Consider the following 115,343-nt stretch of genomic DNA (forward strand, 5'->3'; position numbering starts at 1 on the left):
TCGCTGACGGCCCGCTTGACCGAAGGCCGATTGCGAATCGAGTCGATCCGCGGGTCAACTACGTCCGTCACGGCGACATGCTTGGTTGACTGCCAGGTAAGTGCTCTCATGGGGCGGTTATACGCCCTCGTCCTACCGCCGGTAGCCCTTCCCCGCGGTTTCGGACCGGCAACGCTCAAAAGCCAGGGGAGACCGTCAAATGAGGACCGCTGGTCAGAGCATGTCGTAGTCATCCTCAGTTGCGCGTCGAACACAACACCCCCAAGGCCCCGATCGATCATCCCGCTAGAGAGTCAGTCCTTCCACGCGGAACCCGCTGCGTGGAAGGGTCGGGAAACGTCGAAGGCTGATCCTCAGATCTTGTTGTTCGGGGACCCCATATTCCATGCTCTGGGTAAGGTACCGAACGGCTTCGTTGACCAGGTCCACAGTGACGGGCTCACCCGGGCACCGATGGCCTGTGCCGTAGTGGCCGCCTCCCTGCGGTATTAGTGCATTCATGTCGATCACGCCGCCTTCCACGAATCGCTCGGGCCGAAAGTGTTGGGAATCTCCCCAGAGCGCGGGGTCATGGGTCGTTGCGTAAAGGTCCAGCATCACCCAATCACCGGTGTGAAAGGAATGACCGCGCCACTCGTGGGAACCGGTCGCGCGGCCGGCGATCACCGGAAAGAACGGATAGAAGCGGCGCACTTCCTGCGTGAACGGCCGCAGCATCCGCTCCTCTCCCGACGTGAAAGCGTCGCGCCACCGCGGATGCGTGTGCAGTGCCAGCGCAGCAAAAACCATGAACCGTCCCACGGCCACGACCGGACGTAGAAGGTTCAGCAGCTCTACCGCCGCATCCTGCTCGCTCAATGTCGACGGCAAGCCGTCGTCACCCTCGAGATACCCCGCCATTGCAGCAAGAGGGCTACCCGGTCGTGCCGTCGCGGGATCGGTGCGCGCAGCCCGGACGGTGCGCTGTAGCAGCCGCTCGACCCCGTTGCGCTGGACGCGAGCAGCCCAGTTGGCGGGCCCGAAGGTTCCGGCACGTTCGACCATCGTGGCCAACGCGCCGGTCTTCGTAAGCTCCTGCGAGACGGAATCAGGCAAACCCACCCAGCGGCAGGCGGTCGTTGTGAGGACACCCGTGAACAGTTCGAAAAGAGAAATCTCCTCGGCCGCGGTGAGGCCGCCGACTGCCCGCTCCAGCTCGGACGCGAACGCCTCCACCAGTCTGGTATTACCGTCGTCGTCGAGAATGCCGAGGAAGAGCGCCTTGCGCCGCGCGTGAGCAGCACCCTCTAGGGACTGGACGCTGCCCTCATCCTGCAGAAGGTGCGAAACGGAAACCGGCATGGAGCGGATCCTGTCGAACCGGCCATCCTCGTAGAAGAACCGCGCCGCGCCTGCCCCCTTCATCACCACTACACGCCTGCCGACCAATCGGGTGGCGAACGCGTCGTCGCCGGGACGGAACCGTCTCTGACCGAACAAGTAGCCGTCGCGCAGGAAGCCGAGAGTGCTGTCGGGACCGGTCGTGTGCTGCATAGTCTGTTGCAACCTAGACCGACGCGATCGTCGGCTCGGCGACGGCTTCCCGCCGGGCCGGGTCGATGGCCTTGCAGCTGACGCGGAGACCCGCGGCCGAGTTCGACTGGTCGGACATCGCTTCGAGCCACTCACGATCGATCACCACGGCATCGCCATTGTCGAACCGGAACGCCAACGGGATACTCGGATCGATCCACACGCTCAGACGGCCCTCGCCCAGACGGACGGGATCGATCCAGGAGAAGAAGAACCCTTCGCGCCGACGGAGTTTCAACCCCATCACGATCTGAAGGTGGGCGAGCGTTCGGTCGTCGAAGCCGAAGCAGAGCCCTGTTCCGTACGTAAGGGTGCCCATAAGGCATCTCCTGACTGTCGCTCAGGGTCCGGGAGCGGCTCAGCCTCCATCTATTCTAAATCGCCGGACGACAAACAGAACCTTCCCTTTTCCAGAGCGCCCGCCCCGTCATGCTACCTGCGGACGCAGCAGCACCTTCGTCCAACCTTCGTCGCGGTTGTCGAAGTGCTCGTACGCCTCTGGCGCGTCATCGAGGCTGACCTCATGCGAGACGATGCGGCTCGGGGTCGCCCTGCCGCGGATGATCAGGTCGCGCAGTTCACGGGTGTAACGCTTGACCGGGCGCTGCCCGCTCCCGATGCTCAGACCTTTCTCGAACGCCGCGCCATAGTTGAAGCCGATACGTCCTTCCTTCGCTCCGTCGTCGGCCGCCCCAGGATCTTCGGGCACATAGACGCCGACGACTCCGATGCGTCCGGTCGCACGCACGACGTTGACGAGTTCGTCGAGGACCAGCTCCGGATGCTCGTGACCGGCCGAGTCGTGCGCCTGGTAGCCGACCGCCTCCACACCGCAGTCGACCCCGAACCCATCCGTCGCATCCATGATCGCCTCACCGACCTCGATGTTGCGGAAGTCGATGGCCGTCGCACCGAACTCCTCGGCTAGCGACAGCCGGTCCTTCTCCTTGTCGACGACGAAAACCCGGGATGCGCCTCTCAGCAACGCACTGTGGGCGGCCATCAGACCAACCGGACCGGCGCCGAAGATCGCCACCGTCTCACCCGCCTTCAGCTGCGCGAGCTCCGTACCGTGGTAGCCGGTCGGGGAAGATGTCGGAGAGCATCGTGAAGTCGTTCTCCCGCTCATCGCCGGCCGGCAGCTCGAGCAGGTTGAAGTCCGCCCACGGCACCCGCAGGTATTCGGCCTGACCACCACGGTAGGGGCCCATGTGCGGGTAGCCGTAACCGGCTCCGGGGTTGCCCGACGGGTTGGCCCGCAGGCATGCCGAGGTAAACCCGGCATTGCAGTTACGGCAGGTGCCGCACGCTGGGTTGAACGGCACGGACACGCGGTCGCCGACCTTGATCCGTCCGACCGCTGAGCCGATCTCCTCGACGATTCCCATGTTCTCGTGCCCGAATACCATTCCCTCGTCCATGTCCGCGCGGCCCTCATACGGATGCAGGTCGGAGCCGCAGATGTTCGCGCCCAGCGAGGGGTGACAAGGGGTAGAACGCAGCCGATCCCGCGCGTACCGTTGGGGCGCCTCACCGCGAGAGCGGACAGGACGAATGAACACAAACAAAGGAACACAAACAGGAGGCGCATTATGAGCGATGCACGAGCAACCGACCCTGAGACGGTGAGCGGCGAACCTCTGGACACCGATCCCGTGAAGGACGAGAAGGCCGAGCGTGAGTCCGACGATGAACCAGGGGACATCCTGCCCGAGACGTCAGGCGATCCCGCGAACTGGGCCGAATCCGTCGAGGAGGATCGCGACCTTCCTTGACGCTGGTGACGAGCCACTGATCCTTACGAAGCAGACGAGCTGACCAGCGCATGACAGCCGCTACGCAGGGTCCAGCCAGGGCCGAATTCACGCGGCCGGAGATCATCGACGGACTCCGCGATCTCGTCCGCCGCCTTCGCAATGCCGGCCGGCCATCCCGCATCCAGATCGTGGGAGGTGCTGCGATCGCTCTCACTCTCAACGAGCATCGCTCGGCGACTGTCGACGTCGACGGCCCGGTCTCCCCACCGACGTCGTCCTGGCGGCGGCAGCCGCCATCGCGTCAGAGCGCAACTGGCGCAGCGATTGGCTGAACGACGCCGCCGCACAATTCCTTCCCACCGGCTACGGTCGCACAGCAGGCTGGGTGAAGATCTATGATGCCGAAGGCGTGACCATCGAGGTCGCGGACGCCGAAACCTTGCTCGCGATGAAGGTCTACGCTGCCCAGAAACGCGGCCGACGCGAGCTCGAAGATCTGGAAGTGCTCATCCCTGCCGTCGGCCTCATCACGGTCGACGAGGTCGATGCTCTGTACGAGTCGGTCTATCCCGGTGACGAACTGACCGATAGAACAGCGACGATCATCCAAGCGGTCCTCGATCAGCACGGACCGAAGACACCCGTACCTCCCGTCCAGAACTCAAGTAAGCGCAAGGCGAGCGCATCTGTGCACCTCCGATAAGTCAGGGAACAAAGCGTCACCTAGAGTGGCGGGATGAGCGACGAATCCGAGGCAGAAACACAGTGGACACCCTCAGCGAAAGAGGCGTACGCGGCGTCAGTCGACCAGCTGATCATCGCGCTGCGTGAGCACGCGCAACTCACGCTCGACCGGTCCGGGCGCCAAGTGGAGCATGCACCGTACTCTTCGTCGGTAGAGCGGCTCTTCCGCGCAGCGGCCTCCTTCAATGAGGCCGAATTCGACTGGTGCGGACGCTTCCCGCTGGGGCTTGATGCCGATGAGTCCGACGACGAGGACGAAGACGAAGACGAAACGGTCGACGGCGACGTCCTGACGGTGGTCGGGCGTTGGGATTACCGAGTTGTGGATGCCGATGGTCTCAAAGCCGCCGGGCGCGCTGCCTATACACGCGCGTGGCCGGAGGACACCGAGGAAGACGCCGACGTCGCGATCGCAGATCCTTCCGCAGCGGCGCAGGAGATCGCTCACGCGGGCGGCTGGAAAGCCCTTGACGACGCCCGCGGCCTTCAGCCGATTGCATCCACCGTCAGCGTGATCATCCATCAGAACGACAACACTGCCTGGATCGATGGCGACGAAGACCCCTTCGCCCTCACGCGCGAGGACTGAGATACCCGCGACGCCTCTGCCGCGTGTGGGCAAACCGTGGGCAAAATGGCCATTCTCGAGCAAGCAAAAACCCCCGCATCCCTTGTAAAAACAGGGATCGCGGGGGTTTCAATTGGCGGTACCGGTGGGATTTGAACCCACGGTGGGCTTTCACCCACACAACTTTTCGAGAGTTGCACCTTCGGCCGCTCGGACACGGTACCGCCGACTACTGTACGCGAACAGGGGCATATCGCGCCAATTCAGCGAACGCGCAGACCTGTGGACAACGATACCGACCTCGGACGGCAGAGGTACAGTTCTCGGGTGGCGACGAAAACTACCTGGGCGATGATCGGCGCGGGACTCTCGACCGCGACTGTCGCCGTCCTCGCCTGGCTCGGACTGCGCCGGGCGAATGAGCGGCTCGAACGCAACCGCGTACTCGTCAGCGAAACACTTCCTGTGCACTCGAAGTGGTGGCGCGACCATGCGAAAACGGAAGGCGAGCTGCTCTATGTGGCGCTCGGGGACAGCGCGGCGCAGGGCATCGGCGCCAGCCTCCCGCGCAACAGCTACGTCGGACTCATCGCTGACCATGTGCGCGAGGTGACCGGTCGGTCGGTGCGCGTCGTCAACCTGAGCGTGTCGGGAGCCACCGCCGCCACGGCGGCAGCGGAACAGCTCCCCCGCTTCCTCACCTACACCCCCGATCTCGTCACCGTCTCTATCGGCGCCAACGACATAGCGACATTCGACCCGGCAGCGTTCGAAGCCGACATCCGCAACGTGCTGGATGCGCTTCCCGGTGACGCGATCGTGGCGGATGTGCCGTGCTTCTACCTGCCTCACAACGAGCGCAAGGTGGCTGCGGCGAATCGCATCCTCCGCGAGGCCGCCGCCGAACGCCAACTGAGCGTCGTTCCCCTGCACGACACGATGAAGCGGCAAGGCGTGAAGGGCGTGCTCACCCAGTTCGCCAACGACCTGTTCCACCCGAATGATCACGGCTACCGGGTGTGGGCGTCGGCGTTCCTGCCGACTGTGACGAAGCGGATGCTCGAGAAGTTCCCCGAGGCCGCCGACGGACGGGTCGAGGCCACACGCGCTCCTAGCCCCTGAGCTTCGTGCCCGGCGCGAGGTGGGCCAGCACCCGATCCCACGCCGGAACGATCACCAGATGTCCCCGGTTCGGGACCATCTCGACGCGTGCGTCCGGAATGGTTCGCTGATACCACGTGGCGTGTGCGTTGCCGGCGATCGCATCCGCCTGCCCGTTCACGATCAGGGTCTTCGCGTTCACCGCCGCGACCTCGAAGCCCCACGGGCGGGCGGTGTAGCTCAGGATGTCCGCCGCGAGGCCGCGCGTTCCCTGCGCGAACGCATCCCTCACCATCCGCTCCAGGCGATCGCGGGCGCCCGGAAGATCGAGAACAGTAGCATCGGCCTCAGTCGCGCCCACCGCATCAAGGGGGATCGCCTGGTCGGTTCGTGCGCCGAGTATCGCGCCGAACTGGCCGTCGAGTTGATCGCCGAGCTTTTCGATCGCTGCATCAGGGCTGTGCTTTCCTAACTCATCCGACATCTCCTGTAGCGCCGGGGGGATCCAGGGAACCTGCTCGTTCGGCGCAGGCGTGGCGACGATCGCGACCCGGTCGACGAGCTCTGGATGCCGTGCCGCGATCGCGAGTGCGACGCGGCCGCCCGCAGACCAGCCCGCGATACCGACTGTCCTGGGACGGTCGACTCCGATCGCCGCCTCGTCGCGCTGGACGAGGCGAAGGTATTCGGCGACGTCGTCCGCGTAGCGCGTGATGCTCGGCCAGTGGCCGGCAGGGAGCGGATCGGATGCGCCGTAGCCGGGCCGGTCCAGCGCGACGACGTGTACATTGCGGGTGTTCGTGACGAGCGGATCGGGATCGAACACCGACGAGCCGGGCGCGGAATGACAGAAGACGATGAGTCGTTCGGCATCGGGGTCGCCGAGGCTCGTGACGCCGACCCTGCGACCCGAGGCGACCGTGAACGTGAGGTTGGCCATGCGGTTCATTGTCCGCCGAACCGGTGACAACGGAAGGGGTTCTCCACAGGGTGACCGGTTCACGGGCGACTGTGCACAGCATCGGCGTCGCGCGACCTCGATGACGGTGGTCCCGCCTACAGTTGTGAACGACCGAGGAGGCCCCGCGTGGCGAAAGCTCAACTCAACTACCGCTGCACCGAATGCGGGTGGACGACCGCGAAATGGGCCGGTCGTTGCGGTGAGTGCCAGGAGTGGGGCACGGTCGTCGAGGCCGCAGCGGAGACGGGCATCCTGCGCGCGCTGAAGCCCGTGCAGATCAGCGATGCTAAGGCAGCTCGCTCGATCATGGCCATCCCGACGAGCATCGTGAGCCACTGGCCGACGGGCATCGCGGAGTTCGATCGCGTCCTCGGCGGCGGCATAGTCCCTGGAGCCGCCGTGCTGCTGAGCGGCGAACCCGGCGTGGGCAAGTCGACCCTCCTCCTCGAAGTCGCCTCGAAGGCTGCAGTGCGCCAGTCGCGCGTGCTCTACGTAAGTGCAGAGGAGTCGGTCAACCAGGTGCGGCTTCGCGCCGAGCGCACGAACGCGCTCCATCAGAACCTCTTCCTGGCATCCGAGACCGACCTCGCGACCATCGTGAGCCAGATCGATGCGGTCGATCCGCAGCTCGTGATCGTCGACTCCGTGCAGACAGTCTCGAGCTCCAACGGAGAAGGTCTGGCCGGAGGCCCGAGCCAGGTTCGCGAGGTGGCCGCCACCCTCATCCGCGTCGCCAAAGACCGTAATCTCCCGGTACTGCTCGTCGGCCACGTGACCAAAGACGGCTCGATCGCGGGCCCCCGCCTGCTCGAGCACCTGGTGGATGTGGTGTGCCAGTTCGAGGGCGACCGCCAGACCAGCCTCCGCTTCGTGCGCGCGCTGAAGAACCGGTACGGGCCGACGGATGAGGTCGGCTGTTTCGAGATGACCGCCGACGGAATCGCTGAGGTGGCCGATCCGAGCGGGCTCTTCCTCAGCCGGGCGGCGACCCCCGTCTCGGGCACCTGCGTCACCGTCGCAATGGAAGGCCGCAGGCCACTGCCGGTCGAGATCCAGGCGCTCGTCGTGCGCACCACGGCCCCCAATCCGCGGCGGGTCACGAACGGAGTCGACTCCTCGCGCGTCGCGATGCTGCTCGCGATCCTGGAGCGTCGGGCGGGCATCCGGCTGAGCGATCAGGATGTCTACATCTCCACCGTCGGAGGGGTGCGGCTCACCGAGCCCGCCGCCGATCTCGCCATCGCGATCGCCGTCGCCTCGGCCGTCCACGACACCCCGGTCGCCCACACGATGGCGGCATTCGGCGAGATCAGCCTCGCGGGCGAAATCAGGCCGGTGTCCCACAGCAAGCAACGGAGTGCCGAAGCGAAGCGGCTCGGCTTCACACTTCGCCTCGACGACGAGACCCAGACGATCATGCAGGCATTGCGACGGGCCTTCCGCACCGGAGCGAGCCAGCGCGACCGCGAACTCGACGCCGCGTTCTGACCCGGCCGGTCACGTTCTTCCGCCTCGCCGCACTACTTACGCCCCGCCGCACTAGTCCTACAACGTGCGCTGGGACTTACCAAGTGCGCTGGGACACAAGCAACGATCACAAAGGGCTCGCAGAGCGACGAGCATCCACAAGGACGCCCGACCGGTGCTCGACGTCGCCTTCGGTCAGCGCCCGACCGTACGCGAGGCTCCGCTCCCCCATCGTGGTGACCGACGCATCCCAGCCGCACTCCGCGAACCACTCCACAAAGTCGACTCCAGCGAACGCGTGCCAGAGCGGCCGCGCGGGGTCGTGGCCGCGGGTACTGACCGTCGCGCCGAGCCGGCTTCCCGGTGCCGACGCCGACGCCAAGTCCTGCAGCAACCGTGTCCGCACCTCCGGCTCGAAGTAAACGAGGAAGCCCTCGAGCACCCATACGGTCGGCAACTCCTCCCGCAACCCGGCCTCGGCCAGCGCAACAAGCCAGCCCGGGTCGGTGACATCGCCCACGAGCATCCGCCGCGAGCCCTGCGCCTTCAGACCGGACGCCGCGACCATCCGCTCCTTGACGGCCACAACATCCGTCCGATCGACCTCGAAGAACACGACGTCCGGCCCGAGCGGCAGCCGAAACGCCCGCGCGTCGAGCCCGGCGCCGACAACGACGATCTGCCGGTCTCCGGCAGCGACGGCGTCGAGCAGCAGCTCGTCGAGGAACCGGGTCCGAACAGCGACCCAGTCACGCAACCCATCCCGGATGCGCGGAGGATCGATGTTGTCAGCCTGCCGTGCCTCGTTGACGTACCGTGCAAGGCCCTGCGCGAGGCGGTCATCGAACCAGGGCTGCGGTCGCTCCGACTCGAGCGCACGCGCGAGGGCGACGGCGACGGCAGTGCGCCCGACCGCGGTCAAGACAGAAGGCGACTCATCCACCGTCCCAGCCTAGGCTGACGGATTCGCACTCATTCGGTCCGAGCGCACTCGCACCCGCGCTCGTGCCTACGAAGTGCTCTCGCACCACCACATGCACTCGCTCCGGCCGGCCCGCACGCGCCGCCGCGCCTCACTGCAGGATGAACTGCTTGGTCGTCGCGGACGTTATGCCGTCGACCGACGTCGCCAGGTGGTAGGACGCGCCGCCCGCCGGCACAGGGTTCCGTTTCGCGCTGCAGGTCGCCGGGTCGGATCGCGTACGATCCCACGCGAGCGGAGTCTGCGACTTCACCGTCTTGCCCGGCTGCAGCAGCACCTCGGCGTCGATGGCGCCGGTCTGGCAGTCTGTCGACTTCCAGTAGACCTCGGTTCCGCTGGTGATCGTGAACACCTGCGCCTTGGTGCCAGCGTCGATCTTGCAGGCGTTCGGGCCGGTGTTCGTGATCGAGATCGACAGCTGCGGCATCTCTTCCGCCCCGTAGGCGGGCTTGTCGGTGATCGCCGCGACCGTGATGTTCGCCGCCTTGCACGCCGCACCGCTCGCCGTCGTGGGGTCGGTCGGGATGGTCGTGCTCTGCGGGTCCGCCGTGTGCCTCGCGGGCGTGGTCGCGGTGGTCGGGGGCGGTGTCACCTGCGCCCCGTTGGATGCACCCGGACGGACCACGATCAGGATGACGACGACGATGATGGCCAGCGCTGCCAGACCGACGACCAGTCGGCGGCGCCAGTACACCTTGCTCGGCTGTGGGCCGACAGGATGCTTGAACGTCGACATGGCATCAGGGTACGCGCGAAGGCGCGGAATTCCGCGGCAAAACGCGGGACGGAGGCGGGTTAGAGGTGCTTCAGCATCCGCGTGTTGCCGAGCGTGTTCGGTTTGACTCTGGCGAGGTCGAGGAACTCGGCGACACCTTCGTCGTGCGATCGCACCAGTTCGGCATAGACCTCGGGATCGACGGTCTCGTCTCCCATGTCGACGAACCCGTGCTTCGTGAAGAATCCGACCTCGAAGGTCAGGCAGAAGAGCCGGCTGAGTCCCAGCTCGCGCGCGTCGTCCTCGAGCCTCGACAGCAGGGCGTGTCCGACGCCTGCGTGCAGCCATTCGTCTGCGACCGCGAGGGTGCGCACCTCGCCGAGGTCGCGCCACATGACATGCAGCGCCCCGCATCCGATGAGCGTCCCGTCGTCGGTTTCGACGACCCGGAACTCCTGCACCGACTCGTAGAAGACCACGGCGTCCTTACCGAGAAGGATGCGCCGCTGCACCAGTGGTTCGACGAGGGCCTGGATGGCCGCGACGTCGCTCGTGCGCGCCCGTCGCACGCGTATGCCCGCGGATGACGAAGAAGTGGTCGAGGTCACGGATCAACCCTAGGGGACCACGCGAGCCCTCGCGGCGCGAACGAAGAAGGCGGGGCGGATCAGAAGATCCGCCCCGCCCTCCGACGTGAGACCTACTCGCCGCCTGCCGCGATGTGGTCGGGGGTGGCCGCGCCGGCGCCGATGGCCGCCGTGGCGTTGATGCCCGCCCCGATCGGCTCCGCGTGCTGCGTCGTCGTGAACACGAACTCGCCGTCCTTGAAGTCGACGTGCACGTGGTCGCCCGCGTTCAGGTCGCCGTGGAGGATGCGCTCGCTGAGTCGGTCCTCGATCTCGTGCTGGACAGCACGACGCAGGGGCCGCGCACCGAGCGACGGGTCGAACCCGACCTCGATCAGGCGCTCCTTCGCCGCGAGCGCGAGCTCGATGGTCATGTCGCGGTCGAGCAGGCGGACCGACAGCCTCTTGATGAAGAGGTCGACGATCTGGAGCAGTTCGGCCTTGTTCAGCTGCGGGAAGACGATGATCTCATCGACACGGTTCAGGAACTCGGGCTTGAAGTTCTTCTTCAGCTCGTCCTTCACCTTGCCCGCCATCCGGTCGTAGCCGGTCTGCGGGTCGCCCTCCACCTGGAACCCGACGGGGCCGCCGGTGATGTCCTTGGTGCCGAGGTTGGTGGTCATGATGATCACCGTGTTCTTGAAGTCGACCACGCGACCCTGGCCATCTGTCAGGCGTCCCTCCTCGAGGATCTGGAGGAGCGAGTTGAAGATGTCGGGGTGCGCCTTCTCGATCTCGTCGAACAGCACGACGCTGAACGGCTTGCGGCGCACCTTCTCGGTGAGCTGACCGCCCTCTTCGAAGCCGACGAACCCGGGAGGGGCACCGAACAGTCGTGAGACCGTGTGCTTCTCGCCGTACTCGCTCATGTCGAGCGAGATCATGGCCGACTCGTCGTCGAACAGGAACTCCGCGAGCGCCTTGGCCAGTTCGGTCTTTCCGACTCCGGTGGGGCCGGCGAAGATGAACGAACCGGATGGGCGCTTCGGGTCCTTGAGTCCGGCGCGCGTGCGGCGAATCGTCTTCGAGAGGGCCGCGATGGCCTCCTCCTGTCCGATCACACGCTCGTGCAGGGCCTTCTCCATGAACACCAGTCGAGCGGACTCCTCTTCTGTGAGCTTGAAGACGGGGATGCCGGTCGCCTGTGCCAGAACCTCGGCGATGAGTCCCTCATCGACCTCGGCCGTCGTCTTGACGTCGCCGCTGCGCCACTGCTTCTCGAGGCGAAGCCGCTCACCGAGCAGGTTCTTCTCCTCGTCGCGCAGGCTGGCCGCCTTCTCGAAGTCCTGGTCTTCGATGGCCGCTTCCTTCTGCGAGCGCACAGCCGAGATCTTGTCGTCGAACTCGCGCAGCTCCGGCGGGGCGGAGAGGATCGACAGTCGCAGGCGGGCGCCCGCCTCGTCGATCAGGTCGATGGCCTTGTCGGGCAGGAACCGGTCGCTGATGTAGCGGTCAGCGAGGTTCGCCGCAGCCACGATCGCGCCATCCGTAATGGAGACCTTGTGGTGCGCCTCATAGCGGTCGCGCAGTCCCTTGAGGATGTTGATCGTGTGGGGCAGCGACGGCTCGGCCACCTGGATGGGCTGGAAGCGGCGCTCGAGGGCCGCATCCTTCTCGAAGTGCTTGCGGTACTCGTCGAGCGTGGTCGCACCGATGGTCTGCAGCTCGCCGCGGGCGAGCAGAGGCTTCAGGATGCTGGCCGCGTCGATCGCGCCCTCGGCTGCACCCGCACCGACCAGGGTGTGGATCTCGTCGATGAACGTGATGATGTCGCCACGGGTGCGGATCTCCTTGGTGACCTTCTTCAGGCGCTCCTCGAAGTCACCACGGTAGCGGGAGCCGGCGATGAGCGAACCGAGGTCGAGCGTGTAGAGCTGCTTGTCCTTCAGCGTCTCGGGGACGTCGCCGCGGACGATCGCCTGGGCGAGGCCCTCGACGACGGCGGTCTTGCCGACGCCGGGCTCACCGATCAGCACCGGGTTGTTCTTGGAGCGGCGAGACAGGATCTGCATGACCCGCTCGATCTCCTTCTCGCGGCCGATCACGGGGTCGAGCTTGTTGTCGCGCGCCGCCTGCGTCAGGTTGCGGCCGAACTGGTCGAGGATCTGGCTGCCGGCCTGGGCTGCGGCCTGGTCGTTGCCGCCGACCTGCACCTGCTCCTTGCCCTGGTAGCCGCTGAGCAGCTGGATGACCTGCTGGCGTACGCGGTTGAGGTCTGCGCCGAGCTTGACGAGCACCTGGGCTGCGACACCCTCGCCCTCGCGGATGAGGCCGAGCAGGATGTGCTCGGTGCCGATGTAGTTGTGGCCCAGCTGCAGAGCTTCGCGCAGCGAGAGCTCGAGCACCTTTTTGGCGCGCGGAGTGAACGGGATGTGCCCGGTCGGCTGCTGCTGGCCCTGGCCGATGATGTCCTGGACCTGCTCGCGCACGGCATCCAGCGAGATACCGAGCGACTCGAGCGCCTTCGCCGCGACACCCTCACCCTCATGGATCAGCCCCAGCAGGATGTGCTCGGTGCCGATGTAGTTGTGGTTGAGCATCTTGGCCTCTTCTTGGGCCAGGACGACGACACGGCGTGCTCTGTCGGTGAATCTCTCGAACATGTTCTACTCCTCAAGCGCCATGGCAGGGTCGGCGCCGTTACAAAGAGAGTAACCAGCGAAGGCGCCTGATACTGCCCCTGTTCGCCGTGGGCGTTAAGGGAGTGTGGATGCGGTTACCGCCGGGCGTCAGCCGCGGATTCCGGGCAATGTCAGCGTTGAGTCGGGCAGCTTGATGGTGACGTCCGACTTCGTGGTGACGGAACCCGGCGTCGCGAAGACGGTCGTGTGCGGCGCGTAGTCTCGCGTGCAGACCCCATCGCCGATCGGAGCGGGGGTCGCTTTCAGCTGGTTGCTCGCGATGCTCTCGACCGTCGCAACTTTGGGCGGGCACGTCGAGCTGCCGTAGAGCACGATGGCGAACTGGGCGCCGCCCTTCAACCAGACCGCGTAGGCGGCACCGCCCGCGCTGCTCGCAGGCGGGACCACGCCTCTCGGCTCGCCCTTGTAATCGTCGACAGGATGCGAGACCGAGGTCGAGCATCCGGCGAGCGCAGCCAGCACGATCACCGCGCCCGCGAGGCCGAGAAGGGGGCGACGACGGGTGCGGATAGTGGTGAGCATGGTCACATTCTAGGAAGAGGTGCCATGATTCGGCGGCGAACGTATGATGCTTGCGTGAGCAACCTGGAGCGGGATCCGGCGGAGGTCGTCGCCGGTGGATCTGTCGGCGTCGACGACACGCGTTCGATCGAGGTTCTTCTGCCCCGTGACGTGCCGCTCGGAGGTCCGCGCGCGATGAATGTGCGGCGCACCCTTCCTCAGCGTCGGCGTTCCCTCATCGGGGGTTGGTGCTTCATCGACCACTACGGTCCGGAGGACGTCTCGGTGACGGGCGGGATGCGCGTGCCGCCGCATCCGCACACCGGCCTGCAGACGGTGAGCTGGCTTTTCGCAGGCGAGATCGAGCATCGCGACAGCGTGGGAAGCCATGCACTGATCCACCCGGGCGAGCTGAACCTGATGACCGCGGGCCACGGGATCAGCCATTCCGAAGTATCGACGGCCGCCACCACCACACTGCACGGCGTGCAGCTGTGGGTCGCGCTGCCGTCGGGTTCGCGCGATGTCGCGCCGTTCTTCGAGCATCACGTACCCGAGGCGATGCCGCTGGGGGATGCTGTGGTGCGCACCTTCGTCGGCTCGCTCGCCGGCAGCGGTACGGATGCGACGATGTTCAGTCCGCTGCTGGGCGCGCAGCTGGATCTGCCTGCCGGATCGTCGGTCGTCGTGCCGCTCGACCCGTCGTTCGAGCACGGTGTCCTGGTGGACGCGGGCCCTGTGGATGTCCGGGGTGAGACGATCTCGGCCTCCGAGCTCGCTTATCTCGGCCCGGGCATCGACACGGTCGAGTTGCGCGCAAGGGAGACTGCCGCACGGGTGCTGCTGCTCGGCGGCGAACCCCTCGGCGAGCAGATCGTGATGTGGTGGAACTTCATCGGGCGCAGCCATGAGGATGTGGTGCAGTTCCGCGCCGAGTGGCAGCGGGATGTGATCGACGGCGAGGATCCTCATGCTCGGTTCGGTGCGATCCCCGCGTACCCGGGGTCGGCCCTTCCCGCGCCGGAGCTGCCGACGGTGCGGCTCAAGCCGCGCGGCTAGTTACCTCTCCTCCACAATTCAGCTGTCGTCCGGGTTGTCCACAACTTCGTTGGACCGGTGCGGCGAAATTCCACGGCCCTGGCAGGCTGGGTTCTGGCGGGATGCATGCAAAGCTTTCCAAACTGCATGCATCGTGCCTACGATCGAACCATGGGAGTCACAGTGCAAGTCAGAGATCTCGACCCAGACGTCAACGAGCGGCTCAAAGCTGCAGCCTCGTCCAAGGGCCTTTCCTACTCGGAGTACCTTCGGCGCGAGCTCACGAGCATCGCCGAGCGGCTACGAATCGAGCAGCGGTGGGCCGAACTCACCGCCGAGCGCGAGGCGCGACGCTATGACGATTTCGATCGGCCCCGCCCACCGTTCGAACCAGAACCGATCGATTCTGAGACCATCGTTCAGTGGATTCGTGAGGACAGGGAGCGATGATCGCGGCTGTGATCGACTGCAGCGCGATGATCGACATGCTCTGGAGGGGCGGCGCGATCGCATTCGACAAGAACAAGCATCTTGCTGATTGCATGCTTGCAGCGCCGCACCTGATCGAACCGGAGTTGCTCAATGCGGCGCGAAGACTCGCCGGCCCGAAGAACTACGGCATCGAGGACGCGTGGCAACTCGTGATCGAGTTCGACCATGTTCGGCTCTATCGCTTCGAGCACGAGAACCTTCGCGACTTCGCCTGGCGGGTGCGCGACAACATGTCCGCCTACGATGCGATGTATGTCGCGCTGGCGAAACAACTCGAAGTTCCTCTAATCACGTCTGACGCGCGTCTTGCGAAGACGGCGAAAGAATGGTGCGAGGTACGCCTTCTGAGCGAGCTACTGGAGGGCTGAGGTGAGTCGGGCGAGATTGTCGAGCACGGTCGAGCGCAGCGGCTGCCGCTTCCACTCTTCGAGCGTGAGTTCGCGGCTGTTCTCGCGGTAGCCGTCCTCGACCTTGCGCATGGACTCGACGAAGGCGCGCCCGCGCACCATCAACGACACCTCCATGTTGAGCAGGAACGATCGCATGTCCATGTTGCTCGAGCCGATGACGGCGACATCGTCGTCGATCGAGAAGTGCTTGGCGTGCAGAATGTACGGCTTCTTGTACATCCAGATGCGCACTCCCGCTTTGAGCAGCGCTTCGTAGTACGAGCGCTGCGCGTGATACACGAGCGCCTGGTCGCCGATCTCCGACACGAAGAGGTCGACCTTGAGACCGCGTTGAGTGGCAGTGGTGACCGCCGTCAACATCGCCTCGTCCGGAACGAAGTAGGGGCTGGTGATGACGATGCGTTCCTGTGCGTAGTACAGGAGGGCGAGGAACAGCTGAAGGTTGTTGGCGCCCTCGAACCCCGGTCCGCTCGGCACGACCTGGCAGTCCAGATTGTCGGGTGACGCCTCGAGGGTGACCGGCTCGGTCTCGCGCCGGAGCAGTTCGCCCGTCTCGCTGTACCAGTCCGTGATGAAGATCGCATTGAGGCCGGCGACGATCGGCCCCTCGAGCCGAACGACGAGTTCCTGCCATTTGAGCCCGCGACGGATGTTCGACCGTTTGTTGTAGCTGCGATCGATCACGTTCTGCGAACCCATGAACCCGACCGCGCCGTCGACGATCAGGAGCTTGCGGTGATTCCGCAGGTCGGGCCGCTGGTATTTGCCTTTGAACGGCTGCACCGGGAGCATGAGCTGCCATTTGGCGCCCATCGCGGTCAGCCGTTTGATCGTGTGCTTGTAATCCCTGGTACGCAGCGACGCGATGTGGTCGAGCAGCACCCGGACCGTCACACCGCGCTTGATCGCGGCCTCGAGAGCATCGAAGAAGGGCGCGGTCGTCTGGTCGCACGAGAGGATGTAGAACTCGCAGTGCACATACCGCTTCGCCTTGTTGATCTGCTCGGTCATCAGGTCGAGCGACGCCTGGTAGTCGCCGATCAGGTTCGCTGTGTTCCCGCCGACGAGCGGCATCGCGCCCAGGTTGCGGTTCAGCTGAACCACCGACTCGAGCCACGGCGGCCACGGATGATCGCGGCTCACCCGCTCCATGCCCTCCGTGCTATCGATGATGAAGTTGTTGATCTCCGCCTGCTTCTCGCGACGCTTCTTCGGGAGCTTGTAACTGCCGATGAGGAGGAAGAACAAGACGCCGAGATACGGGATGAAGAAGATTGCGAGGAGCCAGGCCGTCGCAGACGTCGGCTTGCGGTTGCGCGGAACGACGATGACCGCAGTGACGCGGATGACGAAGTCGAGGAACAGGGCCAGACCGACCACGATCGCGGTGAGGGTGCCGGCGTCCATTGGCGCTCATCCCCTCGCTCGCACGGTGCGCCCGGACCGGCGCTTACGTAACCGTATCGAAAGCTAGGGCTTCTGAGGGAGCCCGCGGCGAGCGCGTTCCTCGGCCTCCATGCGAGCGTAGGCTTTACGTTCGGTGCGGTCGGCACGAACGATGGACCGCATCACGACCCAGAAGAGCAGCCCCACGAGAATGGTCGGGGCAAGCGACCATACGATGCCGGTCCAGAGTTCGTCCATAACCCGATAATGGTATCGCGCACACCTGTGAACGGAGTTCCCGACGCCTCCCATCCCCACCTTCCTGACCACCTGGCAGTTCGACCCGATCGCCTTCGCAGCCATCGTCGTCGCCGGCGGCCTCTACCTCGCAGCGGTCGTATCCCTGCGAATCCGCGGTCACCGCTGGCCACTGAGGCCGATCCTCGGATTCTTTCTTCTGGGCCTCGGCTCGTACGCCTGGGTGTGCTTCGGCTTCCTCGGCGCCTACAGTTCCGAATTGCGGTGGGCATTCACCACGAAGGTGGCACTCCTCCTCTTTGCTGTCCCCGGCCTGATCAGCCTCGGAAAACCCATCGCCCTGACGCGCATCGTGCTGACCGGGCTGCCGCGACGGTTCGTCGACGGTGCGCTCCGGTCATGGCCAGTGCGGCTGTTCGGCAACGCCATCTTCGCGCCGCTGTTCGCGTGCGCGGTATTCCTCATCTTCCTCACCCCGATCGCCGCCGTACTGCGCGACAACACCTGGTCGGAGTGGATGATCACGGTGCTGGTGCCGCTCGCCGGAATGCTCATGGTGCTTCCGATCGCCTCGCACAACATCATCCGGACCAGCCTGTTCATCACGGCCGAGTTCCTCTTCGCCTTCGTCGAGCTGCTGCTGGATGCGGTGCCCGGCATCCTGCTGCGACTCAACGACACGGTACTCGACCACGCACCCACAGTCCTCGGCCGGCTGCCGCTGTGGTTCCCGAACGCGCTGCACGATCAGCACTTGTCCGGCGACTTCCTCTGGTTCATCGCCGAGATCGCGGACGTGCCCGTCTTGATCATCCTGTTCATCCGCTGGTCCCAGAGCGACCGCCGCGAGGCAAAAGGGCTCGACGAGCTGACCGACGAACAGATGGAAGAGCTCACCCGCGAACACCTGCGCGGCCCGCGCGCCTGAGTGCCATGCCTGGCCCGCGGGCTGTCTGCGGCCGAACTCACGCGCGGCCGGCCGGCGGTCAGCCCTGCTTGACGAGGGGGAAGAGGATCGTCTCGCGGATGCCGAGACCCGTCAGCGCCATGAGCAGGCGGTCGATGCCCATTCCCAGGCCGCCGGTCGGCGGCATTCCGAACTCGAGGGCGCGCAGGAACTCCTCGTCGAGACGCATCGCCTCGACGTCGCCGGCGGCAGCGAGCTTCGCCTGCTCGATGAAGCGCTCGCGCTGCACGACCGGATCGATGAGCTCGGAGTAGCCCGTCGCGAGTTCGAACCCGCGCACGTACAGGTCCCACTTCTCGACGACCCCTTCACGCGAGCGGTGAGCACGCACCAGCGGACTGGTGTCGACCGGGAAGTCCATCACGAACGTCGGGCGCACGAGGTCGCCCTTCACGAAGTGCTCCCACAGCTCCTCGACGTACTTGCCGTGCAGAGGGTGCTCGATCTCGATCCCTTCACGGGCGGCGATGGCGCGCAGGTCTTCCACAGGTGTCGCCGGGGTGATCTCTTCGCCGACCGCCTCTGAAAGGCTGTCATACATGCGAATCCGATCCCATTCCCCGCCCAGGTCGTACTCCGTGCCGTCGGCCCAGGTCACCGTGTGCGAACCCGTGATGTCGAAGGCGGCATTCTGCACGAGAGTCTGCGTGAGCTCGGCGATCACGTTGTAGTCGCCGTACGCCTCGTACGATTCGAGCATTGCGAACTCCGGCGAGTGCGTCGAGTCGGCGCCCTCATTGCGGAAGTTGCGGTTGATCTCGAACACGCGGTCGATGCCGCCCACAACGGCGCGCTTCAGGTAGAGCTCGGGTGCGATCCGCAGGAAGAGTTCCGTGTCGAACGCGTTCGAATGGGTGACGAACGGACGGGCGGATGCGCCACCATGCATCACCTGGAGCATCGGCGTCTCGACCTCGATGTAACCGCGGTCGGCGAACGTGCTGCGGAGGCTCGCCACGACCTTCGATCTGTTGACGACGTTGAGACGGGCCTGGTCGCGAGCGATCAGGTCGAGGTAGCGGCTGCGGACCCGGCTCTCCTCGCTCAGCTCGTTGTGGAGGTTCGGCAAAGGAAGGATCGCCTTCGAAGCGATCGTCCACTCGCGGACCATGACGGACAGCTCACCACGACGACTCGAGATGACCTCGCCCGAGACGAAGAGGTGGTCGCCCAGGTCGACGAGTTCCTTCCACCGGGCCAGCGACTCCTCGCCGACCTCGGCGAGGGACACCATGACCTGGATGCGTGTTCCGTCGCCCGACTGCAGCACCGCGAAGCACAGTTTGCCGGTATTGCGGAGGTGCACGACGCGGCCGGCGATTCCGACGACGACTCCGGAGGTCTCGTCCGCCTGAAGGTGGCCGAATTCGGCGCGCACAGCCGGAATCGTGTGCGTCACGGGAACGGCGACCGGGTAGGCCCCGCCGGCGGGCGACGCAGCCTCCTCGATGAGGCGCGCGCGCTTGGCCAGCCGGACCGCCTTCTGCTCGCTGACCTCGTCGTCAGTGAGTTCGGGCTCGTTCTGCTGGGTGTCGGTCATGGCTGTCTTTCGGTCGGCTGCTGCTTGGGGCGTTTGTACTGCTGATGGTGCGGCCGAACGGTTCAGTCGAAGCTGATCCGTTCGTTGTCGATCAGCCTGGTCGAACCGACACGCGCCGCGATCAGCGCGATCGCCGGCCCCGAGTGCCCCTCCCCGACGGGAAGGAATGTCTCCGGGTCGACGACGACGAGATAATCCAGCTTAACGGCTGGCTCGGCGGCGATGACGGCGCCTGCTGCGGTGCGCACGGCATCCGTCCCCGCACCGGCCATGGCCGAACCGGCAGCGAGCGCACGCGACAGGGCGACGGCGGCCGCACGCTCCGACGGGTCGAGGTACCGGTTGCGGCTGGAGAGGGCCAGGCCGTCGGACTCGCGCACGGTGTCAACGACTGCGATCGTGACGGGCAGGTCGAGGTCGCGCACCATCCGTCCGACGAGATGCACCTGCTGCGCATCCTTCTGCCCGAAGACCGCGACATCAGGCGCCACGATGTTGAAGAGTTTCGCGACGACGGTGAGCATCCCGTCGAAGTGGCCCGGTCGCGACGCACCCTCGTACAGGCTCGCCACTGAGCCGGCCGTGACACGGGTCTCGACCGAGCCGGCGGGATACATCTCACCGACACTCGGCGCGAACACCAGATCCGCGAGCCCCTCGAGCCGGCTCAGATCCGTCTCGAGACTGCGGGGGTACCGGTCGAGGTCCTCGCCCGGACCGAACTGGAGGGGGTTGACGAAGATCGAGACCACGACGATGCCGCCGAGGTCGCGCGCCTGCCGCACCAGCTGCAGGTGCCCGTCGTGCAGTGCGCCCATGGTCGGAACGAGCACGACGCGTGACACAGGCGCGTCCGAACTGCCCTCACGGCGGGCGAGTTCACGAGCCGAAGCGACCCGCTGGCGCAGCTCGGCGATGGTGGTGACGACTTCTGGCATCAGGGTTCCTTCCGGCCGACGCGCGCCCGACGGGTGCGTCCCGAAGACGACCGGGCTTCCGATGCTACTCGCCGCCGGCGGCCTCGACCGTCGCCACCAGCGCATCCCTGAACGCTTCCGGGTACTCGAGGTGAGGCGAGTGCCCGCAGTTCTCCAACACCAGTTCCTGGAACGTTCCACCGGCCGCGGCGTAGGCCTCGAAGACCGCCCGCGTCTGCATGATCATCGGCTGCGCCGGTGCGACGTCCTCGCCGGGCCAGCCCGGGATCACCCCGACTTGACCGAGGTAGTTGAGGTCGAAGAACGAGGTGTCGGAGACGATGAGGTCGTTCGCCCCATGGATCCAGGTGAGCGGCGGCTTCGGCTCGAGGTCGACGATGCCGGTGAGATTGAGATTCTTCGGCGCCATCGTGTTCAGCACACCGCGGGAGCCCGCCGCGAACCCCGGCCAGTTCTCCGAGGCGACCCCGTCCCCGGGATAGTTGTCGATGCCGACCTTGGTCGTCAGCATCGACTCGACCCAGATGTCCTCGTGCTCCGAGACGAAACCAGGTAGGACATACGAACTCGCATACACCGAACGAGGTGACCCGTCGGACTCGGCAGTCCGGTCGCCGCCTTCGAGACGGGCCACGAAATCCGGGTTCACGCCTCCCCCTCCGGTGCCGGCATCGTCGTCGGTCAACCGCGACCCGTCTGCTGCCGTCCCGCCGAACCCGTACGGCGAGAGCGGCGACTGCAGGGTGAGGCTGCGCACCGGATGATCGAGGGCGTACTGCATGGCCACTCCGGCGCCCATGCTCCAGGCGACCACGTGCACCGAGCCGAGGCCGAGTTCGGCCACCACGCTCGCGACATCGTCGCTGAAGTCACGCAGCCCGCGGGTCGGATCGACGGGCAGGGTCTCCGAGTCTCCGAAGCCCCGCAGGTCGATCGCGAACACCCTCCAGTGCTCCGGCGTCGCCAGCATCGCATCCTGCCAGAACAACGACGAGGACACGTTCCCGTGGATGAAGACGACCGCCGGCCCGCCGGCCGTGGGATCGCCCGCCCGCTCGAGCACGTTCGCCCGCAGCCGCGGCGTTTGAACGCTCCGCGAGGTGATGCCGTCGATCAGTGTCATCGTGCTCTCCAAACGTCGGTGTCCGGTGGCGCACAGCGCCCAGGACGGACGCCCTGGGCCTGTCCGGGCCTCCTTGACGGCACCGGCGCTGGTGGTTAGCGTACCTGTAACCCGAGCCGTGGGCGAGGGGTGCGCGCACATCGGACGGAGTTGTCGTGAGTGCTGGTTTCAACGGCCGCAGGGCCCTCGTCACAGGGGCTGCGAGCGGCATCGGAGAGGCGTGCGCGCGGGCACTCGCCGAACGCGGGGCGACCGTCGTGGTCGCCGATCTGGATGGCGCGGGCGCCGAACGGGTGGCGCACGACATCGGCGGCGAGCCGTGGCGGGTGGACCTCACCGACACCGCCGCGCTCGCCTCTCTCGCACTGGACGCGGACATCCTGGTGAACAACGCGGGGATCCAGGTCGTGAGCCCGATCGAGCAGTTCGACCCGGCCACGTTCCACCGCATCCTCACTCTCATGCTCGAGGCGCCCTTCCTCCTGATCCGCGCAGCCCTGCCACACATGTACCACGCGGGTTTCGGCCGGATCGTGAACATCTCCTCGGTGCATGGACTGCGCGCATCCGAGTTCAAGTCGGCCTATGTCGCCGCCAAGCACGGCCTGGAGGGTCTGTCGAAGGTAGCTGCCCTGGAGGGTGCGCCGCACGGCGTCACCAGCAACTGCGTGAATCCGGGCTACGTGCGCACCCCGCTCGTCGAGAAGCAGATCGCCGACCAGGCGCGGCTGCACGGCATCCCCGAGTCCGAAGTGCTGCGCGACGTGATGCTGGCGAACAGCGCGATCAAGCGGCTCGCTGAGCCGTCCGAGGTGGCGTCCCTGGTCTGCTGGCTCGCCGGCGAGGACGCCTCCCTGGTGACCGGCGCCTCGTACACGATGGACGGCGGATGGAGCGCGCGATGACGTACCGCACGATGGATGTCCCGGTCAGGGGCGGGATGCTGAGAGTCGGGGAGTGGGCGCCGATGGATCCGGATGCGCCGGCCGTGATCGCAGCCCACGGCATCACTGCGTCGCACCTCGCGTGGGCGACGGTGGCGGATGCACTCCCCGACGTGCGTTTCATCGCGCCCGACCTGCGCGGTCGCGGTCGCAGCAACGGACTGCCCGGCCCGTTCGGCATGGTGCAGCATGCCGAGGACCTGGCGGCGGTCAGCCGTCACTTCGGCCTCGACCGCGCGCTCGTGGTCGGTCATTCGATGGGCGGCTTCGTGGCGCTGGCTGCCGCCCACCTGTACCCGGAACTCTTCACCGGTCCCCTGCTCGTCGACGGCGGCATCCCGCTGGCCATCCCCGACGGCGTCACGCTCGACGACCTGATGACGTCGACGCTCGGCCCCGCGCTGGCACGCCTGTCGATGACCTTCCCCGACCGCGCGGCGTACCTCGAGTTCTGGGGCCGGCATCCGGCGTTCGCCGCGAACTGGACGCAGGATGTGGTCGACTACGCCAACTACGACCTCGAGGGCACCGAACCGAACCTGCGGCCGTCGACCTCCTACGACGCGGTCGCCGCCGATTCGGGAGACCAGTTCGGTGGAGGCGTCGTGGCCGACTCGCTCGCCGCTCTCGCGCATCCAGTGCGCCTGCTGGTGGCACCGCGCGGCTTCCTCGACGAACCGCCCGGGTTGTACGACCAGTCGGCACGTGAGCGGGCGCGCAGCGCGTATCCCTACCTGCAGATCTCCGAGGTCGCAGACGTGAACCACTACACGATCGTGCTGAGCCCGCAGGGCGCCGACGCCGTCATCGACGCGGTGCGCTCCGAGCTGGCCGCAGCCGCAGACAGGTCGCTTCGCAAGTAGGGCGGGCGCTGGCTCGTCGTCATGTCCGAGTTGGCACTCGTTGTCGCCTCGCCCGTGGATCTTGCGACAACAACTGGCAAGTCGTCAGCCGAGCGGGTCCAGCGGCTCATCCCGGCCGTCGAGCAACGCAGCCGGATCGATGGACGGGGCCGACGCGCGCGTGAGCGCATTGTCCACGGTCGACCGCACTAGAGAGCTCAGGAACGAACCGGGATGCTCGAACCCGATGCCGCTGAGGATGCCCGTGGCCTGTTCCACGATCGCCCGGGAGAACGTGCTGGCGGTCGCGATCGCTTCGGCATACGCCGCACGGTCGCCCTCCGCGACGACGACAGGCTCGCCACCCATCTCGACGACGAGAGCCTGCCCGATGGGCAGCACGGCCGCCGGCGCTGTAACAGCGAAGTAGGTCTCCTGGAGTCGCGCGATGTCGAGGCTCGTGCCGGTGAAGGCGAGCGCCGGATGCACAGCCAGTGGGATCGCGCCGGCTGCGGCGGCAGGGGCCAGCACCTCCACCCCGAACCCCGGCGCCGTGTGGAGCACGATCTGGCCGGGCTGCCAGTTCCCGGTCGCCGCGAGGCCCGCGACGAGTGACGGAAGCTCCGCGTCGGGAACCGCCAGGATGACGAGTTCGCTGCGCTCCACGATCGTCGGGATGTCGAGCACCGGGGCGCCGGGAAGAATCGCGTCCGCCCGTTCCCGGCTCCGCTCCGACACCGCAGAGATCCCGACGATGGCATGCCCGGCACCGGCGAGCGCAGCCCCCAGCACGGGACCGACCCGGCCCGCGCCGATGATGCCGATTCCGAGACGTCCTGCACGGCGTTCGATCATGTCGGGCCTCCCTCGGCCGACTCGGCCGACTCGTTCCACCGGTGGCTCCGATCCGAACGCGCCGACGTGATCGCACCGGCCGACACCGCATCGAACAGCTCCACACCGCGGTCGCGGTCGATCACGGCGAGGCGCGGCCGTACGGGACCGGACACGGTGTGGAGGCGGGCCGAGGCGAGGCGGAGCATCCGATCGAGCGGTCCCTGGTACAGTTCGAGACTCTGCAGCCGGGCCAGCGGAACGATCGCGAGGCTCCGCCAGAAGAAGCCGCGCCGGAGCAGCACCACCCCGTCGGTGAGGGTGTAGCCGGTGCGCTGCCAGGAGAACGGCCGGAACCAGGCGGCCCGGCGCGGCGCACCGACGAACCCGTCGCGCCCGCGGGAGGTCATTCCGGCGACGACGAGTTCGCGGTGCGCGGGCGTCGCGAACTCGGGGAGGACCAGCGACAGGACGCGCGCGACGTCGTCGAGGTCGCCGACCGGCAGCATCGTGGTGTTGGGTTGCCCGGCCGCACCCTTCTCCGTCGAGTGACCTGCCGTGTCGATGCGGATCTGCCACCAGCCGAACGGGCGCCAGAGGAGCGGCTGCGAGACGTCGACGGCGTGGATGCGCCCCGGCGGCAGCGTCTCGTTGCTGAGACTGAACAGCCCGAAACCGACCCGCACTCCGTCCGGCGTTCCGGCGATGCTGTAGCGAAGAGACTTCGTGAACCGCCGGATGTAGAAGCTGATCGACCCGATGAGGCCGGGCAGCACGACCAGCAGCAGCCACAGCCGCCCGGTCGCGGCTCCGGTGATCAGCCCCGCGCCGACGAGCAGGAGGAACACGGTGAATCCGCTGAGGACGATCGACCCGATCAGGCGGACCGGCGGTATCGTCACGACGGACTCCGGCGGCGCCAGATCGGGGTGGAGTTCCGGGGCGAGGAATTCGTTCACGCGCTGGTTCAGGATGTCGGCGACCCCGGCCGCGCCCGTCGCCGGAGCCCCCTGCTGCACGCGCTGGGCCGACTTCGCACCCGACGCGAGGCGCAGGATGTCGGCGCGGAGCGCATCCGCCAGCTGCGACGACAGGTACGACAGCTGCACATTCGCGTCGTGACCGGCCACACTGACCTCGAGCTTCGCCGCACCGAACACGCGGGCGATGACCGGTCTGACCAGATTGATGCCCTGGATGCGGTCGAGCCGGGCCTTGCGCTGCGTGCGGAACAGGATGCCGCTGCGCACCTCGACCGCGTCGTCGCTGATGCGGAAGCTGTGCATGCGCCACGAGAGGTAGAACGCGCCGATGCAGACGATGAGCACGACCGCCACCCCGAGGAGCGCCCAGCCTTCGAGTCCGCGGTTGTAGATCTCATCGATGGGGTCCCCGCCGAAGTCGGGGGCGCCGATGAAGAAGCTGACGAGACGTTCCCGGAGGTTCGACAGGACGATGCCGAGCACCGCGATGAAGACGATGCCGCCCCTCAGGAGCGGGGTGGCCGGGTGCAGCCGGTGCCATTCGCCGTCGGTCAGCTGCTCGGCGGCGCGTTCCGCCGCAGTCAGCCGCTCGCCGGTCACAGTCCGGCCCGGCGGCTCTCCGCCAGCTCCACCAGCCGGTCGCGCAGGTCGGCGGCATCGGTCTCCGGGAGCCCCGGGATCGAGACGTTCGTCGACGCCGCGGCCGTGACGAACCGGAGGTCGGCGAGGCCGAGCAGCCGTCCGACGGGGCCGCGGTTGATGTCGATCAGCTGCATGCGTCCGTACGGCACCGAGACGAAACGCTGGAACATGATGCCGCGGCGGAACAGGAGGTCGTCATCGCGCATCCGATAGCCGATCGCGCGGGCGCGGCGCGGTGCGATGATCAGCTGGATGACCGTGATCGCGACGATCACGACGAGCGCGATCCACGCCCAGGTGAGACCGGCGACCAGCCACAGGAACGTCGCGATCGCGCTCAGCACCAGTCCGCTCACCAGGGAGCCGACGATGACGACGACGACATACCGCGGCGAGACCCGCTTCCATTCGCCGGTCGCGAGATCAAGACGCCCTGGCATGGTCGCCTTCCGGTTTCTTGTCGTCGTCTTCGGGCGGGAGGGTGCACAGGTACTCCGCGACGAGGCCGGCGGCGAGCAGAATGGCGGCGCCGAGGGTTGATGCGACCGCTTGCAGGATGGCACCGGATGCGGGAAGCACGGAACGACTGAGCAGGTAGGCGAGCACGCCGATCCCGGCGCCGGTCAGGAGCGCGCCGCTGAGGCTGCAGGCCTTCGCCAGCACAGCGACCCGCATCGCTCGGAACGGGTCGATCCTGGTGCGCACCTTCGCGTGGGTCGCGCGACGGATCGGGACCGCGAAGCCGATGACGATGGCCGCGATCGCGACGAGGGTGATGGGCAGCGACAGCGGCGGGATGAACACGGCAAGGCCGGCCCCGGCCGAGCCCAGCTCGACGAGGAATCCGACGACGAGACCCGCGACCGCCAGCCCGATCAGCGGGGTCGGTCGTGTGCGCTTCACACGGCACCCCCGTTCTCGTCTTCTGCGGGATCCTGCGCGGCACTGGCGCCGTGCACGGCACTGACTGCAGTGTCGCTGTCAGGATACGGCCGATACGCGTCACCGGCGGCGGTCAGGAGCAGGTCGATGCGTCCGTGTCCCGCGAGCTCAGCATCCGGCTGGACGGCGTGCCACGGCGCGAGGACGAATGACCGCTCCCAGGCGCGCGGATGCGGGAGCGTCAGCCGTTCGTCGTCCAGCCGGCGCCCGTCGTAGTCGATGATGTCGATGTCGAGCGTGCGGTCGCCCCAGCGCTCCTCGCGAACGCGGCCGTGCCCCTCTTCGACGGCATTCACAGCGTCGAGGAGGTCATGCGGCCCCAGCACCGTGTCGACCAGCACGACCGCGTTCAGGTAGGCGGGGGCCGTGTAGTCGACACCGGTCAGCTTGAGGGCCGGCGTCTCGATCAACGGCGAAAGCTGCTGGACCCGGATGCCGTCCGCTGCATCGAGGTCGGCGACGGCCTTGCGGATGGTCGCCTCCCGGTCTCCCAGGTTGCTCCCGAGCGCCAGGACGGCCGGCACCGACACACGCATACGCTGGGGGCGCGGATGCTGCGGCGCGGTCATGCGCGTTCCCGATCGATGGTGACGGAGACGTCGGCGAACGGCACCGTGATGGGTGCGTTCGGCTTGTGCACGGTCACCCGGACTGCATCGACCGGCGGATGCGCGAGGACGACCCCCGCGATCCGTTCTGCGAGAGTCTCGATGAGGTCGACCGGATCGCGGCGCACCGCCTCGGCGACTTCGACGGCGAGCTCACCGTAGTGGACGGTCGCCGACACGTCGTCGGAGGTCGCGGCACGGGCGAAGTCGAGCCAGGCGGTCACGTCGATCACGAACTCCTGGCCTTGTTCGCGCTCGAAGTCGTAGACACCGTGGTTCGCGTGGACCCGCAGCCCGGTGAGTGTTATCGAGTCCGATCCGCGCGCCCCGTCTTGCCTAGTCATCTCGTCCAGCTTGCCATGCCTCGACCACATCGAGCGCGAGGCGGGTGCCGGCGACGTCGTGTACGCGGACACCCCAGACGCCCGCCTGTGCTGCCAGTGCGCTGATGACGGCGGTGGGCTGGTCGCGATCCGTCGCGAGCGCGCCCTCCGGCAGCAGCGCACCGAGGAACCGTTTACGGGATGCACCGATCAGTACCGGATAACCGAGCTCGACGAACTCGCGCAGGTTGCCGAGCACCTGCCAGTTGTGCGCCGCCTTCTTCGAGAAGCCCAGACCCGGGTCGATGATGAGCTTCGCCGGGTCGACGCCGCGATCGGTGAGGTCGGCGATGCGGGCGCGGAGCTCAGCACTCACCTCGGCGACCGTGTCCCCGTAGGTGGCCAGAGCATCCATGGAATCGCTCTGCCCGCGCCAGTGCATCACGACATAGGTCAGTCCTGTGTTGAGGACGGCCGCAGGCATTCCGGGGTCCGCGAGGCCACCGGAGACGTCATTGATGATAGCTGCTCCCGCATCCGCTGCCGCCCGCGCGGTCGACGCGTTCATCGTGTCCACACTCACCGTGACCCCGCGTTCGGCCAGCTTGCGAATCACCGGGACGACGCGTGCCTGCTCCTCAGCCGGGTCGACGCGTACGGCACCGGGTCGCGTCGACTCGCCGCCGACATCGATCAGGTCGGCGCCCTCCTCGACGAGGTTCAGGGCGTGCTCCACAGCCGAGCCCGGCTCGAGGTAGAGCCCGCCGTCGCTGAACGAGTCCGGCGTCACGTTGAGGACGCCCATCACAAGCGTCCTCACGCCACCCCGCGTCCGATCAGGGCCAGCAGACCGGCCCGTGCTGCAGGGTCGGCGAGCTCGCCCCGGCTGGCGACGGTGACCGTCGTGCTCTCGGTCTGGCGAGCGCCCCGGGTCGATACACAGCTGTGCTGGGCGTCGAGCACCACGAGCACGCCGCGGGCGTCGAGCCCGTTCTGCAAGGTGTCGGCGATCTCTTCTGTCAGACGCTCCTGCATCTGCGGGCGGGAGGCCAGGGTCTCGACCACTCGGGGGATGCGCCCCAGCCCGACCACGCGCTCGTTCGGCAGGTACGCGACATGCGCGACCCCGAGGAACGGGAGCAGGTGGTGCTCGCAGATCGAACGGAAGGAGATGTCGCGCAGCAGTACGGTCTCGGCGTCGTGTCCTTCGAGGGGGACGCCTTCGCCGAGAAGCTCGGCCGGGTCTTCGCCGAGCCCGGAGAAGAACTCCTCATAGGCGTCGGCGACGCGTGACGGAGTCGAGACGAGCCCGGCACGCGAAGGATCCTCGCCGATGGCGGCGAGGATCTCAGCGACGGCTGCCTCGATGCGCTTCCGATCGATTCCGGTCATGCGCACCCCAGCCCCGGCCTAGGCCGTGGCCGGCCGCGGCTTGCGAACAGGTGAGCGCTTCGGCTTCGACGGCGGCTCGGAATCGACGCCACCGTCGACAGCACCGGCGTTGATCGGCGCCTTCACCGGCATCGCGATGGGAGGGATGTCGGAGATGGGGCGCTTGTCGCTCGACAGCCACTGGGGACGCTCGGGAAGCTTCACCACGTCGGCGAAGATCTCGGCGATCTCGTTGTGGTCGAGAGTCTCGTGCTCGAGGAGCTCCGCGGCGATCCGGTCGAGGATCGGGCGGTTGTTGTTGAGCACTTCCCACGCCTCGTCGTGCGCCTTCTCGAGGAGCGCACGAACCTCGGCGTCGACTCGTTCGGCGATGCGCTCCGAGTAGTCCCGCTGGTGACCCATGTCGCGACCGAGGAACATCTCGCCCGACGACTGGCCCAGCTTGACCGAGCCGACCTCTGCACTCATGCCGTATTCGGTGACCATCTTGCGGGCGATGGAGGTCGCCTTCTCGATGTCGTTCGATGCGCCGGTGGTGGGGTCGTGGAACACGATCTCCTCGGCGACACGGCCACCCATCGCGTACGTCAGCTGGTCGAGCAGCTCGTTGCGGGTGATCGAGTACTTGTCTTCGAGCGGGAGAACCATCGTGTAACCGAGTGCGCGTCCACGCGGGAGGATGGTGATCTTGGTGACCGGGTCGGTGTACCGCATCGCGGCGGCAGCGAGGGCGTGTCCACCCTCGTGGTAGGCCGTCATCACCTTCTCCTGGTCTTTCATGACGCGGGTGCGCTTCTGCGGACCGGCGATCACGCGGTCGACTGCCTCGTCGAGGGCCCGGTTGTCGATCAGCTGGGCGTTCGAGCGCGCGGTCAGCAGCGCGGCCTCGTTCAGCACGTTCGCGAGGTCGGCGCCGGTGAAGCCGGGCGTCTTGCGAGCGAGGACTTCGAGGTCGACGCCTGCGGCGAGCGGCTTGCCGCGACCGTGCACCTCGAGGATCTTCTTGCGCCCGTTGAGGTCGGGAGCGTCGACGCCGATCTGGCGGTCGAAGCGACCGGGACGCAGCAGCGCCGGGTCGAGGATGTCTGGGCGGTTCGTCGCCGCGATCATGATGACGTTCGTCTTGACGTCGAAGCCGTCCATCTCGACGAGGAGCTGATTCAGCGTCTGCTCGCGCTCGTCGTGCCCACCGCCGAGGCCTGCGCCACGGTGGCGGCCGACCGCGTCGATCTCGTCGACGAAGATGATCGCCGGAGAGTTCTCTTTGGCCTGCTGGAACAGGTCGCGCACACGGCTCGCGCCGACGCCGACGAACATCTCGACGAAGTCCGAACCGGAGATGGAGTAGAAGGGAACGCCCGCCTCACCGGCCACGGCACGTGCGAGAAGCGTCTTACCCGTTCCGGGAGGGCCGTACAGCAGCACGCCCTTCGGGATGCGCGCCCCGACCGCCTGGAACTTGGCCGGCTCCTTGAGGAAGTCTTTGATCTCCTGCAGTTCTTCGATCGCCTCGTCGCTGCCTGCGACGTCGTCGAAGGTGACCTTCGGGCTCTCCTTCGAGACGAGCTTGGCCTTCGATTTGCCGAACTGCATGACCTTGTTGCCGCCGCCCTGCATGCCGGAGAGCATGATCCAGAAGAACACGCCGATCAGCAGCACGGGCAGGAGGAAGCCGAGCGCCGAGAGCAGCCAGTTGGGCTGCGGAACCTCGTCGTTGAAGCCCTTCGAGAGCTTCGCGTTGTCGACTGCCTGCACCACGTCTGCACCGCGAGGCGCCACGTAGTAGAACTGCACCTGGCTGCCGAGCGTCGGATCAGGGCTGCTGAGCGTCAGGTCGACGCGCTGCTCGCCGTCGACGATCTTGGCGCTTGCGACCTTGTCGTTCTGGAGCAGCTCCAGACCCTTCTGGGTCGAGATCTCTTTGAAGCCCGACATTGTTATGAGGCTCGAGCCGATCCAGACAGCGATGACGGCCAGCACGATGTAGAGGATCGGGCCCCGGAAGATCTTCTTGACGTTCATGGTGAGGCAAGAGTATCGCTTCAGCGCTGAATGCCTGCTGCGTGTTCGCTTGGCGCGGACTGCGCTATGAGGATCGCATCGCGATCCCGCGGTCCCAGCGCCGAGGCAGCTGCGCTGCCGAGGTGACTACCCGCGGCAAAAACCCGTGCGAACGCCTACGAGTAAACCCCCGGCGCAAGGATGCCGACACCGCGAAGGTTGCGGTACTTCTCGTCGTAGTCGAGGCCGTACCCGACCACGAACTGGTTCGGGATCTCGAAGCCGACGTACTTCACGTCGATGTCGACTCGCGCCGCTTCCGGCTTGCGCAGCAGCGTGCAGATCTCGACGGATGCCGGACCGCGCGAATTGAGGTTGGAGAGCAGCCACGACAGCGTCAGCCCGGAGTCGATGATGTCTTCGACGATCAGGACGGTACGGCCACTGAGGTCGGTGTCGAGGTCCTTGAGGATGCGGACGACGCCGCTCGACTGGGTGCCGGACCCGTAGGAGCTGACGGCCATCCAGTCCATCGTGACCGGGATCTTGAGCTCGCGGGCGAGGTCGGCCATGACCATGACCGCACCTTTCAGCACGCCGACGAGCAGAACATCCGTATCCGCGTAGTCCGCCTCGATCGCTCGCGCGAGCTCGGCGATCCGGCTCCGGATCTGCTCCTCACTGATGAGAATCTCGGTCAGGTCGTCGGAAACGTCCGTGAGTTCCATGGAGCGGTGCGATCCTTTGGGTTCGTGGCCTATGCCTGAGTAAAGATGAGCAGCCCGTTCTGCCTGACAACTCTAACGCCTGGCAGGGTGAGAGCTTTCTGACCGTGCCAGTCGGTGATGAGCTCGGCGACCGCCAGTGTGTGCACCCGTTCGAGCGAGACGCCGAACTCGTTGGCCACGACCAGTCGGATGATGCGCTGACGGAGGGCGGGCGGATCGGCGGCCAGTCCGCGAACATCCAGGGCGACCGCGCCATCCGCGTCCTGGCTGGTCAGTTCGAGCGCCCACTCGAGCGCGAGCGCGTCGAGCGCGTCGGAGTCTTCGCGCAGCTGCTCGGCCGTGCGTGCCAGCGCTTCGGCGACGCCCGGACCGAGTTCGGCTTCGAGAACGGGGAGGACGATGCTGCGCACTCGCACGCGGGTGAATGCGGTGTCGGCGTTGTGCGGGTCCTCCCACGGCACCAGACCGCTGTCTGCGCAGAACAGGCTCGTCGTGGCGCGGCGGATGCCGAGCAGCGGGCGCAGATAGGGTCCGGTCTCCGCCGCCATCCCACGCAGGCTCGTCGGCCCCGACCCGCGGGCCAGCCCGAGGAGGACCGTCTCCGCCTGGTCGTCGAGCGTGTGGGCGAGGAGGACGTGGCTGGCGCCGGTCTCCTCCATCGCCCGGTCGAACGCGGCGAACCGTGCCGAGCGGGCTGATGCTTCCGGGCCGTCGAATGCTGTCACCGCGACCCGGCTGACGATCACCGGATCGAGATCCATGGCCCTCGCCTGCTCGGCTGCCGCTTCGGCGACCTCCGCCGACCCCGCCTGAAGGCCATGATCGATGATGATCGCTCCCGCGCGGATGCCCGCCCTGGGCGCCTCGAAAGCCGTCGCCGCTGCGAGTGCGAGCGAATCAGCTCCCCCGCTGAGCCCGACGAGAACGAGGCCGCCGAACCGCGCATCCCCCGACTCGGGCAGGGTCACCGCATCCGGTCCTTCGCCGTCCAGGCCGACCCCGTCGAGACCGGTGAGCGCCTCGCGGACCGCGCGGCGGACATCCGCGATCGGCGGGGTGAGCCGGGGCCGTCGTGCCGGTGAACCGCTGGCGTGCATCCACTAACGTTATTGGAGTCTTGTGAAACGAGGGAGAGAAAACTCATGGCCGAATACGACGTGATCGTCGAGATCCCGCGCGGAAGTCGCAACAAGTACGAGGTCGACCACGAGACGGGCCGCGTCTACCTCGACCGCGTGCTGTTCACGAGCTTCGTCTACCCCACCGACTACGGCTTCTTCGAGAACACCCTCGGGCTCGACGGCGACCCGGTCGACGTGCTCGTGCTGCTCGAGTACCCGGTGTTCCCGGGTGTCGGCGTCAAGGTGCGTCCGGTCGGCGTGCTCAACATGAGCGACGAGGCCGGGAGCGATGCCAAGGTGATCGCGGTCCCGTACAAGGACCCGCGCTGGCAGCACATCCAGGACATCGACGACGTGCCCCACCAGACGCGCGACGAGATCCAACACTTCTTCGAGCACTACAAAGACCTCGAGCCCGGCAAGTGGGTCAAGCTCGAGGCGTGGGGCAACGCGGCTGAGGCCGAAGCCATCGTCGAGGCGGGCTTCAAGAAGCTCGCCGACGAGGGCAGGCACTAGCCTTCCGCCGGATGGGTCTACGTCAGGTCAGGCGCTGGGGCGGATCACCTGGTACCAGGGGCTGCCCCAGACCGACTGGATCTTGACGACGTCGCCCTCGGTGGGTGCGGCGATCATCATGTTGCCGCCGAGCGAAATGCCCACGTGGTAGAAGTTGCCCGGGCCGTCGCCCCAGAAGATGAGGTCGCCCGCCTGCCGCTGGCTGAATGAGACGACCTGGCCCCTGGCAGCGCCGGTATACCACTGGTTGTTCACCGAGTGCGAGCCGATGTACACGCCGGAGTAGGCGTAGGCCTTCATCGTGAGGCCGGAGCAGTCGTAGCCGCCGGGGCCCTCGCCGCCGAAGATATAGGGCTTGCCCAGTTGCGCGTACGCGTAGTTGAGCGCGGTCTGCACGACGTTGCCGTTCGGGGGCGCGACCGTTCCGCCGCCGCCGCCGCCACCGCCTCCACCGCCGCCGTGGTTCTGGTTCTGCTGGGCCTGCTGTGCTTGCTGCGCGGCGAGCGCCTGCTGACGGCGGATCTCAGCCTGGCGCGCAGCCTCCTCGGCGGCCTTGCGCTTCGCTTCGCCCACCAGGTAGGCGCTCTCCACCTGCGCCGAAGTGTTCTTGAGGGTCGCGAGCTGGGCGATCAGTTCTGTCGACTTCGTCTGCTGGGTCGCCAGCGCCGCCTGCGCCTTCGTCTGGGCGGCTTGTGCGGCAGCCAGGGCGACACTCGCCGCCTCCGCGAGCTTCGCGCGTTCCGTCTTCGCGACGTTGGCCTGGTCGGTGAGAGCGGTTGCGGTGTTCTTGTCCTTCGTCGCCTCCGCGTACACGTCCTGCGACTGCTGGGTGAGCTTGCTCATCGTGCCCAGCTGGTAGAGCAGCTTGTCCGCGCCCGAGCCGTCGCCTCCGCCGTTCAACAGCAGGTCGACGGTCGGGTCCCCGCCGCCGCCGGTCTTCGCGAGGTGGGATGCGAGGAGGCCTGCGCGCATCTGGGAGGTCTTCGCCTTGGCAGCTGCCGCATCCGCCTGCTTCTTCAGGTCCGCCGCCTTGGCTGTGGCCGCATCCAGCGCATCCTTCGCCTGGAAGTACGCCTCCGCGGCCTTCTCGGAGTCGATGCGAGCCTGGTCGACCGCCGTCTGCAGGCCGGCGATCAGCTTCGTGATGTTGGCGATCATCGCCTGCTGCTGGGTGACGTTGGCCTTCGCCTGCTGCACGTCGTTCCACGACGGATAGTTGTCGGCGAACGCCGGTGGCGCGATGATGCCGACGGATGCGGTGACGACGCCCATGACGCCCGCGCTGATCGCGGTGACCGGTCGCACGCGCGACTTCTTGTCGTTCTGACTAGCCAAGTGGTGCCTGCCTCTGTCTCATGAACGGGATGCCGTCGATCTTGTCGCCGTTCACCCGGACCTCGTAATGCAGGTGGCATCCGGTCGATGCCCCCGTGGTTCCCACGCGTGCGATGGGCTGGCCCGCCCCGACGTGCTGGCCGACGCCGACGAGGATCCCGCCGTTGCGGATGTGTGCGTAGCCGGTGTCGATACCGCCACCGACGTCGATACGGACGAAGTTGCCGTAGGAGCCGAACGGGCCCGCATAGATCACGGTTCCCTCGTGCGCGGCGTAGATGGGTGCGTTGCAGTAGGCGCCGATGTCGATGCCCAGGTGGTAGGTGCTGCCGATGCCGCCAGGGGATGCGCGCGGGCCGAAGCCGTCGGTGATCGGGCCGGCCGCGGGGACAGCCCAGCCCTGTGGCCCGACATAGCCGCCCGGGAGACCGCCCGAGCCCGCAGCGGCCGCTCTGCGCGCGGCCTCCGCGACACCCGCCTGGTAGCCCGCGACCGTCTTCGCGACCTTGTTGTTGAGCGCAGCCAGCTGCGCCCTCATCACGATGATCTGCTTCTGCTGCTCGGCCAGCTTGTTCTGCGCAGCCACTGCCGCTGCCGCAGCGGCCTTCTGAGCGGCGACGGCGATCACGCGGAGCTTGTCGCGCGCAGCACGGGCTACAGCAGCGTTCTCTGCCAGGGCTTTCGCGGTGTTCTGGCTCGCCTTCGCCTGCGCGTAGATGGCACTCGAGCGTTCGACGAGCTTGCTCATGCTGCCCAGATCGGAAAGAAGCTGCTCCGGGCTCGTCTTTGTGGCACCGTTGCCGCTGAGGAACAGGCTGGCCGTCAGGTCGCTGCCGCCCGTGCGATACAACTGGGCGGCGAGCCGGCCCGCCTGCGTCGTCGCCGCATCCGCCTTCGCCTTGCTCGCATCCGCCTGCGCCTGAATCAGCTGCGCCTTGATGATGGCGTCGTCGAGGTTCGCCTCAGCCACCTGGAGTTCATCACCGCGCTTCTTCAGATCGGCCTGGGTCTGGGCGACCTGCGCCTTGAGCTGCGCGATGAGACTGTTGATGCGGGAGACCTGCGCGGCGGTGGCCGCCTGGCTCGCCTTCGCGTTCTGGACGTCCTGCCAGCTCGGGTAGCTCGTCGCATAGGCGGGGGATGCGATGGAACCGACAGCGACGATGGCGAAGATCGCGACGACCGCGGTCCGCACACGCCAGCGGTTGCGCAGGCGGGACCGGTTCGGGGTGCTCCCTGCTGCCGGTTCAGTGCGTCTCATCGTTCCCTCGAACCTGTCGCTCGTGTTCCCATCCGTCACTCGTGCCACATGATCAACACTATTAACAGTAACAACGGACTTCTCCGAAGCCAGTGCCAACGGCGCGCCACATGGGTGGCCCCGAGGGGCCGCCAAGGCAGAATGTAACCCGGCCGTGAGGCGATACCCCGGTGATTTCGCGCCCGTCGCGGGATTCGCCGGGGCGCCCATCCGCCCGGTTTGGCATTTCGCCGAGGAGTCCGTATGCTTGTGCGTCGGTAGTAATGCGGTGCGTGTGAGCGGATTGCAGGTGCTCGGCCCCATCGTTTAGCGGCCTAGGACGCCGCCCTTTCACGGCGGTAGCACGGGTTCGAATCCCGTTGGGGTCACCAACTACACGTACAATTGAATAGCTTCACATCGAGGCCCTGTAGCGCAGTTGGTTAGCGTGCCGCCCTGTCACGGCGGAGGTCGCGGGTTCAAGTCCCGTCAGGGTCGCCAAGGCGAGAAGCCCTTCCGAGAGGAAGGGCTTCTGCCTAGAAGGCCTCTTCTTCTCGAAGTCGGCTTTCGGCTCTGTAGCTCAGTTGGTAGAGCGTTCGACTGAAAATCGAAAGGTCACCGGATCGATGCCGGTCGGAGCCACTGCCCTACTCCCTAGCTTCTACATGGGAGTAGGGCTTTTTCATGCCCTCGATGAGTTGCCCGATTCGGCCGTTTGGCTACACTTTGACCGCAACTGATTTCGATGCTTCATCATTGAGCGCTATTGCAACAGCATCCAGATCGTTGTCGAACAGGTCCGCGTAGACGTCCAGAGTCATGGCCGCCGACGCGTGGCCGAGCATCCGTTGCACAGACTTCACGTTTGCTCCCGCCGACACCGCCAGCGATGCCGCCGTGTGACTAGCGCCCCCTTTTGCTGCCGAGATGATTATCAGCCCACCCACTGACGCGCCCGCAGGGGTTTGATGTATGTGGCGGCCGAATTCGCCTGACAAGAAGAGGTCCCGTCGTGGCAGACATCACCGAACCAAGCTCGCTTCGTCACGCGATCGACGATTTTGCACCGAAGATCGTGGACCTCATGGATGACGTGCTCTTCGGCGACGTGTTGGAACGTCCCCAGCTGAGCAAGCGCGACCGCAGCCTCGTCACCGCTTCCTGCCTGATCATGGTTGGAAACGGGGAGCAGCTCGAACCGCACCTCCGGATCGCACTGCAGAACAGATCAGCTTCACCATCGCCGCCACGCTGCTCTTCTCACCGCGATCGCGAGCCGGTTTCTTGCGACGCTAACCCGCTCAAACCGGTAGGACACAAAACAAAGGAGTACCCCATGCACACCCGCACCCTCGGGACCAGCGGCCTCGAAGTCTCAACGATCGGCCTCGGCTGCATGACCATGTCCGGCGGCTACAGCACCCATCCCGACCAGGCCGAGATGGTCGACCTCCTGCATGCCGCGGTGGACCGGGGCGTCACCTTCTTCGACACCGCGGAGATCTATGGGCTGCACGCGAACGAAGAACTCGTCGGGCGTGCGCTCGCGCCGTTCCGCGACCGCGTCGTCATCGCCACCAAGTTCGCACAGGACATCGACCCGGTCGAACGCAAGGTCCGGGGGCGGATGCTCACACCGGACGACCTCCCGCGTGCGGTCGACGGCTCCCTGCAGCGCCTCGGCCTCGACAGCATCGACCTGTACTACCAGCACCGCATCAACCCGGACGTGCCCATCGAGGACTTCGCCGGCGCAGTCAAAGAGCTGATCGAGGCCGGCAAGGTCAAGCATTACGGGATCTCCGAGGCGGCAGCCGAGACCATCCGGCGCGCCCACGCCGTTCAGCCGGTGACCGCGATTCAGAGCGAGTACTCACTGTGGTGGCGTCGCCCCGAGGACGACGTGCTCGCCGCGTGCGAAGAGCTCGGCATCGGCTTCGTGCCGTTCAGCCCGCTGGGCAAAGGGTTCCTGACCGGTGCGATCGACACCTCGACGAGGTTCGAGGACGGCGACCTGCGCACACAAATCCCACGGTTCGCGGCGGATGCGATGCAACACAACCTGGCGCTCGTCGACCTCGTGAAGTCGATCGCGTCATCCAACGGCGCTACGCCGGCGCAGGTTGCCCTCGCGTGGCTGCTGGCGCAGAAGCCCTGGATCGTCCCGATCCCGGGCACCACGAAGCTGCACCGGCTGGAGGAGAACATCGGCGCCGCGAACCTCGCGCTCTCCGATGACGATCTCGCCCGCCTCACCGCGGTGTACTCCGAGGTCGAGATCGAAGGCGGTCGCTACCCCGGCTTTCTCGAGGCACAGACCAACCTCTGACCACTGTGAAAGGCGTCTATGCCTGGCCGCTCGCCCGCGGCTGTCCTGAAGAGCCTCTCGGACGAGAGGACTGATGCACAGCCATCCACCGAGACGGCCCTCACCCGACCGCTTGTCGGTTTCCTAGTGGTCGAGACCAGCGGAAAGGTCGAGGTGCGCCTGAGCCTGGTCGATGAGGGTCTGTCCCTTCGCCGTGATTGCCGCGACGGCGTCCGCGCCGGCCACCCATCGCGCCGGCGCGTCGTCAAGCTCGACGACCTTGACGAGGTTCGCAGCGAGCTTGGCGGGGTCTCCGCTCTGCTGGCCGTTCATGGACTTCCATTCTTCGATGGTTTTCGCGGTTGTTGTGGCGTAGTCATCGATCGACAGCTCGGGCCAGCTGGTGGAGGATCCCTCCACCAGCAGTTCGGTGCGGAAGAATCCTGGTTCGACCGCGGTAACCCGGATGCCGAACTGCTCGACCTCTTCGCGAAGCGATTCGGTCCAGCCTTCCAGAGCGAATTTCGATGCGCCGTATGCACTACCGAAGGCACCGGAGACGATGCCCGCTGTCGAAGTGATGGTGACGACGTGGCCGGACCGCTGTGCGCGCATGATCGGCAACACAGCACGGGTCACGTTCAGTGGGCCGAAGAAGTTGGTCTCCATCTGCGCACGGAACTGCTCGGGGCTGACCTCTTCGAAGAAGCCGGGCTGGAAGTTCCCGGCGTTGTTCACGAGCACGTCGAGGCGGCCGAAGCGCTCCGTAGCGACTTTGACTGCGGCGTCGATGGAATCGGTGTCGGTGATGTCGAGGGACACGGTGAGAAGGTTCTCGTGCTCACCGACAGCCGCTGTCGCTTTCGCGGCGTCGCGGGCTGTGGCGACGACCCGGTGGCCGCCCGCGAGAGCGGCCTGTGTGATGTCAACGCCCATCCCGCGGCCGGCGCCGGTGATGAACCATACGTTGTTGTTAGTCATGCGGAGACTCCTATGGGGGCGTGTTGTCGATGAGCGGCTTTGCCCTGACGGGCAGGCCTGAATCAGGTGCTCGCGAAGGCCTTCAGGCGACAGTGAGTCGGGCCCGGAACTGGCTGTTTTGTTGGATCGCCTCGAGGTCGGTGAAGGTGCCGATCGGGATGATGCCGGTGAAGTAGTCGACGTGTTTGTAGTAGAGCACGAGGGCTTGGTCGGGCGCGTAGTAGCCGATGGTGCCGGGTTCTGCTGCACCGCCTGCGGGCATCCCGTCGAGCGATACCGGGCGGGGAAGGTCTGCGATCTTTTCCTGGCCTCCGTAGTCGCGGAATGAAAGTTCGAGGGGAAGTTGGGAGAGAAGCGACGTGGTCGCAGCGCTGGGTTGGAGCGTTCCGCGGATGGTTGTTGCGTTGATGGTGATGAGGATGTCGGTATCGGTCACGGTCGCCTCGGATGGGGAGTTGGTCGGCAATGTCGCGGTTGGGGATGGGGTTGCCGGTGCAGGCACGGTGGATCCGGTCGTGGTTGTGGGGCTGTCGTTGCTGGTGCATCCGGTCAACGCCAGTGCGAGCACCACAATTCCCCCGCTCAGCGAGCCGCGATACCGGCGGAAACGGGTGTTTCGGTTAACCACCGGTTTGTCCTCCGTCGACGCTGAGGGTTGGCCGATGGCGAGGCCTGTTGCGCGGCCGATCCCGCCGCCGGCCACGAACACGACCATGTCGGTGCGTGCTCACCATGATGGAGCCTCCTTCAGTCCGGTCAGGCGGGAGCAGTAGACGGTTGCGGCGAGACTTGCGAGGATCAGCGTGGATCCAACTGTTGCCGCGCGGGTACGCGCGGTGACCATCGGTGGCAGGTATGGGCTTCCGGCGTACTTGTTCCGGTAGACGTCGTCAATCTGATCCTTCACGCGCGCAGCCTGATACCAGGGGACTCGGTGCCGTTGTAGGCGCGCACATACACGCCGCCGTCGACGACGACGGACCAGATCCAGGCCAGAGTGCCCACAGTCGATCCGTCGGCGCGATACGGTGCGATGTGAAAGTCGTCGGTTGTACTTATCGCGCGAAGCTCCTCGGGGGTCCAGTCAGTCATGGAGCGCTTTCCACGACCGGCAGATGGTCGGCTTGCCAGGAGGCGAGGAGGCGCAGGCTTTCGGCAGAGGGTGAGCCGGGTTCTGCGGTGTAGATCAGGAGGATGTGTCCGGGTTCTGCGGTGATCGCGAGTTCTTCGTACGCGAGCGTGAGATCGCCGACGATGGGGTGGTGGAACCTTTTCGTGCCTGCGCCGTGGGTTCGCACGTTGTGTGCACCCCAGAGTTGCCTGAACGTGTCGCTGCGGGTGGAGAGTTCGCCGACGAGGTCTTGGATCGCCCGGTTGTGCGGGTCACGCCCGGCCTCCGCGCGCATGAAGGCGACGCACATTTCGGCGAAGAGTTCCCAGTCGGGGTAGAAGTCGTGGGAGACGGGGTCGAGGAACTGGAACCGGGCCAGGTTGGGTGTGCGCCCGCCGTCGCCGATGACGGGCGAGTAGAACGCTCGGCCAAGTGGGTTGAAGGCGATCACATCCGATTGCGCGTTGCGGACGATCGCGACACCGTCGGTGATCGCCTCGAGCGCCCAGTGCAGCGACGGACGCGTCGCCGGGTTACGAACGGTCCGGCGGCGCCCGCGGCCGGAGGCGGGGATACCGTCGGCGGCCCTGGCGAGGTCGAGCAGGTGTGCGCGTTCGGTGTCATCGAGCTGCAGCGCTTGGGAGACGGCGTCGAGCACGGAGGCGGAGGCTCCGGCGATCGCTCCTCGTTCAAGCTTGGCGTAGTACTCGACGCTGACGCCGGCGAGCGTGGCGACCTCGGAACGACGTAAACCGCTTACCCGCCGGTTGGGGCCGGCGGGGATGCCGGCGAGTTCGGGGGTCAGCCTGGCGCGTCGCGACATCAGGAACTCGCGGACCTCGGATCGGTTATCCATGCAGTCGAGGTTACGTCCGTCAGCGCCGATCAGGGGTCCCCTGTCAGTACACCTCTCATCAGAGACTCCCTCGGCCTGGCGAGGAGCGCTTTGCTTGTCACGTGACAGTTTCTCTAGCTCCCGCAGTTGACCGGGTTCGGGCCGGCCGCTGGTTGGCGACCCTCCTTCTGGTCCTGACCGTGTTCGGGCCGATCTCGATGGACCTCTACCTTCCCGCGCTTCCCGCACTCACGACCGAGCTCGGCGCAGCGACCTCGCTGGCGCAGCTGACGGTGACCGCCTGCCTGATCGGCCTCGCCGGCGGCCAACTGATCGCCGGACCGCTCTCCGACCGGTACGGCCGACGGATGCCGCTGCTGATCGGGGTCACCGCTTACGTGATCGTCTCGGCATTGTGTGCGGCCAGTCCCACCGTTGAAATCCTGATCGTGGCCCGCCTGGTGCAAGGACTTGCGGGCGGTGTCGGCATCGTGATCGCCCAGGCTGCGGGACGCGACGTCTACGACGGCGGCCGACTGATCCGGTTCTACGGCCGGCTCACCGTGATCGGCGGATTCGCCGCGATCGTCGGCCCCCTCCTCGGCGGCGTGCTCTCCACCCTGATGGACTGGCGCGGGCTGTTCCTTGTCCTGGCCGGGATCGGAGCTGCCATTCTCGCCTGGGCTGCGTTCGGGTTCCCGGAGACGCTGCCGGCAACGGAGCGGACAACCGGCGGGTTCGCCCGCGTCGGAGCGGATATGCGCATACTTTTCAGCGATCGCCGATTCGTCGGTGCCGTACTGGCGCAAGGCTTCGTCTATGCGGCTCTCTTCGCCTATCTGAGCGGCGCCACCTACGTGTTGCAGGGCGTGTACGGGCTCTCCCCGCAGCAGTACGCATTGGCGTTCGGGCTGAACTCTGCTGGGTTCATGGTCTTCGGCTACCTCGCCGGCCGCAGCAGCGAACGGTGGAGCGTCATCGGCACTCTTGTCATCGGCCTGATCGTAGCGGGGGCCGGGGCTGCCGGGCTGCTGGCCTCCGGGCTGACGCACCTGCCCCTGATCGTGGTCATCCTTTCGTTGTTATTGCTGGTCAGTGGAACCGCGATCACCAGCCCGCCCTCGACCACCCTGGCGCTATCCGACTACCCACAGATCGCCGGCACCGCCTCCTCCCTGCTCGGCGCGGCCCGGTTCGCGTTCGGCGGCATCGCCGCCCCCCTGGTCGGCGTCGCCGGCGCCCTCAGCATCCTGCCCTTGGGCCTCGTCACCACGACGTCCATCGTCTTGGCGGCCATCGCGGGAGTCATCTTCCTCGCTCGCCGAACGGCCGTGACCGTCGCGGACACGTCGCACACCCTCACAACGGAAGGAACACCCCTATGCGTGGAGTGATCATGTACGCCCCCGGAGACATCCGGGTCGAACAGCGCGAAGACCCCATCATCGAGCAGCCCACCGACGCGATCATCCGTGTGACCGCTGCCTGCATCTGCGGCTCCGACCTCTGGCCCTACCGCGGGATCGAGCCGGTGAACGGCCCGACGCCGATGGGGCACGAGTACGTCGGCGTCGTCGAACAGGTCGGCGACGCCGTGAAGAACGTCAAGATCGGCGACTTCGTCGTCGGCTCGTTCTTCGCCTCCGACAACACCTGCGAGATCTGCCGGGCCGGCTACCAGTCGCGCTGCATTCACGCGATCGGGATGGGGTCGCTCGGCACCCAGGCGGAGCTGCTGCGCGTCCCGCTCGCCGACGGCACCCTTGTCGCCACACCCCGCCAGCCGAAACCCGAGGAGATCCCGGGACTGCTCGCCGCCTCCGACGTGCTGGGCACCGGATGGTTCGCCGCGGTCGCTGCTGAAGTCGGCGCGGGTAAGACCGTCGCCGTCGTCGGTGACGGTGCCGTCGGACTGCTCGGCATCCTCGCAGCCAAGCAACTCGGCGCGACGCGCATTATCGCGATGAGCCGCCATGCCGACCGGCAAGCCCTCGCCCGCCGGTTCGGCGCCACCGACATCGTCGAGGAACGCGGAGACGACGGCGTGGCCAGGATCAAGGAGCTCACCAATGGGCTCGGCGCGCACTCCACCATCGAGGCCGTCGGCACGCAGGAGTCGATGATGCAGGCCATCCGCGCCACCCGCCCCGGCGGTCACGTCGGTTACGTCGGCGTCTCCCATGACGTCGAGCTCCCCGGTCTTGAGCTGTTCTTCTCCGGCGTGCACCTGCACGGCGGCCCCGCACCAGTGCGCCGGTTCCTTCCTGAGCTGATCACGCTCATCATGGATGGCGAGATCGATCCTGGCGCCGTCTTCGACGTCACCCTCCCCCTGGACGACGCCGCCGCAGGCTACCAAGCCATGGACGAACGCCGGGCCATCAAGGTCCTTCTGACAATGGAGACAACATGAACATCGAACCGCGCATCCCCACCACCAAGAACCCGGCGGAACAGTTCGCCGGCGACGTCTGGCTCGACCCCATCGCGCTCCCACACGACGCGGACCAGCGCATGGTCGTCGCCACCGTGCGATTCGCCCCCGGCGCCCGCACCGCCTGGCACAGCCACTCCCGCGGCCAATACCTGCGCGTCACTCAGGGCGTCGCCCGGTTCGGTGACCGCGACGGCAACATCATCGAGGTTCATCCCGGCGAAACCCTCTACACCCCACCCGGCCAGGACCACTGGCACGCGGCGGCCCCAGGATGCTTCATGGAGCACATCGCCATGCTCGAAAACTCCGACAACCCCATTGAGACCACCGCGTGGAAAGAACACATCACCGACGACGAATACAACGGGAGGACATCATGACCCAACCGCATTCCGGCTGGACCGGCGGCCACCGCGCATTCGGCGATTTCGCGCCCGGCCTCGTGCACTACACCGACAAAGTGCTCTTCGACGAAGTATGGGAGCGGCCCGAACTCTCCAAACGCGACCGCAGCCTCATCACCGTTACCGCGCTCCTCGCCGGCGGCAATACCGACCAACTGCGCTTCCACCTGCAGCACGCACGCCACAACGGGGTGACCGAACAAGAACTCATCGAAGCGATCACCCACCTCGCCTTCTACGCCGGCTGGCCCAAAGCGATGTCCGCGATGACCATCGCCAAAGAGGTCTTCGAGAACGAGGATGTCGCCGAATGATCATGGTTACCGGCGCATCGGCACCATTGACCGGGTGTTCTGGGCAACAGCCCAACTTCCGCGTATTTACCGGGATCGCGGGCTACGCGAGTGGTTCACAGGTCGAGCACCAGGTGCTGTCCGCGGCAGCGTGAGACGCACGTCATCATGGACGCGTTCTCGAGGCGTTCTTCGAGTGACAGGACCGAGTCGCGATGCTCCGGGATGCCAGCGAGCACTCTCACCTCGCAGGTGCCGCATGTGCCCTCCCTGCAGGTTGAGAGCACGTTAGCGCCGGCCCTGTTGACCGCATCCAGAACACTCTCGTCCTCACTGACCGTCATCACTGCTCCCGAACGGGCAAGCGTGACCTCGAACGGCGGATTGGGCTCGTGCTCGATGTTCCGCGGGTGGAATCGCTCGATGACGACCCGGTCGATCGCATCGTACCGTCGCGCGCTGTCCTCCAAGCCGGCGAGGAGACCCTCGGGTCCGCATCCATAGACGAGCGCTGGACCGGCGGGCATCCTGGCCCAGATGTCATCGAGCGGATACCAACCGCGCTCTGCGCTCGGCCAGGCGTATACATGGTGTCCGTACTGGTCCTGCAGCTCGTCGAGGTACGGCATCCGGTCACGCGACCTGCCCAGATACAGCAGACGCCAGTCCGCGGCGGTCGCGGCCGCCGCATCGATCATCGGAAGGATCGGCGTGATCCCGATACCGCCTGCGACGAACAGGTAGAAGGGCGCCTCGCGGAGGCGGAAGTGGTTCCGCGTCGCGCGGACGCGGAGCCGGTCGCCGACCCGCACGCGGTCGTGGACTGATCGGGAGCCGCCTCGGCCTGCCTCTTCGCGAAGGACAGCGATCCGGATGATGATGTCGCGATCTCCACCGCAGATCGAGTACTGGCGGATCGCCCCATCCGGCAGTTCGAGGTCGATGTGGGCACCCGGCTCCCAAGACGGGAACGGCGACCCATCGGAACTCAGGGACAACTCGACGACGGCATCGCTGAGAATACGCCGCCCTACGACAGTGACATCGATCGCGGTCGTGGTCGCAGTGGTCGTGACCACCGGACTCAGGATGCGCGGCTTGGAGGTCAGGCGAGGATCCCACTCGACAGGGAGCGACACCATGCCGCGCCCCTGTCCCCCGCGGGGGAACTCGCCCCTCGAACTGCTCCTTCCACGGCGAGGGAACATCACCGACAGCCGGTTCGGACGAGAAGGTGTCCGGGTCGTGCAGGGCCGTGACGATGTCGTCATAGCGGGTGACCTTTCGCGCTTCATAAGTGGCGGAAAAGGGGAACCCGGCACTGGCCCGGATGCCGGCGAGGTCAGTGAAGATCCGCTCCGGATCGATGAATGGGCAGCCGAGGGTTTCGGCGGTGATCGTCATTGCTTCCTCCAGCGGGAATGTAGAGTCCCGCCCGGGAAGAGCGCACAGGTGGGACGTGACGTGTCCGAGTGCTCGCCCAGTGCGTCGGATGCACCGAGGGGGATTATTCACGCCGACCAGATCGCCGGGTGTCCTCACCCCACCTGTATAGGCACGAGTGTACCCGAACGCCGAACTCTCCCCGCTATGCCCTAGGTTCGGTGCGAGAAGCGGGGACATCGAGGATGTGGTCGGGCTACAAACGCCTGCCGAGAACACGGCCGATAGACTTGAGCTACATCTGCTGAGGGAGCGTCATGGCATCGCGTTGGGCACGGGTCGTTCGCGGCCTGCTTGCGGCCAGCGTCGCCACCCTTGTGGCTGCGCTTTTCCACATGGCCGGCGGGGGCGTAGCCCCCAGTGCTCTCGCCCTCACGCTGAGCCTGGTGTTCTCGGCCCTCGCCTGCATTGCCTTGGCCGGTAGAGGGTTGGCCTTGTGGCGGCTCACTCTGTCGGTGGCACTCAGCCAGTTCTTGTTCCATACCCTTTTCGCCCTGAGCCCGTCGGGAAGTTTCGCTGGCGCTGACCCTTCTGGGCACGTTCACCTGGGCAGCCATCTGGAGATGGTCTCATCCGGGGGCGCAACGAGCATGGCGCCGATGGCGCCGGAGTCGGCAGCGATGTGGGTTTCGCACGGTTTCGCCGCGTTAGTGACGATTGCCGCATTGCGTTTCGGCGAGACGTCGTTCTGGGCACTCTGCGAGTTCACCGCCTTCCAGCTGCAAAGACTGTTCGGCTCGGATCTGATCCTGGCCCCCGAGACGGTCCCGGCAGCCCGGGTGGGGGTACTCTCGCTGCCCGAGCATGCGCTGCAGCTAGCCGTCGTGCTCGGTGAGATGCGTCACCGCGGCCCGCCGGCCGGGCACGCCTCGTTCGCTTAGCATCTGCTGGCGCCCCGAAGAGGCAGACAATCTTCCGTGCCGCACGGTTCTGACCTCGTGGTCCCTGCTGCGCGTTTCCCTTTTTCCTCGTGCCCGGCCGCCCGCATGGCGCGGCCGAGAATGGATATTTCTCCGATGAACAAACGTGTCCTTGCTCGAACCTCTTTCGCAGCGGCAGCGGTTGCTGCTCTCGTGCTGGCAGCGCCGCTGGTGGCGAGCGCTCACGTGAAGGTGGACCCGAACCAGGCGTCCGTGGGCAGCTACGCCACGCTGACCTTCAAGGTTCCGACCGAATCCGCGACCGCGGGAACGGTCAAGCTCGAAGTCGACCTGCCGACCGACACCCCCTTCGGGTCGGTGTCCTACATTCCGCTCGCCGGGTGGTCGACCCAGGTCGTCACCGAGAAGCTCGCCAAGCCCATCAAAACGGATGATGGCACCGTCACTGAGGCGCCCGTAAAGGTGATCTGGACCGCCGACAAGGGCGTGCAGATCGCGCCCGGACAGTTCCAGGAGTTCGTCATCTCCGCCGGTGCAGTGCCCGATACGGGAAGCATCCTGCTTCCGACGCACCAGACGTACTCCGACGGCTCGGTTGTGAACTGGGACCAGAAGACGCCCGCGTCCGGTGCTGAGCCGGAGCACCCGGCACCGACGCTCTACGTCAAGGACGCTCCGCCTGCCGACAGCGGCGCGGCGACTGTGACGGCGACACCGATCGCGGCTCCGGTCTCTTCCGCCACGAGCTCCAGTGAAGCGGTGGCGATCTGGGTCGCTGTCGGCGGTCTCGCGCTTGGAGCGATCGCGCTCGTCATCTCGGTGGTCGCGTTGACCCGCCGCGGCCGGGTCGCACCGACCGACGGTCAGTAGTCATGTCAGCGGCGACCCGACTGCCGAGATTCCGGCAGACCGTTTTTCTCGTCGGGCTCGGCGCGGTCGTCGCCGCGGTGCTGGCGCTGGCCCCTGCGGCCGGCGCCAGCGCCCACGACTATCTCGTGGACAGCACCCCTGCCGCCAATTCGGTGCAGACGATTCCGATCGAGAAAGTGTCGTTGACGTTCAACGATCGCGTTCTCGACCTGCGCGGCGATGGTTCGTCGGCGCTGATGCAGGTGGTCGGACCCGACACTCGTCATTTCGAGACCGGATGCCCCACCATCCTCGATCGCACCGTCACAGTTCCCGTCGCGCTCGGCCCGGCCGGGCGCTACACGGTCACCTGGCAGATCGTCTCGGCCGACGGGCATGTGGTGTCCAATTCGATCGCCTTCACCTATCGGCCCGGCAACGATCCATCGCCTGCGGCCGGAAGCACTGCGAGACCGAAATGCGGAAACGCTGTCGGAGCGGGCTCGACGGCAGCCCCGCCTGCAGCTGCAGCGGGCGGACGGGGTGGCGGCGGTGCTGACCTCGGCCTCGTCGTCGGCATTGCCGCCGGGATCATCGCGCTGGCCCTCCTCGGCGTGGTGATCGTCCTGATCACTGCACGTCGCGGGCCGGGAAGCACACCGAACCGTCCTCCCGCGGACGATTGAAGAGGACAATGACAACTCCCGCATCCGTCGACAGCGACCTCCAGTTCCCCGAACACGAGTTCCGGTTTCCCCGAGTCAGCCCTGTCGCCACCATCCTCGTCCTGTGCGTGCCCCTGAGCTTGGCATTCACTCTCCTTGCGATGACATTCTCCGGAGCGTTCCTGACCGGGCGTGCCCTCTCCGACCCGGGAGATGTCGTCACCTACGGGCTGCCGATCGCGCGCACCATCCACGACCTCGCCGCAGCAGCGACCGTCGGCTTCCTCGTCGTCGCGTCCTTCATCACGCCGGGGCAGACAAAGCAACCCGGTCAGGCCGGCTGGTCTCAGAGCCGCGCCACCCGCTGGGCGGCGTGGGCCGGGTCCGTCTGGTTCGCGGCCGCCATCGTCGTCATGGTGCTGAGCGGGATCGACATCTCCGGTGTCGCTCCCGGAGACCCGGTCTTCTTTCCCACGCTCGGCACCTTCCTGTTCAGCGTCGAGCTCGGCGAGTCGCTGGTCGTCTCTGCGACCTGCATCCTGGTAGCGACGATCATCGCCGCTCTGGCCCGGCGGCTCACGTCGGTCGGGGTGTCCTGCGGGTTCGCGATCTTCGCCCTGCTCCCGCTCGCTTTGGCCGGGCACGCGGCAGGGTCTTTCGAACACGCCAACGCGGTGAACAGCCTCGCACTCCACCTCGTGGGTGTGACCGTCTGGGTCGGCGGCCTCCTCGCCCTGCTGCTGATGCGCAAGACCATCAAGGGCGGCTACGGCACCGCTCTCGGACGCTACTCGGTGCTCGCCGCCTGGGCGTTCGCCGGTGTCGCCTTCTCCGGCGTCATCAACTCGTCCCTGCGTCTCGGATCATTCAGCGACCTGCTGCAACCGTATGGACTCCTCATCGTCGCCAAAGCGACCATCCTGATCCTGCTCGGCATCGCCGGCGCCTTCCAGCGCCGCCTGGTCATTCCCAGGCTGCGAAAGGATCCGACGAACCGACGGCTCTTCGCACGGTTCGCCCTCACCGAGCTGGTGTTCATGGCCATCGCCATCGGAATCTCCGTCGGACTCTCCCGAAGCGCCCCGCCGGTCTCCCAGCAGCCTCTGACCGGCGACGACCTGCAGGAGGGTCTGCTCGGGTTCCCCTACCCGCCGCCAGTCACCTTCATCCGCATGTTCACTGTCTTCCACGTCGACTGGGTCTGGCTACTGCTCGCCGGTGTGCTCGCCGGCCTGTACCTCTGGGGGTTCATCCGGATTCGGCGTCGCGGCGACAAATGGCCGGTGTACCGTCTCATCTGCTGGCTGGCCGGATGTGTCGTGCTGGTCTGGGTGACCAGTGGTGGGGCGGCAGTCTACGGGCTCGTGCACTTCAGCTCCCACATGATCCAGCACATGGGCCTGATGATGTTCGCCCCACCACTCCTCGTCCTCGGCGGACCTGTTCTGCTCGCCCTCCGCGTGCTCCCCACCAGGCACGACGGCAGCCGGGGCGTCCGCGAATGGCTCCTGCTCTTCACGCACTCCCGGTTCCTGCGTTTCCTCACCAGACCCCCGGTGGCCGGCGTGCTCTTCGCTGGAAGCCTCATCATCTTCTACTACTCGCCTGCGTTCCAATCGGCCCTGTTCTCACACGAATGGCACGTCGCGATGTGCATCCACTTCCTCCTCAGCGGCTACCTCTTCTTCTGGGTCTTCATCGGCATCGACCCCGGCCCGCCCCGACCCGCCTACCCGATCCTGTTCATCGTGCTGCTCGCCACCCTCGCCTTCCACGCCTTCTTCGGCGTTGCCCTCATGGAAAGCCAGGGCATCCTCGCCATCGACTGGTGGCACGCCCTCGGCCAGACCAACAACACTGCCCTCCTCGCCGACCAGCACGTCGGCGGCGGAATCGCCTGGGGCGCCTCCGAAATCCCCATGGTCCTCGTCGCCCTCGGCGTCGCCTACCAATGGACCAAATCCGACGAGCGCACCGCCAAACGACTCGACCGCCAAGCCGATAGAGACGGTGACGCCGACCTCAACGCCTACAACGACCGACTCCGAGAGCTCAGCGAACGGGATGCCGAACCCCACGACCGCCTAGGCTAGCCCGGCGCGAGTCGCAGCATGGCGTTGCGTGCCCGGATGCCCGCGGCGGTTGCGGGTACAAGAAAACGCGAGGCGATGGATGCTCCCCGCTGAGCACGACGGACATTGCGTCGGTGCTCCTGCTCGTAGGCGCTGAAGGCGGCGGTGTGGTCGTCGCCGTGGGTCCCGACCGCGGATGCAAGGCTGTGCGCGCCGATGATCGCGTTGCTGGATCCCTCCCCGAGGAGGGAGAGACAGCTGGCAGCGTCACCGAGCAACGCGATGCGGCCGCGGTGCCAGGTCGGAACCACCATGCGCGTGACCATGTCCACGTAGACGTCGTCGGCTGCGCGCCAGCGATCCAACAGGCTTGGCGCCAGCCACCCGACATCGGCATAGGCGTCCGCGACGAGCTTTTTGGAAGCCGCCTGGTCGCGCTGGTCGACTACTCGATCGGTGCGGAAGATGAACGCCGCACCCGGATGACCGCCAGCCGGATGCACGGCCAGCATCCGGCCCGGTTCGTTGTAGATCAGCACACTCGTCGGATCCGCGATGTCGATGTCGGCGCGCACGGTTCCGATGGCCATTCCGAAGGGTCGCGCGTACGCAGTCTCCGGACCGAACGCCAGGCGGCGAACGGTCGAGTGCACCCCGTCCGCGCCGACCACCAGATCGAACCGACGATCCATCGAGCGTTCAAAAGTCACGTCCACTCCGTCTGGGTGCTGGGTCAGAGCGGTGACGGTATCGCCGGACAGCAGCTCAACGTCGGGCCGCACGGTATCGAGCACGGCCGCAGCCAAGTCGGCCCGTGCGATCTCGATCTCGCTCGCTCCCGCGCGGCGAGTCCGCATCGACGCGCGGGTGCGGCCGGTCGCGTCGACGAAAGCCGCGTGGCTCACCCCAGTGTCTGAGGCGCGCAACCGCTCGTCGACTCCCATCGCTGCCGTGATCGAGAGAGCCTCGCCGCGCACGTCGACCGGGCTTCCACTCGAACGCATCTCCGCCGCCCGTTCGACGATCGAAACGCTCCAGCCGGATCGGGAAAGCCAGAATGCCAGCGTGGCACCCGCGATGCCTGCTCCGGAAATGAGCAGTTTCTTCGGCATCGTCAGCCCCTTCGCGCCTGATGTAACTTCTGCGGAAAATCATCGAACGCATCGGCCCCATGGACGGCTACCCAGTCAGGGACCGACTGCTCCTCTGATCATGCTCATCAGCGACCCGATCAGCCCCTGCAGGGCGTCGTCGTCGACCTCTTGCGACATGAGCCAGACATCCATCGCCTCGCCCATGCCCATCGCGACCGCTATCAGCAGGGTGGGCGGGACGTCGTCGCGCACCGCTCCCACACTTTGCCCGGTGGCGAGCACCTGCGCGATCCACGGGAGGGATGACTGTTCCAGTTCCTCCTGCGCCTTCTGTGACGCGGGGCTTCTTGCCGCGGCGGCCCAGCCGCGCAGCATGGCCGCCAACTGTGGTGACGCGATGAGCGCTCGCGTCAGCCGGAGGTAGTAGTCGCCCAGAACAGACCAGAAGGCGTCGGCATCCGCCACCCCCAGGTCGGGCAACGGACCGACCTGCTCGAACAGCCCGGCCAGGCCGACCTGCGCGACGTAGGCATACAGATCCTCCTTGCCGTCGAAGTAGTAGTACATCGACCCCTTGGAGATCCCGGCGGCATCGATCACCCGGTTGAGCGAGGCGTCATGAAACCCCCGCGACGCGAACTCGTCGAGGGCCGCCTGCACGATCGACTGTTGCTGAGCCACAGGCAATTTCGTGAATCTGGGTCGCACCATTCGCTCAGTGTGCCGCAGCCTGTTCCGGAAACGACGGGAGCTCGACGCGATCGTGGAAACTCCTGCCCATCACGATGTCGCCAACCTTCGGAAGACCCATCATCTTCAACACCGAATTCCTGACGAAAAGCTGGAACCTGTTCTTCGGGGCGAACGCCAGACCCAATCCCTGGGCAGCATCCTGCTTGGAACGTATCAGCGGGGCCAGCCGCTCCTCGTAGCGGGCAAACGCCTCGCGGTGGTCGCTGGTTCGTGCGAGCTCCGCCGCCAGCGTGTACGCCTCCACCATGGCCAGCGCCGAGCCCTGACCAGCAAGGAAGGACGGACACGCGCCGGCATCGCCCACCAAGGCAATGCGGCCGGTCGACCACGACGGCATCTGAATCTGGCTCACCGAATCGAAGTAGAAGTTCTTCGCGTTCGGCATGACCGCAAGCATCTCGGGAACCTCCCACGCAAAACCACCAAGCTTCTCGCGCAGCAGGGCCTCCTGTGCCGAGCGCTCGGCCGGCACGTCGCCGTCGTGCCGCAGGCTGAACAGGAGCAGCGTGGCGTCGTCGCGGAAAGAGAGGCGGATCGCCTGAAACCCGACCTCGGCGTACATCATCGCGACGAGCTCGTCACGTTGCGGGTATCCGTCCGCGTCGAACGCGACCACCACCATGCCGAGATACTTCTCGAATTGCTCGTCCGGACCGAAAGCGAGCCGTCGGACCCGGGAGTGCAGGCCATCCGCGCCGATGACGAGATCGAAATCGCGGATGCTCCCGCTCTCGAAGGTGACCCGAACACGCTCGCCGTCGTCGGCGAGCTCTCGCACCGTGTCGTCGAGCACCAGCTCCACCGCGCCGCCGAGGGCGTCGTAGATGACCGCGGCGAGGTCAGTTCGCGGAATGCTCAGATACCGCTCGTTCGACTCGATCACGGCCTCGGGATTGAACGACGCGATCTTGCGACCATTGCGATCGACCGCTCTCGCCTCGGTGAACAGGTAGCCGCGCGTGCGCAGTTCGGGCACGATGCCCATCCGCTCGGCCACATCGAAGCCGGCACCCCAGAAGTCGATCAGGTAGCCGCCGCTGCGCAGTTCGGGAGCATGTTCCACGATGGTGACCTCGTGGCCCGACTTGTTCAGCCAGAACGCCAGTGTGGGGCCGGCGATCCCGGCTCCTACGATCAAGACCTTCATGACGAATCCTCTCCGGCCATCGCTTTAGACCGCCAGTCTAAACCACGGGTCTAAAACCATCAATGGCGCAGTACCACTTCAGATGGATTTGTTCAGTCCGCCGATTGGACGACGACCGGCCGAGTTTCACGGCTCGACGTCGACCATCTCGCCGGAACTTTACGCCCTCGCGATCACGGCGCAGGAGGGTCAGTAGTCGTATCGAAAAGGTGCCCGAGGTGGGCGTCGGGTTCCGCGAGCGTGAGCACGACGTCTCCTGCTTGCAATCGGGTTGATCCACGCACCTGGAGCATCCGCCCGCCTCGGTTGACCATACTGATCCACCCGTCCTCGCCGAGGTCGAGCGCTTCGATCGTCGACCCGTCGGCGACGGAGCCACCGGAGACGGTGAGCCGGTGGAGACCGGTGGGCTCTTCGTTGAAGCGCAGGCCGAGCGACCAGGGCTCCGGCTCGACGACGCGCATCTGCACTCCGAAGAGTCGCGCGAACAGAGGGATCAGCCCGCCCTGCAAGACCACGGAGACCAGAACGACGATGAAGATCAGAGCGTAGATCCGGGAGGCGTGGGGAACGTCTGCGGTGATGATGAACATGCCGAGGAGGATCGGCACCGCCCCTTTCAATCCGGCCCACACGATGAAGCCGCGCTCTCCCCAGCGCAGTCGGGTCGGAACCAGAAGGAGTCCGACGAAGATCGGTCGGATGACGAAGATGATCAGGGCGGCAATGCCGAGCCCGGTCCACAGGATTCCCGGGTCGAATGCGTCCTTCAGCGAGACGCTCAGCCCGAGGACGACGAACACGATGATCTCGGCGAGGCTTGCGATCCCGCCGCTGAAACGCTCGATCTCGCGTTTGTAGGGGGCCCGGCCGTCGCCGATCACGATTCCCGCGAGGAACACTGCGAGAAAGCCGGACCCGTGAAGGATCGTCGCGGCCGCATAGATGAGGGCAGCAAACGCGATCGCCCGGAGGGAATAGAGCGCCTCGCTCGGCAGCGCGACCTTCCGTGTCAGCTTCATGAGCGCCCAGCCGCCGACGAGGCCGACCACGGAGCCGACCACCATCTGTAGAGCGAACTCGCCCGCGCCGGCAAGCAGCCCAACCAGGCCGGTGCCGGTCCCGGTCGCAGCCAGAAGGCTCACCATCAGTGCGATCCCGACAGGGTCGTTCGCCCCCGACTCGCCCTCGAGTATCGTTCCTGTGCGCCCTGCGATCTCACGTTTGCCCAGAACAGAGAAGACGACGGCCGGATCAGTTGGCGACAGCGCGGTGCCGACGAGCAACGACGCCTGCCACGAGAAGCCGAAAAAGAAGTGCGCGGCCAGTGCGATCCCCGTCGCGGTGAGCGCGGTGCCGATGATGCCGACGACGGTTATGGTGCCTGCGGAGGCGCGGAATCGGCGCCAGCCGATGTGCATCCCGCCGTCGAAGAGGACGAAGACAAGCGCGACCGTCACGATCCGTTCGTTGACGACGTTCGAGACGGTACCGAGAACCGGGAAGAGCGTGGATGCCGCCGACGCGGCCAGCAGGAACAGCGCCGGTGCCGGAACCCGGATCCACGCACTCAGACGGCTCGACATCACTGCCGCGATCAAAGCCGCCGCAGCGACAAAGACCACCACACTGAACGGCTCGATGTCGATCACGAGCTGGCGACCCAGCAGCTACCGAAACCCGCCATGCCGTCCTCCCAGTCAAGGCGCACCAACCAGACGCCGACCAGACTTCCCGGCACACCTGACCCGACACTCAGCATCGCGACACGACCACGCTACTCCCAGACCGCGTCTCGGCCGCCGAGTTCCGAGGCTTCGTCCAATAGAGGTGCACGCGCACGCTCGTTGGCCTCAGTTGCTCTGGCACGCCGGCGGGTAAATGTCCGGTGGCAGCACATTCTGCTCGCACACGGTGACCCTGTCGACCAGGGTCCAGCCGCCCTCGACCCATTTGAAGATCTGGGTCGTCTCACTCTGCGGGTGCGAGACACCGGCTGCAGCCCAGATCCCCGAGCAGAAGATCTCACTGACCGTCCCCTCGCGTCCCGCCTTGGTCAATTCGGCCTGCAACTGTTCGACCGTGCATTGAGGGGATGCCGCAGCCGAGGCTGTAGGCGAGGGAGTCGGAACCGCGGACTCTGTCGATGGGGATCCACCGTAGACGATCGCGCCGGTCGGCCCGTCGATCTCGCCGAGGTGCGACCAGGTCGTGCCGTCAGTGCTCGACATGACGGATGAGCTGATGGCGGCATTCTGCGGATTGGGGGATCCCGCGATCCAGGTCGTGGCAATCCAGTGCCCGCCTCCAAACCCGACGGATTCGATCAAGTCCTGTGCGAAAGCGTCGGGGTACCCTGTCGCCCATCGAATTCCGTCGGGGCTCAGGGACGTCGCGCCACCGGGCTGCGACCCGGTCCGGTTCGACGCGATCAACCAGGCGCTGTCGCCGGGTGCGAGGTGCCCGTTCGAAACACCGGTGATCGAATCGTCGTTCTGGGTCGTCCAGTCGATTCCGTTCTGGCTTTCGAAAGTGATGAGCGGGGACTTCTGGATGCTGCCAGCGAGCGCTATCCATTTCCCGTCGTGGAAGCCGACCGAGAGGAACCCCTCCAGGTAGTAGGACTTGATGTAGTCGGTGATCGTGGTCAGGGTCCAGGTGCTGGTGTCGGTACTGGTGTAGATGTAGCCGACATGGGCGTAGAGCGTCTGGCCGTTCGTCGCGATCTCGGGATCCGGTGATCCGACGGCGACCCACCGGCCGTCGCCGAAGGCGACGCCGGTGAGGTGGCCCGATACCGTTGCGACTCTCATCCAGGTGTGCAGGTCGGAACTGCTGAAGATGTCGGACTGCGACGCCTCGGTCTGGATCGGGTCGGCTACCGCGATCCAGCGATCGCCTCCCCACGTGAGTCCGGTGACCAATTCGTCGGGGATGACGCCAACCGGGCTCCAGACGGTTCCGGCCGCACTCGTCTCGATCGTCGTCTGGTCGACGATGCTGTTGCCGGACGATGAGGTCAGCGCTGCGGCGACCCATTCGCCGCTTCCGATGCCGACGGGCTGTGCATAGACCGCGCCGGTTCCGACGTCGACGAGCGTGAGCGAGTGGACCGCTTTTCCGGGTTGCACGGCGATCACGCCTGTCGGCGCATACCCGGGCCATGCTGGTCCGGTGATGTGCGCGGATGGGACCGCAAAGAGCTGGGGCGGTGTCAGTGGGTTGCCGCAATTGCATTTGACGCGTGGCGTCCCTGTCGCATCCACCATGACTGCGGTGCCGGCCTGGAGGACGGACAGCAACGATGTCGCCGATCCTTTGTGGTAGCCGTGATTACCGACCAGGGTGTCGCTGTTGAGCAGGACCGGCGTCAGGGCAGCCACATATTTCGGGATGTCCGCCGCGGCGATCCCGAGGACGTGCGCCCAAGCCGCTGCCTTCTTCGGATTCGCTTGAAGGAATTTCACGAGCTGCTGGGGATCGCAGACCTGGGTGTTGCCGCTGCCGCCATAAAGTCCGGGTGTCGTGCCGGTGGCCACCGGGGTCTTCGTGTTGCTTGCGACCGGCAGCGTGGTGCGTAGTTGGGCGCTCTTCCTGGCCACTGTCGGGTCCGTCGCAGGGGTGGCGCCCTTCGCCACCGAGTTCGTGAACGGGTTGGGTCCTCGGGTCGCCGAGGGGATCAGGGTCACCGACGCGGCGGATGCGTTCCCCATCGCGACGATGACGATCACGGAGGCGGCAACGAGGAGCAGCACGGCGGCAATGCCCCCGGCAATCCACCCGCGTCGACGTGGAGCGCTCCCTGGCGCCGATCCAGCGTCGGAGGAGTTCGGCGGGACAGCAGAATTCATGGTGCGACTCCTTCGCACAAGGTCCGCCGCGAAGTGCGGACATCCGAACGCTACTCCCCGACGTCACCTCGACGGAAGGCGTACCTGATTTTTCCTCAGCTTATACATGGCGGGGTCGCAGCCGCCTGTCTGCTGCGTCTCGTAACGAGTGCGGTGGGGCGCACAGGGTGCAGACGTATCAAGAGGCCGCACTCTCGGCACGTGGCCTGAATTTGACGAGCTCAGTGCCCCGCGGTCGCCGGCCGCAGCCGCGTTTCTTCCGCGTCGAGTAGCCCTTCGGCACGCGCAAGGATTCGAGAAGGGTACGTGCCGCTCCTGCGCGCGCCCAGCAGCTTCGAGCGTTCGGCCGCGATCACGGCGAGTCGCAGCTCGCGATAGGTGCGATTCGGATTCTCGTTAGGGTCCGACACGGACTCGCGAGCGCGCTCCCAGGCAGCTTCGGCTCGCAGGAACGACGACTGCCGCACCCTCTCGATAATGTCGGGATCGACAGGGTGGCCGACGATCTCAGACGTGTCCTCGAGTACGACGAGCCCTGCGTAACTGAGTTCGTCGAGGAGCTTCGCGAGCTCGCGCGTGTCCTCAACGTCGTCCGCTCCTCGAATCTTCAGCACTCGGATCAGGGCAGGAAGCGTGCCACCTTGTCCGACCAGAGTGACGACCGCGACGGTGAAAGCAATAAGGATGAGCTGGGAACGGTACGGAGTGTCTTCGGGCAACGATTGGGCTGCAGCAAGGGTGACGACGCCGCGCATTCCCGACCAGCCGAGAACCACTCCCCCGCGCCAGTCGATCCGTTCGCTTCGCCCGTGCTCGAGGTCCGCTCGCCGAATCGCGTAGATACGTTTCGCGCGTTTTCGCCGCTCGCCGCGCAAGGCCGTCTTTCTCTCCGGGGATTGGTCGAGCGCGAGCCGAAGCCGCAAGGTGGACTTCTCCGCGCGCTGTGAACGCCACTTCAACGACAGCACCATCGGTCCGATCCACGCGAATCGCAAGACGATGAGTGCGAGGACCGCAATCAGGCCGATTCCGATCGATGCGCCGACGGTCAAGACGGTCGGGTCGACGTGTTCGAGCAGTGTGCGAAGCTCCAAACCGATGACCAGGAAGACGGCACTCTCGAGGAGGAACTGGATGGTACGCCAGTTGATGCCGTCGCTGATCCTCGCTTGCGGTGACAGCCGGCGCGGGGCGACGTGACCGGTGTACAGGCCCGCGACCACGACGGCGAGCACCCCGGATGCGTGAAGGGCTTCGGCCGGCATGAAGGCGATGAACGGTACTGCAATCGAAATCGCGGTGTCCAGGACGGAGTCCGAGAGCTTCGACCGCACGTACACGGTCACCATCCCGGCTACCAGTCCGACGACGATGGCTACCACGACGGCGTAGAGGAAATCGGCGCCGATCGCCCAGGGGCTCAGAACGCCGCCGGCCGCCGCTGCGACCGCAGACCGCAACAGCACGAGCGCCGTAGCGTCGTTGACAAGTCCTTCGCCTTCGAGAACGGTCAGAATTCGCGGTGGAAGTCCGAGACGACGGCCGATCGAGGTCGCCGCCACCGCATCGGGAGGGCTGATGATCGCACCGAGGGCGATGGCCGCAGCGAGGTTCAGATCGGGCAGCATCGCAAACAGCAGGAACCCCACGGCGAAGGCGGTCACCACGACCAGTGCGACCGAGAGGCTGGCGATCGTGCCGAGGTTGCGGCGGAAGTCGATCATCGGCACGCTGATCGCCGCTGCGTACAGGATGGGCGGGAGCACGCCGTCGAGCACCCATTCGTGCGGCACTTCGATCAACGGCACGCCGGGCAGGTAGGAAAGACCGACGCCGACGAGAACCAGAGCGATCGGGGCAGCCACGCCGAAACGTTTCGACAATGCCGCGACGCCCACCAGGATCACGATTCCTGCAACGGCTATGTACCCGAATTCCATCCGACAAGCCTACGGGCCAAGCGTGGATGCAGGATGCTTACGTTTTAGTGATCAATATGTCAGGGGCCGCTCAGCCGCGCAGATCGCGGCGGCGGAAGACGAGAACGGCCGCTACTGCCAGCAGGATGCTGATCGCCACCAGCAGGAGGATGTACCCGCCCTGTGCCCCGTGAGTGAGCGGGTTCGAGGAGTTGTAGTAATACCAGGGGCTGAACTTCTGCCCTGCCGCAAGGTTCGAGTCGAGCGGAAGGAACGTGTTCGCCGCGAACGCCAGCACTGCCGCGAGCGTGGACCCCAGGGTTGCGACCCTCTTGCTTCCCGTGGCGGCGCCCAGAAGAAAGGCCAACGCACCGAAGAGGAGGCCGAAGACGAAGGCGTGAGCGGCGACGCCGATGATCCCTGCCAGGCTCAGCCCGAGGTTTCCGATGACGTTGCCGAGCACCAGGCCGAGTCCGATGCAGATCGAGACGATGAGCACCGAGATCGCCATCGCGACCATGGTTGCCACGAGGAAGGTGCTTCGGTTGACGGGTGCGCTCAGGGTGAGCCCGAGGGTCTTCTTCTCTTCTTCACCCGCCGATGACGCGGCGGCGCTCATGATGGCGACGACGATGACGGCGGCCGGCGCCACCAGCGAGAGCAGTTCGGCATTGGCCCATCCGGCCGGTGTCGACAGATCGGTTCCGCCGGAGATCGCCTTGACGAGATCGACCATCGATTGCGGTAGGTTGCGGAACACGTCGCGAAGGGGTGGCCAGAGCACGCCGAGTACGGCGCCGATCGCGAGCATGTAGAACGAAGCGGCGCCGACGACCTGGGTGCGATCTTTTACTGCCTTTCCGATCAGCGCCGACACCGTCGCGCGCGGGATCGGCGCGGCAGTCGGTCGTTCGTGCGGGGGAACCACGGTGGTTGTCACGGTGTCTATCCCTTCAGATCACGTCGGGCGAAGCCGACATAGGCGACGGCCACGGCCACGGCGGCGATCACTGCGAGCACCAGGATGTGCCAGCCGTCGATGCCGTTGGTGAGCGGGTTGCTTCCGGCGAAGTAGAACCAGGGGCTGAGCTTCGCCCAGTCGGCGAGATTCGCCAGCGGGAGCATCGCGTTCGCCACGTAGGCGGCGACCGCAAGGCCGCCGGCGATTCCTGAGGCGAGTCCGGGGTTGCCGCTGACGGCGCCCACCGCGACGGCGACCGCACCGAACATGATGGCCAGGAAGAGGAGATGGACACAGATCGCGGTCAAGCCGGCCAGATCGAGTCCGATGTCATAGCTCGCCGAGGCGATCGCGACGCCGGCCCAGAGCAGAATGGCGGAGCCGATGAGTGCCGCGAGGAGGGCGAGCGCCTTCGACGTCACGATCGACGAACGGGTCACCGGCTGCGCCGTGAGGATCGACATCGTGCCTGTGTCTTCTTCGCCCGCGATCGTGGATCCGCCGACGACCACCGCGTACCCGACCATCGCAGCCGGCACGATGAGGTTGAAGAGCTCACCGACCGCGTATCCACCCGCGCTCCCCCCGCCGATGAACGCCGTCACCTGCGGCGGAAAGCCGTTGGTGAGATCTGCGATCGCATTGCTCATGCCCGCCGTGATCGCGAAGATGAACACGCCCATTCCCCCGATGACGATTCCCAGGGCGAGTGCGGACCAGCGGCGCTCTTTCACTTCGTGGCCGAACAGTTCAGCGAACATGGGCCGCGCTCTCACTTTCGCGCTGAACGTTCTCGATCGTTCCCGCATCCAGCCCCGAGTCCGGGCGGTAGAACGCCAGGAAGATCTCCTCCAGATCCGCTTCCCGGCTCGTCAGGTTGAGCACCTCACGCGACGTAGCGGCACGCAACAGTTCGGTCACCGCGCCCTCGTACGAAACGTGGGCGTGAACGCCATCGATCGTCACCTCGCGCACACCCGGGACGCCGGTGAAGAGGTCGGAAGAGACCGGATGCGCGAACTCGAAGTCGAGCCGGCGGATCGCCTTGCGCTTGAGTGCGTCGATGCGCTCCACCACGATCAGTTTTCCGTTGCGGATGATGCCGACCCGATCGGCGATCCGTTCCACCTCGGACAGCGTGTGTGACGACAGGAAAACGGTGCTGCCCGCATCCCGCGCCTCGGCGAGCAGTTTCAGGAACTCCTGCTGCATGAGCGGGTCGAGGCCCGCGTTCGGTTCATCGAGGATCAGCAGCTCCGGACGGTGCATGAAGGCCTGGATGAGCCCGATCTTCTGCCTGTTGCCGGTCGAGTACTCCTTGACCTTCTTCGACAGATCGGCCTGGAGCCGTTCGACGAGCTCGTCGATGTACGCCTGCTCGACACCGCCGCGGAGTCGGGCGAAGTACCGGATCGTCTCGGCTCCCGTCATGTTGGGATAGAGCGCGAGGTCTCCCGGGATGTAGCCCACCCGACGCCTGATCGCGAGACTGTCGGTGTGGCTGTCGAGCCCGAGCACGGTCGCCGATCCTGCGGTGGGCCTGATCTGGTCGATCAGGGTGCGGATCGTCGTCGATTTGCCCGCGCCATTGGGCCCGAGAAATCCGAATACCTCGCCCACGTGCACGTCGAGATTCACATCGTCGAGGGCGACCAGGTCCCCGTAGTTCTTCGTCAACCCATGCGTGAGAATCGCCGAGTCAGTCATTTTCATTTCCTTCTGTCTCCGTAGTAGGAACTGCTGGCGTGGGGCCAGGGGGATCGTTCAAGGCGTCTTGGATGGACGACAACATGGAGTCGTCGGTGTAGACACCATGGGTGTACAGCTCAAGTGACGGCATCGCCATGCGACGCATCACCTCGGGATTCAATGACTCATGGCCGAGGACCCGGGCTATCGCGGGAGGCATCGTGAGAAGCGACAGGCTCAGCAGCATCGTCAGCACCGACATCGCTCTCAGATCGGCGGTCGGACGAACCGAGCCATCCGCAATCCCGGCGCTCAACAGGTCTTCGGACTCCGTCACCAGGGCAGCGACGAACTTGTCGGCGGACGGCGAATCCTCGTTGATCGCCCGCACCATGTATTGCACCTGCTCGTGGAACTCCGAGGGATCGGCCAGATAGTCGCGGATACCGTTGCGCACGGTGGCGGGCTGCGCGTCATCGCGCGCGCGCCGCAGCAGGGCGTTCAGGACGTATACGTCACAGACCTCCTGCAGTCCGGCCTTGCTCCCGAAATGGTGAATGACCAGAGCAGGACTCACCCCCGCCTTCGACGCAATGTCGCGCACGTTCGCCTTCGAAAACCCCACCGACGCGAACTCGGCGATCGCGGCATTTCGAATTCTCGCCTGCGCAGTCAGATCTCCGGAAGGAGGTCTCTCCTGTCGCGCTGTACCCATGTTCACCATACTAAACCCTTGTTCAGTCGAGCGCGACAATCCTCACGATTCCCGTCCTCGGACGACGTACTCTTAGCTCAGGTGCGCATCGCGCGGCGAGAGGGGATGTTGATGTCCGAGATCGACCTGAGTCAGCCGGAGATCGTCCTCACACCCCCACCAGCCGTCCCCGAGGTGAAGGGCGACCAGGCGGTCGGGATGGTCGCGCTGCCGCCGGAGAAGCGCGCCGAACTGGAGCAGAAGGCCGAAGAGTTCGTCAACGGGTTGGCATCGGAAGAGCCGGGCAGCCCCGAGTTCACCCGCAGAGTCGATGACATCGCGCGGATGGGAGAGCAGGAGATCCGGTCGTCGGCTGAGGTCTCGAACCGGATGCTCGAGCGGCCGTCCTCGTCGCTCGCCTCGGCTCGCGGACGCGGAGCCCCGTCGGACCCGCAGGCCCAGGTGGCACGGACGCTGCAGGACCTGCGTACCACGATCACGGATCTCGATCCCGGGCACGCCGACCTGGCCGGCCCGAAGGGGGTCCTTGGGCGCATCCCAGGCGGACGCAAGCTGATGCACTATTTCGAGCGGTACCAGCCGGCCCAGAAGCAGCTGGATGCGATCATCCGCGCCCTCATCTCGGGGCAGGACGAGTTGCTGAAGGACAACGCCGCAATCGAGCTGGAGCGGGCGAAGCTCTGGACGACGATGGGGAAACTGGGCGAATACGTCACTCTGGCCGCAGCCCTCGACGACGCGACGGCAGCTCGGGCGGCCGCCCTGCGCGCCACAGACCCGCGGATGGCGGATGCGCTCACAGCCGACGCGCTCTTTCCGATCCGGCAGCGCCGGCAGGACCTCACCACGCAGATCGCCGTCTCCGTGCAGGGCTACCTCGCGCTCGACGTGGTCCGCAGGAACAACCTGGAACTGATCAAGGGCGTCGAACGCGCGAGGACCACCACCGTCTCGGCGCTCCGAACCGCAGTCGTCGTCGCCCAGGCGCTCGCCAACCAGCGGCTGGTGCTCGACCAGATCACTGCGCTGAACGACGCGACGAACGCGATGATCGACCGCACGAGCGAGCTCCTCAAGCAGCAGACGACGTTGGTCCACGAAGGGGCGGCGTCGTCGGGCGTCAGCGTGGAGACCCTCCAGCACGCCTTCGACAATGTCTTCGCGACGATGGATGCGATCGACGGCTATCGCGCGAAAGCCGTCGAGACGATGGCCGTGACGGTGGATGCTCTGGAGAAGCAGGTGGCCCGATCGCGCAGCTACCTGGACCGCTCGCACTCCGGAGCGAACTGAGCGCCGCCGTCAGGACAGATCGAGTCTCGACTGAGCGAAGCGGTCGGCCAGGAACCGGCCATTGATGAGCAGTGCGGATGCGTCGTGCTCGACCGCCGCATTCCGCATCCGTTTCGCCGCCTCCTCGAGCGCCGTCAGCTGGGAGATCAGCGCCTGGCCCGGGGTCGTCCCGTCGGGAAAGACATGCTCCACCGCCCAGTCGGCGGGCAGGGACAGGTAGGCGCGGAGCGTGTCCGGCAGGTAGACCATCGCCGTGCGGCGCACGATCACCTCGGCCTCGCCCTGCCCGGCGACGCGGGGAAGGGTGTCGACGAGCAGTTCGGCGATGCGTCGTACCGCCGCGATCGCCTCGGCCGGAACGCGACTTCCGAGCCTCGCGGGCAGCGTCAGAAGGTCCCCGTCGAGCGTGGACTCGCTGACCCGGATCTCCGACCCGGCCGGTTCGATCCCGAGGGTCTGCAAGGCGCGTGATCCGGCAGCGGAGTCACCCGCTGCTTCCGCGGCGAGCGCCGCCACCTGCCCGGCAAAAGCAGTGAGCCACTCGCCGAGCGTCATCGGGTGCTGGGAGATGGTCGCCCCCCGGTAGACGCGGGCCCACTCTGCACTCCAGTGCGGTCCGGCCTCATAGCTCAGCGTCAGTGACTCGTTCGTCCCGGTGAGGCGCACCTGCGTGATCGTGCCGTCACGGCGGGCGAACCGGTCGGCCAGCGTGCGCGTGCGATCGACGACGAGGACGCGATCCATGACCTCGGCCGGCAAGGTTCGCGTCACGCTTGCGATGAGGTCGCCCAGAAAGACCTGCGGGTCGGAGTCGGCTGTGGCGGGTTCCGTCATGGCCGTCCCCTCCCTCGATTGCCCTCACGCTCATCCAAGCATGTCCCGCAGCTCCCGGGACAGGCCGGCCGCCCACTGGCCGCGCTCGGGTGCGACAGCTGCGGACGAGCGTGACAGGCGTGCCGGGCGCCCTCGTCCCGGGGGTGACACACTCGGCATCCCGGTCAGCGCAGCCCGGGCGCTCAGCGGGCGGATGCGCGGCCGCGACGGGCGAGCAGCACCAGACCGAGACCGAGGAGCAGCACGAGCAGCCCGCCGGCCAGTCCACCGAAGCCGGAAGTGGTCGATCCGGTGTCCGCGAGGCCGCCGGTGCCGGTGCCGGTTCCTGTCCCGGTCGCGGACGGCGTCGTCGGCGTCGTCGGCGGGGTCACGGGCGGCGGAGGCGGCGGCACGACCTTCGCCGGCGGCTGGTTGACGTAGACGTTGCGGATGGCCGCGTGCTCGTAGACCGGGTCGTCGCTCTCGCTGGAGTGGCTGATCGTCTCGACGACCGAACCCGGCGGGAAGGAGGTCACTCCGGCGTTCAGCTGCACGATGACCGTCTTGGGCCCGACCTCGCCTGCGGCGAACTCGAGCACGGCGGTGTCCGCGAAGGTCAGGCCTCCGTCGATCGAGATCTGCGCGTAGGGCGCGCCGCCCCCGAAGGCTGCGGAGAGCGTGATGAACACCGGCGCGGTCGGCGGGGTGGACAGCTGGATGGTGTACGTGTCGGTGAGCGGTCCGCCTGGCTTCACGACGGTTCCGCCGCTCGACTCGATGATGGTGACGACACCGGAACCGGCGACCGGCACGGCGAGCGGCACCACCACGACGGGTGGCGGGTCCTCGCCAGGAAGAAGGAGCGGCGTGGGCGTCGGCACCGCGCCGGTGAAGAGCGCGAGTGCCGCCTTCGCGGCGAAGTTGTGCATCGTGACGTGGAGCCCCTCGCCCGTCACCCCGTTGATGTTGTTGACGAAGCCGCCGAGGTTGTCGAACGCAGTGACGCGCACTGTGCTCGCACCCACACCGCCGTCGAGCGAGAGCGCACCATCGGTGAGGTAGGCCTTCGTCAGCGGCAGACGGGCGACGGTGATGAGGAACTTGTCTGCGCCCGTCCCTGCCTCGATCCGGAGTTCGGCGAGGTTGTGGTTGACCGTGAACGTGTCGTTGCCGGCCCCGCCGAAGATCGTGGTCGGGAAGCTGATGCCGTCGCTCAGCAGCCCGAGCTTCGTGGCGACGGTCGGGAACTGGTCTTCGGGGTGAACCGCGGGCGGGGTGCGCGGGATGTCGAACAACTGCCCGATGATGAACCGGTCGTTGCCGTCGCCGCCGTCAAGAGTGGTGATCGCGCTGTTGTCGTCGACGACGAAGAGGTCGTTGCCGCCCAGTCCGTTCACCGTGAGGCGGCTGTTGATGTGGTCGTCGTAGTTGATGCGCTCGGCGTCGAGGACGCCGTGGAGGAGGGCCACGAACGCCGCCAGCGCGGCACCCGGCTGGCCGGGGATGATGGAGGCGCCGCGCAGGAGGAACACGTCCGGTCCGTCGGAGCCGTTCACCGTCAGCGTGTTGAGGCCGCCCCGCGGTCCGGAGTTCAGCACGTTGATGAGGTAGTCGTGGTTGAGCGGATCGACGCTGCCCCAGGTGGTGACGACGTAGCTGTTGTTGCCGGTCTCGCCGTCGAGCAGCAGCGAGTCGCGCACCGGCAGGCCGCTGTACACGTCACCGGATGCGTCGATGTGGGTCGTCGACATCGTCTGGAGGTGGTCGACGATGAACACGTCGTTTCCGTCGGGGATCCGCGCCACGCTGGTCGGGCCGCCGTAGACGTTGGTCTGGCCGCCGAGGAACGTGTGGTCGAAGAAGAAGGTGTCGATGCCGGCGCCGCCGAAGATGTCGGTGGGCTGCCCGGTCACTGTGCCGGCGAAGTGCATCGTGGAGCCCACGGGCGCCGCCGGGTTCTGCAGGTATTCGCCGAGGATCGTGACGGTGGCACCCTGGATGAGGCTGGTCATCGCCGATTCGAGGTCGTCGCCGATGCGCAGCAGCACGAAGCCGAGGGCGACGATGCGACCCTCGGTGAGCGTCGTCGCGCCGTCGAGGGTGCTCCCGCCGGCCAGCAGGTCGAGGTCCGCATCCGTTCGTCCTGTGACGAAGGGGATGGTCAGCCGCACGTCTCCGAAGACGGACTCGGCACGCAGCACATTCAATGCACCGGTCGCCTCGGTGATGTAGATGTCACCGTTGGGCGTGACAGCGCCGGGCAGCGCCCCCGGGCCGTCGGCCAGGGCATACAGACGCCCGCCCGCGGCCGCATCCGTATCGATGGTGAGGTCGCCGACCCCGGTGGCGGAAGCCGTGCCGATGGAGCCGTTGTGCGCGATCAGGTCGATGTTCACGCCGATCACGGTCGTAGCCGTGCCGTCGACGTTGTTGAGGATCGACCCGTTCAGATCGGTCAGCGCGACGTCGCCGAGGAACGAGTCGACCAGGTTCACGAACAGGTTGCCGGTGGTCTGCGTGAGGTAGATCCCGTCGGCGGCGAGCGCGAGCACCCAGCCCCGCGCGGCGTTCGAGGAGTGGATCTCGAGGTAGTTGACCGCAGGAGCCACGAACCCGATGCCGCCGAACAGCGCAATCAGCGTGATCGTGTTGCCGGTGACGCGGGCCGAGCCGTCGGTGATGCCGCCGACGTCGAAGATGGAGGCGCCGCTGCTGTCCTGGGCGATCAGGGTCACGTCGCTGGCCGTCGAGGTGATCGTGCCGACGCGCAGGTCGCTGATCGTCTCCGTGTCGATGATCGAGCCGTTGGTGAACAAGTCGATCTCGCCGGCCTGGTCGGTGGTCGAGAACGGCGTCGGCAGCTCGATGCCGCTCAGGGTGGCGTCGACATTCGTGTGGGCGTCGATGTTGAGCACGGCGCGCGCCGCTGTGTGGCGCACGTTGATGTCGTTGCCTGCACTCAGGTCCTGGAACACGTACGTGCTCGGGTACGGCAGGTCGACGGTACCGAACGCGACGAGCACCGGGTCGGTGTACACGAAGGGGCCGGCAGGATCCGGGTGGAAGAAGACCTGGTATTGGCCCGTGGGCGCCACCGTGATGGTGAACTGCGGCGGCTGGAAGACGTTCACCTGGAGGAAGGTGGACGTGAAGGGCGGCAGGTCGTTGCCCTGCAGGCTGTCGCCGAGCACGATGTCGATGTTGCGCCCCGCGTGCACGAGCGGGATCGTCGGGGTGAACGTCGTGGCAGGTCCCCGCAGGATCGAGGTGATGTCGAGCACGACGTCGTCACGCGCATCCGCGATCAGGGACACGAACCGGGTCGGGTCGACGTTGTCGACGATGTAGTCGCTCTGCACCAGGACCACCGGGATCGGAATCCGCAGGTTGAACAGGCCGCCGGTGAACAGGAGGCCGATGGTGCCGTTGTCGGCGAGGATCACCAGGGTGTTGGTGACGACCAGCGGGCTGTCCGGGCCGGCGAGGATGTCCCCGTGCTGGTTGTCGATGCGCGTCGACCCGATCGGGTTGTAGATGCGCCCGTCGAGGATGAGCTGCGCCGTGCCGTTGCCGGACACCAGGAAGTTCTCGATGTCGATCGCGGTCGGCAGGAAGATCGGCGGGCCGATCGCGAACAGGAACCCGGCACTGTTCTGCACCTTCACCGTGATGGTCGCGGCGACGCTGGTGAGGTTGACCACGGTGATGGAGTGCACGACCATCGTGCGGCTCGACGAGTTGAACAGCTTCACGAAGTCGAACGTGTTCTGGGTGATGAACTTTCCGTCGGTTCCCGTGATGATGCCGGCCGGTGGCGAACCGCCCGCGAGTGAGTCGGGGATGTTCGCGAAGAAGATCGCCTGGGCGCCGCCTGTGTTGGTGATGTCCTGCACCTCGATGATGCGGCCGACGGGGATGGTCTGACCGAGACCGTAGGTGTTGCCGAGGTCGTCCTTGACCGTCACCGCGAACAGTTTCACGATGGTGCCGTTCGCATCGACCACGAGTTGCGGATCGGCGGCATGGAGGAAGACCGTGGCGTGCCAGCTGATCACACGCCGCGCGTTCTCCGTGGTGCCGCCGTGCGAGCCGCCGCCGTCGAATGCTGCGCCATCCGAGTTGGTCGGGCGCGACCAGTTCGTGAGCAGCTGGAGAGCTTCGACATCGAGCAGGGCGGTGCGGATGATCGAGCCGGCATCCGCTGTCACGTTCGATTCGCTGTTGTACCCGATGTTCGACGTCGAGTTGGTGTCGCCGCCGAGGCAGCCGCAGTGCGCATCCGACGACGCGATCAGCGTGATCGCATTGTGCACGGCCTTGAGCGTGACCGTCTCGTAGCCGACGATCTTCACGTCGTGCTCGAGGTGCACGGTGGCGTTGCTGGTGACGTTCACGTTCGCTGAGGCATTGGAGGCTGCGCCGACCGCCCTCGCGTGCGTGTGTGCGTTGTTGTGGGCGTTCACGCTGTCGACGCTCGCGATGACACTCACGTTGTCCGCGGTGAGGTGGGCTCCGGGCTGGAGGTCGACCGTCGTGGTGATGCCGATGTTGAGGTCGCAGCCGGGGGCGCCGCATTCGCCGGCGTGCGCATCCACACCGAGTCCGCCGCCTTCGGCGCTCGTGCTGACGTTGCCGAACGCGCCGGTGTGGGCCGAGACCCCGAGGTCGTTGCCGGCCACGATGGTGCCGGCGACGGTGGTGATCGTGCTGATGTTCATCGTGGCGCCAGCGTCCGAGCCGACCCCGGCGCCGAGGCCGCCTGCGCTCGACTGCGACAGCGCCTGCACCTGGCCGAAGGTGACCGGTGCGATCGTGACGTCCGCTCCGGCGGTGATGGTGGTTCCTCCTCCGACCGTCACCGTGGTGCTCGTCGTGGTCGACGACTGGGCCGCTGCGCTTCCGATGGCGACCAGCCCGCCGCCGCCGTTGGCGGAGTCTGCACTGACGCCTGCGTTCGAGTTGGTCGTGACGATGACCGAGCCGAGGGCGGTGATCGAGGTGTTGGCGCCGCCGATGTTCACAGTGACGACAGCCGTCTCGGAGGCGTTCGTGTTGGCGTGGCTGGAGCTGATGATGCCGCCGCCCGAGCCGTTGACGGTCGCGGTGGAGAGCTGGCCGCCGCCGGCGGTGCTTCCACCGATGCCGACTGCCGAGAGCGTCTGGGTGCCGCTGCCGGCGGAGGTGAGATCGACCACGAGGTCCTGCGGGCCGCTTCCGACGCCGAGGTCGACGGGCGCCGGGGTGAAGTTCCCGACGCCGACCACGCCGGTACCGTTGAGGGCGATCGGGGCCCCGCCCGGCGTGGTGGCGAGCTGGAAGCCGCCGTTGCTGGCGCCGACGATGTAGTAGCGGGCGCCGTTGTCGAGACCGAGGATGGGCTGCTGGCCGGGCGTCCAGAACCCGTGCACCACGGCGCGACCGGCGTCGGAACGGTCGGGCGTGAGGGTGATCGGGTTGACGGGGATGGGGTTGTTGCTGCCGTCGAGGCAGGTGCCGGTGGCGTCGCAGAGGTTGGCGGCCAGGCGGAGCTGGTTGCCGTTGAGGACGATGACGAAGTAGGTCTGGCCGTTGACCAGGCCGCCGACCGGGTCGGTCGCTCCTTCGTAGACGACGGCCTGGCCGGTGCTGAAGCCGTGGTTCTGGATGGTGATGGTGTTGTCGTTCACGAACTGGACGGCCGGCGGGTTGCCCGAGATGATCGGGTTGTTGCTGCCGTCGACGGCGATCTCGACCTGGTCGGTGGTGAAGGTGTGCAGCGCGTTCGGAGCCGTGTAGATGACGGCGTTGCCGTTGCCGTAGGTGTTCGCGACGCTGATCGTGTTGCCGCCGGTCACGTTGGCTCCGCTGGCTCCGACGGGCGCTGTCGGGGTGCTCGCGTCGAAGAGCTGGATGCTCGACGCGTCGACGACGTGCACGCGGTAACGGTGGCCTGAGACCAGCCCGGGGACGGCCGAGCCGCCGTTGGGCACGATGTAGATGACGAAGTCGCCTTCGTGCAGGTTGTGGCTGAGCGGAATGAAGTCGCTTCCCACCTGGGTGCCGAACTGGATGGTGTCGGTCGCGGGATCGATGTGGGCGCCGTCGAAGATCGAGCCGAGTTGCACCGCGTTCGGGTTGACGACGATGACGTTGTACTGGGCGTTGTTGGTGAGCCCGCCGACGGCCGTCCCCCCGTTGGTCGTGTACGTGACCGTGCCGCCGGTGGTGAAGGAGTGCTGCGCGGTCAGGGTGATCGTGTCGGTGGTCGTGTTCACCCCGCCGTTGCCGTCGAAGTCGCTGTGGTTCGGGCTGGGAGGCGCGGTCGTGTTCTGCTGCGCGCTGACAGTGATCGTTCCGCCCGCGAAGATCTGCGCGCCGGCGGCGATGGTGAGGTTGACGGTCGGGTTCGTGACGACCCGCGCGCTGTTGTTGCTGATGTTGAGAAGGATGCCGACCGAGGTGCTGAGCGCCGACGAGATCGACACCGGGTTGGAGGCGACCCCGATCGTGATGTTGCCGACGGTCGCGATGGGCGCACCCGCGGAGGCGAAGTCGGTCTCGACGGTCGTCGCGGTCGTGGCGGTCGCGCCGGCGTTCGAGATCGCGACCCCGGCGCCGCTGGTGTCGCTGATCAGCGCGGTGGAGGTGTCGCCGCTGGTCGCCTGGACGGAGATGGATGCGGCACCCGGAGTGGTCGCGGTCGCACCGTGGGCCGCTCCGAGCATCCGGGCGAACGTGCGTGCGGTGTCGGTGGCGGCCGGGTTGGCGCTGGAGACCGTTCCGAGTCCGCCGTTGACGGAGCCGCCCTTGGCGGTGACCCCGTTGGTCGCGGTGGCGACGACGGCGACCGTGGCGCTCGGCGCGTTGAGGAGGGCGCCGGCGTCGATGTTCGCCTGGGTGACCACGTTGCCGGTGATCAATGCCACCGGTGACGACGAGCCGACGGTGATGAGGCCGTAGTTCTGTGCGCCGGCGGTCGTGGCCGCGGAGTTGGTCGCGGTCGACTGGACGGTGAGGCCCGTTGCGCCGGTGAGCGTTCCTCCGAAGTCGGAGGATGTCCCGGCGTCGATCCGCGCTGTCGGGAAGGTCAGGCCGACGATGATGGCGCCGACGGAGAGGGTGTCGGTGGATGCGCCGGCCGTCGCCGACGACGAGGCGACGACGGATGCGAGGCCCGACGTCGCAAGGGCGCCGGTGCCGTAGTGGGCGGTGACGCCCGCCGAGTTCAGCAGTTCGGCGTCGACGAGCGCGGCGCCGAAGCCGGCGAGGCTGATGTTCAGCGCGTTCGCGACCGCCGTGACGGTGTTCGCCGCGGAGGCACTGACTGCGGCTCCCGTGGATGCGAGGAGCGCTCCGTCCATCGACGCGGTCACGGGCGAACCGATCCTGGCCTGTGCGAAGAAGATTCCGCCGCTGATGATGCCGCCGGTGTTACTGGACACTTCGGCGTCGGCGGACGTGCCGCCCGGCGTCTGCGCGGTGACGGTGAACTGGCCACCGGCGGAGATGCGCGCGCTCGAGGCGACGACCGCCGCGATCGCCGCGCTCGCGGTGACATCGGCGTGTGCGATGACCCCGGTGGCACCCGCGATGCTGAAGTTGTCGACCTTGACCGTGGCGGTCGCCGTGTTGTGGCCGGTCGCCGTCACGGAGAATGCGCCCGACGTGGTGATCCCGCCGTCGAACTCGGCGCGCGTCGGAGCCGCGACGCTCGCGGTCGGCGAGAGGCCGGCCATGGTGAAGAGCCCGACGCTGATCTGCGACGGCTGGGAGAAGGCGCTGTTGACGCTCGTCGCACGCAGAAGCACGTCGCCGGCTCCGGCGTTCACCGTGGTGGCGCTCGCGTCGACGAGGGCACGGACCCCGGCAGTAGCGGTGACCTGCGCGATAGTGTCGCCGAACGCTCCGCTGATGAGGCCGATCGAGACGACCTTGGAGGTGGCGCTCGTCGCGCTGGTCGCATCCGAGGTCACCTGGAGTCCCTGGCTGGTGATCGAATCGGCGAGCTCGGCCCGGGTCTCGGCGGCGACGATCGCCGTGGCGGCGTTGGCTGCGCCGGTGAAGAGGCCGATGCTGGCGGCATCCGTCGAGACCGTCGCGCGGTTGGCGTTGGTCGCTGCGACCTTCACGGCGCCGGACGAGGTGAGGGTTCCGCCCGAGACGATCGCGACGACACCGGCGCTCTGCTGCACCTCGGCATCGACCAGGGCGACCGTGACGCCGAACCCGCTGAGGCCGAAACTCGTGGTGGAGGCGTTCGCCGTGCTGTCCCCCGCGGCGGAGACGGTGATTGATCCAGAGGAGAACACGGGCGCACGCAGTTCGGCGGTGGTGGCTCCCGCGAGGATCGCACTCGCGAGGAAGAGTCCTGCGCTGATGAGTCCGCCGCCGCCGCTGGTGACGGTCGCCGAAGCGTAGTTGCCGTGTGTGCCGTCCGAGGCGATCGTCGCCGTGACCTGCACCGCACCGAAGCTGCGGAGGCTGGCGGTCGGGCCGACACTGGCGAGCACGTCGGCGCTCTGGGCGACCTTCGCGAGAGCGCTGGTGCCCTGGCCGCCGCCGACGAGGGTGATGCCGACCACGAAGGCTGTCGCGGTCGCCTGGTTCTGGCCGCTGGCCGTGACCGCGATCGATCCGGATGCGGACACGACGCCGTCGAGGTGGGATTCGGTGGCACCGGAGATCGTCGCGATCGGGAGCAGCAGGCTGAAGCCGATGAGGGCGACGGTGACGCTCGGGGTGGTCGCGCTCGCGTGGTTCCGGGAGGTGGCACCCACGATGACGGCGCCGCCGGCAGCGACGTTCGCGGCGCTGGTGAACCGGGCGAAGACGGTGCGGGACGTGGTCGCGCCGGCCACGTTGATGCCGGCGGCGAACGCGCCTGTCGCCACGCTGAGCGTCGACGCCGTCGGGGTGTTCGTGCCGTTCGCCGTGATGGATGCGCCGCCCGAGAGCGTCGCGTGGCCGTTGTAGAGCGCTGTCGTCGTTCCGGAGATCGCGGCGACGGCGACCGCGCCGGAGATTCCGCCGCCGACGCCGACGGACACGGAGTACGCCTGCACGGGAGCGACGATCGTCGACCGGGCGACCTCGACGATCCCGCCTGCCGGGGCGAGGGAACCGATCGTCACGTTGCCGATCGTCGCCGTGGTGTCGCCGTCGACCAGGGCCACGGCGACCGAGGCGCCCGCTGCGACGAGGCCGATGCTGCCGCCGATCGCCAGCGGCGAAACGGTCCGGGTTCCGATCGCCTCGACGTCGACCGCGCCGCCGGCGGTCGGGATGGCGGCACCGTCGTCGATGTGGGCGTTCTGGGTGGCGTGGCTGGTGATGAGCACCACCTGGCCGGTGACGGCGACCACTCCGCCGACTCCGGCGAAGACGATACCGTTGTCGCTCTCGGTGAGCACCGCTTTGACGTTCACGTTGCCGCCGGCGGTGACCGAGGCGCCCTCCTGGATGAAGGCCTCGACGTTGCTGGTGATGCCGAGGATGAGCACCGACCCGCCGACCGCGACCGCGCCGCCTGCCGCGGTGCCGGCGAGGCCGTTCACCGAAAGGTTCTCACCGGCGTCGACGCTGACGCTTCCACCGGCGACGATGACCGTGCCCGCACCGACGGTGGCGACGGTCCCCTGCGGCACGGACGCGTTGGAGAATTCGGCGCTGACGATGTTCGAGCTGGGTGCCGATCCGTGAACGGAGGTGTTCGCCGATCCGAGGGTGGGCTGCATCCGCCCGTTCGTGTTGTCCGACGTGTTGTGCATGTTCGAGGTGCCGTCGAGGATGCCGGTGAAGCCGCCCGTGCCGGAGCCGTTCGCGTGGCCGCCCGCCTCGGTCGCCGCATCCGGTTTGCCCGACGACGGGCTGAGCGCGTTCGTCGAGCCCTCCCATTGCGAGCCGGTCGTGTCGGCCACCGGGTCGAGTGTCGGGTTGGCGACCTTCGCGCCGTACCGCTTGCCGTCGGAGCCGGTGACGACGTCGCCTTGCGCGTAGGTGGCGGTGGACGACCAGGCGCCGCGATCCTGTCCGTACGAGCCTTCGTTGTACGAGCCGGTCGGTGCGGTCCCGACGCTCCACACCGAGACGGAGCCCGCGACACCGACGAATCCGCCGCCGATGCTCACCGCGTAGGTCTGGATGTTCTTGATCGCGAGGGCGTGGAAGGCGACGTCCTTCGCGGCGTGCAGGGTGGCGAAGCTGCCGATGTAGGCCTGGCTGGTGATGTCGGCGATTCCGATGTCGATGCCGCCCGCGACGCCGACGAACCCGACGCCGAGTCCGCCGCCGATAGTGAAGGTCGTCACCTTGTCCGCCGACGCGACGTTCACCGACTGCTGCGAGCCGGCGCCCGCCTGCAGGTTGATCCGGGTGCGGTTCAGCGCATTGCTGTCGATGAAGGCGAGCGTGGTCGCGTGCAGCAGGGTGACGTTGAGGCCGCCCGCGACTCCGACGAAGCCTCCGCCGGCCGCGACCGCCATGCCGAAGACGTTCTCGCTGGAGCGTGCCTGGACCGCGAGCCCGTTGAAGGCGGGCAGGGTGCCGAAGCCGCTGCCGCTGACCGTTCCGTCGTCGATGCCGGCGAGAGCGACACCCGGCTGCTGGGCGAGCGCGTCGACCGCGCTGCCTGCGCCGATGAAAGCCCGGGTGTCCTTCGTGAGCGAGGTGACCGCGACGCCGACACCGACACCGACCGCGCCGACGGCAGCGCCGCCCGAGACCACGGTGATCTTGGTCGCGTCGGCCGCGGAGAAGAGTACGTTGTTGCCGGCGGTGATCGCGACGCCGAGCCCGGTGTCGGCGTAGGTGTGGGTGCTCAGCACGATGACGCTGACGACACCGGCCACGCCGACCGCGCCGCCCGCCGCCGCGGCCGCTACGGCGGTGATCTGGTCGGATGCGTTCGAGGCGACGACCACATCGCGGGCCGCGTTGACGACGGCGCCGGTTCCGATCACGGCGTCGGTGTTGAGGGTGACGATGCCGACCGCCGCATTCGCTCCGACTCCGACGGCACCGGCCGCGATGGAGGCGGCCACGATGAGGAGCTGGAAGGCGTTGCCCGCCGTGACGACCACGCTCTGCGCCGACGAGGCGCCCGCGTTGTTCACGTTGATCTGCGCGACGCGTCCGATGAACGCCGACGTGTTCGCGGTGACGACGTTCACGCTGCCGCTGACCGAGACGCCGACCGTGCCGAACCCGGCCGCGACGCCGAACCCGCCGATGTCGTCGCTGTTGTTCGCGGTGACCGAGACGCCGTGGAAGTCAGGGGCGGTGTTCGGAACGATGACGTGCTGGCCGCTGACCGACGCCGCATCGCCCGGGGGCTGGTCGCCCTGCTTGAGGATGCTGTGCGCCCGGTCGGTCCCGGCCGTCGCCTTGTTGAGCGTGATCGGGGTCTGCACGGCCCCGCTGCAGTTGCTGCCGCCCGGGTTGGCGTGGCACGCGGAGTCTGCGAGCTCGATCGAGTGCGGGCCGACGACGATCGCGTAGTAGGTCTGCCCGTCGACGAGGTTGCCGATCGCGGTGCCGCCGCCCGCTCGGTAGACGACGGGGTCACCGGTGTTCACCGTGAGGTCGTACGGGAGGTTGATCACGTTTCCGACCACGTCGGACGACGGGGTGAAGTACTGTCCGGGCGCCTGCGGCGTGGCCGCGTGGTCCGTCGCCATCAGTCGCTGGGACTCTCCGCCCCTGACCGGCACGCCCAGCACGATGATCGGGCCGCCCTGGGTCGCCGACAGCTGCACTTCGTGCGGTGAGATGTAGTGCACGTAGTAGACGTTGCCCTGCACCAGGTTGGTGATCGGGGTGCCTCCGCCGTCGTCGTACAGCACCTGCTGGCCGTCGGTGAATCCGTGGTTGTAGCCGAGGTCGAGGGTGCGCGAGTCGCCTTCGATGGCCGCGGACGGGGTGAAACGGGTGTCGACGGCGCTGACCGCATAGCCGCCGGTGTTCACGACGAGCCCGGCGCCGTTGCCGAGCGCCCGCACCACCGAGTTGTCGCCGATGAACGAGGTGGTCGTCTTGTTCACGATCGGGACGGCGGCCGACGCGCCGACGCCGACCGTGCCTCCGATCGCGATGCTGCCCGCGATGACGTTGAGCGTCAGCTGCTCGTTCGCCGAGATGCGGGCGCTGCCACCTGCGAGGATGGTGGCGCGTGACGTGGCGCAGCTGGTGGCGTTGACGGCCTGGGCGCTGCACACCTCGCCCACGTACGCCTTCGTGACGATCGTGAACACGGACACCGCCGCGTTGAGGGCCACGCCGACCGTCCCGCCGGCGGAAACTCCCGCAGAGACCGAGATGACGTTCTCGCTCGAGGCCGCGTCGATCGTGACCGAGCCGTTGGCGAGGACCGAGACCTGCGGGTCGATCCAGGCCTGGGTGTCCTTGTTCAGCAGTTCGACATCCGCACCCGCCCCGATGCCGGCCGAGCCGCCGACCGCGAGCTGGCCCGCGACACCCTTGATGGTCGTGGTGTCGGTCGCGCTGAGGGAGACGCCTTGGGTGGCCGAGGCGCCCGCGTTGGTGGAGTTGATCGTCGCACCCCGGTCGATGTGGGCGTGGGTGACGTTGTTGAGCACATCCACGGTCGCGGAGCCTGCGACGGCCGCGGAGCCGCCGACCGTGCCGCCGACGGCGATCAGCGTCACATCCTCGTTCTGCGTCGCGCCGATGGTGAGGCCCGTCTGTCCCTTCGCCCAGATGTCGTCGCCTCCGGCGATCCACGCGTCGACGATGCCGCTGCGCACGAGCACGGTTGACGAGATGCCGACCCCGGCGCTGCCGCCGACGCTGATCTGGCCGGCATACAGACCGATGTTGGAAGCGTTGTCCTCGGCCTGGATCGTCACGTTGCCGCCCGCGTGCACGACGGTCGCCTGCCGGGGACCGCCGTCGATGTAGGCGCGGGTGCCGGGCGAGCTGTCGCTCGGGTTGAGCACCAGCACGACGATCGAACCGGTCACGCCGACGCTCTGCGACGCGGCTGCACCGATGGCGATCTCCGTGAAGTCCTGCGGGTCGGTCGCGCGCAGCGTGACGTCGCCGCCTGCCGACGCGACGACGGAGTGGCCGATGTACGCGCGCACATCCTTGTTGATGACACCGACGATGACGCTGATCCCGACGCCGACGCTGCCGAGCGACAGCCCGAGCGATCCGGCCAGCTCGAGCGCGCGGACGTCGTCGGAGGCGGTGATCGAGATCGACTGCCCCGGTGACGGGAGCGCGCTCTGGTTGACGGACGCGTTGTTCGAGATGAATGCCTGGGTGGTCAGGTTGAAGACGTCGACGATGAACGAGCCGCCGACCGCCACGCCGCTGGTGCCTGCACCACCCGCGACCGCGACGGAGGTGACGTCGGGCACCTTCACGCTCGGGATGATGCTGATGCCGAGCGGAACGAGAGAAGCCGACGCGCTGATCGAAATGGCGCCGCCCGCGTTCACGGTGGTGGGTTGCTGGATGTTCGAATCGATGTAGGCACGGGTGTCCACAGAGAGCACGCTGACGGCGATCGCCGCCCCGACACCGGAACCGTCGAGCGAGAGTCCACCCGCCCCGGCGATGGTCTGAAGGCCCATGGGGTTGGAGGCGGCCAGGACCAGAGCGCCGGTAGCGGTGACTTTCGAGCCCGCGCCGATGAGCGCGGTGTTCTCGAAGCTGATGACCTGCACGGCGACGGAGCCCGCGACGCTGACGTCGCCTGCGCCGCCTGCGGCAGAGAGGCCCCAGACCGTGAAGTCGTTCTCGGTCTGTGGCGGGGTGACCGCCTGGACCACTATGGTGCCGCCGGTGATGGTCGTTCGGACGCCGATCGAACCGCGGTTGACGATGGTGGCGACATTGAGGCCGATGCCGGCACCGATGTTGTTGCTGTTGATGGCGGTGGACAGTCCGACCGACTTGGCCGTCGCATCCGTCGCGTTGGTAGCACTCACCTGGATCGCACCGGACGCGGTGACTGTGAGGCCGTCGGCGATGCTCGCCGTGTTCGTGTCGGTGACGACGTTGACGCTGACCGCGGCTCCCACGCCCACGCCCTGGCCTGACGACTGTCCGGACTGGCCGCCGGATTCGCTGTTCGCGTTGCCGACCGCGCCCCCGGCGGACTGGTCTCCGGTCGGCAGCCGGCTCTCGTTGCCCGACGTGCTCGGGGTGTTCTGGACACTGTCCTTGGCCTGCCCGTCGGAGCTTCCGCCGGTCCCGGGCGTCGAGCCCTGCGCACTGGCGGTCACATCCGCGCTTCCGGACGTCGTCGTGGTCGCGGTGAGCACGACCGACGTGCCCGAGATGTTCCGCACCAGTGCGGCGGTCGTCGTGACCGTCAGCACGTTGACGGCGATGATGGCTCCGACGGCGACGCTGCTGCTGGCCGCCTTCGCGTCTCCGGTGATGGACGCCGAACCGGAGTGGGTCGCGCTCAGCAGGACGGCGCCCGTCGCAGCGAGGGTTCCGGCGCCCGGGGTGCCGATGCGGGCGAGCGTCGTGTTGACGACGATGTTGATTCCGACCGCCGGGCTGACGGCCACACTGGAGCCGGCCGAGCCCGCGGTCACCGTGTTCACGACCGGTTCCGCGGAGGTCGCGGTGAGTGTCACGTTGCGACCGCCGGTCAGCGACGCGCCGTCCATGACCTCGGCCCGGGTCACGTTGGTCGTCAGCACGTTGATCGCGACCGATGCGCCGACGCCGACCGTCCCGCCGCCGCCGATCGACGCATCCGCCAGCGCCTTCGCCGAGTCGGACCGCAGGTTCTGCGCCATGAGCGAGATGTCGCCGCTCCCGGCCGCGACGACCGCGCTGCCCGGGATGTACGCCTCGGTGTTGTCGGTGACGAGGTTGAGCGCCAGGGCGCCGGCGATGCCGACCTTCTTCGAGCCGGCCCCCGCATCCGCTTCGACCGTGAAGGTGTGCGTCGTGTCGGCCGCGAGCGCGGTCATCGTGGCACGCAGGTCGAAGCCGTTGGACGTGACGTGGGTCCGCTCTCCGAGGTAGGAGCGGTTGGTGATCGTGACGAGGTTGAGCGCGACCGCGGCTCCGACGCCGACGTTCGTCGCCTTCACGGCGGTCCCGTCGGCTTTCACCGCTCCGTCGACGTTCTCCGAGCTGCGCAGGCTCACCGCTCCGCCCGCGATGAGGGTGAGGCCGTCGGGGAGGATGGAGGTGGCCGACACGTCGGCGATGTTCAGCGCGACCCCGGCTGCGACGGACACCTTGCCGTCGGACGTCGACGCCGACGGGTTCGCGCTCGCGCTGGAGCCCGATCCGCCGTTCGCCGTGTCGGTGCCGATCGCGTTGGTGCGCTCTTTCTGCGCCTGGCCGTCGACGCCGCCCGAGGGCGCGTTGCTGTCGCCCTGTTGGGGTGCTCCGCTGGCGGATGCACTTGCTGCTGCTCCGTCGACCGACGAGCCGAAAGCGCCGAACGAGATCGAGCCGGCGGCGGTGATGTTGCGGCCCGTCGTGCTCGACACGGTGTGGGTCACGAGGTTGAGCGCGAGGGCGACGCCGACGGATGCCGTGGAGCCGCCGGTCGCGACGGACCCGGCCGACGTGACCGCGCCCGCCGTCTGAGTGGCGGTGGCGGAGAACGACCCGGTGAGCGTGATCGTCCCGTTGCCGGGGAGCGTTCCGATGCTCGCCGTCGTCGTGACGTTGGAGATGGTGATCGCGACGGCCGGAGACACATCGACCTTGCCCCCGGACGCCCCCATCTTCGCGTCCGTCGTGGCCAGGTCCCCTGCCGTCGCAGTGAGGGTGAAGTTGTGGGCACCGACCACCACGATGCCGGCGTCGAGCACGGCGTTGGTGGTGTCGGTGATGAGGTTGAGGGCGACGGATGCTCCGACGCCGACGTTCGTCGCGGTCACGCCACCGGGTGTCGGTTCGGCGGTCACCGTGCTCGTCGCGTTGCTCGCCGCAGTGACGGCCACATCTCCGCCGGTCAGGGTGACGGTGCCGGCGAGTTCGGCCTGGGTGGCCTGGTTGACGATCGCGATGGCCACGGAGCCCGCGACCGAGATCTTGCCCTGCCCGGCACCGGCGACGGACTGCGCGCCGTAGGTGGAGGTCGTGTCCGCGCCGTTCGGGGTGACGGTCGCCGAGACGGTGAGTGCGTGGGCCTTGATGGTGTCGCCCACGGGCAGGATCGCCTGGTTGGTCACGTTGGCGAGGGTGATCGCGACACCGGCTCCGATGGTGGCCGTGGCGCCGTGCGAGGCCGATCCGTCTGCCGAGCTGGCCGCATCCGTGTTCGCGCTGGAGGCGAGGGTCACGAGGCCGCCGGCGGTCAGGGTGAGGCCCGCGTTCTCGATCGTGGCCTTCGACAGGATGGTCGCGATGTCGATTCCGACGGCAGCCGCCACGTTGACTTTGCCGTCCGAGGTGGACGCGCTCGGTGACGTGGTGGACCCGGAGGTCTTGCCGCCGTTCGCGGTGCTGGTCGCATCCGCGTTGTCGCGCTGCGTCTTCACCTGCTGGTCGACACCGTTTCCGGCTCCGCCTCCGCCGCTCGTGCCGGAGCCGCTCGCTCCGTTCTCCGGAGCACCGGATGCGCTCGCGCTCGCGGCTGCGGCCGACGCGCTGATCCCGGATGCCCGCAGTGCGATGTCGCCGCCGGCGGTGATGCTGCGGGCGGTCGTGGCGGTGACCGTGTGGTTCGCGATCGTGAGCGCGACGCCGACGCCGATCGCTGCGGTCGAGCCGCCGGCGACCACCGCTCCGGCGGTCGAGGATGCGCTGGCGTTCTGGGTCGCGCTGCCGCTGAACGACCCGGTGAGGCTGATGGCCGTGCCGAGGGTGCCAACCCGCGAGGTGGTCGTGACGTTCGAGAGCGTGACCGCGACGGCGGGGGCGATGTCGACCTTTCCGCCGGTCGCGCCCATCTTCGCTTCGGTGATCGCCGCATCCCCGGCTGTCGAGCTGAGTGTGACGTTCGCGGCACCGGTGAGGCTGATCCCGTCGTCGAGGGTCGCTGTGGTGGTGTCGGTGATCAGGTTCAGGGCGACGGATGCGCCGACACCGACGTTCGTGGCCGTCACGCCGCCGGGCGTCGGCTCGGCCTTCACGGTGCTGGCTGCGTTGCTCGCAGCGATGATGTTCGCGTCGCCGCCGGTGAGGACCACGGTGCCGGCAACCTCCGCGGTCGTGGTCTGGTTGATGACGGCGAGGCCGAGGGAGCCGGCGACCGAGATCTTGCCGCCGCCGGCGCCGCTGGTGGCCTGCGCTCCGTAGGTGGAGACGGCGTCTGCGCCGTTGACAGTTTCGGTGGCCGAGACGGCCAGTGCCTTCGCGTGCACCGTGTCGCCGGCCGGCAGCAGCGCCTGGTTGGTCACGTTGGCGAGCGTGATCGCGACCGCCGCGCCGATCGTCGCGGTCGCGCCCTGCGAGGCCGAACCGTCCGCGCTGGTCGCGGCATCCGTGTTCGCGCTCGAGCCCAGGGTGACCAGACCGCCGGACGTGAGGGTGATGCCGGTGCCTTCGATCGTGGCGCGCGAGACAGTCGTCGCGAGGTCGAGGGCAATCGCCGCCGCGACGTTGACTTTGCCGTCGGAGGTCGAGGCGCTGGGTGCCGTGGTCGAGCCGGAGGTCTTGCCGCCGTTGGCCGAGCTCGTCGAGTCGGCGTTGGTCCGCTGGGTCTGCACCTGCTGGTCGACGCCGCCGCCCGCGCCTCCGCCACCGCCGGTGCCGGAACCGTTCGTGCTGTTCTCGGGGGCCCCCGATGCGCTGGCGCTGGCTGCCGCAGCGGAGGCCGAGAGACCGGAGGCCTTCAGGGTGATGGCGCCCCCCGCCGTGATGCTGCGGGCTGTCGTCGCTGTGACCGTGTGGTTGGCGATCGTCAGGCCGAGGCCGACGCCGATCGCCGCGGTCGATCCGCCGGAGACGACAGCGCCGGCCGTGGAGGAGGCGCTCGCGTTCTGAGTCGCCGTTGCACTGAAGGCGCCGGCGAGAGTCAGGAGACCGTCGGTCCCGGCGCGCGCCGTCGTGGTGACATTCGAGAGCGTGACCGCGACGGCGGGTGCGATGTCGACCTTGCCACCGCTCGCTCCATCTTCGCTTCGGTGATCGCCGCATCCCCGGCGGTGGCGGCGAGGCTGATGTTCCCGGCGCCTGTCAGTGTGACGCCGTCGTCGATGGTCGCGGATGTCGTGTCGGTGATCAGGTTGAGGGCGACGGATGCTCCGACACCGACGTTCGTGGTGGTCACGCCACCTGCCGTCGGCTCGGCTTTGACTGTGCTGGCTGCGTTGCTCGCCGCCGTGATCGTGGCGTCGCCGCCGGTGAGGACGACCGCTCCGGCGAGTTCGGCGGTCGTGGTCTGGTTGATCACCGCGAGGCCGAGCGATCCGGCCACCGAGATCTTGCCGCCACCGGCGCCGCTGGTCGCCTGGGCTCCGTAGGTGGAGATCGCGTCGGCGCCGTTCACCGTTTCGGTGGCCGAGACGGTGAGGGACTTGGCGTGGATGGTGTCGCCGGCCGGCAGGAGCGCCTGGTTCGTCACGTTCGCGAGGGTGATCGCGACGGCCGCCCCGATGGTCGCCGTCGCACCGTGCGAGGCCGAACCGTCTGCGCTGGTCGCGGCATCCGTGTTCGCGCTCGAGGCGAGGGTGACCAGGCCACCGGATGTGAGCGTGATACCCGTGCCTTCGATCGTCGCCTTCGACGACGTCGTGGCCAAGTCGAGCGCGACCGCTGCCGCGACGTTGACCTTGCCGTCAGAGGTCGAGGCGCTCGGCGCCGTGGTCGAGCCGGAGGTCTTGCCGCCGTTCGCGGCGCTGGTCGCATCCGCGTTGGTCCGCTGCGTCTGCACCTGCTGGTCGACGCCACCACCTGCGCCACCTCCACCGCCCGTGCCGGAGCCGTTCGTGCTGTTCTCGGGCGCACCTGAGGCGGAGGCGCTGGCCGTCGCCGCAGAGGCCGAGACCGGACGCCTTCAGTGTGATCGCGCCGCCCGCCGTGATGCTGCGAGCCGTCGTCGCGCTGACCGCGTGGTTCGCGATCGTCAGCGCGAGCCCGACACCGATCGCCGCGGTGGACCCGCCTGCCACGACGGCGCCCGCCGTCGACGACGCGCTGGCGTTCTGGGTGGCCGTGGCGAGGAATGCGCCGGTCAGGGCGAGTCCTCCTCCGAGCGTGCCGACGCGTGCCGTGGTGGTGACGTTCGAGAGTGTCACAGCGACGGCGGGGGCGATGTCGACCTTTCCGCCGGTCGCGCCCATCTTCGCTTCGGTGATCGCCGCATCCCCGGCTGTCGAGCTGAGTGTGACGTTCGCGGCACCGGTGAGGCTGATCCCGTCGTCGAGGGTCGCCGCCGTCGTGTCGGTGATCAGGTTGAGAGCGACGGACGCTCCGACACCGACGTTCGTGGTGGTCACGCCACCCGCCGTCGGCTCTGCTTTGACCGTGCTGGCTGCGTTGCTCGCGGCGATGATGTTCGCGTCGCCGCCGGTGAGGACCACGGTGCCGGCAACCTCCGCAGTCGTGGTCTGGTTGATGACGGCAAGGCCGAGCGATCCGGCCACCGAGATCTTGCCGCCGCCGGCCCCGCTCGTCGCCTGGGCTCCGTAGGTGGAGATGGCGTCGGCGCCGTTGACCGTCTCGGTGGCCGAGGCGGTGAGCGCCTTCGCGTGCACGACGTCGCCGGCCGGGAGGAGGGCCTGGTTCGTTACGTTCGCGAGGGTGATCGCGACGGCCGCCCCGATCGTCGCGGTCGCACCCTGCGAGGCCGAACCGTCCGCGCTGGTCGCGGCATCCGTGTTCGCGCTCGAGCCCAGGGTGACCAGACCGCCCGAGGTGAGCGTGACGCCGCTTCCCTCGATGGTCGCCTTCGACGACGTCGTGGCCAGATCGAGCGCGACGGCCGCGGCGACGTTGACCTTGCCGTCGGAGGTCGAGGCGCTGGGTGCCGTGGTCGAGCCGGAGGTCTTGCCGCCGTTGGCCGAGCTGGTCGCATCCGCGTTGGTCCGCTGGGTCTGCACCTGCTGGTCGACACCGCCGCCCGCGCCTCCCCCGCCACCGGTGCCGGAGCCGTTCGTGCTGTTTTCCGGCGCTCCCGAAGCGGAGGCGCTGGCCGTCGCCGCAGAGGCCGAGAGACCCGAGGCCGTGAGTGTGATCGCGCCGCCGGCCGTGATGCTGCGGGCAGTCGTCGCGCTGACCGCGTGGTTCGCGATCGTCAGTGCCAGTCCCACACCGATTGCCGCGGTCGATCCGCCGGAGACGACAGCGCCGGCCGTCGACGACGCGCTGGCGTTCTGCGTCGCCGAGCCGATGAATGCTCCGGCCAGCGACATCGCGCCGTCCGTGCCGACGCGGGCCGTTGTGGTCACGTTCGAGAGCGTCACCGCAACCGCGGGTGCGATGTCGACCTTGCCGCCGCTCGCGCCCATCTTCGCTTCGGTGATCGCCGCATCCCCGGCCCTCGAGCTGAGCGTGACGTTCGCGGCGCCCGTGAGCGTGATGCCGTTGTCGATGGTGGCCGTGGTCGTGTCCGTGATCAGGTTCAGGGCGACGGATGCTCCGACACCGACACTCGTCGACGTCACGCCACCCGCCGTCGGCTCCGCCTTCACGGTGCTGGCCGCGTTGCTCGCGGCCGAGATCGTGGCGTTACCGCCGGTGAGGACGACCGGTCCGGCGAGTTCGGCGGTCGTGGTCTGGTTGATCACCGCGAGCCCGAGCGAGCCGGCCACCGAGATCTTGCCGCCGCCCGCGCCGCTCGTCGCCTGTGCTCCGTAGGTGGAGATCGCGTCTGCGCCGTTCACCGTCTCGGTCGCTGAGACGGTGAGTGCATTCGCGTGCACCGAGTCACCGGCCGGCAGGAGCGCCTGGTTCGTGACGTTGGCGAGGGTGATCGCTACTGCCGCCCCGATCGTCGCGGTCGCACCCTGCGAGGCCGAGCCGTCTGCGCTGGTCGCCGCATCCGTGTTCGCCGATGACGCCAGGGTCACGGTCCCGACCGCGGTGAGGGCGACTCCGGTGCCTTCGATGGTCGCCTTCGAGGAGGTGGTCGCGAGGTCGAGAGCGACCGCCGCGGCGACGTTGACCTTGCCGTCGGAAGTCGAGGCGCTCGGCGCCGTGGTCGAGCCCGAGGTCTTGCCGCCGTTCGCGGAGCTCGTCGTGTCGGCGTTGGTCCGCTGCGTCTGGACCTGCTGGTCGACACCGCCGCCCGCGCCGCCGCCGCCACCGGTGCCGGATCCGTTCGTGCTGTTCTCGGGTGCGCCTGATGCGCTGGCGCTGGCTGTCGCGGCCGACGCTGAAAGGCCGGACGCTGTGAGCGTGATTGCGCCGCCTGCGGTGATGCTGCGGGCCGTGGTCGCGCTGACCGCGTGGTTCGCGATCGTGAGCGCGAGGCCGACACCGACCGCAGCGGTGGACCCGCCGGAGACGACCGCACCGGCCGTCGACGACGCGCTGGCATTCTGGGTCGCGGTGCCGGTGAACGAGCCGGTAAGCGACATCGTGCCATCCGTGCCTGCACGAACCGTCGTGGTCACGTTGGAGAGGGTGACCGCGATCGCGGGTGCGACGTCGACCTTGCCGCCGCTGGCGCCCATCTTCGCTTCGGTGATCGCCGCGTCCCCGGCCGTTGCGCTCAGCGTGACATTCGCGGCGCCCGTGAGCGTGACCCCGTTGTCGATGGTCGCCGTGGTCGTGTCCGTGATGAGGTTCAGGGCGACGGATGCACCGACTCCGACACTCGTCGACGTCACGCCGCCCGCTGTCGGCTCGGCTTTGACGGTGCTCGCCGCGTCGCTCGTGGCCGAGATCGTCGCGTCACCGCCGCTGAGGACGACGGCGCCGGCCAGTTCCGCGGTCGTCGTCTGGTTGATCACCGCGAGTCCGAGCGAGCCCGCGACCGAGATCTTGCCGCCGCCCGCGCCGCTCGTCGCCTGGGCACCGTAAGTGGAGATCGCATCTGCTCCGTTGACCGTCTCGGTCGCCGACACCGTGAGCGCCTTCGCGTGCACAGCGTCACCGGCCGGCAGGAGCGCCTGGTTCGTCACGTTCGCCAGAGTGATCGCGACCGCCGCCCCGATGGTCGCCGTCGCACCCTGCGAGGCCGAGCCGTCTGCACTGGTCGCCGCATCCGTGTTTGCCGACGAGGCGAGGGTCACGAGTCCGCCGGCGGTCAGCGTGACTCCGGTCCCCTCGACCGTGGCCTTCGAACTCGTCGTCGCCAGGTCGAGCGCTACCGCCGCCGCGACGTTCACTTTGCCGTCGGAGGTCGACGCACTCGGCGCGGTGGTCGCGCCCGAGGTCTTGCCGCCGTTCGCCGAGCTCGTCGCATCCGCGTTCGTGCGCTGCGTCTGCACCTGCTGATCGACGCCGCCGCCGGAACCGCCGCCACCGCCGGAACCGCCGCCGTTCGTGCTGTTCTCGGGCGCTCCGGACGCGGAGGCGCTGGCCGTCGCCGCAGAAGCCGAGACACCCGAGGCGCTCAGCGACAGGGTCGTTCCGGCCGTGATGCTTCGAGCGGTCGTCGCGGTGACCGCGTGGTTCGCGATCGTCAGCGCCAGTCCGACGCCGACCGCCGCCGTCGACCCGCCGGCGACCACCGCACCGGCCGTCGACGACGCGCTGGCGTTCTGGGTCGCGGTGCCGGTGAACGAACCGGTCATTCCGAGACCGGCGCCGAGCGTCCCGACACGGGCGGTGGTCGTCACGTTCGAGAGGGTGACCGCGATCGCCGGAGCGATGTCGACCTTGCCGCCGCTGGCGCCCATCTTCGCCTCGGTGATCGCCGCATCCCCGGCAGTCGAGCTGAGACTCACGTTGCGGGCGCCGGTCAGGCTGATCCCGTTGTCGAGCGTGGCGGTGGTCGTGTCGGTGATCAGGTTCAGGGCGACCGATGCGCCGACGCCGACGCTCGTGGAAGTAACGCCGCCCGCCGTCGGCTCCGCCTTCACCGTGCTGGCCGCGTTGCTCGCCGCCGTGATCGAGGCATCCCCACCGGTCAGGACGACCGTGCCGGCGAGTTCGGCGGTCGTGGTCTGGTTGATGACCGCGAGGCCGAGAGAACCCGCGACCGAGATCTTGCCGCCGCCCGCGCCGCTCGTCGCCTGGGCGCCGTAGGTGGAGATCGCATCTGCTCCGTTGACCGTCTCGGTCGCCGACACGGTGAGGGACTTCGCGTGCACGGCGTCGCCGGCCGGGAGAAGCGCCTGGTTGGTCACGTTCGCCAGCGTGATCGCGACCGCCGCGCCGATCGTCGCGGTCGCGCCCTGCGAGGCCGAACCGTCCGCGCTGGTCGCCGCATCCGTGTTCGCGCTCGAGGCCAGCGTCACCAGACCGCCGGCCGTCAGCGTGACGCCGGTCCCCTCGATGGTCGCTTTGGAACTCGTGGTTGCCAGGTCGAGCGCGACGGCGGCCGCGACGTTCACCTTGCCGTCCGAGGTCGACGCACTGGGCGCCATGGTCGAGCCGGAGGTCTTGCCGCCGTTCGCGGAGCTGGTCGCATCCGCGTTGGTCCGCTGGGTCTGCACCTGCTGGTCGACGCCACCGCCCGCGCCTCCCCCGCCACCGGTGCCGGTGCCGTTCGTGCTGTTCTCGGGTGCCCCGGATGCGGATGCGCTGGCTGTCGAGGCCGAGGCCGACATGCCCGACGCCTTCAGGCTGATGCTGCCGCCTGCGGTGATGCTGCGCGCCGTCGTCGCGCTGACCGCGTGGTTCGCGATCGTCAGCGCCAGCCCGACACCGACCGCCGCGGTGGACCCGCCGGACACGACCGCACCGGCGGTCGAGGATGCGCTGGCGTTCTGGGTCGCGGAGCCGGTGAACGAACCGGCAAGCGAGAGCGTGCCGTCAGTACCCGCGCGGGCCGTCGTGGTCACATTCGACAGGGTGACCGCGATCGCCGGCGCGATGTCGACCTTGCCGCCGCTCGCGCCCATCTTCGCCTCGGTGACCGCCGCATCCGCCGTCGTCGCGCCGAGCGTCACGTTCGCCGCTCCGGTGAGGGTCGCGGCGTTGTCGAGAATCGCAGTCGTCGTGTCGGTGACCAGGTTCAGTGCGACGGATGCGCCGACACCGACACTCGTCGACGTCACACCACCGGCCGTCGGCTCCGCCTTGACCGTGCTGGCTGCGTCGCTCGCCGCCGTGATCGTCGCGTCGCCGCCGGTCAGGACGACCGCGCCCCCCACCTCGGCCAGGGTCGTCTGGTTCACGACCGCGAGGCCGAGGGAACCGGCGACCGAGATCTTGCCGCCGCCCGCACCGCTGGTCGCCTGGGCGCCGTAGGTCGACGTGGTGTCAGCGCCATTCGCCGTCTCGGTGGCGGAGACGGCGAGCGCCTTCGCGTGCACCGAGTCGCCCACCGGGAGGATCGCCTGGTTCGTCACGTTCGCCAGAGTGATCGCGACCGCCGCACCGATGGTCGCCGTCGCGCCCTGCGAGGCGGAGCCGTCCGCGGTCGTCGCCGCATCCGTGTTCGCCGACGACGCAAGCGTCACGAGACCGCCCGAGGTGAGCGTCACGCCCGTACCGACCAGTGTCGCCCGCGAGACCGTGGTGGCCAGATCGAGGGCGACCGCGGCCGCGACGTTGATCTTTCCGTCAGAGGTCGACGCGCTCGGCGTCGTCGTCGAGCCGGAGGATGCGCCACCGTTCGCTGCGCTCGTCGCATCCGCGTTCGTGCGCTGCGTCTGCACCTGCTGGTCGACGCCGCCACCCGCACCGCCACCGCCACCGGTGCCGGACCCGTTCGTGCTGTTCTCCGGGGCACCCGATGCGGAGGCGCTGGCCGTGGCCGCGGAGGCGGAGATGCCGGATGCCGTGAGGCTGATCGCGCCTCCCGCAGTAATGCTGCGCGCGGTCGTCGCGGTGACGGTGTGATTCGCGATGGCAAGCGCGAGTCCCACACCGACCGCGGCAGTCGAACCGCCGGAGACGACGGCACCTGCGGTCGACGAAGCGCTCGCGTTCTGCGTCGCTGTGCCGGTGAACGCGCCGGTGAGGGTCATCGTCCCGTCGGTGCCGACGCGCATGCTCGTGGTCACGTTCGACAGGGTGACGGCGATCGCGGGGGCGATGTCGACCTTGCCGCCGCTCGCGCCCATCTTCGCCTCGGTGACCGCCGCATCCGTCGAGGTCGCGCTGAGGGCGATGTTCGCCGCACCGGTCAGGGTGGCAGCGTTCTCGAGGGCCGCGGTCGTCGTGTCGGTGACCAGGTTCAGCGCGACGGATGCGCCCACTCCGACACTCGTCGACGTCACGCCACCCGCCGTCGGCTCCGCCTTCACCGTGCTCGCGACGTTTCCGGCGGCGGCGATGGTCGCGTTCCCGCCGGTCAGCGCCACGGCGCCGGCGCTGCTGGCGGTGGTCGTCTGGTTCACGATCGCGAGGCCGAGCGAACCGGCGACCGAGATCTTGCCGCCCCCGGCGCCGCTCGTCGCCTGGGCGCCGTAGGTCGAGACGGTGTCCGCCGCGTTCGGGGTCACCATGGCCGAGATGGTCAGCGATTTCGCGTGGACCGTGTCGCCGGCGGGCAGCATCGCCCGGTTGGTGACGTTGGCGAGGATGATGGCGATGGCCGCGCCGATCGTCGCGGTCGCGCCGTGCGAGGCCGAGCCGTCAGCCGTCGACGCCGCATCCGTGTTCGCCGACGACGCGAGCGTCACCAGGCCGCCGGCCGTCAGGGTCACGCCGGTGCCGACGACAGAAGCGAGCGCGGCGACGGTGGCGAGATCGAGCGCGACGGCCGCTGCCGCGTTGACCTTTCCGTCCGAAGTCGAGGCACTCGGGCTTGCCGTCGACCCGGACGAGGCGCCACCGTTCGCCGCGCTCGTCGCATCCGCGTTGTCGCGTTGCGCTTTCACCTGCTGATCGACACCGGCGCCGGCGCCCCCGCCGCCGCCCGTGCCGGAGCCGGCAGCGCCGTTCTCGGGCGCACCGGACGCGCTGGCACTCGACACCGCGGCGCTGGAGCTGATCCCGGACGCCGTCACGCTGAGGGCCGCACCCGCGGTGATCGAGCGGGCCGTCGTCGCACTCACGGAGTCACCGGCGATGGTCAGCGCGAGAGCGATGCCGACAGCGGCCGTCGAGCCTCCCGCCACGACCGCGCCGGCCGTCGATGTCGCCGACGCCGACTGCATCGCCGTCGCAGTGAACGAGCCGGTGACGGACAACAGTCCGCCCGACCCTGCGAAGCCGATGAGCACCGCCGTCGTCACTGTCGACAGGGTCACCGCGACCGCGGGTGCCACGTCGACCTTGCCGCCGGATGCTCCCATCTTCGCTTCCGTCGAGGCCGAGTCCGTCGCCGTGGCCGTCACCACGGCATTGGCCGCGCCGGTCACGGGGGCACCGTCACCGATCGAGGCGATGGTCCGGTCGGTCACGATGGCGAGGGCGACCGAGGCACCGACGCCGAGGTTCGACGTTGTGACGCCGCCGGCCGACGGCTCGGCCTTCACCGTGCTGCTCGCGTTCGACGCGGCCGCGACAGTCAGGTCGCCGCCGGTGAGGTGAACCGCTCCGGCGAGCGCCGCCGAGGTCGTCTGGTTGACGACGGCGAGCGCGACCGATCCGGCGACCGAGATCTTGCCGCCGCCCGCACCGCTGGTGGCCTGCGCGCCGGAGGTCGATGTCGTGTCGGCTCCGTTGACCGTCTCGGTGGCCGCGATGGTCAACGCCTTCGCGGCGACGGTGTCGCCCAACGGAAGACTGGCCTGGTTGGTGACGTCGGCGAGGGTGACCGCGACAGCTGCACCGATCGTCGCATCCGTTCCGTGCGAAGCGGTCCCGTCGGCGGTGGTCGACGCATCCGTGTTCGCCGACGACGCGAGTGTGACCAGCCCGCCCGAGGTCAGCGTGAGGCCGGGGCTCTCGAGCGTCGCACGGGAGGTGGTCGTTGCTACGACGATCGCGACGGCGGCCGCCGCATTGACCTTGCCGTCGGAGGTCGACGCGCTCGGCGTCGCGGTCGAACCGGATGACGCACCACCGTTCGCTGCGCTCGTCGTGTCCGCATTGTCGCGCTGCGACTGCATCTGCTGGTCGACGCCATTCCCGGCTCCCCCACCGCCGCCCGTGCCGGATCCCGCCGCCCCGTTCTCGGGGGCTCCGCCCGCGGACGCGCTTGCGACAGCGGCGCTCGTGCTGGTTCCGACTGCCGAGAGTGTGATCGCGCCGGTCGCAGTGATCGACCGGGCGGCCGTCGCTGTCACGGTGTGGTTCGCGACCACGAGGGCGAGTCCGATGCCGACGCCCGCAGTTCCGGCACCGACCACCGTGGCTCCGGCAGTGGATGATGCGCTCGCGGTCTGCACGGCGGTCGCGCTGAGTGCGCCGGTGAGGCTCAGGGCCGTCGCCGCTGTGCCGAGCCGTACCGCTGTCGCGACCGTGGACAGGGTCACCGCAACCGCGGGCACCACTGCCACCTTGCCGCCGGCCGCGCCCATCTTCGCTTCGGTCGTCGCCGCGTCCGTCGCTGTCGCGCTCAGCGTGACACCGGCAGCTCCTGTGACGACGGACCCGTCTGCGATGGTCGCAGTCGTCGTGTCCGTCACCAGGTCGAGGGCGACCGAGGCTCCGATGCCGACGTTGCCCGCGGAGACGCCGGTGCCGTCAGCGGGATCGGCCTTCGCCGCTGAGGCCAGGTTCGAGGTCGCGCCGACCGAGAGGGCGCCGCCGGAGAGCGTCACGGCACCTGCGACCTGGGCGAGGGTGGACTGGTTGGCGACCACGAGCGCGAACGACCCTGCGACCGAGAGCTTCGCGTCGGACGCTCCCGCACCGCTCGTCGCGGTGGCGGAGTCTGTCGAGACCTGGTCGCCCGCAGTGTTCGTCACACTGGCGGAGACGGTGAGCGCCTTCGCCTTGATGGTGTCGCCGACCGGCAGGACCGCCTGGTCGGTCGCGTTCACCAGCGTGACCGCGACGGCCGCACCGATGGTCGCTGTTCCCCCGTGGGCGGCCGCGCCGTCGGCCGCACTCGAGGCGTCGGTGTTGGCCGACGAGGTCAGGGTGACCGCACCGGATGCGGTGAGCGTCAGCCCGGCGCCGATCACCGTCGCCCGGGACACGGTGGTCGCGACCACGACGGCGACCGCTGCCGCGACGTTGATCTTGCCGTCGGCGGTCGAGGCGCTCGGGGCCGCGGTGGAGCCCGACCCTTGCGCACCGGACGACGCAGCGACGGAGTCGGCATTCGTGCGCGCACCGGTCACCTGGTCGTCGACGCCAGACCCGGCTGCTCCTCCCCCCTGACCCTGGCCGGAATCCGCCGGGTTCTGCGGAGCGCCGGATGCGGAGGCGGTCGAGGCTGCGGCCGACGAGCTCGCACCGGATGCGGCCAGCGTGATCGCTGCGGCGGTGATCGAACGGGCGACGGTCGCGGTGACCGTGTCGTTCGCGATGGTGAGCGCCAGTCCGAGCCCGATCGCACCGGAGCCTCCCGCGACCGCGCCCTTCGCGGCCGACGATGCCGACGCGACCTGGGTGGCGGCTGCGCTGAAGGCGCCGGTCAGCGTCAGAAGGGCGTCGGTGCCGACGCGTGCGGTGGTCGTCACGTTCGCGATGAGCACCGCTGCATAGGGGGCGACGGCGACGTTGCTCGCGGACGCCCCGCCGGTGGCCGTCGCGCTCGCGACGTCGGAGGCGGTGGACGCGAGGGTGATGTTGCGCGCCCCGGTGACGACCGCGCCGTCGCCGATCGACGCATCCGTCGTGTCGTTGACGATGCCGACGGCCGAGGAGGCGCCGATGCCGGTCGCGGGCGTGCCCGTACCGCTGTCGGACATGAGGGCCTGTGTCGTGCTCGACACGTTCGACGACGCTGTGGCCGAGAGGTCGGCCGTCCCGCCGGTGAGCGTCACGGCGGCTGCGTGGCCTGCGCCCGAGAGAAGGGCGGCGGATGTCGACAGTGCGACCGAAGAGACGGCCACCGAGCCTGCGACTCCGAGACTTCCACCTCCGCCGGCTCCTGCCGTCGAGGTGGTGGTGAAACGATCCGTGCTGTCTGCGACCCCGGCTGCGTTGGTGGGGTTCACTCCTGCGGAGAGCGTGAGAGCCTTCGCGTGGATGGTTGCCTGCGGCCCGACGTTCGCACGGATGGATGCGTCGGCCGCGGTGATGGCGATTGCTGCAGCGATGGTCGTGGAACCCGGTGGTGCGCGGGTCGAGGGTGAGCCGGTCGCCGTCGAGGTGGCCGAGTCGTTGAGGGTCGCCGTCATGCTCACGACGCCGGCGGTGATGGTCACGCCGTCGACCGAGGCGTCGGCGGATGCGGTGTGCACGGTGAGCGCGAGCGCTGCAGCAGCCGAAACCGTGCCGGCCGGGGTGCTGGGCTCCGGAGCGGGCGCCGACCCGCTGCCGCCGCTGCCGCCGGGGAGCGCGCCGCCCGTCGTCGGGGCGGCGTTGTTCGCGAAGGTCTTCGCGCCGGTGACCTGCGATCCCGGCGTGGGCTGGCTGCCGCTGCCCGGAGCGCCGGTGGCGGAAGCGGAGGCCGTGGTCGCTGTCGAGGAGGCTCCGGTCGCGGTGAAAGACGCGTTGCCGGCGGCGGTCATATCCCGGTGCGTCGTCGCCTGCACGAGATGGGTGGCGAAGGTGAGCGCGATCGCGATGCCGACGGCCGCCCCCGCCGAATCGACCTCACCGGTCGCCGTCGTCGTCGCCGACGCCCGCTCGTTCGCTGTCGCCATGAATGCTCCGGTGAGGACCAGCGGAGCGCCTGTCCCGACGACCGCGGCGGTCGTCACGTTGGAGGTCGTGATCGCGACGACCGGGGCGATCGCGATGTTCGGGGAGGAGACGCCTCCGTGCGCCTCCGTCGTCGCCGGCGCGACGGCCGACGAGGCGAGTGTCAGGTCGTGTGCCCCGGAGAGCGCCGATCCGTCCTGGAGTCCAGCGCTCGTGGAGTCGTTGAGGATGTTCAGTGCGACCGTGGCGCCGATCCCGGCAGTCTGGCCGGCGACCTTTCCGGGCAGGGCCTTGACGTCGCTGGAGTTGTTGCTGTTCGCGGCGATCCCGACATCCGCGCCCCCGACCGAGACGGCGCCGCCCGGCGCGACGCTCGCGGTCGTGTTCAGTGTGACGACATCGACGGCGAGAGAACCCGCGACGCCGACGTTCGACGCGCCGCCGGCCCCTGAGGTAGAGGTCGCTCCGAAGGTGTTCGCATTGCCGTTCGTCGGCTGCTGCGCTGCTGCATCCACCGTGACCTTGGGAGTCGTGAGCGTGACGTTGCCGACAGAGGACGTCGTGTTCACGTCGGCTGAAGTGACGGCCACCGCGGTACCGACTCCGGCGGAGCTTCCGCCGACGGTGCTTCCGTCCGCGCTGCTGGTCGCCGTGCCGGACGATCCGGCATGGACCGAGACCGGGGCGGTCCCCGCCGTCGGGCCGCTCGTGTTCGAGACGGCGATCACGAGGCCGCCGCCCGCCGGCGCGATGTATGCGGTGGTGTTCTGGGTAAGGCTCGTGAAGGCGAGGGCGCCCGCGATGCCGATCACTCCGCCCGGTGCGTTCGCGTAGCCGCCGGGGTGCGACGCCGTCGACGTGCTGACGCTCGGCGAGGAATCGTTCTGCGTCGATCCGCCCGGGCTTGCCGTCGCCACGCTCACGACCGTGCTGTCGGAGTCGGCCGCGACGACCAGGCTGCCCGCGTCGACACCCCGGCTGCTGTGGCTGTCGATGTAGGCCGCAGTGTTCGTGGTCACCCGGGAGATCGCGATGCCCGCTCCCGCCGTCGCCGCCGTGCCGTCGCCCGTCGTCGTCACGTTCGTCGCGTTCTTCGCGATCAGGTACAGTACGCCGCGGGCCGAGATCGTCGAGTCGTCGGACACGTGCGTGATCGCACTGGTGTCGATGTCAGCCGTCGCGACCGCTGCGTCGACGGCGCTCGAAGCGCCCGTGCCTGTCGAGTTCACGGTCGCCTGCATGGACGACGAGCTGCGCAGAGTCACGTCGCCGGTCGCATCGAGGAGCGAGGATCCGACGACCGCGACCTGCGCCGACGATGAAGCGCTCACGGTGTTCACACCGGGGATGGAGCCTGCGCCCGGCGTCTGCGATGCCGTCGCCTCGAGGTCGATCGACTTCGCGTGGATGGTCGCGCCCTTCACCGTGACCGACGCCGACGCGGGCGAGCCACCGGTCTGGGTGTCGCGGGCGTTGAGGAGCACCGTGCCAGCGCCGGTTCCGCCGCGGGTGTCGATCGTCACACCGGAGTTCACGATGATCGTGGGTGCGTCGATCTCGAGGTCGACACCGGCCAGGATCAAGTCGCCGATGATCACGACCGTCACGCCGGTCGCGGTGTCGATGATCTTCAGCGAACCGGTCGGGACCGCGAAACTGACTGTCTCCATCGCACCGGTGAGGCTCTTCACCGTGATCTGACCTGCGGCGCCCGGGCCGACCTGGAGGGTGTCGTTGGGGGTGGTGCCGGTGACCACGAGGTCGGACGACCCGTTCACCGTGATCGGTTCGAGACCCGAGTACCCGATGGTGTGGCCTTCGAAGGTGATGGTCCCCGACTGGCTTCCGCTCGGGATGCTCGTGACGTGTCCGCCCGCACCGTTCAGTACGAGCGTGTCGAAGCCGCCCGCACCTCCGTCGAGCCGACCGCTGATGCTCCCGCCGTGCTGGAAGGTGAACGTGTCGCGGTTGCCCGCTGAGCCCTGGAGGTTGCCGAAACCGGTGAACCGCTGGCCGGCGACCGTTCCCGCGTCGGATCCGTCAATCGACCAGGCCGTGTCGGCCGACGGGCCGACGATCGTGTTGCCGCTGCCGGTCGCGGAGATCGTCCTCGCGCCGGTGTAGTCGAGTGCCGCGATCCCGCCTCCGGTCACCGACCCGGATCCGGCTCCCGAGACGGACCAGTGGAGCTGGTCACCGATCACCGACAAGAGGTCGGCGCCGCTGCCGGCGAACGAGACCGGGACCGAGATCGGTCCGGTCGAGGTATCGAAGGTGAGGCTGACCACCTGGCCGCCGACCGTCGTCACCTGGAGGCCGAGGAGGGATGCGATCGGCCGTCGCGTCTCGACGCCGTTGTCGACGATCACCAGGTCGGCCCCGTCGATCCGGACCGTGATCGAGTGGGTCGCGGAGGCGGTGCCCGGGGTGTAGGTCCACGACGAGGGTGACGCCGGCGCTGCCGCGGTCGGAGCAGTCGGGTTCGCGGTCGCGGTCGCTGGGTCGGCGGAAGTCGAGGTGCTCGGGTCCGTCGCGGGTGTCGTCGCTGTGCTGGGCGAATCCGTGGCCGGGCCGGCAGCAGGAGACGACGTCGGCGAAGCGGTGGGCCCAGGGTCGGCCGGTGTCGCCGGAGCTGACGACTGGGCCGGGTCCGGGGGTGGCGCGGGGGCGGGGTCGGGGGCCGGCGCAGGTGCGGGGTCGGGAGCCGGAGCTGCGGGAGTGGGATCGGCTGCCGGGGCCGTTGAGGCCGGGTCGGGTGTCGCTGCCGGCGTCGGATCATCGGCCGGAAGCATCGTCAGGGTCGCCTGCATGAGGCCGGCGCCCCGTCCGCCCGCGATGGTCACAGTGTGCGGTGCTGCGTCTGCCTGGTTCGAGGTCGCCGGGTCAGGCGTGGGCGACGGAGTCGGGGTGGGCGTCGGGTCCGGGGTCGGCGACGGACTCGGAGTGGGGGTCGGCGTCGGGGTGGGAGTGGGTGTCGGTGTCGGAGTGGGAGTCGGAGTGGGCGTCGGAGTGCTTCCGACCTGCGAGGGCCCCGTCGTTCCGGGTCCGCAGGTCAGCGTGCTGCTCGAGGTCGACGTGCTCGACGAACTCGTGACCGTGCCGGAACCGCTCGTCGTGGTCGGTGACGGACTCGGCGTCGCGCTCGGGGTGTTGGATGAGCTGACACAGTTGGTGCCGTGCGAAGCCTGTGACCGGGCGGCTGCCGCGCGCGCCGCGGCCGCCTGTTCGGCAGCCTGCCGGGCGAGCTGCGCCTGCGCTGCAGCGAGAATCGCGGCGAGCACGCGCGGGTCGATCGCGACCCTGCGCACGATCGTGGTCGTCCGCGTGGTGGTCTGCTGCCTGACGGGAGTCGTGACCTGCACCGTCTTCGGTATGACCGTCGGCGGCCCCGCCACAGGCACGAGCGCGGGGGCGGCAGCAGTGCTGGTGACAGCCGGTTTCGCCAGGCTCGACGCCTCGACCGCCGGCACGAAGACAACGGCCTGTGCGATTCCGAGGGCGAGGGCCGAGACCACAGCCACGGTGCCCCAGAGCGCGTGGTGGCGTCGTGCGAGCGGAGCCTCCGCCTGAAGGTCGTCGGGGTGCGATGCGGTCGGTTTTGAGGCGCGATGTGGGCTTGTCTGGTGGACTCTTGGTCCGGAACCCGGCCAAGCCATTGCGCACCCCCAATGCTGCCGAACAGCGCAGGTACCGCACCCGTCAGGGACGTACCCGCGAACTACCGAACGCTGCCGCCGAAGGCGACCGAAACCGTGTGCACGAAGTTGGTGTGGTGTCGGTGGAGCAGTTTCGTGAGAATCCCCTCCCACTGACAACTAAGCACCCTAGGCCTGTTCGGGGGGCACACGCAAGCAAATTGCATATACAGCTGTTTTGGTACGAAATGCTGCAGAATCGCGGAAAACCCGGGGAATTCGCGCCTCTGCAGCCATACTGACCCCTCTTTTGGGGGTAGGAATCCGGTGTCTTGCAGCACATGCCCGGAGCGGAATGAATCGCTTTCGCTCGTCAGAGGTTCGCGATGAAACCGACCAGGAGTTCGTTGAACCGTTCGGGCTGCTCGATGTTCGCTGCGTGACCGCAATCCTCGATCACGGCAGACGACGCGAGATCGCTCAGCGCGGCCTCGCACGGCCACAACTCGCTCTGGCGACCCGCGACGAACAGCGTATCGCCGCCATCAGCCGGACCAGCCGCTCGCCGCGCTCGGCCGGTGGCGTTCCACGGCCCGTCGGCGGCACCCCGTGCTCGAACATCGTGCCCATGACAGGGCGCTCGTAGTCGTAGAAGCCATACGCCCAGTCCTCGGTGTTCAGCATCTTCGGCGTCTCGCGGTGATCGAGGGCATCTGTGCACTCCTTATTCTCTTTGTGCGATTCGCGTCAGGATGGGATGCGAGCGGGCCCCCGACTCAGGCGGGGAACGCCTTTCCCGGATTCAGCACGCCGTGAGGGTCGAGCGCATCCTTGATCGCCCGGTGCAGCTGGACGACCCGGGGACCCAGCTCACGCCCGACGCCATCGAGCTTCAGGAGCCCGACACCGTGCTCGCCCGTCACCGTCCCCCCGAGGTCGAGACAGTCGGCCACGATCCGGTCGAACGCACGCTTCGCGCGTTCCTTGGCGGCGTCGTCGCCGACCGGAGCGATGATCAGCGGATGCAGGTTCCCGTCGCCCGCGTGAGCGATGTTCGCGATCACGACGTCGTGCTCGGCGGCCGTCGCCTGGATGCGCGCCAGCATCTCCGGGACCGCCGCGCGCGGCACGCAGATGTCCTCGGTGAGGACCGGCCCGAGCCGCTCCAGCGCCGGGTAGGCGAGCCGCCGCGCGAGGAACAGGCGATCGACCTCGTCCGCGTCGCCTGCGCGCTCGACACTGGTGCCGCCGGCCTCGCCGAACAGCCGTGCGATCTCGTCGGCGAGTTCGTCGCCGGCGGTGCCCCGTTCATCCAGTTTCGCGAGCAGGAGAGTGTCGACATCGCCGGGAAGATCCAGCCCCTGCCATTCGTCGACGGCGCGCAGACAGGTGCGGTCGACGAGCTCCAGTGCCGAGGGGATGATACCGGCGCGCGAGACGAGAGCGACCGCATCCCCCGCCGAGCGCAGCGAAGGAAAGTACCCGATCACCGCACGCTCGTCGCGACCGGCGAGCGGGAGCAGCCTGAGCGTGACCTCGGTCACGATGCCCAGCGTGCCCTCGGACCCGACCATGAGAGCGGTGAGATCGTACCCGGCGACCCCCTTCGCGGTCGAGCGCCCGAGCCGAACGACGGACCCGTCCGCGAGCACCACGGTCAAACCGAGAACGTAGTCACGGGTCACGCCGTATTTCACGCAACAGATGCCGCCCGCGTTGGTGGCGACGTTGCCACCGATGGTCGAGATCCGGTAGCTCGCGGGGTCGGGCGGATACCAGAGACCGTGGCGGGCGACCTCAGTGCGGAGCACGTCGTTGATCACGCCGGCCTCGACGACCACGTAGCGCTCCGCCTGGTTCACTTCGACGATCGCGGTCAGCTGCTCGAGCGACAGCACGATCGAATTCTCGACCGCGTTCGCCCCACCCGAGAGCCCGGTGCCGGCTCCGCGCGGGACGACGTGGATGCTGTGGGCGGCCGCGAAGGCGACCACGCGCGTGACATCCTCTGTGCTGCGGGCACGCACGACCGCCAGCGGCCGGACGTAGGCGGCCCACTCCGCATCGTCGTGGCTGTACTCCTCGAGCACGTCATCGTCGGTGACGACCTGGTCCGGTTCGAGCAATTCGCGGAGTTCGGAGACGATGGTCGACGTCGGCATCCTCCTATCCTGCACCCTGGCCGCTTCGCCGCCGGGGCGAGCGCGTCGCCTCCGGTCGAGCCCGACCGTTGTGCCTGACCCGCTCGACCGGACCGGTCACACTCGGCGGGCGGACGCCGACATAGGGTTGCATCATGACCACTGATGCACTCGTCCTCGCCGGTGGCGGGGTTGCCGGGATCGCCTGGGAGACCGGCATCCTGATGGGAATCGCAGACGTCGATCCGTCGCTCGCCGACGAGATCATCGCCGAATCGACGACCCTGATCGGAACATCGGCCGGCTCGAACGTCGCCGCCCAGCTGGCGAGCGGACGTGCGCTCGCCGACCTGTTCGCGGCGCAGGTGTCGGATGAGCACAGCGAGTTGAAAGTCGAGCTCGACCTGGAGAAGTTCGGTGCGATGATGAGCGACGGTGCAGCATCCGATGAGTCACCGGAGGCGACGCGCCGCCGCATAGGGGCGATCGCGAGGGGAGCCGAAACGCCCTCCGTCAGGGCTCGTCGCGCCGTGATCGAAGCACGACTCGCCGGCGCGGACTGGCCAGAGCGCACCCTCCTCATCACAGCGATCGACACCGAGACGGGCGAGCTCCGCGTCTTCGACCGCACCTCGGGAGTCGACCTCGTCGACGCGGTGGCGGCCAGCAGCGCGGTGCCCGGAATCTGGCCGACCGTCGAGATCGCCGGCCGCCACTACATGGATGGCGGGATGCGCTCCCTCGCGAACGCCGACCTCGCGGCCGGCGCCGCGCGCGTGCTCATCCTCGTTCCCTCGCTCGAGCAGTCCCCGTTCGGGCAGTCCGTGCCCGATGCGGAACTCGAGGCGCTGACCTCGAAGCGGGTGATGACCGTGTTCGCGGACGCCGATTCGATCGCGGCGATGGGGACAAACCCGCTCGATCCGGCGTCACGACGCCCGTCCGCCATTGCGGGCCGCGACCGCGGTCGGCAGGTCGCGCCCGAGGTCGCCGCGTTCTGGCGGCTTGAAGGCTGACCGTGGCCGCAGATAAGAAGACACTCGCCGGCATCGAGGAGATCCTGCACGATGGCGAGAAGGTCCAGACGACCCTGCGGGCCGCCCTCTGGGTGTCGAATTCGAGCAACGCGAACCCTTCCGGACTGCTCGCGCTGACGGATGAACGGCTGATCTTCGCGGGGTCGGTGCGGCACACGCTGACGCTCGTCACGCATCCGCTCACCGACCTCCGCTCGATCGAATTCGAGCGGGCTCTCATTGCGTCGTTCCTGCGGATCGGCACGGGGGACGAAGCCGCGCCGACGATCACGACGTTTCGGCCCAACCCGGGACTGGCGCCGCGGTTCGTCGACGCTGTGACCGCAGCGATGGCACGCGCATCCGCCTCGGAGCCGGCACCGCCGGCCGCCGCACCCGCCGACGCATCCACCGCGTCCACCGAGCCGGCACCCGCATCCGCCGCTCCGTCCACCGAGCCGGCACCCTCATCCGCCGTGCCGGGCTCGACCGCGGACGAACTCGCGAAGATCGCCGACCTCCACGACCGCGGTGCGCTCACCGACGAGGAGTTCGCCGCCGCCAAGGCGAAGATCCTCGGGGTCTGACGGGCCGTCACTTGGCCGAGACCGACCCTTCCGGACGAGCGCGGCAGGTCCGCCGGGCACTCTCGACCGGAACCGTCGCTTTCGGCACGCGGCCACGGCACTCATCGGCGGGGGCGCTGAGTCTCATCGGGCGGCGCTGTTGGACAGATTCGCGCGCGCGCGCGAATGTAGAGGTACGCGCGCGCACGAGATGAGGAAGCCCGAATGACGTACCAACCCGAAACGTCCCGCTACGACAGCATGCAGTATCGCCGCACCGGCCGGTCAGGACTCGACCTGCCCGCGCTCTCCCTCGGCCTCTGGCACAACTTCGGCGACGACCGCCCCTACGAGACGCAGCGTGCGATCGTGAGGCGCGCCTTCGACCTCGGCATCACCCATTTCGATCTCGCCAACAACTACGGTCCCCCCTATGGTTCCGCGGAGATCAACTTCGGTCGCATCCTCGCAGACGACCTGCGTCCGTTCCGTGACGAGCTCGTGGTCTCGTCCAAGGCCGGCTGGGACATGTGGGCCGGCCCGTACGGGCAGGGCGGCGGCGGGCGCAAATACATGCTCGCAAGCCTCGACCAGTCACTCGCCAGGCTCGGCCTCGACTACGTCGACATCTTCTATTCGCACCGACCCGACCCGACCACACCGCTCGAAGAGACGATGGGCGCGCTCGACACTGCGGTGCGGTCCGGAAAGGCGCTCTACGTCGGCATCTCGTCGTACAGTGCTGAGGACACTCGTCGCGCAGCGGCCATCCTCGCCGATCTGGGAACTCCGCTGCTCATCCACCAGCCCTCATACTCGATGCTGAACCGCTGGGTCGAGACGGAGGGCCTGCTCGACGCGGCCGGCGAGCTGGGAATCGGCGTCATCGGCTTCACGGCGCTCGCTCAGGGGATGCTCACCGGCAAGTACCTCGACGGCATCCCGGCGGGCTCTCGCGCGGCCGAGAACTCCTCGCTCGACCGGTCGATGCTGTCCGACGAAGCGCTGGACCGCATCCGCGCCCTCGACGAGATCGCGAGCGGTCGAGGCCAGTCGCTCGCGCAGCTCGCGCTCGCCTGGGCGCTCCGGGATGCGCGCGTCACCTCTCTCGTGACCGGCGCGTCGAGTGTCACCCAGCTCGAGCAGAACATCGGCGCGCTCGACCGCCTCGACTTCACCCCCGACGAACTGGCGGCCATCGACGAGCACGCGGTCGACACCGGCGTGGATCTGTGGGCATCCGCACGTCGCGGGCAGCTCGGCTGACGTCGCGGCAACCCCGGTCCCACTGCCGCTTTCGTACCACGCAACGTGCCACCTGTCATCCCCTAGATGTCGGCGGGCACGGCAACGTAGGGTCGGTCCATCGCGCTGGATGAGCGCCCTGGGGGCCGCGCTTCACGAACGGCGGGTGCCATCCCGGTGCGTGTGGGGCGAGTCCCGGGGGGCGTGGTCTGGTCGACCCGCCCACCCGGTACTCGGCACCGGTCGAATGGTCGATGAAGGCGTCGGCCGGGAGTCCGTTCAGCCTTGTTCGCGGATCGGCCGGATGAGCTCGGGGCTGTCGCCGGTGACCGGCCCGACCACATCGAAGACGAGCTGGTCGGCGACCGCGACCGCCGCGCGCACCGCCTCGTCGAGCAACGCCTGGTCACCGACCACTGTCGGGTCGATCCAGTGGTCCCAGAGCTCGCGGGGCAGCGGCACCGGGTTGCGGTCGTGGATGTGCTCGAGAGTCTTCACCGCGTCGGACGTGAGGATTGTCGTCGTCAGGTGCCAGCGATCGTCGTCGCCGCGCTCCTTCGCCGGATCGGCCCACCAGGCGTAGAGTCCGGCGAAACCCATGAGCTCGCCGTCGGCCGAGTGGATGAAGTACGGCGTCTTCTTCTTCGTCTCCGGGTCGGTCTGCCACTCGTAGTAGCCGATCGCGGGGACGATGGCCCGCTTCGAGACGACGGAAGCCTTGAACATCGGCTTCTCGGCGGCGGACTCGGCGCGGGCGTTGAACGTCGGAACTTTGGTCTTCAGCTCTTTGGACCACGAAGGCACGAGCGACCACCGGGCGAGCTCGAGGCGCCGCACCGGCGGCTCGTCGCCTTTCTTGCTCTCCAGCAGGATCGGCACCGGGTCGGTGGGACTGATGTTGTAGCTGGGACGCCAGTCACGGAAGTCGCCGCCCTCGGCCACGAACTCCTGGATCAGGTCGTCGGTCTCTTTGTCCATCGCGAAACGCCCGCACATAGGAACAGGCTAACGCGGACCCCCGACGCGGGTGCCCGCGCTCATCGACTTGAGGCAAACCCCGGTAAAGGTGCCCCCGGCAGGGCGATATGCCTCAAGTCGCGGAGCCCGCTTCTAGCTGTACTGCCCGGGGACGTTGGTTGATGTGTGACGACTCGCTGTAGTCGTTTCCGGATGTGACGAGGGCCTCCGGGTGAGAGTGGAGCTGCTTAGACAACCACTTCGAACCGGGAGGCCCTCGTGTCCCACGCTAATGCAGCCCTCACCCCAGTCCAACGCGCCCGGATCGCGCGTCTGATCGTTGAGGAAGGGTGGCCGGTCGCGCACGCAGCCACGTTTTTCCATGTGTCGTGGCCGACCGCGAAACGGTGGGCTAACCGGTATGCGGCGATGGGCCGCGACGGGATGGCCGATCGGTCCTCGCGCCCGCACCGGTCCCCGAACCGGACACCGCAACCGATGGTGCGGAAGATCGTGCATTTGCGGTGGAAGCAACGGCTCGGCCCGGTTGGCATCGGCGCGCAGCTCGGGATGCCCGCCTCAACGGTTCACGCGGTGCTCACCCGGTGTCGGCTCAACCGGTTGCACCATGTCGATGTCAGAACCGGCGAGCCGGTCCGTCGTTACGAGCACGAGAAGCCGGGTGCGCTGATCCACGTCGACGTGAAGAAGCTCGGAAACATCCCGGACGGCGGCGGCTGGCGGTTCGTCGGCCGGCAGCAAGGTGACCGCAACCGGGCCGCCACCCCAGGGAAGCCGCGCAACAAACGGTTCCAACCCTTGGTCGGGACCGCGTTCGTGCACACCGTCATCGACGACAACTCCCGGGTCGCCTATGCCGAGATCCACGACGACGAGACCGCAGCCACGGCGATCGGCGTCCTCCGTCGGGCCGTGTCCTGGTTCGCGGCCCGCGGCGTCACCGTCGAACGGGTGCTCTCCGACAACGGGTCCGCCTACAAGTCGCACGCCTGGCGAGACGCCTGCGCCGACCTCGGCATCAAGGTCAAGAAAACCCGACCCTACCGCCCGCAGACGAACGGGAAAATCGAGCGCTTCCACCGCACCCTCGCCGACGGCTGGGCGTTCAGCCGCCACTACCACTCGGAATCAGCCCGCAGGGCAGCCCTCCCAGCCTGGCTGCACAACTACAATCACCACAGGCCCCACACCGCCATCGGCAAGGTCCCACCGATCACCCGGTTAACCAACCTGCCTGGGCAGTACAACTAGCGGCGGCGGAATTCTCCTGCGGCCGGACAGTCGAACGGGTCGCGGGCAGACAGGCCGACCCGGTTGAGGTAGCGCACCACGATGCCGTACGACTTCGGAAGTGTCGTCTCGGTGTAGAGGATGTTCTCGGTGGCGCAGTGCTCCTTGACGATCGCCGCCGCCTTGCGCAGGTGGGGCCGGGGCATGTTCGGGAACAGGTGGTGCTCGATCTGGTAGTTGAGGCCGCCCATGAAGGTGGACATCCCCGTGCCGCGGATGTTGCGCGAGGTGAGGACCTGCTTGCTCAGGAAGTCGACCTTGACGCCGGCTTCGATGATCGGCATGCCCTTGTGGTTGGGGGCGAAGGATGCGCCCATGTACACGCCGAAGACGGCGAGCTGCACGCCGATGAAGGCGAAGGCCATACCGAGCGGGAGGAACGTGAAGATGGCGCCGAGGTAGATCGCGAAGCGGATCGCGATGAACACGATCTCGCGGGCCCGGCCGTCCACCTTCTCTTTTCCGACCAGCGTGCGGAAGGACAGCGCGTGCAGGTTGATGCCCTCGAGCAGCAGGAGCGGGAAGAAGAGGTAGCCCTGGCGCTTGGTGATCGCCCGCACGATGCCCCGCTGTTTCGCGGCGTCTTCTTCGATGAACGAGACGGTGTCGAAAGCGATGTCGGGGTCTTTGCCGATGGTGTTGGGGTTCGCGTGGTGCCTGCTGTGCTTGGTCATCCACCACGCGTAGCTGATGCCGACGACGGCGGTGGCGAGCAGGCGGCCCGCACGGTCGTTGGCCGGTCCGGATGCGAGCACCTGGCGATGCGACGCCTCGTGCGCCAGGAAGGCGAACTGGGTGAAGATGACACCGAGCGCCGCCGCGATGAGCAACTGGAACCAGCTGTCGCCGAGCAGCACGAAGCCGGTCGTCGCGCCGCCCAGTGCGGCCACGAGGATGCCGAAGACGGTCACATAGAACCACGGAGTGCGGCGGAGCAGGCCGTGATCGCGCACGGTGTTCAGCAGCGTGGAGTACGTGTTGGTCACGCTCGGCGTCGCGTCAATGCGTTTGACCGTTCGGCGTACCGGTCCCAGGGTTGCGGTCAGAGCCGTCATCAGCCAGCCTTCGTCGAATCGACTTCTCAGCCGGCGTTCTCGGACGGACGTCCGTAGATGGCCTCAGCATACGGGTGGGTGCTGATGGAACGCTGCGAATCGCCCAAAACACAAGGGGGCAGCGAGCACCCCCCGGACGGGGGAGGTTTGCTTCAGTCTAAAACCGATGTATTCTCACTTTTGTGAATAGGTGAGAAACAATCAGTTTCCTCAGCGTTAACGTGCCACGGTCTCTCTCCCCTTTCACATACCCGAATGATCGCCTGTAAACCCGACACGCAGGGACACTCTTGTGAACGTGCTCGCCCAAGGTCGAACCACTCGACCGACACCCGCCACCCGATCCTTCGTGGTGCTCAGCGGACGCGACACGCACAGTGTGACCCCCACGGACGGAGCCGGCGGCAACAAAGCCGTTCGAGACCACGGCTTTCCCCCAGTTGCCGTCGACTCCCCCGCAATCAGGTCAGGTCGGTGGATCGCATGACCGTCCTCAAGCCGCGCCTCTCGTTCCACAGCCATGCCGGAGCGGCCGTCAGTCACTTCCCGTTCCGCCCCGCCGTCGTCCGGACGAGCGAGCGCGCCTGGGCCCGCAGCTACCGCCTGCGCCTCCTGGTCACTGACACGGTCATCATCGTCGCCTTCTGCTTCGGGTCGATGTTCCTCCGGTTCGGTTTCGACGAGACGCACGCCTTCGTCGGCGGCTACCGCACCGACTACTTCTCGATCGCCGTGATCATCTCGCTGGTCTGGATGTTCACCCTCGCCGCCTATCACACACGCGATCCGCGGGTGGTCGGTATCGGCGTCACCGAATACAGGCGGGTCGTCAGCGCGAGTGCGATCACCTTCGGCCTCCTCGCGATGGTCTTCCTGGTCGCGAAGGTCGACATCGCGCGCGGCTACTTCGTACTGGCCCTCCCCGTCGGAGTGCTCGGCGTGCTCACCAGCCGGTGGGTGTGGCGCAAATGGCTGATCCGGCAGCGGATGTTCGACCACTACCTGTCGCGCGCCCTCGTCGTGGGAGGCGCGGACGACGTCGAATACGTCGTGAAGCAGATCGACAAGAAGTCCGGCGCTGCGTACCACGTGGTGGGCGCATCCGTCGACGACCCCAGCCGTCCCGTCGTCTTCCCCGCTCACGAGGTCCCGGTGGTGTCCGACCTCGCCGGCGTCGCCAAGGCCGCCGCGACCCTCAACGCCGACACTGTGATCGTCGCCGGCCAGCCCCAGGGCGGCAGCGACTACATCCGATCCCTGGCCTGGCAGCTCGAGGGAACGGCGACTGAGCTCGTCCTCGCGTCGCGGCTGGTCGACGTCGCCGGCCCGCGCATCCATTTCCGCCCCGTCGAGGGGCTCCCGCTCATCCACGTGGAGATCCCTCAGTTCGAGGGCGGCAAGCACATGATGAAACGAGCCCTCGACGTGACGACGTCCGGCTTCGCCCTCCTGCTGCTGTCGCCCCTCTTCCTCGTCGTCGCCATCCTGGTGCGCCTCGACAGCGGCGGTCCCGCCCTCTTCAGCCAGGAACGGGTCGGACGCAACGGCGCGACCTTCAAGATGTACAAGTTCCGTTCGATGGTCGTCACGGCCGAGACGGATCTCGAGAAGCTGAAAGCCCAGGACGAGGGCAACGGCGTGATGTTCAAGATCAAGAACGACCCGCGCGTCACGCGTGTGGGCCGCGTACTCCGCAAGTACTCGATCGATGAGCTTCCGCAGCTGTGGAACGTGTTCGTGGGGGACATGAGCCTGGTCGGGCCACGCCCGCCGCTGCCCGTCGAAGTCCGCGAATACGAGCGGCATGTCCACCGTCGGCTTTATATCAAGCCGGGCCTCACCGGCATGTGGCAGGTCAACGGACGGTCCGATCTCTCATGGGAGGAGAGTGTGCGGCTCGATCTGTACTACGTCGAGAACTGGTCCCTGACCGGTGACCTCGTCATCATGTGGCGCACCGTCAAAGTGCTCACACATCCCGTCGGAGCTTACTAGCCGCTCGGGCTGCACCACCCAAGGTCTCGAAGAAAACAGGTACTGCAATGAACAGCAAACTCGTCGCCACGGCGACTGCGTACATCGCCACTGCGATTCTGGGGGTCGCTCTCTTGAGCGGATGCGCCGGCCCCGTCGCTCAGCCCCATGCGGGCTACAGCGGGGCCGATCCGAAATCGTCGACGACGGCGACACCGGAACCGTCGCCCTCCGGCACGGCATCGCCCAAGCAGGGGTTCGTCGACTCTTCGAAGGGCGCGCCCGTCGTCCATCGCGCCGGTGAGCTCCCGGCCGCGAAGAAGGCCGCCGCGACCGCCGCGACGTTCGCCACCAAGAGCGGCTACCCCGACGGCGTGACGCTCGCAGTCTCCGACTTCGCACGCGGAACCACCACCGACCAGGGCAAGGGCGAGATCACCGGCGCTCCGTTCATCATCATCGCCGTCACCGTGCACAACGGCAGCACCAAGCCGCTGAACCTCGCGGCCGTCGTCGCGACGCTCAAATACGGCTCGAACCTCGTTGCTGCCCCGTACTACGGAACAGAGGCCAAGGTCGGCGACTTCTACGGCACCCTCGCCGCAGGCAAGGACCAGGTAGCGACCTACGGCTTCCAGCTTCCCAAGTCGACCAACCAGGCGACGCTCTACGTCGACCTCGACGGCGCACACCAGCCCGCGGCCTTCACCGGAACGATCCCGAACTGATGTCCGACCTGTCGCAGCAGCAGCCCTCCCTGTCCCGGCGCCGCTCGGGCCGGGCGCTGGGGGCTGTCTGCGCCCAGGTGTCCCAGGCGGGCGCGAGCCTCGTCCTCCAGCTGCTCGCCGCCCATGCTCTCGGGATCGCAGGTTTCGGCGCGTTCGCCATCCTGTACGGAGTGATCGTCCTCCTCACCGGGTTCGTCACCGGCTTCGTCGGCGACTCGCTGACGGTGCTGGATCGCTCCGATCGCCGCATCCGTTCCGCTCTGCAGGGCTGGTTGCTGGTCCTCAGCTTCTCCGCCGCCCTCGGGGGCGGCTTCATCCTCGCGCTCACCGGGCTCATCACCGTCGGCGAGGCCTGGCTCTTCGCCGCCGCGACGGTGGCGTTCGTGCTCGAGGACGCCCTGCGCCGACTCCTCATGGCGCAGCTGCGCTTCTGGCGGATCGTGGTGATGGATGCGTCGGCCCTGGTCGGCTCGCTCCTCCTGCTCGCCGCCGCTGCGAAGGCCGGGCCTCTCACCCTCGGATCGTTCCTCGCGGCGCTCGCCGTCGGACAGGCCGTCGGGATGGTCGTCGGCGTCGTACTCCAGCCGCGGGCCGAACGGTACGTCGTTGCCTTCGTCACCGGCGGGTACCGAGAGGTCGCCGGCTACGGCAGCTGGCGCGCAGTGCAGCAAGCGGTTCGGCCGGCGCTCCTCACCTGCGTGCGCACGCTCGTCTTCGTCATGCTGGGCCTCGCCGCGACCGGCCAGCTCGAGGCCGCGCGCATCTACGTCTCCCCGACGCTCCTCTTCGTCTCCGGGCTCTCCTCCTTCCTTTTCGCGTCCTTCGCGAGCGCGAGGGATGTGCGGCTCGCCGCGCTCCTGCGCCGCGCCGACCACGGGGTCTACACCCTCCTCGCCGCCACCGTCGTCATCGGCGGGGCGTCGATCCTCATGCTCCCTCTTCTCGGAAAAGTGATCACCGGCGACGCGCTCGATGTGTGGACTGTCGTCGGCTGGGTCGCCTATTCGGCGTCGGTGGCCGCGGTCACCCCGTATGGAGCGCTCGCCGCAGTCCGCGGCAGGCAGGCAGCAGTGCTCGGGCTCCGGGTCGCAGACTCGGCGCTCTCACTGCTGCTTGCGGCGCTCCTCCTGGCCGGCGGAGCATCCGTCGCCTTCACGCCCCTGGCGCTCGCCGGGGGGTCCCTGCTGGGAGGACTCGCCATTCGGTGGTTCCTCCTGCGTCGCCCGGCCTCGGACTCCCGAGATACCGGTCATGCAGAACCGACCCATACGCAACGCAAAGCAGCTCATACGGAACCGACAACGCCGCGCTCACGAAAATCCCGACAACCGCGAACAGAGCAGCAAGCCGGCCCCGGCCCCGCTCGAATCCTCGAAAGCAAGGTCAGGGTCCATGTCTAAGTCCACAGCACCATTCCAACCTCAACCGGGAGCTACGCACATGTTCTCATCAATGAAAAGGCGACTGATAACCGCCGCAAGTACCGTGGCGGCGGCGGCTCTCGTCGTCGCCGGCCTCGCCTTTGCGCCGCTCGCGGCCTCGGCGGATGCGCCACCACCGACACTGCCACAAACGGTCGGCGCCGATGTCCTCACCTCACCGCAGATCAACGGTGTCGTCTGGAACGTCGCGGTGTCCGGCACGACCGCATACGCGGTCGGCTCCTTCACGGCGGCAAGGCCGTCAGGCTCGGCGCCGGGGGTGAACGAGGTCACACGTAACAACGCGATGGCCTACAACATCCTCACGGGCGCGATCCTGCCCTGGAACCCGAACCTGAGCGCTCAGGCGACGAGCGTGAAGGTGTCGCCCGACGGAACAAAGCTGTACGTCGGCGGCAACTTCAACACGGTCGGGGGAACATCCCAGAGCAAGATCGTCGCTTTCGATCTTCCTTCCGGCAACCGTGACCCGAACTTCCAGCCGTCGATCAACGGCACGGTCGTCGGCATCGCGGTCTCGAACACCACGGTCTACGCGGGCGGTTCGTTCCTCCAGGCGGGTGGCCAGTCGCGCACCAACCTGGCGGCGTTCACCCGCTCCACCGGAGCCGTGACCGCATGGGCGCCGACTGCTGACGACATCGTCGAGGCCCTCGTGGTCTCGCCGGACAGCTCACGCGTCGTCATCGGCGGTCGCTTCCAGAACCTGAACAGTCAGGGCATCGTCGGAATCGGGGCCGTGGACGGCACCGTCGGCGCCACCCAGACCTGGACCAGCCGGCCGATCCCGACCGCGCAAGGCGCCAGTGCCCGTTCCTGGACCACGGACCTCCTCCTCAAGGACGGGGTCGTCTACGGCACCGCCGACGGCGAGGGCGGCCACTGGTTCGACGGACGGTTCGCAGCCGACTTCGCGACAGGCAACCTGACCTGGCTCGACAACTGCTACGGCGCCACCTACGGCACCCAGGTAATCGGTCAGGTGGTCTACTTCGTGGACCACTCGCACGACTGCCTCTCGGTGAACACGTTCCCGCAGCAGAACCCCACGGTGTGGATGCGCGCAACCGCAGACACGATCTACCCGACGGGATTCGACCAGCAGCCTCCGGGGGCCAACTCGAACTACTCCGGTCAGCCCATCCCCACCCAGCTCAACTGGTACCCGGCAGTCAACACCGGCAACTACACGGGCGCTTTCCAGGGCGGATGGTCGCTCGGGTCGGACGGGTCGAAGTACCTGGTCATGGGTGGAGAGTTCACGACTGTGAACGGCATCGCCCAGCAGGGCCTCGCCACCTTCGCAACACGTGACACCGCGCCCAACAAGGTCGGGCCGCAGTATCGCACGACCCTGCAGCCCAGTGTGCTCTCGCTGTCGAACGGGACCGCCCGCGTGGCCTTCACCGGCACAAGCGACCCGGATGACGCCGTGCTCACCTACCAGGTGCTGCGCGACAACAGCCTGACCCCGATCTACTCGGTGGACAGCAACTCACAATGGTGGGCCCTTCCGCAACTCGGTTACGTCGACAGCGGACTGGTGCCCGGAAGCTCGCACACCTATCGCATCCAGGTCAAGGACCCGTGGGGCAACAGCACCATAGGCCCGCGTTCGGCAGCGGTCGTCATCTCTTCGGCAGCTCCGAGTGCGTACACCCAGATGATCGGTGCCGATGGAGCTTCGACGTACTGGCCGCTCAATGAAGCGAGCGGAACGGTCGTCTACGACAACGTCGGGTTCAACGATGCGGATGCCGGCACAGCCGTGACCCGCAACGTTCCGGGCGCGATTCCGAACGATGCAGCGTCGAACTTCACCGGTTCGGACAGCAGCACCATCGCAACCCGCACGGCGATCACCGGACCGAACGTGTTCACGATCGAGGCCTGGATCAAGACCACCAGCACCAGCGGTGGAAAGATCATGGGCTTCGGCAACGTGCAGACGGGCAGTTCTGGTAACTACGACCGCCACATCTACATGGATGGCGCAGGACGGATCACGTTCGGTGTCTACCCGGGTGGCGTCGCGACCGTAACCAGCAAGCCGGGCTTCAATGACGGCAACTGGCACCTCATCGCCGCGTCTCTCGGCCCGGACGGGATGAAGCTGTACATGGACGGCGCTCGCGTCGCCCAGCGCAGCGACGTCACGACGGCGCAGGGATACTCCGGTTACTGGAGGGTCGGCGGTGACAACCAGAATGGATGGCCGAACACCGGTTCGTCGCAGGACTTCACCGGCACGATCGACAACGTGGCCATCTACCCGACGGTCATCTCGCCGACGACCGAGCTGAACCACTGGACGTCGACCGGAAGGACGTCGACGATCCCGTCGGCCCCTGCTGACTCCTACGGCAAGCTCGTCTACCAGGACAACCCCGACCTCTACTGGCGTCTCGACGACACCACAGGGTCCGTCGCCAAGGACGCGGGTGTGACCGGCAATGACGGTCTCATCAGCGGCACCGTGACGAAGAACCAGTCCGGCGCCCTCGCCGGCGGGATCGGGAAGTCGTTCGCATTCGACGGGTCCAGCGGCATGGTCGCAGCCAGCAACCAGGCCAGCAACCCCACGGCTTACACCGAGGAGGTCTGGTTCAACACCACGACCCACGTCGGCGGCAAGCTGATCGGGTTCGGGAACACGCAGACGGGCCTGTCGAGCAACTACGACCGGCACATCTACATGCAGAACGACGGCACGCTGGCGTTCGGCGCGTGGACCGGCCAGACCAACCTGGCGATCAGTCCGCTCGCGTACAACGACGGGAACTGGCACCAGGTGGTCGCCAGCCAGGGAAGCGACGGCATGAAGCTCTATGTCGACGGTGCCCTGGTGGCCACCAACCCGCAGACGCAGGCGCAGGGCTACAGCGGCTACTGGCGGATCGGCGGCGACAACACCTGGAGCTCGTCGAGCCCGTGGTTCAACGGCAAGCTCGATGAAGCCTCGGTGTACTCGTCGGTCCTCTCGGCGAGCCGCATCCTGGCCCACTACCAGGCCGGCGCCGGCATCGTGGCGAACCAGCCGCCGGTGGCCTCGTTCACGTCCTCTCACACGGACCTGACCGCGACCTTCGACGCGAGCGCCTCGAGCGACCCTGAAGGTTCCACGCTGACGTACAGCTGGGACTTCGGAGACGGCTCGGCCGCGGGCACCGGAGTCAACCCGTCCCACACCTACGGATCCGCTGGCAACTACAACGTGACCCTGACAGTGAAGGACACGAGCAATGCGACCAATTCGGTGACGCACGCGGTGACGGTGACGGCACCGAACCAGCCGCCGACAGCCGCGTTCAGCGCGACGCCGACCAACCTCACAGTTGCGTTCGACGGCACGGCATCCTCGGATCCTGAAGGTCCGGTGGCGTCGTACGCGTGGGACTTCGGTGACGGCACGACGGGAACGGGTGCGACTCCCTCGCACACGTACGCCACGGCGAACACCTACACCGTCAGCCTGACGGTGAAGGATGGAGTCGGCGCGAGCAGCGCACCGGTCACCCACCCGGTGACGGTCACTGCGCCGCCGAACCAGCCGCCGGTAGCGGCCTTCTCGTCGACCATTGCAGGCCTTGTGGCATCGTTCAACGGGAGCGCCTCGAGCGACCCCGAGGGTGCGACGCTGACGTACAGCTGGGACTTCGGTGACGGTTCGGCCGCTGGTACGGGTGCGACTCCGTCGCACACGTACGCAGCGTCCGGCAACTACAACGTCACCCTCACTGTCACGGATGACAAGGCTGCAACCGGCACCGTCTCCCACCAGGTGACTGTCAACTCCGTCGTCGTCCTCGCGCAGGACGCCTTCGGACGCAACGTCACCAACGGCTGGGGCACGGCGGATGTCGGCGGAGCCTGGAGCACGGTGAGCACGGCGAGCAACTTCGTCGTGAACGGCATCGGATACATCAAGATGGCCAACCCCGGTTCGGGCCCTGCGATCTACCTCTCCGGAGTGAGTTCGACGGACACCCAGGTGCTGGTCAGTGTCGGTCTTGACAAGGCGCCCACCGGCGGCGGAGTGACGACCTCGGTCATCGCTCGCGGCGCAGGTACCACGGGCGAGTACCGGGCGAAGGTGATGTTCCTCGCGAACGGAACCGTCTCGCTCGGGCTGACCAGGACCGACTCGACGGGCGCGCAGACGACACTGGCCGCCGACACTGTGATCGCGGGCCTCACCTACACCGTGGGTGACCAGCTCAACATCAAGGTGCAGGCGTACGGAACGTCGCCCACGACGCTCAACGCGCGGGTCTGGAAGAACGGGACCACGGAGCCTGCCACCTGGCAGCGCACCGCCACGGATTCGACAGCGGCCCTCCAGGTCGCCGGTCGGATCGGGTTCTTCTCGTACAACTCCAGCTCGTCGACCAACGCACCGATACAGTCGCTCTGGGACAACCTGGTCGCGACCAAGACCGGCAACTAGAACACAGCTGAGGAGACAACCGTGACGAAGCGAGCACGCTCCGATTCCGAACCTTTGCACATCGCAATGATCGGAACCCGGGGCGTGCCCGCTGCGTACGGCGGCTTCGAGACGGCGGTCGAGGAGATCGGCCGCCGGCTCGTCGCCCGTGGGCACAAGGTCACGGTCTACTGCCGAAGCAATGACGGCCCGCGACCTGCCGAGTACCTCGGCATGGACCTGGTCTACCGTCCGGCTGTGCGCTCGAAGGCAATCGAGACGCTCAGCCACACCTTCTTCTCGGTCGCGCACGCGGTCAGTCACCGCCGACCGGACATGGCCTTCGTCTTCAACGCGGCCAACTCCCCCTTCGTCCCTGTCCTTCACCTCCGGGGTATCCCGAGTGCGGTCCACGTCGACGGCCTCGAATGGAAGCGTGACAAGTGGGGCGGTGCGGGCCGCC

Annotated in this window: 85 protein-coding genes, 4 tRNA genes and 1 pseudogene (1 of these 90 only partly in view); 37 read left to right on the forward strand and 53 right to left on the reverse strand. The window is 67.6% G+C overall.

Annotated features, from left to right (window positions below):
• Nucleotides 1–285: 285 nt before the first annotated feature.
• The 4 genes from AAYO93_RS15775 to AAYO93_RS15790 all read right to left on the reverse strand — a co-directional run bounded on the left by AAYO93_RS15775 (nucleotide 286) and on the right by AAYO93_RS15790 (nucleotide 2,993).
• Nucleotides 286–1,533 carry a cytochrome P450 gene (locus AAYO93_RS15775; protein ID WP_345762116.1) on the reverse strand — a complete coding sequence of 416 codons (1,248 nt, stop codon included), beginning with the start codon at nucleotides 1,531–1,533 and terminating at the stop codon, nucleotides 286–288.
• A 13-nt stretch (nucleotides 1,534–1,546) separates the two neighbouring features.
• Nucleotides 1,547–1,891: an ATP-dependent DNA ligase gene (locus tag AAYO93_RS15780; protein ID WP_345762117.1), complete on the reverse strand. Its 345-nt coding sequence runs from the start codon at nucleotides 1,889–1,891 to the stop codon at nucleotides 1,547–1,549.
• Between the two features lie 108 nt (nucleotides 1,892–1,999).
• Nucleotides 2,000–2,608 carry a zinc-binding dehydrogenase gene (locus AAYO93_RS15785; protein WP_345762118.1) on the reverse strand — a complete coding sequence of 203 codons (609 nt, stop codon included), beginning with the start codon at nucleotides 2,606–2,608 and terminating at the stop codon, nucleotides 2,000–2,002.
• Nucleotides 2,609–2,612: 4 nt separating this feature from the next.
• Complete coding sequence (locus AAYO93_RS15790) at nucleotides 2,613–2,993, reverse strand: alcohol dehydrogenase catalytic domain-containing protein (protein WP_345762119.1); 381 nt, start codon at nucleotides 2,991–2,993, stop codon at nucleotides 2,613–2,615.
• A gap of 171 nt (nucleotides 2,994–3,164) precedes the next feature.
• Here AAYO93_RS15790 and AAYO93_RS15795 point away from each other — a divergent pair, with 171 nt between their 5' ends.
• The 4 genes from AAYO93_RS15795 to AAYO93_RS15810 are packed head-to-tail and all read left to right on the forward strand — an operon-like array spanning nucleotide 3,165 to nucleotide 4,662.
• Nucleotides 3,165–3,347: a hypothetical protein gene (locus AAYO93_RS15795; protein ID WP_345762120.1), complete on the forward strand. Its 183-nt coding sequence runs from the start codon at nucleotides 3,165–3,167 to the stop codon at nucleotides 3,345–3,347.
• A 50-nt stretch (nucleotides 3,348–3,397) separates the two neighbouring features.
• A complete protein-coding gene (locus AAYO93_RS15800) occupies nucleotides 3,398–3,661 on the forward strand; it encodes a hypothetical protein (RefSeq protein ID WP_345762121.1) in 264 nt (87 codons plus the stop codon).
• 53 nt (nucleotides 3,662–3,714) lie between these two features.
• A complete protein-coding gene (locus AAYO93_RS15805; protein ID WP_345762122.1) occupies nucleotides 3,715–4,032 on the forward strand; it encodes a hypothetical protein in 318 nt (105 codons plus the stop codon).
• 33 nt (nucleotides 4,033–4,065) lie between these two features.
• Nucleotides 4,066–4,662: a hypothetical protein gene (locus tag AAYO93_RS15810; RefSeq protein WP_345762123.1), complete on the forward strand. Its 597-nt coding sequence runs from the start codon at nucleotides 4,066–4,068 to the stop codon at nucleotides 4,660–4,662.
• 113 nt (nucleotides 4,663–4,775) lie between these two features.
• Here the strand turns inward: AAYO93_RS15810 and AAYO93_RS15815 are convergent.
• Nucleotides 4,776–4,865: transfer RNA gene (locus AAYO93_RS15815), tRNA-Ser, on the reverse strand.
• A gap of 103 nt (nucleotides 4,866–4,968) precedes the next feature.
• Here AAYO93_RS15815 and AAYO93_RS15820 point away from each other — a divergent pair.
• Entirely contained in the window at nucleotides 4,969–5,763 is a 795-nt protein-coding gene (locus tag AAYO93_RS15820) for an SGNH/GDSL hydrolase family protein (RefSeq protein ID WP_345762124.1), read from the forward strand.
• Here the strand turns inward: AAYO93_RS15820 and AAYO93_RS15825 are convergent.
• Nucleotides 5,753–6,682 (reverse strand): alpha/beta fold hydrolase, encoded by a 930-nt coding sequence (locus tag AAYO93_RS15825; RefSeq protein ID WP_345762125.1) that lies wholly within the window; start codon nucleotides 6,680–6,682, stop codon nucleotides 5,753–5,755. The two genes, AAYO93_RS15820 and AAYO93_RS15825, sit on opposite strands and share 11 nt — an antisense overlap.
• Nucleotides 6,683–6,829: 147 nt before the next feature.
• On the opposite strand from AAYO93_RS15825, the gene radA reads away from it, so the two are divergent.
• Nucleotides 6,830–8,191, forward strand: a complete 1,362-nt coding sequence (gene radA, locus AAYO93_RS15830; RefSeq protein ID WP_345762126.1) for a DNA repair protein RadA — start codon at nucleotides 6,830–6,832, stop codon at nucleotides 8,189–8,191.
• Nucleotides 8,192–8,297: 106 nt separating this feature from the next.
• On the opposite strand, the gene AAYO93_RS15835 is transcribed toward radA, so the two are convergent.
• The 5 genes from AAYO93_RS15835 to AAYO93_RS15855 form a co-directional block, all read right to left on the reverse strand.
• Nucleotides 8,298–9,113: a class I SAM-dependent methyltransferase gene (locus tag AAYO93_RS15835; RefSeq protein WP_345762127.1), complete on the reverse strand. Its 816-nt coding sequence runs from the start codon at nucleotides 9,111–9,113 to the stop codon at nucleotides 8,298–8,300.
• A 130-nt stretch (nucleotides 9,114–9,243) separates the two neighbouring features.
• On the reverse strand, nucleotides 9,244–9,888 hold the full coding sequence (locus tag AAYO93_RS15840) for a hypothetical protein (protein ID WP_345762128.1): 645 nt from the start codon (nucleotides 9,886–9,888) through the stop codon (nucleotides 9,244–9,246).
• A gap of 59 nt (nucleotides 9,889–9,947) precedes the next feature.
• Nucleotides 9,948–10,475, reverse strand: coding sequence for an amino-acid N-acetyltransferase (locus tag AAYO93_RS15845; RefSeq protein WP_345762129.1), 528 nt, complete (start codon nucleotides 10,473–10,475; stop codon nucleotides 9,948–9,950).
• Between the two features lie 92 nt (nucleotides 10,476–10,567).
• Nucleotides 10,568–13,096, reverse strand: coding sequence for an ATP-dependent Clp protease ATP-binding subunit (locus AAYO93_RS15850; RefSeq protein ID WP_345762130.1), 2,529 nt, complete (start codon nucleotides 13,094–13,096; stop codon nucleotides 10,568–10,570).
• A 126-nt stretch (nucleotides 13,097–13,222) separates the two neighbouring features.
• On the reverse strand, nucleotides 13,223–13,657 hold the full coding sequence (locus AAYO93_RS15855) for a hypothetical protein (protein ID WP_345762131.1): 435 nt from the start codon (nucleotides 13,655–13,657) through the stop codon (nucleotides 13,223–13,225).
• Nucleotides 13,658–13,711: 54 nt separating this feature from the next.
• Between AAYO93_RS15855 and AAYO93_RS15860 the strand changes: the two genes are divergently transcribed.
• From AAYO93_RS15860 to AAYO93_RS15870, 3 genes are all read left to right on the forward strand, one after another.
• Entirely contained in the window at nucleotides 13,712–14,695 is a 984-nt protein-coding gene (locus tag AAYO93_RS15860; RefSeq protein ID WP_345762132.1) for a pirin family protein, read from the forward strand.
• Nucleotides 14,696–14,845: 150 nt separating this feature from the next.
• Nucleotides 14,846–15,124 carry a hypothetical protein gene (locus tag AAYO93_RS15865; RefSeq protein ID WP_345762133.1) on the forward strand — a complete coding sequence of 93 codons (279 nt, stop codon included), beginning with the start codon at nucleotides 14,846–14,848 and terminating at the stop codon, nucleotides 15,122–15,124.
• A 26-nt stretch (nucleotides 15,125–15,150) separates the two neighbouring features.
• Nucleotides 15,151–15,534 (forward strand): type II toxin-antitoxin system VapC family toxin, encoded by a 384-nt coding sequence (locus AAYO93_RS15870; protein ID WP_345762134.1) that lies wholly within the window; start codon nucleotides 15,151–15,153, stop codon nucleotides 15,532–15,534.
• On the opposite strand, the gene cls is transcribed toward AAYO93_RS15870, so the two are convergent.
• Complete coding sequence (gene cls / locus AAYO93_RS15875; protein WP_345762135.1) at nucleotides 15,520–16,983, reverse strand: cardiolipin synthase; 1,464 nt, start codon at nucleotides 16,981–16,983, stop codon at nucleotides 15,520–15,522. The genes AAYO93_RS15870 and cls overlap by 15 nt on opposite strands.
• Before the next feature lie 63 nt (nucleotides 16,984–17,046).
• Nucleotides 17,047–17,220 (reverse strand): hypothetical protein, encoded by a 174-nt coding sequence (locus AAYO93_RS15880; protein WP_345762136.1) that lies wholly within the window; start codon nucleotides 17,218–17,220, stop codon nucleotides 17,047–17,049.
• Between the two features lie 181 nt (nucleotides 17,221–17,401).
• Between AAYO93_RS15880 and AAYO93_RS15885 the strand changes: the two genes are divergently transcribed.
• Nucleotides 17,402–18,148: a cytochrome c oxidase assembly protein gene (locus AAYO93_RS15885; protein ID WP_345764904.1), complete on the forward strand. Its 747-nt coding sequence runs from the start codon at nucleotides 17,402–17,404 to the stop codon at nucleotides 18,146–18,148.
• Nucleotides 18,149–18,206: 58 nt separating this feature from the next.
• Here the strand turns inward: AAYO93_RS15885 and lysS are convergent, their stop codons facing one another.
• The 3 genes from lysS to AAYO93_RS15900 form a co-directional block, all read right to left on the reverse strand.
• Nucleotides 18,207–19,727, reverse strand: coding sequence for a lysine--tRNA ligase (gene lysS, locus AAYO93_RS15890; protein WP_345762137.1), 1,521 nt, complete (start codon nucleotides 19,725–19,727; stop codon nucleotides 18,207–18,209).
• Nucleotides 19,728–19,789: 62 nt separating this feature from the next.
• Nucleotides 19,790–20,665, reverse strand: coding sequence for a pantoate--beta-alanine ligase (panC, locus tag AAYO93_RS15895; RefSeq protein ID WP_345762138.1), 876 nt, complete (start codon nucleotides 20,663–20,665; stop codon nucleotides 19,790–19,792).
• Nucleotides 20,666–20,729: 64 nt separating this feature from the next.
• Nucleotides 20,730–21,788, reverse strand: coding sequence for an alpha/beta fold hydrolase (locus AAYO93_RS15900; protein WP_345762139.1), 1,059 nt, complete (start codon nucleotides 21,786–21,788; stop codon nucleotides 20,730–20,732).
• Nucleotides 21,789–21,943: 155 nt separating this feature from the next.
• Between AAYO93_RS15900 and AAYO93_RS15905 the strand changes: the two genes are divergently transcribed.
• Nucleotides 21,944–22,693 carry a 3-hydroxybutyrate dehydrogenase gene (locus AAYO93_RS15905; RefSeq protein ID WP_345762140.1) on the forward strand — a complete coding sequence of 250 codons (750 nt, stop codon included), beginning with the start codon at nucleotides 21,944–21,946 and terminating at the stop codon, nucleotides 22,691–22,693.
• Nucleotides 22,690–23,595, forward strand: coding sequence for an alpha/beta fold hydrolase (locus tag AAYO93_RS15910; protein ID WP_345762141.1), 906 nt, complete (start codon nucleotides 22,690–22,692; stop codon nucleotides 23,593–23,595). Before AAYO93_RS15905 ends, AAYO93_RS15910 begins: the two co-directional genes overlap by 4 nt.
• Nucleotides 23,596–23,679: 84 nt before the next feature.
• Here the strand turns inward: AAYO93_RS15910 and AAYO93_RS15915 are convergent, their stop codons facing one another.
• The 11 genes from AAYO93_RS15915 to tilS all read right to left on the reverse strand — a co-directional run bounded on the left by AAYO93_RS15915 (nucleotide 23,680) and on the right by tilS (nucleotide 33,124).
• Nucleotides 23,680–24,429: a DUF2520 domain-containing protein gene (locus tag AAYO93_RS15915; RefSeq protein WP_345762142.1), complete on the reverse strand. Its 750-nt coding sequence runs from the start codon at nucleotides 24,427–24,429 to the stop codon at nucleotides 23,680–23,682.
• Complete coding sequence (locus AAYO93_RS15920) at nucleotides 24,426–25,991, reverse strand: PH domain-containing protein (protein ID WP_345762143.1); 1,566 nt, start codon at nucleotides 25,989–25,991, stop codon at nucleotides 24,426–24,428. The genes AAYO93_RS15915 and AAYO93_RS15920 overlap by 4 nt, the downstream gene beginning before the upstream one ends.
• Complete coding sequence (locus tag AAYO93_RS15925; protein WP_345762144.1) at nucleotides 25,988–26,473, reverse strand: PH domain-containing protein; 486 nt, start codon at nucleotides 26,471–26,473, stop codon at nucleotides 25,988–25,990. The genes AAYO93_RS15920 and AAYO93_RS15925 overlap by 4 nt, the downstream gene beginning before the upstream one ends.
• Nucleotides 26,457–26,936 (reverse strand): DUF3180 domain-containing protein, encoded by a 480-nt coding sequence (locus AAYO93_RS15930; RefSeq protein WP_345762145.1) that lies wholly within the window; start codon nucleotides 26,934–26,936, stop codon nucleotides 26,457–26,459. The genes AAYO93_RS15925 and AAYO93_RS15930 overlap by 17 nt, the downstream gene beginning before the upstream one ends.
• Nucleotides 26,933–27,544 (reverse strand): 2-amino-4-hydroxy-6-hydroxymethyldihydropteridine diphosphokinase, encoded by a 612-nt coding sequence (folK, locus tag AAYO93_RS15935; protein WP_345762146.1) that lies wholly within the window; start codon nucleotides 27,542–27,544, stop codon nucleotides 26,933–26,935. Before folK ends, AAYO93_RS15930 begins: the two co-directional genes overlap by 4 nt.
• A complete protein-coding gene (folB, locus tag AAYO93_RS15940) occupies nucleotides 27,541–27,927 on the reverse strand; it encodes a dihydroneopterin aldolase (RefSeq protein ID WP_434056646.1) in 387 nt (128 codons plus the stop codon). The genes folK and folB overlap by 4 nt, the downstream gene beginning before the upstream one ends.
• Nucleotides 27,920–28,711, reverse strand: coding sequence for a dihydropteroate synthase (folP, locus tag AAYO93_RS15945; RefSeq protein ID WP_345762147.1), 792 nt, complete (start codon nucleotides 28,709–28,711; stop codon nucleotides 27,920–27,922). Before folP ends, folB begins: the two co-directional genes overlap by 8 nt.
• A gap of 11 nt (nucleotides 28,712–28,722) precedes the next feature.
• Entirely contained in the window at nucleotides 28,723–29,298 is a 576-nt protein-coding gene (gene folE / locus AAYO93_RS15950; protein WP_345762148.1) for a GTP cyclohydrolase I FolE, read from the reverse strand.
• An 18-nt stretch (nucleotides 29,299–29,316) separates the two neighbouring features.
• Nucleotides 29,317–31,320: an ATP-dependent zinc metalloprotease FtsH gene (ftsH, locus tag AAYO93_RS15955; RefSeq protein ID WP_345762149.1), complete on the reverse strand. Its 2,004-nt coding sequence runs from the start codon at nucleotides 31,318–31,320 to the stop codon at nucleotides 29,317–29,319.
• A 155-nt stretch (nucleotides 31,321–31,475) separates the two neighbouring features.
• Nucleotides 31,476–32,027, reverse strand: coding sequence for a hypoxanthine phosphoribosyltransferase (hpt, locus tag AAYO93_RS15960; protein ID WP_345762150.1), 552 nt, complete (start codon nucleotides 32,025–32,027; stop codon nucleotides 31,476–31,478).
• 29 nt (nucleotides 32,028–32,056) lie between these two features.
• Nucleotides 32,057–33,124 (reverse strand): tRNA lysidine(34) synthetase TilS, encoded by a 1,068-nt coding sequence (gene tilS, locus AAYO93_RS15965; protein ID WP_345762151.1) that lies wholly within the window; start codon nucleotides 33,122–33,124, stop codon nucleotides 32,057–32,059.
• Between the two features lie 45 nt (nucleotides 33,125–33,169).
• On the opposite strand from tilS, the gene ppa reads away from it, so the two are divergent.
• On the forward strand, nucleotides 33,170–33,664 hold the full coding sequence (gene ppa, locus AAYO93_RS15970; RefSeq protein WP_345762152.1) for an inorganic diphosphatase: 495 nt from the start codon (nucleotides 33,170–33,172) through the stop codon (nucleotides 33,662–33,664).
• A 27-nt stretch (nucleotides 33,665–33,691) separates the two neighbouring features.
• Here ppa and AAYO93_RS15975 read toward each other — a convergent pair whose 3' ends face one another.
• On the reverse strand, nucleotides 33,692–34,999 hold the full coding sequence (locus AAYO93_RS15975) for a C40 family peptidase (protein ID WP_345762153.1): 1,308 nt from the start codon (nucleotides 34,997–34,999) through the stop codon (nucleotides 33,692–33,694).
• The gene (locus AAYO93_RS15980) at nucleotides 34,992–36,260 is read right to left on the reverse strand and encodes a M23 family metallopeptidase (protein WP_345762154.1); all 1,269 of its coding nucleotides are present in this window, start codon (nucleotides 36,258–36,260) and stop codon (nucleotides 34,992–34,994) included. The genes AAYO93_RS15975 and AAYO93_RS15980 overlap by 8 nt, the downstream gene beginning before the upstream one ends.
• Before the next feature lie 295 nt (nucleotides 36,261–36,555).
• Here AAYO93_RS15980 and AAYO93_RS15985 point away from each other — a divergent pair.
• From AAYO93_RS15985 to AAYO93_RS15995, 3 genes are all read left to right on the forward strand, one after another.
• Nucleotides 36,556–36,631 (forward strand) — tRNA-Glu (locus AAYO93_RS15985).
• A 32-nt stretch (nucleotides 36,632–36,663) separates the two neighbouring features.
• A tRNA-Asp gene (locus tag AAYO93_RS15990) sits at nucleotides 36,664–36,740 on the forward strand.
• Between the two features lie 68 nt (nucleotides 36,741–36,808).
• Nucleotides 36,809–36,881: transfer RNA gene (locus tag AAYO93_RS15995), tRNA-Phe, on the forward strand.
• Nucleotides 36,882–36,958: 77 nt separating this feature from the next.
• On the opposite strand, the pseudogene AAYO93_RS16000 reads toward AAYO93_RS15995, so the two are convergent.
• Nucleotides 36,959–37,141 (reverse strand): annotated as a pseudogene (locus AAYO93_RS16000) (site-specific integrase); the annotation flags it as partial.
• A gap of 434 nt (nucleotides 37,142–37,575) precedes the next feature.
• Here AAYO93_RS16000 and AAYO93_RS16005 point away from each other — a divergent pair.
• Complete coding sequence (locus tag AAYO93_RS16005; RefSeq protein ID WP_345762155.1) at nucleotides 37,576–38,568, forward strand: aldo/keto reductase; 993 nt, start codon at nucleotides 37,576–37,578, stop codon at nucleotides 38,566–38,568.
• Between the two features lie 123 nt (nucleotides 38,569–38,691).
• On the opposite strand, the gene AAYO93_RS16010 is transcribed toward AAYO93_RS16005, so the two are convergent.
• The 5 genes from AAYO93_RS16010 to AAYO93_RS16025 form a co-directional block, all read right to left on the reverse strand.
• Nucleotides 38,692–39,528: an SDR family NAD(P)-dependent oxidoreductase gene (locus AAYO93_RS16010; protein WP_345762156.1), complete on the reverse strand. Its 837-nt coding sequence runs from the start codon at nucleotides 39,526–39,528 to the stop codon at nucleotides 38,692–38,694.
• Between the two features lie 82 nt (nucleotides 39,529–39,610).
• Nucleotides 39,611–40,156, reverse strand: coding sequence for a cyclophilin-like fold protein (locus AAYO93_RS16015; RefSeq protein WP_345762157.1), 546 nt, complete (start codon nucleotides 40,154–40,156; stop codon nucleotides 39,611–39,613).
• Nucleotides 40,157–40,255: 99 nt separating this feature from the next.
• Nucleotides 40,256–40,435 carry a hypothetical protein gene (locus AAYO93_RS20225; protein ID WP_434056647.1) on the reverse strand — a complete coding sequence of 60 codons (180 nt, stop codon included), beginning with the start codon at nucleotides 40,433–40,435 and terminating at the stop codon, nucleotides 40,256–40,258.
• Nucleotides 40,432–40,620 (reverse strand): DUF2255 family protein, encoded by a 189-nt coding sequence (locus AAYO93_RS20230; protein WP_434056648.1) that lies wholly within the window; start codon nucleotides 40,618–40,620, stop codon nucleotides 40,432–40,434. The genes AAYO93_RS20225 and AAYO93_RS20230 overlap by 4 nt, the downstream gene beginning before the upstream one ends.
• Entirely contained in the window at nucleotides 40,617–41,495 is an 879-nt protein-coding gene (locus tag AAYO93_RS16025; protein WP_345762158.1) for a helix-turn-helix transcriptional regulator, read from the reverse strand. Before AAYO93_RS16025 ends, AAYO93_RS20230 begins: the two co-directional genes overlap by 4 nt.
• A 101-nt stretch (nucleotides 41,496–41,596) precedes the next feature.
• Here AAYO93_RS16025 and AAYO93_RS16030 point away from each other — a divergent pair, with 101 nt between their 5' ends.
• Genes AAYO93_RS16030 through AAYO93_RS16045 form a run of 4 tightly spaced genes read left to right on the forward strand, consistent with a single transcriptional unit; the run spans nucleotide 41,597 to nucleotide 44,629 of the window.
• On the forward strand, nucleotides 41,597–42,868 hold the full coding sequence (locus AAYO93_RS16030; RefSeq protein WP_345762160.1) for a multidrug effflux MFS transporter: 1,272 nt from the start codon (nucleotides 41,597–41,599) through the stop codon (nucleotides 42,866–42,868).
• A complete protein-coding gene (locus tag AAYO93_RS16035) occupies nucleotides 42,856–43,887 on the forward strand; it encodes a zinc-dependent alcohol dehydrogenase family protein (protein WP_345762161.1) in 1,032 nt (343 codons plus the stop codon). Before AAYO93_RS16030 ends, AAYO93_RS16035 begins: the two co-directional genes overlap by 13 nt.
• Nucleotides 43,884–44,291: a (R)-mandelonitrile lyase gene (locus tag AAYO93_RS16040; protein WP_345762162.1), complete on the forward strand. Its 408-nt coding sequence runs from the start codon at nucleotides 43,884–43,886 to the stop codon at nucleotides 44,289–44,291. The genes AAYO93_RS16035 and AAYO93_RS16040 overlap by 4 nt, the downstream gene beginning before the upstream one ends.
• Complete coding sequence (locus tag AAYO93_RS16045) at nucleotides 44,288–44,629, forward strand: carboxymuconolactone decarboxylase family protein (protein ID WP_345762163.1); 342 nt, start codon at nucleotides 44,288–44,290, stop codon at nucleotides 44,627–44,629. Before AAYO93_RS16040 ends, AAYO93_RS16045 begins: the two co-directional genes overlap by 4 nt.
• A gap of 95 nt (nucleotides 44,630–44,724) precedes the next feature.
• On the opposite strand, the gene AAYO93_RS16050 is transcribed toward AAYO93_RS16045, so the two are convergent.
• Entirely contained in the window at nucleotides 44,725–45,750 is a 1,026-nt protein-coding gene (locus tag AAYO93_RS16050; protein WP_345762164.1) for a PDR/VanB family oxidoreductase, read from the reverse strand.
• Nucleotides 45,751–46,308: 558 nt separating this feature from the next.
• Between AAYO93_RS16050 and AAYO93_RS16055 the strand changes: the two genes are divergently transcribed.
• From AAYO93_RS16055 to AAYO93_RS16070, 4 genes are all read left to right on the forward strand, one after another.
• Nucleotides 46,309–46,932, forward strand: a complete 624-nt coding sequence (locus AAYO93_RS16055; protein ID WP_345762165.1) for a hypothetical protein — start codon at nucleotides 46,309–46,311, stop codon at nucleotides 46,930–46,932.
• 135 nt (nucleotides 46,933–47,067) lie between these two features.
• Nucleotides 47,068–47,802, forward strand: coding sequence for a YcnI family copper-binding membrane protein (locus AAYO93_RS16060; RefSeq protein WP_345762166.1), 735 nt, complete (start codon nucleotides 47,068–47,070; stop codon nucleotides 47,800–47,802).
• 2 nt (nucleotides 47,803–47,804) lie between these two features.
• Nucleotides 47,805–48,467: a copper resistance CopC family protein gene (locus tag AAYO93_RS16065; RefSeq protein WP_345762167.1), complete on the forward strand. Its 663-nt coding sequence runs from the start codon at nucleotides 47,805–47,807 to the stop codon at nucleotides 48,465–48,467.
• 8 nt (nucleotides 48,468–48,475) lie between these two features.
• Nucleotides 48,476–50,539: a cytochrome c oxidase assembly protein gene (locus AAYO93_RS16070; RefSeq protein WP_345762168.1), complete on the forward strand. Its 2,064-nt coding sequence runs from the start codon at nucleotides 48,476–48,478 to the stop codon at nucleotides 50,537–50,539.
• Here AAYO93_RS16070 and AAYO93_RS16075 read toward each other — a convergent pair.
• The 10 genes from AAYO93_RS16075 to AAYO93_RS16120 form a co-directional block, all read right to left on the reverse strand.
• Nucleotides 50,536–51,630 (reverse strand): FAD-dependent monooxygenase, encoded by a 1,095-nt coding sequence (locus AAYO93_RS16075; RefSeq protein WP_345762169.1) that lies wholly within the window; start codon nucleotides 51,628–51,630, stop codon nucleotides 50,536–50,538. The two genes, AAYO93_RS16070 and AAYO93_RS16075, sit on opposite strands and share 4 nt — an antisense overlap.
• Nucleotides 51,631–51,705: 75 nt before the next feature.
• Nucleotides 51,706–52,293: a TetR/AcrR family transcriptional regulator gene (locus AAYO93_RS16080; RefSeq protein ID WP_345762170.1), complete on the reverse strand. Its 588-nt coding sequence runs from the start codon at nucleotides 52,291–52,293 to the stop codon at nucleotides 51,706–51,708.
• A gap of 34 nt (nucleotides 52,294–52,327) precedes the next feature.
• The gene (locus AAYO93_RS16085) at nucleotides 52,328–53,512 is read right to left on the reverse strand and encodes an FAD-binding domain (RefSeq protein ID WP_345762171.1); all 1,185 of its coding nucleotides are present in this window, start codon (nucleotides 53,510–53,512) and stop codon (nucleotides 52,328–52,330) included.
• Nucleotides 53,513–53,685: 173 nt separating this feature from the next.
• Nucleotides 53,686–55,164: a cation:proton antiporter domain-containing protein gene (locus AAYO93_RS16090; protein WP_345762172.1), complete on the reverse strand. Its 1,479-nt coding sequence runs from the start codon at nucleotides 55,162–55,164 to the stop codon at nucleotides 53,686–53,688.
• 201 nt (nucleotides 55,165–55,365) lie between these two features.
• Nucleotides 55,366–57,363 carry a DUF6777 domain-containing protein gene (locus AAYO93_RS16095; RefSeq protein ID WP_345762173.1) on the reverse strand — a complete coding sequence of 666 codons (1,998 nt, stop codon included), beginning with the start codon at nucleotides 57,361–57,363 and terminating at the stop codon, nucleotides 55,366–55,368.
• Nucleotides 57,364–57,584: 221 nt separating this feature from the next.
• A complete protein-coding gene (locus AAYO93_RS16100; RefSeq protein WP_345762174.1) occupies nucleotides 57,585–59,303 on the reverse strand; it encodes a cation:proton antiporter in 1,719 nt (572 codons plus the stop codon).
• Nucleotides 59,304–59,373: 70 nt separating this feature from the next.
• Nucleotides 59,374–60,222: an ABC transporter permease subunit gene (locus AAYO93_RS16105; protein ID WP_345762175.1), complete on the reverse strand. Its 849-nt coding sequence runs from the start codon at nucleotides 60,220–60,222 to the stop codon at nucleotides 59,374–59,376.
• Between the two features lie 5 nt (nucleotides 60,223–60,227).
• Nucleotides 60,228–61,004 (reverse strand): ABC transporter permease subunit, encoded by a 777-nt coding sequence (locus AAYO93_RS16110; protein ID WP_345762176.1) that lies wholly within the window; start codon nucleotides 61,002–61,004, stop codon nucleotides 60,228–60,230.
• Nucleotides 60,994–61,950 carry an ABC transporter ATP-binding protein gene (locus AAYO93_RS16115; protein ID WP_345762177.1) on the reverse strand — a complete coding sequence of 319 codons (957 nt, stop codon included), beginning with the start codon at nucleotides 61,948–61,950 and terminating at the stop codon, nucleotides 60,994–60,996. Before AAYO93_RS16115 ends, AAYO93_RS16110 begins: the two co-directional genes overlap by 11 nt.
• Entirely contained in the window at nucleotides 61,943–62,647 is a 705-nt protein-coding gene (locus AAYO93_RS16120; protein WP_345762178.1) for a TetR/AcrR family transcriptional regulator, read from the reverse strand. Before AAYO93_RS16120 ends, AAYO93_RS16115 begins: the two co-directional genes overlap by 8 nt.
• A gap of 111 nt (nucleotides 62,648–62,758) precedes the next feature.
• Here AAYO93_RS16120 and AAYO93_RS16125 point away from each other — a divergent pair, with 111 nt between their 5' ends.
• Nucleotides 62,759–63,940, forward strand: a complete 1,182-nt coding sequence (locus AAYO93_RS16125) for a toxic anion resistance protein (protein ID WP_345762179.1) — start codon at nucleotides 62,759–62,761, stop codon at nucleotides 63,938–63,940.
• 9 nt (nucleotides 63,941–63,949) lie between these two features.
• On the opposite strand, the gene AAYO93_RS16130 is transcribed toward AAYO93_RS16125, so the two are convergent.
• Nucleotides 63,950–64,774 carry a hypothetical protein gene (locus AAYO93_RS16130; RefSeq protein WP_345762180.1) on the reverse strand — a complete coding sequence of 275 codons (825 nt, stop codon included), beginning with the start codon at nucleotides 64,772–64,774 and terminating at the stop codon, nucleotides 63,950–63,952.
• A gap of 182 nt (nucleotides 64,775–64,956) precedes the next feature.
• The gene (locus AAYO93_RS16135; protein WP_345762181.1) at nucleotides 64,957–82,386 is read right to left on the reverse strand and encodes a beta strand repeat-containing protein; all 17,430 of its coding nucleotides are present in this window, start codon (nucleotides 82,384–82,386) and stop codon (nucleotides 64,957–64,959) included.
• 40 nt (nucleotides 82,387–82,426) lie between these two features.
• Between AAYO93_RS16135 and AAYO93_RS16140 the strand changes: the two genes are divergently transcribed.
• Nucleotides 82,427–82,663, forward strand: coding sequence for a hypothetical protein (locus AAYO93_RS16140; RefSeq protein ID WP_345762182.1), 237 nt, complete (start codon nucleotides 82,427–82,429; stop codon nucleotides 82,661–82,663).
• A gap of 31 nt (nucleotides 82,664–82,694) precedes the next feature.
• Here AAYO93_RS16140 and AAYO93_RS16145 read toward each other — a convergent pair whose 3' ends face one another.
• Both AAYO93_RS16145 and AAYO93_RS16150 read right to left on the reverse strand, forming a co-directional pair.
• A complete protein-coding gene (locus AAYO93_RS16145; protein WP_345762183.1) occupies nucleotides 82,695–83,552 on the reverse strand; it encodes a hypothetical protein in 858 nt (285 codons plus the stop codon).
• The gene (locus AAYO93_RS16150; RefSeq protein ID WP_345762184.1) at nucleotides 83,458–97,905 is read right to left on the reverse strand and encodes a beta strand repeat-containing protein; all 14,448 of its coding nucleotides are present in this window, start codon (nucleotides 97,903–97,905) and stop codon (nucleotides 83,458–83,460) included. Before AAYO93_RS16150 ends, AAYO93_RS16145 begins: the two co-directional genes overlap by 95 nt.
• 553 nt (nucleotides 97,906–98,458) lie before the next feature.
• On the opposite strand from AAYO93_RS16150, the gene AAYO93_RS16155 reads away from it, so the two are divergent.
• Nucleotides 98,459–98,665, forward strand: a complete 207-nt coding sequence (locus tag AAYO93_RS16155) for a hypothetical protein (protein ID WP_345762186.1) — start codon at nucleotides 98,459–98,461, stop codon at nucleotides 98,663–98,665.
• Between the two features lie 130 nt (nucleotides 98,666–98,795).
• Here the strand turns inward: AAYO93_RS16155 and AAYO93_RS16160 are convergent, their stop codons facing one another.
• A complete protein-coding gene (locus AAYO93_RS16160; RefSeq protein WP_345762187.1) occupies nucleotides 98,796–100,181 on the reverse strand; it encodes an FAD-binding oxidoreductase in 1,386 nt (461 codons plus the stop codon).
• Nucleotides 100,182–100,315: 134 nt separating this feature from the next.
• Between AAYO93_RS16160 and AAYO93_RS16165 the strand changes: the two genes are divergently transcribed.
• The 3 genes from AAYO93_RS16165 (at nucleotide 100,316) to mgrA (ending at nucleotide 103,008) form a co-directional block, all read left to right on the forward strand.
• On the forward strand, nucleotides 100,316–101,176 hold the full coding sequence (locus AAYO93_RS16165) for a patatin-like phospholipase family protein (protein ID WP_345762188.1): 861 nt from the start codon (nucleotides 100,316–100,318) through the stop codon (nucleotides 101,174–101,176).
• 2 nt (nucleotides 101,177–101,178) lie between these two features.
• Complete coding sequence (locus tag AAYO93_RS16170) at nucleotides 101,179–101,763, forward strand: SHOCT domain-containing protein (RefSeq protein WP_345762190.1); 585 nt, start codon at nucleotides 101,179–101,181, stop codon at nucleotides 101,761–101,763.
• Nucleotides 101,764–101,967: 204 nt separating this feature from the next.
• Nucleotides 101,968–103,008: an L-glyceraldehyde 3-phosphate reductase gene (mgrA, locus tag AAYO93_RS16175; protein WP_345762191.1), complete on the forward strand. Its 1,041-nt coding sequence runs from the start codon at nucleotides 101,968–101,970 to the stop codon at nucleotides 103,006–103,008.
• 258 nt (nucleotides 103,009–103,266) lie between these two features.
• On the opposite strand, the gene AAYO93_RS16180 is transcribed toward mgrA, so the two are convergent.
• The gene (locus tag AAYO93_RS16180; RefSeq protein ID WP_345762192.1) at nucleotides 103,267–103,983 is read right to left on the reverse strand and encodes an SOS response-associated peptidase; all 717 of its coding nucleotides are present in this window, start codon (nucleotides 103,981–103,983) and stop codon (nucleotides 103,267–103,269) included.
• 240 nt (nucleotides 103,984–104,223) lie between these two features.
• On the opposite strand from AAYO93_RS16180, the gene AAYO93_RS16185 reads away from it, so the two are divergent.
• Entirely contained in the window at nucleotides 104,224–105,216 is a 993-nt protein-coding gene (locus AAYO93_RS16185; protein WP_345762193.1) for an IS481 family transposase, read from the forward strand.
• Here the strand turns inward: AAYO93_RS16185 and AAYO93_RS16190 are convergent.
• On the reverse strand, nucleotides 105,213–106,310 hold the full coding sequence (locus tag AAYO93_RS16190; RefSeq protein WP_345762194.1) for a fatty acid desaturase family protein: 1,098 nt from the start codon (nucleotides 106,308–106,310) through the stop codon (nucleotides 105,213–105,215). The genes AAYO93_RS16185 and AAYO93_RS16190 overlap by 4 nt on opposite strands.
• Before the next feature lie 483 nt (nucleotides 106,311–106,793).
• Here AAYO93_RS16190 and AAYO93_RS16195 point away from each other — a divergent pair, with 483 nt between their 5' ends.
• The 5 genes in view from AAYO93_RS16195 to AAYO93_RS16215 are tightly spaced (at most 52 nt apart) and all read left to right on the forward strand, a layout consistent with a single transcriptional unit that may run on beyond the window.
• Complete coding sequence (locus AAYO93_RS16195; RefSeq protein WP_345762195.1) at nucleotides 106,794–108,305, forward strand: sugar transferase; 1,512 nt, start codon at nucleotides 106,794–106,796, stop codon at nucleotides 108,303–108,305.
• Between the two features lie 47 nt (nucleotides 108,306–108,352).
• Entirely contained in the window at nucleotides 108,353–109,012 is a 660-nt protein-coding gene (locus AAYO93_RS16200) for a DUF4352 domain-containing protein (protein WP_345762197.1), read from the forward strand.
• Nucleotides 109,012–110,412: a hypothetical protein gene (locus tag AAYO93_RS16205; protein ID WP_345762198.1), complete on the forward strand. Its 1,401-nt coding sequence runs from the start codon at nucleotides 109,012–109,014 to the stop codon at nucleotides 110,410–110,412. The genes AAYO93_RS16200 and AAYO93_RS16205 overlap by 1 nt, the downstream gene beginning before the upstream one ends.
• A 52-nt stretch (nucleotides 110,413–110,464) precedes the next feature.
• On the forward strand, nucleotides 110,465–114,901 hold the full coding sequence (locus AAYO93_RS16210; RefSeq protein WP_345762199.1) for a PKD domain-containing protein: 4,437 nt from the start codon (nucleotides 110,465–110,467) through the stop codon (nucleotides 114,899–114,901).
• A gap of 21 nt (nucleotides 114,902–114,922) precedes the next feature.
• Nucleotides 114,923–115,343 carry the beginning of a DUF1972 domain-containing protein gene (locus AAYO93_RS16215; RefSeq protein WP_434056649.1) on the forward strand. 800 nt of this gene lie beyond the right edge of the window, so only the first 421 of its 1,221 coding nucleotides appear in the window; its start codon is at nucleotides 114,923–114,925; its stop codon lies off the right edge, out of view.

Origin of the sequence: Diaminobutyricibacter sp. McL0608 (assembly GCF_039613825.1) — a bacterium.
In the GTDB taxonomy this organism is placed as follows: domain Bacteria; phylum Actinomycetota; class Actinomycetes; order Actinomycetales; family Microbacteriaceae; genus Diaminobutyricibacter.

Bases quoted from the DNA above. Each gene is read 5' to 3' on its own strand.
- AAYO93_RS16125 (WP_345762179.1), top strand. From the start codon at position 62,759: ATGTCCGAGATCGACCTGAGTCAGCCGGAGATCGTCCTCACACCCCCA.
- AAYO93_RS16110 (WP_345762176.1), bottom strand. From the start codon at position 61,004: ATGTTCGCTGAACTGTTCGGCCACGAAGTGAAAGAGCGCCGCTGGTCC.
- AAYO93_RS16005 (WP_345762155.1), top strand. From the start codon at position 37,576: ATGCACACCCGCACCCTCGGGACCAGCGGCCTCGAAGTCTCAACGATC.
- AAYO93_RS16060 (WP_345762166.1), top strand. From the start codon at position 47,068: ATGAACAAACGTGTCCTTGCTCGAACCTCTTTCGCAGCGGCAGCGGTT.
- AAYO93_RS16070 (WP_345762168.1), top strand. From the start codon at position 48,476: ATGACAACTCCCGCATCCGTCGACAGCGACCTCCAGTTCCCCGAACAC.
- AAYO93_RS16160 (WP_345762187.1), bottom strand. From the start codon at position 100,181: ATGCCGACGTCGACCATCGTCTCCGAACTCCGCGAATTGCTCGAACCG.
- AAYO93_RS16195 (WP_345762195.1), top strand. From the start codon at position 106,794: ATGACCGTCCTCAAGCCGCGCCTCTCGTTCCACAGCCATGCCGGAGCG.
- AAYO93_RS16165 (WP_345762188.1), top strand. From the start codon at position 100,316: ATGACCACTGATGCACTCGTCCTCGCCGGTGGCGGGGTTGCCGGGATC.
- AAYO93_RS15925 (WP_345762144.1), bottom strand. From the start codon at position 26,473: ATGCCAGGGCGTCTTGATCTCGCGACCGGCGAATGGAAGCGGGTCTCG.
- cls (WP_345762135.1), bottom strand. From the start codon at position 16,983: ATGGACGCCGGCACCCTCACCGCGATCGTGGTCGGTCTGGCCCTGTTC.
- AAYO93_RS16075 (WP_345762169.1), bottom strand. From the start codon at position 51,630: ATGCCGAAGAAACTGCTCATTTCCGGAGCAGGCATCGCGGGTGCCACG.
- AAYO93_RS15780 (WP_345762117.1), bottom strand. From the start codon at position 1,891: ATGGGCACCCTTACGTACGGAACAGGGCTCTGCTTCGGCTTCGACGAC.
- folE (WP_345762148.1), bottom strand. From the start codon at position 29,298: ATGACCGGAATCGATCGGAAGCGCATCGAGGCAGCCGTCGCTGAGATC.
- AAYO93_RS16025 (WP_345762158.1), bottom strand. From the start codon at position 41,495: ATGGATAACCGATCCGAGGTCCGCGAGTTCCTGATGTCGCGACGCGCC.
- lysS (WP_345762137.1), bottom strand. From the start codon at position 19,727: ATGACCGACACCCAGCAGAACGAGCCCGAACTCACTGACGACGAGGTC.
- AAYO93_RS15795 (WP_345762120.1), top strand. From the start codon at position 3,165: ATGAGCGATGCACGAGCAACCGACCCTGAGACGGTGAGCGGCGAACCT.
- AAYO93_RS16085 (WP_345762171.1), bottom strand. From the start codon at position 53,512: ATGAAGGTCTTGATCGTAGGAGCCGGGATCGCCGGCCCCACACTGGCG.
- AAYO93_RS15855 (WP_345762131.1), bottom strand. From the start codon at position 13,657: ATGCTCACCACTATCCGCACCCGTCGTCGCCCCCTTCTCGGCCTCGCG.
- AAYO93_RS16120 (WP_345762178.1), bottom strand. From the start codon at position 62,647: ATGGGTACAGCGCGACAGGAGAGACCTCCTTCCGGAGATCTGACTGCG.
- AAYO93_RS16115 (WP_345762177.1), bottom strand. From the start codon at position 61,950: ATGACTGACTCGGCGATTCTCACGCATGGGTTGACGAAGAACTACGGG.
- ftsH (WP_345762149.1), bottom strand. From the start codon at position 31,320: ATGAACGTCAAGAAGATCTTCCGGGGCCCGATCCTCTACATCGTGCTG.
- folB (WP_434056646.1), bottom strand. From the start codon at position 27,927: ATGACTAGGCAAGACGGGGCGCGCGGATCGGACTCGATAACACTCACC.
- AAYO93_RS16095 (WP_345762173.1), bottom strand. From the start codon at position 57,363: ATGAATTCTGCTGTCCCGCCGAACTCCTCCGACGCTGGATCGGCGCCA.
- AAYO93_RS16055 (WP_345762165.1), top strand. From the start codon at position 46,309: ATGGCATCGCGTTGGGCACGGGTCGTTCGCGGCCTGCTTGCGGCCAGC.
- AAYO93_RS15900 (WP_345762139.1), bottom strand. From the start codon at position 21,788: ATGACACTGATCGACGGCATCACCTCGCGGAGCGTTCAAACGCCGCGG.
- AAYO93_RS15840 (WP_345762128.1), bottom strand. From the start codon at position 9,888: ATGTCGACGTTCAAGCATCCTGTCGGCCCACAGCCGAGCAAGGTGTAC.
- AAYO93_RS16180 (WP_345762192.1), bottom strand. From the start codon at position 103,983: ATGTGCGGGCGTTTCGCGATGGACAAAGAGACCGACGACCTGATCCAG.
- mgrA (WP_345762191.1), top strand. From the start codon at position 101,968: ATGACGTACCAACCCGAAACGTCCCGCTACGACAGCATGCAGTATCGC.
- AAYO93_RS16065 (WP_345762167.1), top strand. From the start codon at position 47,805: ATGTCAGCGGCGACCCGACTGCCGAGATTCCGGCAGACCGTTTTTCTC.
- AAYO93_RS16035 (WP_345762161.1), top strand. From the start codon at position 42,856: ATGCGTGGAGTGATCATGTACGCCCCCGGAGACATCCGGGTCGAACAG.
- AAYO93_RS20230 (WP_434056648.1), bottom strand. From the start codon at position 40,620: ATGACTGACTGGACCCCCGAGGAGCTTCGCGCGATAAGTACAACCGAC.
- AAYO93_RS15850 (WP_345762130.1), bottom strand. From the start codon at position 13,096: ATGTTCGAGAGATTCACCGACAGAGCACGCCGTGTCGTCGTCCTGGCC.
- AAYO93_RS16010 (WP_345762156.1), bottom strand. From the start codon at position 39,528: ATGACTAACAACAACGTATGGTTCATCACCGGCGCCGGCCGCGGGATG.
- AAYO93_RS15915 (WP_345762142.1), bottom strand. From the start codon at position 24,429: ATGATCGAACGCCGTGCAGGACGTCTCGGAATCGGCATCATCGGCGCG.
- AAYO93_RS16210 (WP_345762199.1), top strand. From the start codon at position 110,465: ATGAAAAGGCGACTGATAACCGCCGCAAGTACCGTGGCGGCGGCGGCT.
- hpt (WP_345762150.1), bottom strand. From the start codon at position 32,027: ATGGAACTCACGGACGTTTCCGACGACCTGACCGAGATTCTCATCAGT.
- folK (WP_345762146.1), bottom strand. From the start codon at position 27,544: ATGACCGCGCCGCAGCATCCGCGCCCCCAGCGTATGCGTGTGTCGGTG.
- tilS (WP_345762151.1), bottom strand. From the start codon at position 33,124: ATGCACGCCAGCGGTTCACCGGCACGACGGCCCCGGCTCACCCCGCCG.
- AAYO93_RS15775 (WP_345762116.1), bottom strand. From the start codon at position 1,533: ATGCAGCACACGACCGGTCCCGACAGCACTCTCGGCTTCCTGCGCGAC.
- AAYO93_RS16205 (WP_345762198.1), top strand. From the start codon at position 109,012: ATGTCCGACCTGTCGCAGCAGCAGCCCTCCCTGTCCCGGCGCCGCTCG.
- AAYO93_RS16045 (WP_345762163.1), top strand. From the start codon at position 44,288: ATGACCCAACCGCATTCCGGCTGGACCGGCGGCCACCGCGCATTCGGC.
- AAYO93_RS15790 (WP_345762119.1), bottom strand. From the start codon at position 2,993: ATGGACGAGGGAATGGTATTCGGGCACGAGAACATGGGAATCGTCGAG.
- AAYO93_RS16190 (WP_345762194.1), bottom strand. From the start codon at position 106,310: ATGACGGCTCTGACCGCAACCCTGGGACCGGTACGCCGAACGGTCAAA.
- AAYO93_RS15810 (WP_345762123.1), top strand. From the start codon at position 4,066: ATGAGCGACGAATCCGAGGCAGAAACACAGTGGACACCCTCAGCGAAA.
- AAYO93_RS15980 (WP_345762154.1), bottom strand. From the start codon at position 36,260: ATGAGACGCACTGAACCGGCAGCAGGGAGCACCCCGAACCGGTCCCGC.
- AAYO93_RS15910 (WP_345762141.1), top strand. From the start codon at position 22,690: ATGACGTACCGCACGATGGATGTCCCGGTCAGGGGCGGGATGCTGAGA.
- AAYO93_RS16050 (WP_345762164.1), bottom strand. From the start codon at position 45,750: ATGGTGTCGCTCCCTGTCGAGTGGGATCCTCGCCTGACCTCCAAGCCG.
- AAYO93_RS16040 (WP_345762162.1), top strand. From the start codon at position 43,884: ATGAACATCGAACCGCGCATCCCCACCACCAAGAACCCGGCGGAACAG.
- AAYO93_RS16100 (WP_345762174.1), bottom strand. From the start codon at position 59,303: ATGGAATTCGGGTACATAGCCGTTGCAGGAATCGTGATCCTGGTGGGC.
- AAYO93_RS16130 (WP_345762180.1), bottom strand. From the start codon at position 64,774: ATGACGGAACCCGCCACAGCCGACTCCGACCCGCAGGTCTTTCTGGGC.
- panC (WP_345762138.1), bottom strand. From the start codon at position 20,665: ATGCCAGAAGTCGTCACCACCATCGCCGAGCTGCGCCAGCGGGTCGCT.
- ppa (WP_345762152.1), top strand. From the start codon at position 33,170: ATGGCCGAATACGACGTGATCGTCGAGATCCCGCGCGGAAGTCGCAAC.
- AAYO93_RS15800 (WP_345762121.1), top strand. From the start codon at position 3,398: ATGACAGCCGCTACGCAGGGTCCAGCCAGGGCCGAATTCACGCGGCCG.
- AAYO93_RS15825 (WP_345762125.1), bottom strand. From the start codon at position 6,682: ATGGCCAACCTCACGTTCACGGTCGCCTCGGGTCGCAGGGTCGGCGTC.
- AAYO93_RS15870 (WP_345762134.1), top strand. From the start codon at position 15,151: ATGATCGACATGCTCTGGAGGGGCGGCGCGATCGCATTCGACAAGAAC.
- AAYO93_RS15865 (WP_345762133.1), top strand. From the start codon at position 14,846: ATGGGAGTCACAGTGCAAGTCAGAGATCTCGACCCAGACGTCAACGAG.
- AAYO93_RS15880 (WP_345762136.1), bottom strand. From the start codon at position 17,220: ATGGACGAACTCTGGACCGGCATCGTATGGTCGCTTGCCCCGACCATT.
- folP (WP_345762147.1), bottom strand. From the start codon at position 28,711: ATGGGCGTCCTCAACGTGACGCCGGACTCGTTCAGCGACGGCGGGCTC.
- AAYO93_RS16200 (WP_345762197.1), top strand. From the start codon at position 108,353: ATGAACAGCAAACTCGTCGCCACGGCGACTGCGTACATCGCCACTGCG.